This is a genomic window from Bacillus sp. DU-106, assembly GCF_004799705.1.
Taxonomy (GTDB): Bacteria; Bacillota; Bacilli; order Bacillales; family Bacillaceae_G; genus Bacillus_A; species Bacillus_A cereus.
On the sequence record NZ_CP026607.1, the window covers coordinates 3,500,732 to 3,616,074 of the forward strand.

Consider the following 115,343-nt stretch of genomic DNA (forward strand, 5'->3'; position numbering starts at 1 on the left):
TTGAGCCACTTCTTCTTGAATTTTTTCTTCTAACACAGTCTCATCAACTGGTTCTTTAACAACTGGTACTAAGTCAGCATTCGTTAAAATAGCTTTGTACATTTTCAATTCTTCCTCATCAATATGACGAAGTACGTAATCAAAGACATATGCATTTAGCTTTTTTCCTTCTAACTTATCAATAGCATTAACAAAGCTAACATAATTCCTTAAACGTTTATTGCTGTCATTCTTAGTAATGGACGGCAACAAAGTCAGAGCTGGAAGATATAACGTTTTATTCTTTAAAAGAACTAAAAGTTTATCAGCAATCTCGTTGTCCTGGTTAGTTGCAAGAACAGCCGACTTTGCTTCATTTGTAGTTGCACTAATTAAATTTTTGAATAACTCAATCGCTTCATCAAGCTTCTTCATATAATTCATTTTCAACACCACCTCTCTACAATAACTTATTACAACCTTTCCTTTATTAAAAAATCAATACTAAACATGAACTACAGTTAGGAATTGTCCAAACAAGAAATTGACAATATACATTACTAAAGGTTGTTGTATACGTGTAAGAGAGGTGATAAAAATTGAAAAGTCAAAGAAAAGAATATGAATTTTCAGAAAAATGGGTAGAATGCTTAAACTGTTCCCAAGAGTACGTAATTGAGTATGTAATTGATGAGCGAGATACAAAAGGTTGCCCCGTTTGTGGTTCTTATGCTCATGAAGATCCCGCAAGTGAATATAGCAATTGGAGCGCTTAAAAAATGATCGAATACATTGAAAACAATAATTCAGATAAACCACAAGTTAATATATATATCGGAGAAGACGAATGGGCGAACTATTCTTTTCAAAACAAGGTTCGATTATTGTATCGACTCAAAAACTCCGACAATTTACTAGCTAAAAAATTGGTAAAATCTATTTCTTCATTAATAGAAGAAGAACAAAAGATGAGCGAGATTGATTACGAAGCAACAGTAAAACAATGTGAAGATACGATTGAATAGTTTGAAAAAAAATACGTACCAATATTACTTGATTTTTGAAGCAATTAGACACTTCTTCCCTTCACGTATATGAATAAACCAACAACAAACATCACAGATTTTAAATCCGGGTATAGAAATTATCTATGTTTTCTACAAAGAAAACATAGATATCCCGAAATAACTATTCCCATTTAAGACAACCTATTCCTAACAGACGAATTTAAACTGATTGGAAAGTTCATCAATTGAATCACACAATTATTGCTTGATTCAAATTATTAATTTTAAAATCAACAATAACAAAACAGATACTTCCTCTAAATTTCCCCTCAAACATAGTCTACGAGTAACTACTATTATCCTTTTTATGAACTATTCTAATCTAAGCTTGATTAATTTTTTTATTTTTACATTGCACAGATAAACATTTGTCTTTATATAGAGACGAGAATAAAGCAAAACGCCTTAAGGGCGTACTAAAAGGAGTTCGTACCGAAAAAAGCAGGTGAAGTTTCATGTGCAAACCTTGCCCCATGATGAACTACTGCGACGGATTACAAATTTAGCTCCAGATAAGGAGGTAGTCGCTGCATGACTCCGGATGAAATTGGCATTATCGAAAAGATTTTTGTTAGCATTACTGAGGGTGATAAACCTTTTATGGTTCTCTTTGCGATTATCATGCTATTTGTTATCTTTATGTCCATAAAGGTTATGGGATATGTTCGTAGTGTTAGTGATAGTCACAAGGAACAAATCACCTCTATGAATGAAAACATGAAAGAACAGCGTGAAGACCATTATAAAATGATAGCGGAAGATCGGCTTCGCTCTGACAATCGTGAAAGAGAATTATTCGTAAACTTAGAGAAGAACACCCAACAGCTTGAAGGTATTGCTACAACATTAAAAGAGGTACAATTCAATTTCACTAGCTTAGAAAACAAAGTCACTCAAAACTTTGATTATCTAGAGAAAGAAATTGAAAGTGTTAAGATTAAAGTTAGTAAAAAAGAAAACTACGAGTAATCGTGGTTTTTTATTATGCCTAAATTATAAAATGCTTTAATACCAAATGGTTTGTGTTCATTTTTCACCCCTTCTGGTATTACATTTTTTCAAGGTAATTAGAATAATAATTCGGGCAACCAATTATATTCATATGAAATTAAATATCTTCTTTTCCAAAATTACCTTGAATATGATCGTGTCCGCAAACTCAACGGCCTGCATTTATACAAAGAATTGTAATACTATATTAAGGATTTAGCTCAAATCCTATAAACAGGTTATACACTATTGTAAGATACGAAAGAAATACATCATCACCAGCATAATTAATCGATATGTAGATTGGAATCATTTAATAGGTTCTTAAAAAACCCCCAAATACCTCGTATCTTGAGAAGATATCATCTGGCATCTACTGTATACACCTGAAATAATTAATATCATTAGATTAACCATAATATGTTTTTAATTGACGTGTTTTCTTTTTATATGATGCTCATATAGTACCACGTCAAATACACGTCTATATGTTATTTATGCTATGTTGGAACATAAACTTCTTCATCGGATTCAAAAATTTTAGTAAATGCACCAAAATGAGTTTGTTATCCATTACGGTTACATTTTATTTCGAAACCTCAAAGTCACTTCAATACACAAAGTTAATGTGCTTTAAACAAGCAAGTGTTATCAAATGAAAAGTATAAGTCAAATTCCTTTTCTAATTGTTCTTATCCCCACAATTTAATTTCCTTTTGATTAAACCTAGTATTTCTAGGCTGTCATTTCCCTAAATTTATTAACTCCGAAGACCGCATCAATAACTGTTTAATTAATACTTTTTATCTATTTAAGTAAAATTAATAAAAATGTTAGCGTTAAACACCAACAGCTGATAATCTTGTACCAACTCTATATGAAATCTGTATTTTTTCCACATCTTTCTTACTCTCCATAGCTAATTTATTTCTTATGAGCTCTTCTTGATCAAGTAATCTATTCAATTCAGAACGTTGCTTGTCAGTAAGTTTATCCAAATTCTCATTTATCCATATAGATTGCTTATTAGATAATGGGTGGAATAGACTTTTAAAAACGTGGCAACCACTACACCCCTCTTTACTTGACCAAGGATATGTGCCAAATTTTAAAAATTCTCCTCTAGTTGCAATTTCGTTATAGTTTGTTTTATTTTTTATTTTATATTTTTCAATAAGCTCATTGGCAAGTTCGCTATGCTTACCGTAGTCACATTCATAGAAAATACCATCCGGTGCTAAATATCCCGATAACCCATATCTCATTTCTCTCATTTTCCTATTCCCTCTTGTTCTGTTAGTTTATGATTTTTCTACCTTTCACGAACTTATGTTCTTATTATATAAAAAATAATAAGAAATTAAAACAAAATTTTGATATTTTTTACCAAATAAATAAAAATTTAAATTTCTTTTCTCTCTTTAATTTTAAGATGTTCTAAAGAAGGGAAAAACTCTATGAATACAAATTTTCTTAATCCTTTTGAAGCATAGTCTTCTTTACTGTGTCCACTATTTTAATTTCACAATGAATAAAATATTTAAACCTATTACCTAAACATTTTATTACAACACACTCTGTTGGACTTGATTATAAAACACTGTGCTTTCTTCTAGTAAATTAACTTGTTCGCCTAACTTTTCAATTTAATAATTAAGAGGAACAAGCTCTTTTTGATTTTAAAACGTTACATTCTAACTTAGAGTTATATCAGAAATTCACAAACCTTATATTTTCCTCAAAATAAAAGAGAGACGTAAATACGTCTCTTTCTTTCAAGTATAGTTCATTTATAGTGAGGTACATATCAAGAAAGATAAGTCTTATACTCCTATAATAGGACTCAATAATTAAATTTTGAGACTTTCAAAAAGAGTTATGTAATAATTAACCCCCTTCTCTTAGGTACCTCTACTCTCCAAAAAATTCTCTGCTGGTGCAAATCTTGCCTCCAACAGTATGTCATTGATAACAAATCCAATATTGAATTCATCGTTTTCAAAATCTAAATAAATGGGTTTAGCTTTTAATTCTTTTTTAATATAGAGTTCATCCATATCTTCAATATTATCCTCTGTAAGTAAGTGTCTTCGATCTTTATTAGGTTCTAACACTGCTATGCCTATAGATGGAAAATACAAAAGAACATTAATTGAACCCACTTTAACATTTTCTTCGAACATTAAATGATAAAAAGAATTCTTAATGATCTCTATCGCTTCTTGCTTATTCATGACTAATTCCTCCCTCAAGCACTCCATCTTCCTTTATACCACATTTGCTAAAAAGCTAAAAGGTACCTTTTCTTATAAATGCTAAATTGAGCTAACTCACCTTTAAATATTTGAGATAATACTTTACACCCTCATTTCTAATGGTTCAAATTCTTAAAATAAGTTAGTCCAGGAAGGAATTATTGTGCTTAAATTTATTAACGTTTGAGGTGAAAAGTTATAGAAATGACAGATAACGACGATATAACCGTTTTGAATTAAGATTTAAAAATTCTCTTCTTAAAAACTCTCTAAAAAGAAAATACAGAAGAATTGAGTGAATTGAAACTCTTTTGGAGAATATAAAAAAATATAGGACTGAGATAGAACCTATCTACACGATTAGTTAGCGTAAAATCTTTTATAGTACCGGTAAAGTAAAGAAATAAGACACTTCCTATAAAATCATTTTCATCTATAAATTAAGAGATACAATGATTTCAGAGGTGCTGTCTATGTTAGATATTTGTAGACTTACATAAGGGAGGTGTGGTTGCTTGAAGATTTACCGTGGTAATATAGGGGTAGATTTATCTCTTGAAGAATTCTCCGGACTTATAGTAGATGAAGAGAAAATTGATGACTTGCTCAACCTCATATATACATTGGAGATGGATGAAATAATGAACTATAATAGAGATGACATTCAAGCTCTTGAAGAAAGCCTATTCCAAGAAATTGCAGAGTACCAACGCAAACAAAATTCAAATGACTCAACTGCAAAAATGGAGTATATCTTAGCCCACTTAAAAAAATACGAGCGTTAAAGCTCCACAAGATGAATACATTCAATCTCTATTGTTTGAATGTACAGCAAGTTTGAAGTAGATTGGGATAGAAATAGTCCAGCCCCTAGTTATAATCCCCAAAAATTATTTTTCAAATTACTCCAACAAATACTTTGCCACCTAAGATTAATGTATCTATATAATTATTATTTCTCACCATCAAAATAAAAAGACTCAGGATAAATTTCCTGAGTCTTCTCTTCTAATGGCCTTTGGAAAACTTAATATAAAAGATGTTACTCCATCTGCTGTGCCATGAACAGTTATTCGACCTTTATACAGATTCATTACTTCTTTAGCTATGGTCAAGCCTAAACCAGATCCTTGTTTTGAATTCCCCAAATTTTTCCCACGATAATAACGATCGAAGAGAAAAGGAATCTCTTTTTGATCAATAACAACCCCCGTATTGGTGATAGAAATATATACCATATTATCAGTTCTTTTAGAAATGGTATCTATTTTAACTATATTTGAATTCATTGAATACTTAACAGCATTATCAAGAATTGGATTCATCATTAAGAAAAAATGGTTCCTGTCTATAAATATCTCAACTTCTTCAGAATCATAGTCTGTCTCAAAAATAAAACTCGGATAGGTTTCTTGCTTAAATCTTAACAAGAAATTTACTAAATATTTCACGTCATAGTAATTGGCACTATCAATATTTGGGATTTGTTTCAAACGGGCTAGTTCCAGCGTAGTTGATATAATGGCCGTTCCCCTAATTATATTATCTTCAATAGCATTTAGTTTTTCAGCAACTAGTTTATCATCACTTTTTCCATATATTTTAATAACATCAACAGATTGTTTGATTGCCGTAAGATATGTCTTTATCTCATGCGATACATCTTGCATGGAATTAAGATTGTTTTGTACAAGCTCATGCATCCTGTCTAATACTGCATTAAAACGATGAACAATTTTTGATATTTCTTCTCCATACAAAGGATCTTCAATCCTTGTTTGATAATTATTATCTACTACATTTTCAAAACTTGAATCAATTGCACTTTGTAATGGTTTAAAAATAAATTTTAAACATACTAATACTGACACAACTGAAAAGAAGAAAAACCAAATGAACATATATAAGAAGTTTTCCATGCTATTAACCATTTGCATCTTCAAATTAGGTGTTATATCTTTTTTTATGATTATCGTGTCATAATGACCTTTATGTTTAAAAGAATGTAAAATCTCACCATATGCTTTATTTTTTTCATCAATATAAAAACTATAACTATCTTTATCAGCAGTAGCATCTAGTGATTTCATATGTGCTTTAATAGAATCAAAAAAGGTTGGGACGAATAAGGTCAGTATTTGAGCTTCAAACATACCAAATTTATCATTCTGTTCATACTCAGCTGCATAATGATAATCTTGTGCTCCTTGTTCACCCATGCGAATTTTCATTGATTCACCTGGATAGCTAATCTGCTTAAAGAACTCAGAATCAAGTTCCTGTGATGCACCTATTCCTGAAGAAACTATTTTGTCCTGTATTTTCTCTACCCTGGAAAACATAGATTCAAATTCTCTTTGAGTTGTTAGTTGTAGCTCATTATAAATAGAAAATAAATTGACTGGTATTGCTGAAACAAGAACAAGTATAAGGGTTAATAAAACTACTTGCACACGTAGTTTATCACGTTTCACAAAATTATTGAGAAATTTCCTAATCTTATTTCCCATTAGGTATCACCTCTCGATTCCTGATGCAAGGGTATGATTAATGTAAAAATGTTTTTGCCATCTTCATAACTCTTTACATGAATTTTCCCCTTATATAAATGCATCACTTTTTTGGATATTGTTAAACCCATTCCGAACCCTTTCATTGAATTTTCAATATTCTTCCCTCTGTAATATCTATTAAATAACTGTGGGATTTCCTCTTTTTCAATTTGAATACCCCAATTAATAATATCAATATATACATAGTTTGAATATTTACCTTCTCGAATATGAATGACTATCTCATTACTATGCAATGAATACCTAACTGCATTTTCAATGATAGGATTTAAGGCTAATACAAAATGTTCTTTATTAAAATGAATAATTGGCGAGCTTACATCATATTTACCAATAAAATCAAAATCAGGAAAAACCTTTTTTATATATTGTAGGTAATTCTCAATCATTTCTTTTACATCCCGAGATTTTGTAGCATCCATATAAATTCCCCGGTCTAATTTTGCAAGATCGAGAAATGTAGACATAACTTTTGTAATTTGTTCAATATTATCATCTATTGACTTTAATTTTTGTTCTACAATTAGTTTATTATTTGTTCCGTAAAATCGTAGCACATCAATAGATTGTTTAATTGAGGTTAACTTATTGTTTACCTCATGTGAAACATCCTGCATGGACTCTATATTAACTTCAATATGATTTTGCATTTGCTCGAGAATATCATTGATTTGATGCTGAACATTGCTTATTTCTTTTCCATAACTATCCTTTATGTCTATTCTAGCCTTGTAATCCTTTTCTTTTAACTCCACAAATGATTTATCAAGAGCTTTCCAAAAGAAGCGAAATACTAGGCCAAGCCCAAAATAGATAAATATGTTTATAGCAATAATGAAATACAATAAGTAAATAAAAAATTCTTTTTGATATTTCTCTATTAGCTTTATAACAATTGGTGTTACGTTTCTTTTTACTATAATTGTTTCATTATTATCTCCATGTTTAAAAGTATGCTTATAACTCATATAATAAAGGCCGTTTGCTTCATCGTTACGAATTGATATGTTACCTAATTTATTTATTTCTTTTTGATGTCTTTTAACTAAAGTTTCTATTAAAAAGGCTGCAAAGTATTTATCTACACTACTTATTGCTTCTTCGTTTTGTTTAATGTAGAAAGTGTATTCAGTGTTTTTTGCTGCAGATGAAACTTTTATTTCTTCACCTTTTAATAGAATTCCATCAAAAAATTCCTGCTGTATCTTATCAACCCCGCCAATTCTCCAAGCTTCATTTTCAATCTGAATCGCTCTGTACTTGATATGACTAAACGCTTCTTCCCCATTTTTTAAAACAACAGAAATAAAAAATAGTAGCTGAATGGGTATTGTAATTAAGGTAACAGCAATGACTGCCACCGCCATTATCTTCATATGTAATTTATTATTTTTTATCCTTCTAGCAACTAGAGACTTCAAGAACATAACCCTTACCTCGAACTGTTTTGATTATATCAATATCAAGTGAATTTCTTAACCTACGGATATTTACTTCCAGAGTATTTGTTTCTTGAAGTTCTGAAGGATCATATCCCCAAATATTTTTATATAATTCTTCTTTAGAAATAATTTGTCCCTTATGAATGATGAAGTAATGTAATAATTCGAAAAGTTGTTTAGTTAAATGAACATGCTTACCCTCAACAATTACTTTGTGCGTTAATAAATTAATCTCAATATTACCGCATCGAGTAATTCCTCCGTTAGAAATATCGTTACTATAACTTCTTCTTAAAACTGTTCGGATTCTCGCAAGCAACACCGTTAAGTCATATGGTTTTGTTATATAGTCTTCTGCTCCCATATCTAAGCCTTGCATAATATCTAGCGGTTCGCTTCTTGATGTCAGGAGTAAATATGGAATTTTCTTTTTTTGATTCACTAACCTTGCAACTTCAAGGCCATTTGAAATACGAGTATTTAACTCTCCCACTGTTTTCTTTAACATGACATCTAATATCATTAAGTCATAATCATTAGATACAGCAGCATTCACTGCTTCATCACCAGTAGTAAACCAATCAATATGATAATTTTCGCTTCTTAAAATCATTTCAAGTGTGCTACCGATTTCAACTTCATCTTCAAGTAATAATAATCTGTACAATTTTCTCCCTCCCACAGGTCTTTTAAGTGCGAAATGTTTGAAAACAACGCAAAAAATCCCCTGTTAGAAGGCGAAATTAAGCAGTGAATTCGTTTATCTTTCCATAATTTTTTTGTACATAATGCAATTAATGTCTGTAAAAGGTACTACTTACGAGTAACGTTCAATCTTGTAAGTATCGTCCAAATTCCTCATATTATTTTTTAACCTTTATACGTGAAACACTTTTTATAACTACATGTACATTAACTTTTCTGCTTAAATCCTCTTTTAAAACTTGGAGTAATTCTACATTGTGCTTCATTTTCTCACTTTTGTCGTATTCCTAAAATTCTGCCCTACCTATTCAAGATTGAAAGCATACTTATAAATGTTTACACACTTCAATCATCTTTCACGACATATTTGCCACGAATGAATTTAATCCTACATTTAAGTACGTCATCGTATAGAAAAAATCTAATTAATTCAGTATTTCTGCCAATATAATCGATAGCTTTTTCTTATTTACATACCAATCTGAAATAGAAGCAATACTTTCATAATCCATTCTTAGTTAAACACCTAGCATACTCGGCATTTCAACTACCTGTTTTAAATGTTGGTTTAGGTCAAGTTCCATTTTATCTTTCAATTCTTCTGATGTATAGACTTTTATTTCATTTAGTCGAAAAACGTTTTCCTTCCTATTTATATTACATACTATACTCAACTGCCTACACTTTCACTTCGTTTAGAAGAGAAAATTCCTAAATAAAGATTTCTCTGGAATTCTAATTTATTAGACCATCTTCACAGTCCATGCAGTTAGAAACCTTATCGCTTCATTCTTTAATTTGAGACTTTGTCCAAATAATTTTCCATATATTAATCAATTCTAGCTACCTTTACTAGCTGTTTATTTTAATGAGAAGATTCCTTCGTTCTTATTAGATTTGAAACCCAGGATACTGTTTATTTTTTGAAAAAAAGTGTATTTGCATCCGCAATGTTGCAAATAGACGACTGAATCGCAATACTATCCACTTCTTTTTGCAAAATAAACACTTTCTTCATGGCAGAAAGTTTATGAAAGCATATACCATATGTCAAACCTTTCCCTGTATCTTTGTATACGTTATCCCAAAGAGAATAGAAAGTGATTGACTATAACATGTAAATAGCTAACTATTTTATTAGTTACCAGTGCCTGTGCTTAATTTGGTTAGATACAAAATTTAGATACTTTATTGCGCCTCATTTCTTTCACCTCCATTTCGATATAGGTCTATTATACACCAAACGTACATTCGGTATATAGTACCACTTTATGTACGTGGAAAAATTAATATGGTTCCTGTCATCTCTTGTCCGAAACAAACTCATCTTCTCCTACTTACTTCGCGTTCTTTGAGGAATGCATAAAAATAGCCCATCAAATAATACAATGGGCCATTTTTATAAAACTTTTTTAATTCTATTTTTCTTAATATAAAGTATTACGCTATTCATTGTACTTCTTTCAGTTTGTTTACCTAAATAATAGTTATACCAAAATTGCTTTTCCTTCTAATGTTCTCCTGATTTTCTCAGCAACCGTGCCCAATGATATCCATATCATCAACTAGTTAAGAAATTCTATCTTGATATCTCTTCGTCCAAAGTCATTCATTCTGTCAGCATCTGTCATATAAATGTCTACTATGTTTCCTTTTATAGCACCACCTCGATCTTCGACAGTGTAAATTCCATTAATATATGGATAAGAATCACATGTAATTCTTACTCTTGTTCCCATTGGAACCGAGCGATCCATTGCAATCATACCTGGTTGTATTGTCTTACCTGAAGCTGTTATACCTGTAACTCCTGGCTCGTTTAATGTATAAGCAGTACCAATCCCCATAATCGTTTTAGAAACACTAGTATCTTTAGCAGTAGGAGGATCAGATTTGTCTGATGATGTTTTTTCAGGCATCACTGGCCTGGCAGATTCCTTCGCTTCGCGCAATTGCTTAGCTAAATCTGCATTCTCTGCTTGAAGTTTCTGATTCTCTTCTTGAGACTGATGTTTCCCCTCATTCATAGCTTCGTTTTCATTTTTTATTTCTTCTAATTCAATAGAAAGCTGTTCTGTATTAGCTGCAATTTGTTTTTTTTGTTCTTCTAATACTTTGTTGTTTTCATTCGCGGTTTTTAATTCTAGGACAGTTTGTTTATGGTTTTTCTCTAAGGATTTCACTTCTTTGTTTAACTCTTGAATCTCATAAAATTGAAATCCTACACCGCTAGCCACTACGGTTGCTGCCGTGACTTTTAAACAGTTCTGTATTATTTTTCCCTTTTTGATTTTTGTTTTCATTTTGAATCAAGTCCTCTCATTATTATATTTCTGTTGTTACAGTAGTGAGAAGGTTAGAAGTTTTTATAGAGAAGTAAAATAAAAAAGAGCCCTCCTAAAAGAACGGACTCTTTATACATTATTTTTATTCTTTAACTTCAGGAAACTCTTTCTTTTCGAACCACTGATGACGGCAAGCACGCTTTAAGCATGTATACTTAATCCTTGTTTTCCATTCATCTTTATATGCACGAGGATTTTGACACTCCGGGCATGTATTCTCGACGTAACGTTCTTTGTATGTATTCCCCTTTGTCTTATGACCTCTTGACTGTGCATTATATGATACGATTTGTTTGTTCTCCATATAAACTACCTCATCCCTATGCAAAATTTGTAACAGTTGTTTTACCTTAAAAATCATTTACACCATAATATAAAATGTCCAAACAGAATATAAGCACTTACACTTGATTTTACAAGTCTTTATTGTATTTTTTTATTATTTTGATATTCTAAAAAATCATAGAGGATTGAAAGCCGCTTTCCTTCGAGGATTTGAACGAGTTTAAAATCATTTTTCACTGCCTCTACATTATAAATATCTCCAATAATGAAATGCTCGATATCTTCCATTATTGTGGCTAATTCCTTATGAGCAGTGCCGAATTTATCTTCAAAGTCTTTTGCAAACAGAATTGGAAATGAAGCATAAATTCGATTAAATTCATTAATCATATAACGATGAATATACAGCATATACTCCTTCATTTCCCGAATTTCTTGTAAACCAATAGATACAGCCCTTGATTCTTGTTCTCTATTAATAGGAGGTAATGGCATTTCACCTACAAACTCTTCCAACTTTTCATCTTTAATGGAAGGAGAAATATACCCCTCAGTTGATTTTTCCCTATCTTCATGCGATAAGATTTTTTTCCCTTCTGCTCTTAACAAGACCTCTTGTAATTTATCTCTCGATTGATAAATCACCGCATCATTCTCTTCTTTGTTGTTTTCTAGTAGTTCACCAAATGTTTTTTCAAATATATTTGATTTATCTTTGTTTGACATTTTATTTACTACTCCCTTGTTATATGAATAAGTATGGTGAATTCGGCTTCTTTCAGTAATATTATTAAAACCTACTACTCTTCCAACTGAACCTTGTCTAAAAATTATAAGCACATGGACATCTTTTTTAGATAGACATTCCCGCTTACATTTATTGTAAAATTATCCCGTGGATATAATTACTGGTACCACTTAATTTTCCCATATTATACATAAAAAAACTAATTAAATTAGAATGAAGATTCTATGACATTTTATTTATTTACAAATAAATCTGATTATTATCTATAAAAAGAAAGCCATCATCATAAAGATGCCTGCCCTCTTCATTAATTATTTATTGCCACCACCAAGAAATACTACTAGTAATAGACATCTTAGTTGCAGCCATTGAAAGATTAAACATCATTTTTTTGAGCATTCGTTTTTACCTCCTTAATTGTTTTGTCAAACTGTTTTTCTGTCCGTTCTTTTCTTATGGAAAATATTAAAAGTAGAATAAATACTAAAGTTGAGCTAATAGTTAAAAATATTAAATTCAAATCAGTACCTTTTACATGTGTCATAAACATTGAAGCAGGTAGAACAATTGCCGCAACAAGAGAAATTCCTATCACTATATATTTCTCATATTTAAAACGTATTTTTTCGAAATCAAATTTAAAAGTCCACTCTTGAGAATAAAGAACAAATGCTAATAAAGCATAGCTAAAACCAGATGTAATATCCATTGCATAATTCCTCCAAATATGCTCTTTCAATTCAGAAGGACTAAAAAATCCAAGTGAAGCAAATATGATCATAATTTGAATAATAAGAGGTATAATGACACCTCCTGCAACAGTCACTACAAGTGCCCAAATAATAGAAAGCTTCTCTATAGCAGCTAAATAAAGGAAAGTTATCAGCATTCCTATAATCGGTACTAAATAACCAATACCTTCTTGTTTATTAAAGTAGATGGAGTAATTAATAATACTAGTCAAAAATGAAAGTAGAGAAATTATCGTAATGTTTCGATGGAACCTTAAACAGAATATAGCGCACATAATTGCATAACTGCCAATTCCCAAAATTGTTTGAGATAAAATAAACCAACCCAAGTTTGCTGAATTCAAATTTTTCACCCCTAAGATATAAAAACATATGCATTACACTCTAATAATTTTGCCATACTCCATTTTAAGATACCAATTAACTTTACATAAACATTCAATGAAATCATTGTCATCTTTCTAAACATTCTCACTAATTTATCCTTTCATTTTCCTCTTGGATTTTCTTATTTCTTGATTGAATGATCTCACTAGATAAATAAAGTAGATATTTTTCATCAAAACGAAATAACGGAGTGGGGGCAATTTTCTCAAAACACTTCAAATGTATATTTAAAAACAAATACTTAGGATTAATAATTATTTTTTAAAATGTGTATTTATAGCCTTTTTATCTTTTACCATTAAGTAATCCCTGGTTTTAAATCTCTATTTTTCTACACGACATTCCCAGCCGTTTGCTTTTCTTTCTGGTTTCTAATTTCTAGCCCCTTCCTTTAGTATTCTTATAAAGCTGAATCTATTTACATAATTACAAATTGCTACATTCTCATATTCGCCATTTGTTTCTTACTACACTTATGCAACAAGACCCAACTCCTGATCACAACGAGTGGTATACTTGTAGTTGGTAACATCATCTTTCGGACCAGTGATAGTAACAACTCTAGATTTGTAACAAACAGCTTGGTATCTAGATGTTACTAATATATAATGATTTTTAACCTTAGAAGGTTTGCGGTATTTTACATCACGAGCAAGATCTCGATTAATTTGCATTACAACACGTTTCTTAGAAGCAGTTCTTTTTCCAACACGTTGCTTATACCTCCTGACGGCATGTTCTGTAATTATCATCTTGAGCTTCCCCTTTCGGTTATACAAAAATATTTTCTATCTAATTGATTTTCTATTAAATTTTCTTCACAACTCTCAACTTCTTCAAATGGATTTAACGCCTAACTTTCGCATTTATTATAGTTGGTGGCTACAATTTAAATGCTGTATTTTCATTTGGTAATGTAAGTACTCATAAATGCAAATCCCCCCTATTCACAACTCTCAATAGAAACGTAAGCAGTTAATTTGAAAACGTCAATAAGTCGGTAAAAAAATAAGACGAGCATTTAAGCCCGTCTTACAAGATGACATTATTCCTTAAGTTCTTTTGTCTTTGACGTTACCTTGTTATCATTTATCAATGTCAGCACCGATGCGATAAATGTAACAACAGCAGCAACTTCTGCTTCACCTAATACAGGTAAAGGTTGATAGCCTTTAGAAGTCAAATACTGATTCAACCAAGCTAGTACAAAGACAATAATTCGAATTAATGCCCCCTTATTATCCATTAAAACATCTTTAAACATATGCAACACCCCAAAAAAAGAAGATATGGTACTTAATCACCATAACGAATTACAGAGATTAGAGCCATATCCTACTTTTTCTTCTCCCAACTTAAATCACATTTACAAAATCATGTTCTTAAGGGAGAGTAAACAAGTTCTATTATTGTTGCTATTTAGGTTTCACTCATTGGTGCATACGATTATCATAATTTACCTTAACCACATATCCAAGTTCTACAATTTTTAAATCCACTATTTTTCTCAAGGCTAGTAGGAATTTTTAATTACTCTTAAGCTTCTATTAACTTATGAACTATATCCTCTGATACAGCTTCATCCCCTAATTTGAAATCCCTCTTTCAAACATCTCTTTAGAGTATTAATCGAGGGATTTCAATGTAGCGGTTTTTAATATTGCTGTTGTTAATAATTTTAGGAGGCCAGGTTAGACCCTTTCTTGTTCCTTATAATCATGATTAACTGGTAAATTTAAACTTGTATACATATATAAACCAAACAAGTGACTTACAAACATCTTAACCCTAGTACATTTACCTTTCTCCTTACTTTAGTTAAGGGTATTAACTCTAAAAAAAGGGAGCCTCTTTCAAGGAGCTCTTGAACTAATTGGCTAAGACTTAGCAATCATTCATGATGTTTGAAAATTGCTCCGGAGTCGTATGCTTAGAAATAGCGCGGATAAGACATGATAAGTTAGGTTGTTGTTTTGCAGCAAACACTGCTTGATCAATTACTTCCATATACCCTTTCCCTTTACACATACAGCAAAATCCTTTCTCCGTAATACCGGTGCTATCACACCATGAACATGAACGATTCTTTAGCATAGCTAACCCTTCCTTTCAAAAAATATATACTGAACGAATGGTCGTAATCCTCACTTTTTTATAATAGAAATGTATTTTAGTTGACCATTCCGAACTGTCTAACATAGGAAAGTATGAATCTACTTCATTGTGTGTATTATGAATGCGCGTAGAATAAAGATGAGAAACTATTGGTAGGAACAATTTATAAGTTTGCTGACTAACAATAACAACAAAATCTTTATCCTTTAATTGTTCACCCCTAAATTGAATATAATCAAATCCTCCAAAAACAAATTTTACATCTATTAAATAGAAATAATCTATTTTCAAAGGTATTGGCTTCTCTTATAGGAAGTACTGTATTAAATCAATCTTTAATGTTTTGTGACTGAGTAAAAAAATTTTTATAATTCATAATAAATTTATCTTTCTTTGTTGATATGAAATGGGTCATATCATCTTTTAATCGACAAAACATTCTATTATCAAAACCAAAACTTATTAATTACACACATTAATTTTGCAATATTCATTTATTATCCTTCCCCGTTTCGTATTTTGTAACAAGTTCCTGTGCACGCAATAGAATTTCCACATCTTCATACAACTCAAACTGTTTTACGGGGTCCTTTTCATCCTTAGCACGTTTTTCCACCTTTTCAACAAGGCTTCCAAGATTAAAAGTTTGTTCTTGTTTCATGACTTGTTTAGTTACATATTCATACTCTTCTATTAAACAGTTGGATATTTGTTCTACAGATTTTTCATGCGATAAAGTTTGTCTATAAGAATTATAAAGGGTCATCGTAAATTGATGGAGCCCTTGTTTTAACTCCGACCGTAACCTTCTCTGATCACTCATATAATCACCTCCACCAATAAATAACCTACTTTAAAATGGTAAATCATCATCACTGATATTTATGTCACCAGTGAACATTTCAAAGTTATTTTGTTGTTGATTACTATTATTATCAAAGGTAAAAAATACAATGTTATTTGCGCGTAATTCCCAGTACGTAGTTTTATCCTTCTTAGAAGATTTCATTTTACCGATTACTTGCACAACAGAACCTTTCTTTTGGTATCTTTGTACCTTTTCACCCATTTTCCCCCAAACAGATACATTAAAGAAATCAGTAGTTTTTTTATCTCCATACCCATCATCTACTGCTACAGCAAAACGACAAACTGTCTTTTCACCATACGTATTACTCTCAGGATCACGAGTTAAGCGACCTGTAATTGTAATAATTTGATGCATAATAAATTACCTCCAACTAATGTTTAATTAATTTGGTAAAAATGTTTCATTTGCCACATGGTCATGAAGCTGTTTTAACAACAGAAATACAGCCAATTTAGTGGAGATTTTACTTTTCTTTAAAATCCTGTATAAAAACTTTACTTCTATTTATGACACGTGAAGATTACATTTCTCCCCAATTTTTCTCTATAAGTTTATTAAAAGGAGATTGTTGATAGTTTATTTACTATCTTTTTGAAAGAAGTACCTACATATTTCTATTAAAATATGATTATCATTAGTAGTGTCATGATTTATGAAAATAGAAGTACTTCTTAAACATTTCATGTTATAGTAAAATGTTTTTAATGAAACAACATCAAACTGCTTTTATGAGTTGTTAATAAATAACTCCTCTCAAAACGTAAGCACTTAAAAATTAAAAATCAAGGTAAAAAAAGAGCTTTCCCACGTAGTTTTTTTCTACACAAGTAAACTCTTTACATTAGGCGTATATATTATTTTAAATATATCTAATCTGTTAATAGTACGAGCGAGAGAATAATCATAAGTTACCAGAAAGAACAGGTTACAAAATCGCGTAAACCTTACCAACTACTACCCACCTAGCTAGTAATCCTCTTCGACCATTAGTATATCTATCTGTAGTATTATCGTTACATTAGTTACCTAGTACTAATTCATAACCTAGCCAATAAATAATTATTGTATTTCTAGTCTTATAAACCCTGGGGACTAAGTTGCTTAAAAATGTTTTCAACTAATATCAAACTCCTTTTCGTTTTATTAAAAACAAACGACCCAAACGGTATTTTAATCCGTGCTACCGCATAGGCTATGCAGAGCTATAGAACTATAATTTTTTAAAATGACAAACTTGAACCTGTAACTCTATGTGTGTAAGATAAGCGCTCTAACAGCTAAGCGAAAGAGAAATAATATTTAAAATCATAAGTACTTCTCTTTTATTTTCCGGTATTTATTTTTTATATTTAAATTAAGGGCTCCTACCACTCCCCTAATCTAGTATTGAATACTAGGGTCTTCTTCCTCACAGCGAAGACCATCCTAAAATCTATTAATTTAATTTTAAATATATTTGCTGGATTATTAATAAAACCCTATAATCAAATAAAGTCAATAATAACTTTTAAATTATCTAAATAAAAAAGCAGACACAACATGTGCCTACTTTTTTGGAAATTAATATCTTGTTAGATTTGCATAAGATAGAGAAACCCAACCATCATGCACTCTCGCCCATCCATCACTAATATCGTAAATATTCCACGTTTCTCCATTAAGGATAGTACGAATAATATCCCCATCTGTAGAAGATTGTGTACGAACGTTTAGATTTGCAGTAGTTGTAATTTTCCCAATTGGATCACGTTTTCCAGCTAAATTTTCTGGATTTCCATTAGAACTTCCTGCAGGAGTAAACTTAACATAAGCAGGACCTGCTGACACCCACTGGTTTCCTCCAACATTGTATAGACCATTAGATAGTCCCCAAGTTTGATACATTTCACCTTTTTTCACTGTCTTAACAACTCGTGAATCAAAGCTAGCAAATTCCCTTACATTAAGTTCTGGAACAAGAATCTCAACAACACCAATACCATCTGAAGATGGGGGTTGAGTTACTGGTGGTGCTATAGTTGCACCCGTACCAGTAAGTTCAGCTTGTACTGCTGCTAAGAAACTATTCCAGCGCCCTTCATCTAAGATACGGTGTGGGCAATTCTTAACTGCTCTAGAATTACCGTTTCGAACACCAATCTCTGTCCAACTCTTATGAGTACGCACACGATCAATTCCCCATCCGCGTTCTCGTAACAGTTGAGCGACGAATTTAATTGCTAAACTTTCAGCTTTTTCGTATCTTGGACCACCAGACAACGAGTAACAGATTTCAACACCGATAGATTTTCGGTTTCCATTCCCACCGCCATCTCCACAATGCCAAGCATTACGATTAACTGGAATACCCTGTATAACTTCAATATCATCTACTGCAAAATGAAATGAAACCTCATTGTTATTTCCAATCATGTAATTTATTTCATTTTTTGCAGGAGCATCATTATACGTATTATGCACTGTAATATACTCTGCGTTCATAGAATAAGGAGCTTTGATTGGATATTTACTTGCAGCCACAAGATTTTGTATAACTGGAATGGCCATAGTCGTACACCTCCGTATAGATTAAAATGCACGACTAAATTAACCACTTCCTATGTTTAGTTCAAGGTTAAACTTAATCTACTTTATTGAGCGCTCCTAAATGAAGAGAACTGATATGTCTATTTTTTTCTGTACCGCACTGTTTTTACCATTTGTCTACTACACTATTTCCAGAAAATAAGGGTAGCCTTTTCCATCCTATATTCTCTTTAATACCAGGCTATTAAGCTAAACCTGCTACTACCTTATCTTCTACCACCTCAAAGGATAGTTTAAAGCCTTCTTCTTCAACTAAATAAGTAGCAAGTTCACTTAGGATATATGCTGTGTATTCGTGCTTGTACTCTACAGACTCTTTAAAACCTAACATATTTGCCTTTTTATAAAAAACAGAAGAAAATAGAATTTCGTAAACCTTAATTCCACTAGGGTCTAAGCAGACTGTTTGACTAGCAGCTCCGTCTTCAATAATTTCGTTAACAACTTCATCAAGGATACTTTTTATTTTTCCCTCAGTAGTCTTAGCAGGTCTTTGTTGTTCTACTTGATTTTTAATATTTGCAGCAAAATCTTCTTTGGTATTCACTTCAGATTGAGCCTTTATATCTTCTACAAGTTTTTTGAAAGCAGCTTGTTCCTTGATGAAAGCTGCAAGATTAGCCTTTGGTTCTAATTTCATGTAAGGAATCATTACTGAAGAATCCATATCTACTTTCGCTACTTGTTCACGAATTTGTTTAGAAAGTTGTTGAGTTGAAATTTGAGAAGCTAATAAGCTAGCAAGAATTGGTTCTTGTATTGTTTTCTCTTCAGATTCAATTCCTACAATAGATAAGAGTTCTGTCAATAATGGATCAGTGAAAATACGAGAAATTACTTCGTTTATCCCTGCATGAGTTTCATTACCTTGTGGGTGTGAATTTAATACTGTTTTAAATTCTATTACCTCTCTTGGAGATGTTTCTAATAAAGCCTTTGCTACAGATTCAATGTATTCTTTAGCTAATGTTTTTTGCATAGTTAAAATCCTCCTGTATTGTCTTAGTTTGCTTAGTTATTTGTTACTCGATTTATATAGCGTTCGCTATCTGCAATTTCAAAAATATGAAAATCCACTCTAATTAAGAGGTGTTCATTAGTGTTTAAGAAATCTTCTTTTGTTTTTAATGTAATGCAATCTAATGTATAATTCCTCTAACTAGAAAACCAGATACGTGAGGAACAACTACATCTGGTACTGCATCCAGAACACTACCTTCTACCGGTCCTAATTCTTCTGTTGTCAATCTGTTCATATTCCTTTTGAATTCTTTAAGACTACAGACTGTATTTTATGAAGTGCATCAGCCCACCTCATCTTACCTCTTATTTTGAGTCGCTTTAAGAGGATTCGACGTTATATTTTTTTGCATGTACAAACAAAACCATTTGAGAACAAAAAGTCAATAGGTCAGAAGAAAATTGTACACTTGTAATTTTCATTAAATCAATAAGACGTTATCCAACGCTTTATTCTGGTAATAATTTAATTTCTCTCACTAACACACGAAAAGGTTCAAATCCATGTGAAACAATAATATCTGTATTTGCCTTTGATTTGAATTTACAATCTCTTTTTAAGGCAAACATTTTCCCACTCGCAATTACAACATCACCTTTTTTAGCACTGAGTTTCTGCCATAAAGTTACTGGTACCACAATTAATAGCTCACCAAAACCATCATTAAGTGTTACATAGACAATATTAGCACCCGCAGTATCACTTAGATTATTCATGTTTACAATACTCTGAATCTGTCCACCACAAACAATTTCCTTCTCCTGCATTCCACTAGATTTTAAATTGTAGGAGAATTCGCTAATATGAGATTGTAGTCTCTTCATTAGTTTTGCTGCTTCTAACACCTCCGTATTAGTATCTACTAGTACATCTAGTTCGTTATTTACATAAATTTCTTTTAGTATATTTGTCATTTGAAAAATCCTTTATCACATAGTTTTTTGTTTTTTCAATAGATTAGATTATATTTTTATAGAGGAATACAGTAGAATCCACTAAAAATAAAAAAAAGACCACTGATTCGAGAAGTCAATTCTCATTCAATCAAAACAGGTCCTTTACAATCTATTACTCCAATTAATAACTTCAAATATGCATTGAAAATTGCGAACAAATGCTAAATATGTCTTATTAATCAAGTATGTAATTACAGTCTACTTACTACATTAGTCAATCCCTCAATCACAGCAAGTTCGTTACTACACTTAATATGTCCCGAAGTACCACATGTTCTTTTGCCATTGAAATATTTTCTAACATCCGTTTTACCCTGCCAATAATAAAGACCTAATACTTCCTATTAGGTAATGATTTCAATTCTGTATAGATAATTAGAAAACCTTCACATACTAAGGATTGGTTAAAATCTTTATTGACAATACAATGCAAAAGAATATTGCAATTGTTTCTAAAAACTTGGTATATTCTTCAAGAATTCGCCATACTAATCTTCACACTTAACTTGTCCCTTATGAATTCTTAATGTATGTAATGTTATATAACTAACAAGGTGATTAATTATATCTTTAACCCTACTAGTATTAGGAATACACTAAAATATTTTAGTTAAGTCGAAATTTTTTTAAAATTACTACATATGATTAGTAACTTTTATATTCAACTAGCTTCCTCGTACTCGATTTGTGCTTCTGGTTTTAAGTACATCTTCCGTTGTTCTTGCTTTCTTAAATGTCGTGGAAGGAACATCTTCGTACCGTTTAACCCAAATGCAATCCTATTCCAGTCTGTCAAGATAGTTGTTTTTAGCAACTTCGGATTTTGAAGAATGACATTGTATGCTTCACGTAACGTTAAGTCATCAAGATCAATCCCTTGTTCAGTAAGAAAATCAATTGTACTACCACGTTGAGTTAATAAGTCATCTAAACCGTTGTCTGTTAACGCTAACAAAGCTTTGAACTCGGTAAAAGTAAAACGATCTCGTACAATATGTTTATTTGTCGCCATTAAATCGTACTTGGCTAATTTTTCTGCAACCCTTTCTCCTTCTGCACTGTTAATTGTATAAATAGTAATATTAAGGCTTTTCAAAAATAATTCCTCCTAATGTTTTCTTAATGTAGGTAACATAAACACTTGATTTAAAAAATGCTAGTAATTTTATCAAAAGCACCACTTCATTTCAGAAAAAAATTGTAAACTTTAAAAACACAAGAAAAGTAGGAGCTTTAGCCCCTACTTAATTACAAAAACCATATCTCACTTAATTTTCCTATCTTTCAGATAAATGACATTATCGACATATTTCATTCATGTAACAAATAAAAATATATCCTATTTTGTTGAATAAACACTAGATTAACAAAGTTAATATTGTTTTTTAGTTAAAATAACATTTTTGTCATTAAATAACTAAAGTTAGTATTTGTAAAAAAGGTGATTGCAATCGCTATTTGTCCCTTGTATGATAAAACCAAGAAAAATAAACATCATTAAATCCGATTTGTCAATACCTTTTCGAGACATTTCATAAAAATTAACCTAAAAAATAGGCTGCGATGTTCGCCACATCGAGCCTAGGACAAAATTTAAAAGTAAGAACACTTATATTTTCGTTTTGAGTCTAAAATTGGAATGCGTAAATTAATATTTCAATTTGTATTTGTTCTATTATGAAAATCTATCATCTTTAATAATACAAAGATACTGCTCTTTATCTTTTTAATCTTTTGTCCTTTGCAAACTATTATACTACCAATGAATCTGGAGGCTTTTTTATGTTAAAAAAGAGAATTAATATAAAAGATATACCAAACGAAGAGTTCTATAAACTACCCAAAGTTTTCATTTGGAAAAAACAATATCGTGAGAATTTAAGTATCGGTGCGAAATTACTATACATGTTAATAAGAGATCGATTTAATTTATCTATATATACAACACAAATTTCAGTTGATAACGGAAACGACACGCCTGCCTTCGTAGATGAAAAAGGTGATATTTATTGTATTTTAGATAATCAAGAAATCGAATTCTCATTAAATATTTCAAACAAAACTGTTACGAAGTTCATGGAAGAGCTTATAGCTGAAGAACTTGTATCCACAGAATCAGTAGATGGAGGCGCTAATCGAATCTACTTGAATGAACCCGATCCTAGTGGAGCGTCATTAGCACATTTCCTAGGTGAAAAAGAATACTACAAACATGTTAAGATGCGTAAGAAAAAGAAGAAAGAACCATTAAAAACATTAGAAGAGTGTATAGCTACTGCCATAGATAAATACGGTGTAAAAAAAGTAGATAAGAAAAATTCCGGTACTAGGGAAGGAGAAATCCCGGTACCTAGTGACGGAAAAAGTACACCCCTTAGTGAGGAGAAAACTCCACCCCTAGGGGAGGAAAAAGTACATCCTAATAATATTTATTCTAGTTATCTTGACCTTAGTGAGATTTATCCCAACGAGAATGATACATATCCAAATAAATCTTCTAAAACAAAAATAGATGAAGAACCAATAGAAGAACTTAAAAATAATATTGTTTTACAAAAGAATAATTATGCCTTATTAAATCCTATCCTTGAACAAGTTGGGATCTGTCCCGATCTAAAGGCAATTAATGTTGTGAAGAAAATACTTGCAGAAGCTGGAATTACAACATTCCACAAGGTAGATGTATTAAATGCAATAGGTAAACATGCTATGAACGTCAAAAAGTATTTATCCCAAGGCGAAGTAATTGAATATGAACCTGCATTTTTCGCTAATAATCTTGTAGACCGTATTAGAGAGAATACTCTTAAGCGTCAAAACGAAGTAAAAAAACTGAAAAAGATAGAAAACCAACAAACCCATGAAACCACTTTTCATTTTTCTTCTTACAATTGGCTTGAAGCAAATTAAAAAAGGGTTCAGTTGCAAAAAACATTTGATAGAAATATAGACCCAATAAAGCCTATTTAATGACAGATTATGACGCACTTCCAAATAACTTATGTATGAACCTAACTTCATTTTAAATAGATTTCACCTATAAGTTAAGTTGGCTTTCATTACTTGCGTAACTTCAACGCCGTTCAATATACAAGTGGCTATTTCATACATCTTAAATTTCAAATCAGAACATACACATTTCTTAATGAAACAGAGGTCCTTTTCACTATATTATTATAATATTTAACTTTAATTATTTATATACTTTTCTCTCCTCTAAACTCATGAATTGCTATAGGAAGAGTTCTTGTTCTATAGCAATTCAACAGTTGAGAAAATAAAAAGACACTTTTTCACAATCTTTAAGTAAAATTCTGTATTTTAGACATACGTAAATGGAATTTCTCTTAGTGCATCTTTTATGAAGTCACTGGAAGTTGCTCCGTTAATTTATTATTCCTCATTCAATTTTAAATACATTTTTAAAGCCTGCATTTCAAAATCGAACTTTCACTCTTCATCAGAACAAAATATTATCTTTCCTTTATGTATAATTTGGAGCTAATGAACTGTTGAACTTTTTGATAAATCAACATATCAATATCTATATGAATCATATCTACCAACTCCTGAACTCATAAAACGTTTAAAAATTCCTAAAGTTATGTCTCTTAAATATGCTATATCAATATCATTATCTCTCCACTACTTTTTTATTGTTAGGGATTTTACCCCTTTGTTACATATTCTTTTTAACAAAAAAATTAATTTTAAAAAATTTTTTAAACCTCTTTATAAAAGAACTAACGTTCGTGTATAATAAGAACTAACGTTCTTTTGTTTTTAAAAAGAATTACAATGTACAATTATTTAATCCTACTGAATAGGGTCATCTTAGATGTCGATTTTCACATTTTTTATCATTTTAACCAAGATGATTCCTTCTAAAGAATGCAACGATAAGGCTTCTAACCGCAAGAACTGTGGAACTAGCCTAATAAATTAGAGTTCGATAGAACTCTTTACTTAGGAATTCCTTCTTCTAAACGAAGTAAAAATGAGATAGTTCAAATCAGCAATATACTGGCGAAACCATTCGTAGCACAAACATATCCTTAACAAACCTACTTCAAGAAGGAGAAGAACAAATTTCACTTTTTGATAATGTCACGCAAAGAGAACAAGAAATAAAGCTAACGAAAGTAACGGATGAAATACGCACAAAATTTGGAGAGAATAGCATATTAAGAGGAATTTCGTATACAAATAATGCAACAGCAAGATACAGAAACACACTGTTAGGGGGACACAAAGCATGAACAACGCTAATATGCAACAAGGCCGAGGAATGGTAAAATGGGCGCAATTCGCCGGAATTCGTGAAATGATCAAAGAGAAAAATAAAGGAGCATCTCCCATTTTAACCTCTGAAGAAAAGGAACTGATTAAGAACATGCTTTTATGTTCCTTATTGTCCGAAGAAGAAATACTAATTACATATTATGAAGGCGGCTATTTACTTACTAACTATATGACCATCATCGATATAGATCCGCTAAATAGCGCTATCATATGTACGGATGCTTTTTATAATAAGTTGACACTACAATTTTCGGATATACTGGATGTAAAATAGAATAGATTTAAACGTTTGTATTGTTATAAAGGAGTGTATAAAATGCAAGGGAATCAGATAAAAAAGAATGCAGCAAGAACAGTTATTCATAATGATATAAATAACTATCCCTATTTAAATATACCTATGATTATCAATGAGAATGATGGAATAATTTACGAGGTTTTAAGCGCTGGTTTTCATAATAATGATGCAGTAGCAATGATAACAACTGACGGTTTCACTACAAATAGGGTAAATACACCAATCGTAACAGTAAAAAACGATGATAGTAGTATCCAAGTATTCCGTTTACCTTTAGAATTGGATGATTGGGTGCTTTCATGTATGCACGCTGCTTCAATAGGAAAAAATCCGTTCCCATGTAAAGTTGCTTTTGGAATCATTGATACTAAATGTCATGTGGAATTCAAGTAAAAAAGGAGTAAATTAATTTGTTCCTTTTATAATTTTTGGGACATTTATTTTTCTTAAGTTGATGGGCATGTAGCGGTATCCCTCAATATTAAATTTCAAATGCATGAAAATGAGAAAAAGTTTAAAATAATTTATATACAAATGAAATAATCCAGCGAGAGTATCAAACTGTATACAATTTGCCTTTTCACACTAAAAAATGATACTAAGGTCATTGAAAGGCACCTCAGGGTGTCTTTTTCTTAATTCTAATCCGCAGTAACAAATTCATATTTTTTATACAAAAAACGGAAAAAATATTTTATAATTCTATTTAGATTAATATTGCGTTTTTGATATAAAACTTATAGAAAAATGGCGGTGATTGATTTTATGTTTAATATTTCAAAGGGTGCGATGATAGATACAATAAACAATATGATTTACAACATTGCTCTTTATGTCTTTGTATTTATTATTTGCATGTGGATTTTAGTATGTATTGTTCGATTATTTGTAAGGGGATTATCTAGAGTAATACCTATAACGTATACACCTCCATTGCAATCTAAAGGAAATGGAAATGGAAATGGAAAAAGAAAACAAAATAAAAAAAGGAGTGCGTCTTATAGAGTTCAATCAGTTGGAAAGAAAGCAAATACAAATAAAGTTGTAAATTCTGATTTGGATGATGAAGATGATTTTAACAACTATTATGACGACTACAGTTCCCCTAGCTATTATAGCTCTTCTAATAGTTCAAGTTCCGAAAGTTCATATAGTAACTCCAATTATAACAGCACTTCTAGTTACAAAAATGAAGATTCCTCTAAGTATGATAGTCCTTCTTATAATTCTAGTTATAATAGTAACTCAGATGAAAATGATTATTAATAATATACGAACTTGCATGATAGTGCATAATCTATTTGTCATAGAAATGCACACATCCATGTATTCAAAATATATTAAATTGCAACAATCATTTTGGTTAGGAATCTTATCCATAACATTAAACTTAAGATGGTTACATACGGAGAAAGGCGCCTTTGGTGTCTTTTCTTTGTATAGAAGCTTCTAATATATTACGTAAGAACTTGACGCTATTTTAAATGGCTCAAAAAATAGACAATGATTTTCACTTCCAACTTCACAAAACAATTTCCCCTTTTTAATTTTCTCTATTTGACGATGTTCATGCAAATTGAATCATTCTATCCACTAAACAAGAAATAATTCTCCAAGAGCTGAATATATCAATCAATAAAGCAATTTTTCATATAATTGATTTCTTGTTTCATCTAAACCTATATCCTTAGACCTCTACGCTTGAAGTATCCTTTACGGATAAAACATTCCTTCACTACTACGTCAATTAAATCTTTTCTTGCTGCAGTAGTTTTTCTAATTCATGAAGAAATGTATGAGTTTTCTCAACATCCTTTAAGATATCCTCTAGGTTCTCATTTGCTACAAAATCTCTAATAGAATGGTTAAAAACCATTAAACTACCATATCTATGCTCTATTTCTTTAAACCACACTTCTTTTTCCAAAAGCTTAAAATTTTTACGAATGACTTTTTCCCTTTTTGAAGGGATGGACATAAAGAGTCCTCCTAATACATCACCGATTACATCTCCCATGTGAAAACCTCCCTTTTATATATTGTAACATTTAGAAAAAACAATATATAGTAGTATTTCCAATACACTTCAAATAACGGTTCGTTACCAATTAGAGTGAACGGTAGAACTTGCGTTATGGTTTTTTTCTTATCTCGACAGAATACGACATCACCATTTACCTTAATTTGGTATAATCATCTGTGGAATTTTACAATTTTCAAAATGGAGGAATTAAACATGTTCAAAAAGTTGAGTACCATTGCATTAGGAAGTGCTTTAGCGATGAGTCTAGTTGCTTGTGATGATTCGTCAAACAAAGCTTCTACAGAAAAGAAAGATGAACCAAAACAAGAGGCTAAGAAAGAAGCAAAACAAGACCAAAAACAAGAAACGAAAAAGGACGATAAAAAGAAGATAACGGTTGCCGATGTGGATACTATTAAAACTGGTGATCCTGTAACTGGTGAAGGTGGAGATAAATACGAGGATCTAGTTGCTAAATATGGCGAACCTGACATCAAATCTGATTCTACAAGTAAAAATGTAAAAACGTATACTGCTAGTTGGAGTAAAAATGCAAAAGGTGGCACAGGAGCTAATTTCACCGTTAGTTTCATTGAAAAAGATGGTCAAAAGTTAGCAGTAAGTAAAACTCAAATAGGGATGGAGTAAATCCTAGTCATAGAAATCATGGTTATGAGGAAACTTCTAAATCGTGATAAAACAAGCACTCGAATGGGTGCTTGTTTTATCATTTGAAAGTAATGAATCACCGGAAATTCCCGCTTATTAACAAACGATTTATTCTTCTTACATTTACCACCAGACAAAAAACATGTAGTACCCTGTATTTTACGTACTGGAAAATCAATTTCATAGATACATCCTTTTCAACTTGATATGCTCTGTTCTCATAATATAATTCCGTACTAGATATCTCTGTTTTAGATTCTATATATATAACTTGATCCTTTTAATGATTAAATATTGAATCCCGTTTTATTTTCACAAAGTTGTAATGGCACAACCCCCATTCAACTAATTTTTATATATTTTTAGGTTTAGTAGGCAGAAATAACAATTAAAAATAAATTAAAATTGAAAGAGATGATACAAATTATGTTTAAAAATGAGGAAGAGCTGCAAAAAGCTTTTGAAGCAGCAAAGGCGACCTTAGCAATTGAGGGATTGACTGTTACAAAGGAAATGGAGAAAGTCATAAAGGATAAGTTACGGAGAAAGATTACTATGGAGGAATTAATCCGTTTAGCAGATGATATTGCCAGACGCAAATAAATAATCTTTTACTTTAAAATCTGTAACCTTGATACCCGCTTTTCACAAAATTAATAATAAAACCATTTTGGAAAGAGATTCAACAAAATGGTTTTTTAACTCTTAAATGAGTCTTACACTTTATAATAACTCTCTTGGAATTCGTACGGTGAGATTTTCGTATTTTAGAAAAAGTAATAGTGGAAGTTATACCACTTAAGACAAGTTTTATTAAATTACGTATGTAACAACAATGCCAATCTTTTTTCAAAAGGAAGGTTGGCATAACCCTCCATCCCCTCACACCTTACTTTCTCTTAACAACAAACAAAACACCACCCAATCCGCAGTAGCGCTTACAACAATTCCTATACATTTAATCAAAACTATTGATTCTCATATCATTTATTTCTTTGCTTCCATACCCCATTCTCTCTACGAAAAGTATTCTTTCCATTCATGAAGTCAGCTGTATTACCAGGAATGCTATATTTCTTAGCCTTTTTCTTAGCCTTCTTCTTCAGCCTCTTCTCTTCTTGAACAGCTTGCAGATCAGCCCTCCATTATTTCAACAAATCCTTTTCACGTCGCATCGAATTTGTGCCTCTCAGACTAAAATATGAATCCAATAATTAGGTGCTTTCTATTTATTATACTCTTTTTAACCAAATGTTCATTTTGTTCACATACACGTTTAATGTGTATTTTCTATATAACAAAGAAATAATCACCTGCTATGGACGTTTTCCTTATCTAGACCTAGACCTGTGCAACTATATAAATCAACTAGGGTCTATGTGGAACCTGAATTCCCATTCTTTAAATTTCCCTGGATACAACTCGTGTAGCATCTTATATGGACTATTTTTCCAACACCTATCTAATGAGGTTCTTGCCCCTTGATTAATTATCCATCTTCTACAAATGAACATCATATTTTTATAAATAAAATATTTTTAAAATATCCCTAACACAAGGAATATAGATACTTATTTTACTTTCAAAGGCTGAAACATAAACATAACTGCATAACTACTGAAAATAAACATAAAATAGACGTTCTACTCCAAATGGATAGAACGTCTTTTCACTTTACTTCATACATATATCAATTTTTCACTTATTCATTTTGCATTACAATTAAGAAATCCATAAATTCATCTTCATTTACAGGTTTACTGTAGTAATAGCCCTGAATTAGATAACATACATTACGTTGTAACACTGTTAATTGTTCCTTCGTTTCTACCCCTTCTGCTATCACTTTCATGTTTAAAGTATGAGCAAGTGAAATAATGGTTTGTATAATTTCATCTCCATCAGTAGAAGTTCCAATCCTATTAACAAATTCTCTTGGAATTTTCAAAGTATCAATTGGATAAAGAGGCAGATACGCTAGTGAAGAATAACCTGTACCAAAATCGTCAATTGATAAATGTACACCAAATGATTTTAATGCTTTTAACTTTGATAAAGTTTCTCTTTCATCTACCATTGCAATTCGCTCTGTTAATTCCAAATCAATCGAATTAGCAGGTACTCCTATCTCTTCTATAGTAGATATCATTGTTTGAACAAAATCTTTCTGTTCAAACTCTATAGCTGATAAATTTATCCCCATCTTTAGATTTGAAAAACCCGCAGAATGCCATTCTTTCAGTTGTCGACACGCTTTCTGTAACGTCCACTTTCCAATTGAAATAATCTGCGCCGTTTCTTCTGCGATAGGTATAAACTCAAAAGGAGAAATCAGCCCAAGCTCTGGATGTTGCCAACGTATTAAAGCCTCTGCACCAATAACCTTACCTGCCTTACTATCAATTTGTGGTTGATACAATAAAAACAACTCATTATTTTCAATTGCATTTGGTAAATCCTGTTCTAATCGTAATCGACGAGTTACTTTTTGAGATAATGTCTCGTCATACATACAAACAGCATTGTTACCTTTTTCCTTTGCGCTATACATAGCGATATCAGCGTGTTGTAAAAGTGTAGTAGTATTTATTCCTCCAAATGGATACACCGCTATTCCTATACTAAGAGATAAGTAAAAACTATGCTGATTTACTACAAATGGTTCTTCAGTTATACGAAATAGAGTTTTACACAAATCCAATAGCTGTTGCTCTGTTTGGTTATGGACAATGATCGCAAACTCATCACCACCTATTCTTGCTAGAGGAATAGTCGGTGACAGACATGTCCTAAAACGTTTGGCAACTTCTTTTAAAACCTTGTCACCAATCGAATGACCCAATGTATCATTAATAGTCTTAAAGCGATTTAAATCAATATACAGGAGCCCAAACTTATCCTGCGTTTTTTGTGCACGCTTAATAGATCTATCTAATTCTTGTTGGAAGAATATACGATTTCCAATCTCCGTCACCGTATCATGGAATGCAAGGTAATTTATCTCTTCCTGTTGTTGTTTCATCCTTGTTATATCTTTTACCATTACATAGCTCCCAAAGGTTTGTCCTTCTATCATAATAGGAACTATAGTGACATACCAAAAGAGTATATCCTTCTCATTGTTATTTTTCACACGTAACTGTAGTGAAGATGAACTACATCGTTTCCCTTTCTTTATAGCTGCTTCCAATTCAGATTTATCTTCATCTAAAAAAATAGAGAAGCACTCTTTCCCTATTAATGCAGCACTTTCTTTTCCTAATAACATACTTCCAGCCTGGTTTATATTTAATACGATACCGTTTGAATCAATCGTTAAAATAGGATCCGGATGATACTCATATAATGACTTAAATCTCTCTTGATTTTTTACTAAATCATTAGATTTATTTATTAAATCCCTTGTTCTTTGAGATACTGTTTGTTCTAATTGATTATTAAACACTTTTAATGTTTTAGTTAACTCTTTGTTTTGCATTCGTACGATTGTATGACGAATCAGTACAAATACAAAAGCAATACAATTTCCCGTAATTAATGTAGCTGAAGAAGTTTGCTCTTTCAAAGTAAAACCAATTAAGACTGCAACTGCAAGATAAGGGAATATACCAAGAAGTTTCTCTCCAAATGTCGGATTAATAATAAAATAATTTCTTTTAGAAGAAGTATTCTTTGGGATTGTAGCAGCAATAGCGATAAATAATAGGAAAACTCTATACAAACACCTTAAAAATATAACTGAACGCTCTGACAAATCATCCTGTAAGTAGAAATACAAGTAGTCCGTAATAGCCAATCCAGTTAATACTAGGATAAAAATAAACAATTTACTTTTTGCATTGAAAATAGCAGGTCGAAAGATTAGTGTAACTCCAAGTAATAGAAGTAATAAATCTATAATTGGAAAAATAAATGAGAGAAAAACATCTCCAATTGATAAGAATAAGATATTTGCAGATGGTTTATTAAATAGGTACCACTCTAATGTAAAAATAGCAGTAACAACAATACATAAATCACAAAGTAAATATGCTTTCTCCCATTTGTTACATTCCATCATGATTTTATAAAAGAACGCAAAGAGAAAGAAAAATAAGAAAAACAGTAGAAATACATCAGAAATATTAAAATTTTGTATTGGTAATTCTACATTAAGTACTTGAAAAGCGGATATGAAATTCCCTATCAAAAAACACCCTATTGCAATAGTAATGCAAACCCAGAATACTCCTAACTTAATTTTTTGGGATAATATAGAATACAGTAATGAGATAAATACAGTAGTTTCAACGACTAAAGATGATAGTCGGATATTAAAATCTGATACGAAATAATGATTCGGAAAAACAAATAAAAATATAAAGCAAAAGCTTATATAAGTTATTAAAGCCAATATCAATACATAAAATTGCACATATACATGTTTACGCAATGGATTCACCTTCTTGATTTTTCTATACTTTTATTAAAAAATGACTTGATGGTGGCACAAGTCCTACTAATTAAAATGTGTGCTACCTATTATCCATATTATGACCTTTTTAAAAGATTTCTTTCTACATACAACAATCTTATTAACTTTTTGTAGATGTTTACAATTATCAATACTGAGGATTCTAAAAAGGATAAGCTGAAAAATGTAATTTTTTAAGTATTTGAGCATCGTAAATTTGGCGGGTACAACTTATCTACTCTTTACATATGAGATAGAATCTACTCCTCTATTGGATTATAGTTGCTATCTGTCACACTTAAAAAGGAATGAAAATATACTATCATTAAAATAGAAATTCAAATTAGTTTACGAAACCAACCGTAACTATTATAGTTACACAAAAAGTTGATGTCAATTTCATATCCTCCCTTTTTAACGGACAAAAGACATGACCTATTGAACAAAAATGTGATGTTTATAAAAAGGGCGGTAAAGTTTTATCTCCTTACTCAAAGAATTATAAATGATTTAGAATTAGATGAAATTGAAGCCAATATTGCATCTCCCTAAAAAGAATGTTACTCTAAAAATGGAATTATGAAAGGAATGATGGATGAATAATGATTAACTAATTTATATTTTAAGTTGAATTTTATAACTTCAAACTACAAAATATAGGGTTAGTCTATCCATTTTTAAAATTCAGTTCATACTTTATTTGTCATGATTCAAATGATTAATAAGTACTTATTAAGTATAGACGAAAGACTAATCCTTCCGATTACAAATTGGGGGATTTTTTTATTCCCGTTTGTCTTAGTTGAAACTTACTAATTGTTAAATGTACTTCACAAATAAAGGAGCGAGAAAAATGAGTACTTCAGATACTATTGTTACACATGTAATGCTCTATATAAGTCGTTAATATCCATCAAACTTATATAGAGGAATTAAAAAATGGATGGATGTTCCGACTTTATATGAAACGTTTCGATATATAAAGGAGGAATTATTATGTCAATGATAAAGGTCCAAGACTTAACTTTTTCATACCCAGGTAGCTTTGATAATATTTTTGAAAGTGTAAACTTCCAAATAGATACGGATTGGAAGCTAGGATTTATTGGTAGAAACGGACGAGGTAAAACGACATTCTTTAATTTATTGTTAGGGAATTATGAGTATAGCGGGAAAATCCTTGCTTCAGTAGAATTCAATTACTTCCCCTACTCTGTTTCAGATAAGAACAAATTCACTCATGAAATCCTTGAAGAAATTTGTCCCCAAGCCGCAGATTGGGAACTTCTACGTGAGATATCCTATTTAAATGTTGATGCTGAGGTCATGTACAGACCATTTAAAACATTATCAAATGGGGAACAAACAAAAGTGTTGCTTGCTGCACTGTTTTTAAATGCGGGTCAATTTCTATTAATTGATGAACCAACAAATCACTTAGATACAGATGCACGAAAGATAGTCTCCGATTATCTAAGGAAGAAAAAAGGATTTATTTTAATTTCACATGACAGAATCTTTTTAGATGGGTGCGTTGACCATATCCTATCTATTAATAGAGCAAATATTGAAGTTCAAAGTGGTAACTATTCTTCTTGGAAGTTAAATTTTGATAGACAGCAAGAACACGAGAAGGCTACAAATGAGCGTCTACAAAAAGACATAGGGCGATTAAAACAGTCTTCCAAACGTTCAGCAAGTTGGTCTAATGACGTGGAAGCTTCAAAAAATGGAACGAGGAATTCAGGCTCTAAGTTGGATAAGGGGTTTGTAGGACATAAAGCAGCCAAGATGATGAAAAGAGCAAAAAACCTTGAATCAAGGCAACAAAAAGCTATTGAGGAAAAATCAAAATTACTAAAAAATGTGGAAAAAACTGAGTCATTAAAATTGGAACAATTGCAATTTAAATCAAATGAATTGGTTACTTTAGTTGACGTGTCCGTTAAGTACAATAATCAAATTGTGAATGAGCCGATTAGCTTCATAGTTGAACAAGGTGACCGAATTGTACTTGATGGAACGAATGGGAGCGGAAAAAGTAGTATCCTAAAACTAATTCTAGGACATCCGATACAGCATACAGGCTTAGTTACTTTAGGTACAGGACTCATCATTTCCTATGTCCAACAAGATACTTCTCATTTGAAGGGATCGCTATCAGGCTTTATTGAAGAGCACAAGATTGATGAAACCTTATTTAAGTCCATCCTAAGTAAGATGGACTTTGACCGAATTCAATTTGAAAAAGATATATCTCATTATTCTGGTGGACAAAAGAAAAAACTGCTTATCGCTAAAAGTTTATGTGAAAAAGCTCATATATATATATGGGACGAACCACTAAATTTTATAGATATCTATTCCCGCATGCAGATTGAAGAACTTATTCAACAATTTAATCCCACAATGGTTATTGTTGAGCATGATAAAATATTTCAACAAACAGTTGCAACGAAAACTATATCTATATAGCTCAAAACGAATACTTGAAAATATAATCATTAACTTGAGTCCTTGAATTATAAAAACTTTAATGAATTGATAAAAAAAGCCTAATTTCTCTACAATACATTGAGAAATTAGGCTTTAAATAGTAATAATAGAATTCATAAACACTGAATAATTTACACATTAGGTTTATCTGTTAATGCAGTAACAATCCTGTCCACTAAGTTTTCTGGCATCCATTCATGATTTGTATCATTCGTTTCATTTGGTCCTAAAAAATCAATAAACTTTTTAAACTTTGGAAATAAAACAATAGAAGTGATCCAATGTATTGTATGATTTATGGAGAAGAAATGAAAAACTCCTTGCTTTTCACCCTCCTGTAATATTTCTTTTAACTGTTCAAAATTACCTATAAAATATGGTTGCTATTTTAAATGCCATTCACGCTTAAATATAGGAGTCTTCTTGGCTAAAATGATAAAAATAAGCACATCCTGTTAAAAAACAGATGTGCTTATTTTTTAATTTCTATGCATTTTTACGTTTCAAGAAAATAACTCCACCAACAATTAACAGTAATGCGCCTGCAACCATAGAGATCCAACTTGTAAGATTAGTACCTGTTTGCGGTAACCATCCAATTTTAGATTGAATTTCTTGCTTAGGTTGTGGTTGTTCTTTTACTTGCTCGTTAGGCTGCTCTGGTGTTGGAGTATTTTTATCTGAATTTTGCTGTTCTGGTTTAGGTTGTTCCGGCTTTACCTCTTTAAATTTCACTGTTTGTCCCTTATCTTCAATTTCAGCGTGAATAGCTACTAATATATTATCTTGATACAGTTCTTCAAATACTACTACTTCTTTACCTTGTAATGCAGAAGCATTGAAAGTGAAGTCTAATGTGATAGAACCATTCTTCTCTTTAGCAGTAAACTTAGATTCTACTGTTACTTCTTTACCATCAACTAATAATGGCTTGTTTGTTGCTTTATCCACTAGTTTACCTTTTACTACGTACTCTTTACCCACGATTAAGTCTTTGTATTCCACTTTATCTTGGATTGTTACAGATTTAGAAGCATCTAACTCTTTAGAACCATCAGCTTTGTTTGTTGCTGTCGTTTTTACTGATGGCTTAACGAACTTAACTGTTTGACCTTTATCATTGATATCAGCATGTGTCGTAACAACTTTTCCGTCTTTCAATAACTCTTCGAATACTACTACTTCTTTTTCTTCTAAACCAGTTGCATCAAAAGTGAAATCTAGTGTAATAGAACCATTTGCTTCTTTTGGTGTAAACTTCGTTTCAGCAGTTACTTCTTTACCATTTACAACTAATGGTTTATTAGTCTCTTTATTCATTAATTTACCTTTTAAAGTATACTCTTTGCCTACTTGTAGGTCTTTGTATTCCACTTTATCTTGGATTGTTACAGACTTAGACGTGTGCATTTCTTTTGTACCATCTGTTTTATCAGTAGCTTTTGTTTCTATTGAAGGAATCTTTTCATCTTTGACAATGTGTTTAATGATTTGACCATTCTCTTTAATTTCAAAAGAGAACGTTTCTTCATTTAATACATAACCTTTTGGTGCAACAGTTTCTTTATATGTGTATTTTCCAAATGGTAACTTTTCAAATTTAGCGATTCCTTTATCGTCTGTTTTTCCTTTTACTACTTCTTTTCCTGCTTCGTTATAAATCGTAAATTCTGCATTTGGAAGCTTGTTATTTCCATCAGCTACATCTACCTTTGTAATTTCTAGATCACCTTTGATAAGATGATTAACTGCCAATAGCTCAATAATCTTTCCATGTTCCTTTATTTCGAACATAATCGGTTCTTTAACAAGAACGTAACCATTTGGAGAAGCCTTTTCTACAAATGAATATTTACCATACGCTAAATCTTTGACGTTAATCTCACCATTTTTATCTGTCTTATATTCCCCAACTACTTTTCCACTTGCATCTTTTAGCTCGAATGCTGCACCTTCTAATTTTTTACTAATATCTTCATTATCTACTTTTAGTAATTTTACACTACCTTTCACTTCGGTATTTTCCACTGTAAAAGTAAGTGTTTTATTGTGCTCTTTAATTTCAAAAGGATACTTTGTTTTATTTCCAATATATCCATTAGGTGTTTTTGTCTCTAAGAAATAATATTTACCATACGTAAGACCTTCAACGTTTGCAATTCCATTTTCTTTTGTTACTACTTTTTTCACTTCTTTTCCATCTTCAGTGAAGACTGTGAATTCAACATTTGGTAAAATCTTTCCTGAATCACTAAGCTTTTTAATTTCGATGCTACCTTTTACTTTGTTATTTACTATTTGGACAGCTCCTGTTTCTCCTGTCTTAACTTCAATAGTTTGTGGTTTATCATCTGAAACATAGCCTGTTGGTGCTTTAATTTCTTTTAATGTGTAAGTACCAATTGGTAAGTTGTTTAATTCTGCCATACCATCAGCACCAGTCGTGATTTTTCCGACTGATTCATTATTTACATTAAAAAAGACCTCAAATACTGCACCAGCTAAAACTTCTCCATTTTCTCCAACCTTTTTAATTTTTAAAGAACCAGCTGCTTCCCAATTTACTGCAAGATCACTACTAAGCTTTTCTTCATTTCTCTCTAATAGTACTGTAGCATTCTGAACAGTATCCGTACCACGGTAAGCAATTGCTTGAACTTTAGTTAAATTAGCAGCAACACTTAAATTAAATTCACCCGTTTTTGTATTCTTAGGAATTTGGATACGAAATTTTTCTCCAACTGAAAGCTGATCTTTCACTTCTCCATTTTCACTTACAATTCTAACTCCATTAGGTGCATTTTTCGCTACTACCTTATAAGAACCACTCTTAGCATTTGTTTGTACTGAATATAGATTTGTTTCGAAGAATTCACCCTTTAATTCTGCTTTTTGCTTTTCAGCAGGAATCACATTCATAAAAACATCTTGAGTCTCTTCACTATTATTAGCATTACTAATAATAGCCTTAGCTGCTTTTTCAACATTTTTATTCTCATGTTTTAATTCATTTACATCGAGTTGACCTAATGCATTCCAAACCGCAAGTTGCGTTGCATAATGCGCTTCATTTTTATTAGCTACTCCCAGCTGTTCAGCACTTTTTTGCGGGAAACCATTTAATAAGACTCTATATACTACATTATCTGTTTTCCCCATTTCAGGAAGATCTTCACCATTTGGTGATTTTAATCCAAGGGTTAAGCAATAAGCAATTTGACCACTTGAATTTTTAATCATTTCAGTGCGAATGTACTTACCTAGACTATTACTATAACTCCAGTCCATTGAATATTTCTCATGCGTCATAACCTCTGCACTAGCCCTAGGTAAAAATACATTAAGGAATAATGCCAGTACTGATAATAATGTAAAAACTCTTATAATGACTTTCTTACCCAATTTTGTAACCTCCCTAGAATAAATTAATCCGAGTATATATCGCAATATCTAAAACATTCACGATCGACCCATTTATCATTATAAAACAATAAATTACAAATATTAAATAATTTTAATAAAATAGTCAAAAAATTTACACATTTTATTATTTATCAAGTTTTTTAACGAATTTACTATATACAAATTCTAAAACACGCCTACAATTTAAAAGACAAATATGTATGTTAAATATATAAATAGCAATTCCTTTACTCCAGTTATTAAGCTTTCCCCTATTAAAAATATCTTCTTCATTTTCTTGTTAACCTGAGTAACTTATACACCTCTTCTAATCTATTACACTCCTCCATTTAAATATAAAGGTGACTTCTCGTTCAAAGAATAAAGTGAAACTTTAATCCTCCCGATTCCCATCTAACTTCCTTGCTTTCATTGAATTTTTGGGCGGGAGTCTTACTGCCCCAAAATAGCGGAATATATTATGCAATATTGCATTTGATAATCATTTTCACTGTAACTATAATGATTACAGGGTTACTATTAATCCAATATTCTACATGGAGGTTTTATTATGTTTAAAAAAATTATTGTATCTTCTATGGCGCTTACTATGTTCGGTGGAGCTGCAACTATGCTAGAGGCACCTACTGCTCAAGCAGCTTCTTATAACTCAACGTCATCCTCTTACTTTGATGTCACTCCTGAAGAGGCCGTGGCTTTCTATCAATCTCAAGACTATAAAAAATTAAAAGTATTTTTGGATGACTTTGAAGCAAGAAACCCTTATACTCCAGGTGGAGGCTACGCTCAAGGGAGTGTACGTATGCAAAAATTCAACGATGCTCTTAGAGATGCAAAATTAACAAATGTCTACCAAGAATTTATTAGAATCTCATACTACAATCATTATCCAGAACCAAAATAATAACAACGGATTAAATGTTTATTATTTCTATAACTTAGCCTAATTTTAAATGTATAACCTAAAAATAATTACTAAAACCACTCATATAAGGGTGGTTTTTCTATCTCCCCATATAATTTAGCGGAATGTTACATCATCTTTATTTTAATATGTTTTATAGTAGACATTCTCTAGTTGACACAATCTAGTAGGTTAGCAATGGGAATATCAAAATATATTTATAATTATTTTCTGTTTAATAGCAAAAAACGAACACCCTCTCACAATTAGATAAGGTGCTCGTTTTCATTTTTATCGGTAATTCTCAATTCACTTTAGCTTCTTTCCAATAAGTAAAGATTAAATTAACTTAAAAACAAAGCGTTTTAAATTTAATTCATAGATCTTACTGAAACTTGGAATTGCCCCTTAGAACCATCATCATTTGAAACGTAAATTTTATATGTTCCATTCGGCAATGGAGATAAAGCATTCCGTACATTTGTAACATTAATTTGTTGTTCTCCAGGTTTTATATAACCACCAACAATTAGCTCTGTATTTGGACCTTTTACACTATATCCCATTGTATTTTGACCATTATTTTTCATAGAAAAGCTTAAGTCAGTACTCCCATCATATACGAAAGAAGTTACAGCCTCGCCACTATAATCCATTGTTTGGGTTAATAATAAGTCTGCAGAAACATGTTCAACTACATGAATTGGATCATTCGTTTTGTGTACTTCTTCAGCATAAGTATTATTCCCTAACACACCAAGTGTTAATGCTGAAACTACTCCACAACTAAGCACTAGTTTATTTAACTTCATTTTAAGTTCCCCCTTGATGTTTGTATTCTATTACCATCATACATCCTTTTTTAAGTGCGTTTTTATGTAATAATTCATATCTATAAACCTATATATTTTAACTTTCTGCCTTAATAGTTATTGAGAAAGCCACATAGATAAAGCTACAATATTACACTTCATAAAAAACTTATAAATTTTAAAATCTTTTTCTAACAAAGTTTTATACGAGGAAGTACCAAAATACTCAAATAAATAGCATTTCTATTTCAGATAAAATGTACTAATAAAATTTTTCTAAAATTTCACTTTGTAATTTGATATATTCCATGTTAATATAACGAAGGCTACAAAACAGGAGTCACCACACATATCACTTTCACAGAATATTCATACTTAAAGAACCTTATTTTATCAGTAACTCAATCCCAATTTTACCTATACAAAAGTTAGTTTATAAATTCATATGCACATGAATTTAAATAGATTTTTTATCTATTATTTTTTCTATTTTCCTTATCGATTTTAATACGAGTAATATAACAGCACTTTTCAAGTACCCTTCCTTTTTAGATAAAAAGTCTACTAATACTAAACATCTTTGTCCAACTCATACATAATTCTACTTACAAACTATCGGAGATGCAAAACTATGGGAATTTCTACTCTTTTATTAAATACCTTTATTATAATAATTTGTATCCTTAGCTATCACGTACTCTGGCTAGAGTTTAAAGAAAAAATAACATGTAATAATATGTTATTTTCTATCCTTTCCTCCATTGCTATTATTTTTTGTATGACTTTTCCTTTTCATTTACATGTGGGATTTATTTATGATTTACGTTTTATTCCTATTATATTAGTTTTTCTATATGGAAATACAAAAAACATTGTTTTTATAGGAATTTTATATCTTTCTTACCGGTTTTACTTAGGAGGAAATGGCGTTCTTCCATCATTTATTATCTTCACTATTATTTTGGGTATAACAATGCTCTTTCGTTACTTATTACCTATGTATTTTAAAGAAAAAAAGATATTATTAAGCTTACTTCTTATTTTAGTATGTACAGCTTCACTTTCTATTTGCGGTATTGTAACTCAAATAAATACAGGAGGTAAAATAGACTCTACTCTCATAGAATTTTTATTAAATTATATAGTCATTAATATTTTCACAGTATTATTATCAGTTTATTTTATAGAGGAAATGATTGAGAAATATAAAATGAAAGAAAAACTGCAACGGGCTGAAAAATTTTATATAGCTAGCGAACTAGCAGCGTCAATTGCACACGAAATCCACAACCCACTAACCACGGTACATGGATTCACTCAATTATTAAATGAAAAACATGCCTCTAAGCTATCTCAGGAGCAATACTTAGAAATCATGTTAATTGAAATGCAGCAAATACAATCTACTATTAATAACTATTTATCTTTAACCAAACCACAGAACACCCTAAAAGAGAAAATAGATATTAATCACATTTTAAATCAGGTGAAAGATACTATTTCACCACTCGCTCTGTCATACAAAGTTGAAATCAAACAAAATAGTACAGATTCCTTTTATATAAATGGGGACCCCGAAAAATTCAAACTCTGTCTAAACAACATCATCCAAAACGGAATTGAGGCTATGAAAAATGGTGGATTATTACAAATAAATATACAAAAAGTAAAAGAAAATATCATAATTGATATTATTGATTCAGGAATTGGGATGTCATCTCAACAAATAAAACGAATTGCTTTGCCATTCTATTCAACAACAGAAAAAGGAACTGGGCTTGGTACTATGATTGCTTATAGTATTATTAGAGAATTAAACGGAGATATAGAGATAGAGAGTGAATTAGGTAAAGGGACACGTTTTTCTATTAGTATCCCTTGCTAACGTGATAACAATTTTCTATTTAGTTAATTACATAAAAGGATCAGATCTTATCTATTGTTACAGATATACTCTGATCCTTTAGTTTAATTCAATTAAAAACACTTAATATTTATAACTTTTCTTACATCGTGATGAAATACTAGTTCATCGATTTTATCTCATTTACTGATTAGATTTGTTTAATGTAAATATAATATCTCGCGATACTTAATTTGTTATTATCATTAGGGACATTTCCTGCAGTTGTTTTTTCATTAAAGTACAGACCTTATGCCATTCATTGAAAAAGACAACTCCCTTTTTACTACTTCACTTCCACCGTATAATTCCCTGTTCCACCACCATACTGATACACATGTAAATAATACTTCCCTGGATACGTGTAGTAACTACCTACTAGTTTATTCCCTTGTTGCTGAGCATACGTAACATAATTATTTAAATCTGCTTCAGAATAAAGTACCCAGTTCATTCCGATATTATTTTCATTCGTTACGTTAATTTGAAGGTTTTTAGCATTCTCCACATTAATTTCAAAGAAGTCACTTGTATCGCCATTTCCTAAACTAGCACGTAAAACTTGATTTAACTGCAGTTTGTTTGCTGTTTGGAATGAGTTATTCGGTTCTTTTTCTACACTGTTATCTTCTTTCTTTTGAACAGTTACAGTCGCTGTAGCAGTATTAGTTGCTCCTTTATCGTCTGTTACTGTTAATTTAGCCGTATACGCTCCTTCTTTTGTATATACGTGAGTTGGATTTTGCTCATTACTTACTGCTCCATCACCAAACTCCCATTTATATGAAATAATTTTCCCATCTTCATCTTTTGATCCGTTGCTTGTAAATGAAATTGCTTCATTTACATTTCCACTATACGGACCGTTTATAACCGCAACTGGTGCTTTATTCTCTGCCCCTTCTTCCGTATCAATACCATGGAACACAACATCATATTCAAATTGTCCTGATGCATTCACGCGATAATTTACGAAGTATGCTGTTACTGTTTTATAGCCTGTCCATTCCTTTACACTTAAACGTTTTAACGTATCATTAACGTTTTGTGTAATTGTTTTCCAATCTTCATATTCTCCTTTTGCTGCAGTTCCTGTATATGTTCCTTGTAGTGTGAATGTATTAAAGAACTGTGATTTATTTTTCTTCACTGATACATTTTTCAATTTTGCTTCCGCTGTTATTTCTGCTGCAATATCTGAAACTGGCTTCGATGCATGATTCGCTAAATAATCGTCTGATACTAATGGCACATTATACTTCTCACGATTATCAACTAGCATTTGCATATAGTCTTGATATTCTTTATTTAAATTCGCATCTTTACTTAATGTAGAGCGATATGCATCATATGCTGTTACATCATTTTTCCTAATAAGATCATGTATTTTATCGAACATATCATATCTCTTATTGTACATATACGATTGTAAAGCAAAGGAATAATTATAGAAATCCCACGTTCCATACTTTGCATTTAACGTTCGCTCTGCCGTATAACGCTCTGCTGGATTTGAAGATAATCCTCCTATAATACTCTTTCTCGGTACAACATTATCCGTTCTCGTTGCCCCTGCAAAAAATTCAGCATTCCCTTCTTCAAACCAAGATAATCTTTCATTTTCATATATTTTCCCTTGTCCCCATAACCCTGGTACTTCATATCTACCTTGTAAATAATGCGTGAACTCGTGTCTGAATAATTCTTCTAAACTATAAATACTTTCTTCTGGCGTACGCTCATAAGTAAAGAACGTACCTGTTCCTTCTATATAAAGACCACCGTTATTCGTTTCATAACCGTACAATTGACGATTAAATTGATATTCTGCTGGGCTATTATAAATAACCATCGTTAGTACATCATCAGGATTTCCTTTTTCTAAAGGTTGATCACTTTCAACCGTACGATGGAATTGTGCCTTCACTTCTTTTGCCGCCCAATATAAACGTTTTACTTTTTCTTCTGTCACTTTATCTCCAGCTTTTAAAACAATTGCCCCATCATCAAACGTATACGTTTTTGGCAAATATTTTTTCTTTCCATCTTCTCTTATTTGATCTAAATTCACCACTTTACCATTTGCATCTTTTCCGCCATAATTCGTTGCGATTTGCTCAGCAGCTACGAAATATTGCTCCCCTAAATACGGATAAATTTTCATCGCATCTGTTACAACTTGTAACCCTTTCGTTCCTGTACTATGGAATGTACCGAGTCTACCTGTATAATAAATGCCATTATTAATAAGCCAACCGTTTTTTGCTGTAATCGTTCCCATTAATGCAAAACGACTTAGTTCATTAATATAACTATCTATTTTCTAATACCATACTGTATCTTTCGGTGCTTTCCTCGTATCGTACAAATACGATTGAATGTCGTAATCAACACCTTGCATAATATCGTAAATAGCATTTCCAGCTGAAAGATTATCTACTAATGTAGAAAAATTATCATTATATTGTTTAAAAATCTTTGCAGCTGATGTTATCGTTTCCACATCACTCGAAGCGTTTCCTATTAACTTTCCGTATGATGATACCACTCTATTTTGCTCTAATGTACCCAGCTTGAAATTTGAATTGTTAGCTATCGCTTTTAATGCAGGTAAGCATTTATCATGATAACTCCGTTCATTTAATTTACTAAGTTCCGAATTATAAAATCCTAAATAAAATCCTGAACGCAATACCTCCACTAATGTCTCAATCCCTTTTGAATCATCCTTCGTATAGGCTTGTCCTTGCTGCTTCAATTTATCAATAATCGCCTGCATCCTACTATCATTTTGATAGAATGCTAGACTGTCTGTATTAAACTGAAATAGCCCCGTAATTTGCTCCCAATCAATTGTTACAAGTAAATCTACTAACTGCTGATTGCTTAATTGATTTAATTCAGCAATTGTATAAGTTTTCGCTACAGCTAATTGCTTACTTTCTTTTTTCACCTCAGGTGGTCTTTGTGATAAATCGGCAAATTGTAGCCTTTTCTCAAAAGACTTGCTTTCGAGCACTTTCGATGAATGAGCTAATTCTTGTACTGGTAGTTGTACACCGACTGGCTCCATTTTGAGCACATTTCGATAAGAAACTTGCTCTCCCTTAGTATCTTCTGCCAAACTGCCCCCTTGAAAACTCCCTAACATTAAACTAGCAAAACTTACCCCTACTAACATTTTCTTTGAATAGCTTTTCATGCTCTCCCCTACCTTACATTTTTAGTGTCCCGCTCCATTATTTTACTATTTTTACTTTTTGTCCTGTATTGAGAAAAAATAAGGTAACGTTCACACATATATTCATTTCATGTAAAATTAACGCTTGACTTTCCGTGCATTTTAGATCAAAAAAAGATAGATAATAGCAAAATTTCTGCTACATCTATCCTCGTTTTCAACACTATGACTTTAACTTTATAAACGTAACTTCCGGTAATGTTTGCATATGCTGAATAAACTCATTCTTTTCTTCTGACGATATATTTTTCAGCTGCATTCCTACCTTATAAACAGTTTCTGTACCTTGCTGTGAAGCTTCCACCTCATATGAGAGTATTGGGATGCCTTTCACTTGTAGTGTTTCTAATATTTGTTGTATCGCTTCATGTTTATTTACAAACATTTGCACTGTTATATTTTGTGGAAATAGAAATTGCACCTTAAAAATACGACTTACAATTTCTAAACCAATTAAAACGAGAATCGTCGCTCCAATGCCTACTACATACATTCCCGCTCCAATTGCTAATCCTATACCGGCAGTAGCCCATAAACCAGCCGCGGTCGTTAATCCTTTCACCGCCTGCTTTTGAATAATAATTGTGCCTGCACCTAAAAAACCAACTCCACTAACGACTTGTGCTGCAATCCGACTTGGGTCTAGAGACGTATGCTCTTCATACACAATATCTGAAAAGGCATATTTCGAAACAACCATTATTAACGCACTTCCTACCGCTACGAGGAAATGAGTCTTTAATCCAGCTTCTTTCGATCGAATTTCTCTTTCAATACCAATCATTGCTCCTAACAAGCCAGCAACACCGATTCGTATAATAAAATCAAAATCTACACTCACGGGCACTTCCCCCTTTCATTCATTATAGATAGAGAAAACAAAAATTATCACAAACATCCATTTATCACCATGAAAGAATACCACTAAAATACACTTAATACTCCGACTGTTTTATGTTAATATTTTAAATATTAACATAAAATAAATAACTCCTGATTTTAAACCCTCACTAATTTTCTAAAAAACCAAAGGTGGATTGCATGAAATTAGGTTGAGAAATTTTAGAAAACGCTTTCATTTTGTTTCATAATTTTTTATAAAAAATACATAAATAAAGGAGCTTACTAACAATGAACGTCTCGTTACTTACACCTACTACTGATTTACAAGAAGAATACTTAGATTTCTATAACGAATGGAAAGATAGCGGTGAAACAATGATCCCGTGGGTTATCTCAAAAAATCCTGCCAACTTTCCAGCTATGGTTCAAGAACTTCTCGATGCGCATAACGGAATAAATATCCCTGAAACTTGGGTACCAGACTCTACATATTGGCTTGTTACAGATGAAAATAAAATTGTGGGAGCTGTTAATATACGTCATAGTTTAACCGAACATTTATTTAACGCTGGCGGTCATATTGGTTATGGCATTCGCCCTTCTGAAAGAAGAAAAGGTTATGCTACGAAGTTACTAGCATTATCATTAGAAAAAACGAAGGAATTAGACATCACGAAAGTACTTGTCGTTTGCGACGCAGTGAATACCGCTTCTGAAAAAACGATTTTACATAACGGCGGGCTTCGTGATGATGATTTCACTGAGGAAGATGGGAATGTAGTAAGAAGATATTGGATTGAGCTATGAATGATCACAAATAAGCGAGAAAGTGATTATACACTTTCTCGCTTATTTTACACTGCTTCTATTTCAAACTGCACTGTAATACCACTTGGATCTACCACCACAAACCCATTTGTAGTTTCATTTATTTCATGTTGTTTTTCTATTAATCTTTCTTTCACTTCATCTAACGCTTCTTTATACGGTAGTACAATCGTATACACCTTTAGCCCAGTTGCATGTACTGGTGGGTGTGGATTGTTTACTCCGTTCCACGTATTTGCACCAATATGGTGATGATATCCCCCTGCTGAAATAAATAAGCAATCCTCTTCACGCTGTTGTACTTCAAAACCTACTGTTTCCACATAAAATTCATGTGATTTCTCTACATCAGCTATTCGTAAATGTACGTGCCCAACGACAGTATTAGCAGGCAAACCATCAAACTCATAATCAACGAATGTTGCCAATTCTTTTAAATCAAGTGGTGTACTTCCTCCTGGCCCTTCTCCCCATCGATCGCGCGGACGGTCTGCATAAATTTCAATACCATTCCCCTCTAAATCTTGCAAATAAAAAGCTTCGCTATATGTATGATCACTTGCACTATTAAACCTTGAAATTGGTAAAATTTCATTTGAATATGTATAACGCCCTTCTTGCTCAGCCGGGCTGTCAATTACATTCTTATTACGAAGAACCCCAAATAGCGCAGAAGCAAAAGCTTCACGAGTCGGAACTAAAAAGGCTACATGATATATACCAGTCGTACGCGGTTCTTGCAGTACCCCGTCCTCTAACTTTTCAAGAACAAGTAACGCATTCTTTCCACCTTTTCCAGATAAATATGCTTTATTCCCCTCTCGCTTAATTACCTCTAATCCTACAACATTCTCATAAAAAGCAATTTGACGCTCTAAATCTTTCACTTTAAATTCAACATGACCAATACGTGTTTTCGGATGAATTTTTACCATGAATAACTTCATCTCCTTATCCCTATATTTTCCCATTACATATAACCGTTACTATGAAGGATACAACTAAAATCATCCTATGTAAATAAGAAAAGTCAGAATTCACATACATTTTTATTTTCATAATAAAAAGCCATCTTTTCTAACTTTTAGAAAAGATGGCTTTTTAACTCTTATCTCATTTTATGTACTTCAGCAACTAGCTTTCCACCCTGAATGCCCATATAAAGCTTCACAGGTGCATCATTCGTATTTTCAAATACTAAATCTAAGTATGGATATGCAATTGTAGCATCTCTTCCTTGTGGAACATAACCTACCGTTTTAGAATGTGTAGTTCTCTCCACCATTTTCAGACCAGCTTGATCTGCTGCATTGTATAAAGTTGAAGATGTTTGACAAACACCACCGCCATATCCATCTACTAATTTACCATCAACTATTTCTTTCCCTAATTGATATCCTTTATCTGGTGTTGTATCACCGATTAATGAATTAAAAGAGAAACGGTCTCCTTTTGCTAACACAACTCCATTTATGCTCGCTGCTGACAAACGAATATTCTCAATACGGCCACCTGTTGAACCACCTAAGTTCGTTTCATATCTACCAATTACCGTACCATTTCCTTGCGCATCACTTAATGTTGCGACTGGTTTTTTCTCCACGATCGGCAACTGATACGTAGCATCCCACATACCAACATTTAACAATTTATCTACTAATTCTTTTTCCATTAATTCATAAGAAGGTTTTCCTTCTTGCCAACTTCCATCAGGTGCTATACGTGAAGGAACCATTTTTTTGTCGACGCTTTTTCCAACCTCACCAACAACCTTTGTTACAGACTTTTTAAATTTCGCTTCATCTTCAAAATAGCCTAAACTAGATAAATCTAATTTTTTCACTTCAGTACCAGTTCGACCATCAACTAAACTAATAGTATCCTGCACTTCTGCTTTAGCCTCTACAGTATGCCCACCAATATCACTTACCAATGCAACATCACTTACTTTTGCACCACAGCCACTCATTATAGCTACACATAACACCCCAACCAATATACCCTTTACTTTACGGAACAATATACTCTCTCCCTTTCCCCAACATCACTATTATGTATTTATTTCATTTTTATGTATGTTTTGTTACAATCATTTTACAATATGTTTATAAAATGTTACAAGTTATTTTTCACTCTATATAAATTACTCTTTTCTTTTATAAATGTCTATACATATTTACATAAAAGTTTGAGTTTGATAGAATTGTAACTTTTATGTAAACTCTCTCTTTTATCCAGTATATACCATTAAGCAAAAGAAATACAAATCAAAAACCCTCAAGCTATTTTTTATAAAGTGAAACTGTAATCAGTGGGGGTTTTACGGGCATCCCGACCTTCTTTGTTTCTGCTGAATTTTGACATGGGGGTCTTATTGCCCAGCAAATAGCGGGATAAAGAGAAATCCCGTCAACATAAATAGGTATTTGCCGTGCCACCACTCCGCTTTTGCACATACATTATGGTGAATTCAACCTATTTTAAAGAAATGGAGGATGTTATTATGTATCCCTACAATCCATATGATCCATATAATCAATATGCGTACCAACAACCACAGTATGACTTACAAACACAATATCAATCTTATATAGATCAAGCAGAGCACACGAATCCATATGACCAAAATAGACAATTCCAACTTCCAATCTCTTTTCCTGGCACTGGAAATCGTCAATTAGAAAGACGCGTAAATGAGCTTGAACAAAGAGTTCGTCAACTAGAAAATACAGTTGAGCGCCATACACGTAGACTAAACCGCTTAAACCAACGTTTACGCACAGTAGAAAACAGACTAAACATTCCATTCGCAGCATTAGAAGACGGATTTTAATCGAGAAAATAAAGATTATATAAAGGAAGGGGCTTCCCCTTCCTTATATAAATTGACGAAAGTTTTTTCCATCTCTATACTGATAAGAGTTAATGAAATGAAACAAGGTGATAAATATGGATTTTGAAATAAATTATCTTTCCTTTTATGTTGTACAAGTAGAAGGAAAAGGTGAAGCAGTTGATAAACGCTACAAACATTTTCAAACTTTAGACGCTGAAGAATATGAAGATAGTTCCTTAAAAGAATTTTTGAATGGTGAGTTATTAAAAATATCGAAGCGAAAAGTAGAACGTCATGCAAAAACAGAACAAGCCCCAACAAAAATTGGTCGCTTTATTGTAGAAGAAGGGCACGAACTTGATTCAAACCCTCATTACAACCTTTTTAATCGTATTCGCTTTGCAGAAACAAAGGACAATTTTAAAGATATGAGCGAACCTCTCGTTTATACATATCTTGACACAAGCGCTGTACGTGGTGGTGTATTTTTAATTGCTCAGGCAAAACTACGCAAATACTTTGATGATCCATTCGTATTCGTAATGAAATGCGACTTTGAACCAAAGGTTGCTTCTATTTCTGATGAATCAACACTGATTCGTAACGTTGAAATGGCCATCACAACAAAGAATATGAAATCTATCCAATATCCGTACATGCCTGAAGAAGGTATGGTTGAAGTAGGCGAACTAAAAATACACCAAGCATCACATGCCCGCTACTTTGAAGACTTCTTAAAATTCGTCGAATACGAACGCTCTATGCCTGAAATTATGAAAACACAAGTAATGGACATGGTATACGACCAAATTGAAGATGTATTTGAAGAAGGTACGGAAGAACGCGAACAATTCGACCAAGCGATGGAAGTATGGGCTGCCAGTCCGAAACGCGAAATTATGGAACAATTTTCAACCGAAGAAGTAATGGAAGCAACTGCTCAAATCGTCGAGCATGCTCCTGAAGTCGAATTAAAACTAAAAGCAGATCATATCTCTGTGAAGGCCCTGCTTGCTGATTTCGGGGATCAAATACATATTGCGAAGGTAAATGATCGATATGTACTTATGATTGAAGCAGACACACTTACATTTGAAAAAGGCTTCTCTCCTATTGAGTTTCTGAAGCCAGATGAGCTGCAAGATGTGATTGAGCGGATTGAGAATAAGCAGCAGTATTCGTTTGATCCGAGCGGTATTGAATAAAGTGAAACTTTAATCAGTGGGGTTTTGTTCATCCCCCACTAATTATTAACCCTCACCAATCGGGCTTTTACGGGATAAATACTTCCATATAACTGTTGTTACTGGGCGCTTATAATAAGCGCTCTTTTGTTTATATTAAAAACCGATTCTACTAAGAATCGATTTTTCTGCTTTATAATAAAACATGTTTATTTTCAAATTTTTTTGATGCAAGATGACATTTGTTGCAGAATCAAATACATCCCTTCCTTGTTATACAAGCTTATTTCCATTAGAAATATCTACTTCAATATTTCTATTTGACCAAGTCCTTCTATAAGTTGTTAAGATGCAAATTTCACTTTACTACCTCAAATTTATTGTACTCGTAAAAAGATAATTGAAAACGATATTCCGGATGTTCTCTCACCCAATCGTAGGCTTCTTCTAAAATTTCCATTTTGTTTTGCAAGTCATTAAGTTCACTACATTCGTCCCTTTTCTGTTTGCACAGAGGGCAGAATCCATTCACTATTTCCGCACTCGTCGCCCTAATAGTTTTACTTTCTAAATCAACTACTAGACGAAGAATAACAGAATGCTCTTCTTTTGTAGTCACCTTCATTTCAGCAATCCGATCCTCATTCCAAAAGACACCGTTTAATTCCATCTTTACTGTGACATCTTTAATATCCAAGTCTACCACTATCACACCTCCCTTGTACAAAGCTCAATCTTACTCTTCTATTTTAAACTTTAATACACCACAACTTAAAGAGATATTAAGTTTTTTCCAATTCTTCTTTACTATAAAAGAAAGTGTAGTTAATGCTAATTGTGTGGTAAATATTATCCCAAAAACTAAAACAGTTAAAATGTTAAAGATTGTTTCCATTAAACTACACTCTTTTATTTATATATATATTTATTTTATTAATACGGTTTAAAGCTCTTATTACGTCTTAACACTCCCAAAGCAATTATAATGCACAATCACAACAACAAGTTGATGCCTATTTAATATCAATACGCTGTTATTACATGTATGTAGTTAGAGGCGGAGGAGAAATTCATTTAACCTCTGTATTCTCCTCCATCTCAGCCAAATACCTAATCTGCCGTTCCGCTTTTCTCACTGCTGTACGAAAATGTTTTTTCAGGAGTTCTACTGTATTTTCACTTATATAATATCTTTCCGTTATACTTTCCCACGTGTCACTACTTTCAAATGTACTCCATTCAAAAGGGCGTTCTGTATTTTTCTTTAGTTCTTTAAATACCCATTTTCGCATCTTTTTTTTCGCTTTTTCTGTTAGTTTTCCGTTTTTTACAAGTTCAAGTTCACCATGTCTTTTGTATCGCTTATTAATATCTCTCTCGCTATATACTTTAAGAAGTATATTTGCTGTATTTTCAGCATCTGCTAAAGCACGGTGCTGTTTTCCTTCCCACGTTAAAGCGAGCTGTTCTACCGCAAAGTGTAAACTTGGCGTATGTTCAAACAATTCCTCATATGCTTGGAAAACAAATTTTTGCAAATCAATTCTATTTTCTTTTTCTATACTTGGGCATTCAACACCATATAATGTACAATCATGAGATAGAAAGCGATAATCTTCTTTTCCCCATGAAACAAATATAGAACCTTCGCCGATGAACTGAATAAATTTCTCTATAATTTGAGGGAATTTTTCTACACCCATTAAATCTTTTTTCGTAATACCGGTTAATTTTGTTGTATGACGAGTTAATCGTGCACTTGGTTTTACTAACTCCGAAAATTCTTCAATTATCTTCATTGTACCTATTTCTATTTTTACAGCTCCGATATCAACTATTTCTGATGGATCTTCTGATTTATACGGTCTGAAATTCCTTTCAATATCAAACACAATGAAATGTGTAGCGTTTTTCAATTTATTTACCTCTTTCTAAATTCCTTTTCACACAAACACTTTATTTTCAGTATTTATTTATTCATGTACTTTATACAAAAATACTCCGAATAAATAAATGAAAATTCAGTCTTGTTATGATATGTAAGTAGGAGGACATCTATAAAAATGCAAAAAAAAGAAGGGCGAGCCCTTCTTTTTTCAAAAATTACTTCTTGTTTACGTTAGTAGCTTGAGGTCCACGGTTACCTTGTTCTACTTCGAAAGTAACTTCTTGACCTTCTTCTAAAGTTTTGAAGCCTTCGCCTTGGATAGCTGAGAAATGAACGAATACGTCTTCTCCGCCTTCAACTTCGATGAAACCGAAACCTTTTTCTGAGTTAAACCATTTTACTTTACCGTTTTGCATGAAAAAAATCCTCCTACAATGTACCTATATGTACATATTCATTTTCAACCACCTTACAATAATAAGCCAGATATTAAAAAACTGCAACCCCTGAGGAGATTTAACATTGCTATCCTCCTCGGAAGTTACAGCTCATTTAAATCTCTATATTATTAAAAGTAAAATGGTTTAAATATACTATATCATATCAATATAATAAAAGTAAAGTTTTTTTCTTAAATTATTTTTTGTTTCCACTGCATTGCTTTTAATTCACCTGATCCGGCTACTACATAACCATCTTTTTGATTAACAATGCGCCATCCGTGCCCTTTAACTGAATCACATACTGTAACAATACCTTCTTCAAGAAGCACACGGCACACACTACTAATCCCCGCCTTATTTTGCGTTGAAGTTGTATATAAAACATGTTGATCTACACTTAAGTCTAAATAACTACTTGCTTTCTGCTCACTTTGACATGTATGCCAATATATTTTTTCACTTGCAATACTTTCATCTATTTTACAATAAGAAATATTTCCGCTAACTCCCTTGCACGATCCACTTGCCGCTACTAAATAAGAATTGTGTAAAGTCAACGCGGAGATCATTTGATTCATCGCAATTTTAATCCTCTTTAATTTACGTGTCTTCAAATCAAAGAGCCAAACACCACCATATTTAGCATGTATTTTCGTACCAATAAATAAGTAATGTTTATATAAAAATAATGATCGAATAGACGGTGCCGCACTGCCATACTCAAGAAACGGATGAATAGTTTCCCATGTCAAACCGAAATTATTAGAAAGATACAGCGTTTTTTCTCCATGAGCAACAACAGTTCCTTGTACATTGCTACATACATTCCAACTCGTTGCTTTTGTTGGAAAACGCTGAATTGTCCAGTTCTCTCCACCATTCATACTGCGAATAAAAATCCCTTCGTCACCTACACCATAAACTACATTATCTTCGCTATGTAAATCCCTAATTCGTTTTTGAAAACCATTTAAAATTCGTTTCCATTCTCCGTCTTGTTCAACAAATAAGCCATTATATGTAGTAGCTAACAGCAGTTTTCCATCTCTTAACTTTGTAATAGCAGTTGCACTTAACATTGTCTCCACGTTGACACTCCCATTCTTAGAACTTCTCAGCAAATGCAATTGCAAAATTACTGCATTTTTCAACATCCTCTTCATCTTCTGGAGCTAATTCAATTTTCAACCCTTCTTGTACAAGCTCTGCACCGCGTTCCACAAGACGTTCTTCAAATATCGTTACCGCTTCACAAAACAGTTCATACGCTGTATCACCCGATCCGAATACCGCTACCTTTTTCCCAGCTAAATCTATATTTTCTAAGTCATCATGAAAATCTTCCGCTTCAAATGGTAATTCACCATCGCCCCACGTATAAGATCCTAAAATGATTCCATCATAAGCTAATAATTCTTCAGCGTCCATGCCTTCCATTTCTTGCAATACTACTTCATGATCAAAAGCATCTAAACTAACTTTAATTAAATCAGCAATACTCTCTGTATTTCCTGACATACTTGCATAAGCTATTAAAATTTTTGCCACTTTGGCATCCCCCTCTAACAATAAATGATTCTCATTCTCATTATATTAATAATGATAATCAATTTCAATTGATTTTTTCTACTTTTATTTACATTTCACATTACTTATTTCAAATAAGGTGAAACTTTAATCAGTGAGGGTATTCATCCCCCACCTAACTTCTTTGTTTCCGCTGAATTTTGAGGCGGGGGGCTTACTACCCGGCAAATAGCGGGATAAAGTGAAAGTTTAATGAGTCCTCACCAATCAGGCTTTTTCAGACAACCCACAAAGAGCGGAATAAATAAAAAAGCACAGATGACTATACAATCATCTGTGCTTTTTTATTATTTTTTAAAAATACCAAAAGGCTTTCCTACTGGTAAAACAACTTTTCCGAAGTGTGTATTTAACACTGCTGCAGCTGAACCGTAGAAAGATAATAATGAAATAAGAAGTTCAGAATATGCTGCTAAATTATGCATTGCATGCGGCATAACACCTAAAGTACTTAATGAAAGACCGATAAATAAGAAATCAATAAGGACGAAAATCATAAATAATACTTTATGTGTTTCCATTGCACCAATTGTCATAAAGATTGTGAAAATCAAATATCCGATAAAGGCTACACCAAGCTGTTTTGAATCTGCAGCTTGTGCTAATTTTTCGCCAAATACTCCAAGTTGAATTAACCAAGTCATTCCAACACCTAGCCAAAATAGACCGTACGCACCGAATGCTGTTGTACCGAATGTATTGTTATGCTTTGCATCATGAATGCAAGCAAAGATTTGTGCAAATCCTCCTAAAAAGATTGCCCACGGTAATACAAGTGAAACGCCATCTGTTAAGCCTAACTTTTGAGATGATGCTACAAGTGTTACCATCGCTAATCCAAATAGACCAATTCCAGATGGATCCGCTGTTGTCATTTTCACATGATGTGTAGTAGTTTGATTGCTCATATAAACCTCCTGATTATAAACATACTCGAATACAATACTTAAATCAGAAGACTATGTCAATGGTTTTTTTTGTATGTTGTCAGACGTTATATTTTATAATGATTAAATATATTTCTGACCACTTCATAAGGTTTTATATTCACTTTTCCAACTCGTTTATCGGTAGCCATAACGGAATATAATTTCCCCTACCTTCCAGCTGAAATTCCTCAGCTGTTCCGCTTCCGAACACTCCGCCTGTAATATAGGCAGCATAATAATATTCATTTCCTTTATATTTTACCTTTGCAATAAGGTGCTCCACTTGTATATGTACCCCTAATTCTTCGTATACCTCTCTTTTCGTTGCCTCTTCAGGCGTTTCACCTTCCTCAATCCCTCCGCCAGGAAAAACATAATATCTTTCCTCTTCTCGAATACGTTTTATAAGAGCGATTTTTCCTTCCTGTACAATGATAGCGGCTCCGCGATTTCTTATCATTTTATTACCTCAATACGAATCGCAACTGTTCCCCACTCTTTTTCTTGTTCTTTCGTATATATTTTGTATGTACTTTCTAACATTTCCTCTAAACTATCATTTTCACAATCCAATAATTTTTTATCGATTTGTTCATATATAGCTTTAAAGCTCTCGTATCGCTTTATTTCCGTTACTTTTACCGTCATCATTTCTGTTGTCTTAAGATTCGTAAATACGATTTCATCGTCTTTGTTTATTAGTTGACGTTTTTTATCGTATAGGCGTACTTCATATACTTTTTTCCCTGATCGAATTGACTGAAACGGTTTATTATATAAACCCATTTCGTATCGCATACATCCCACTCCCTTTTGTTCATTTCACCTATTAATACAGTTCACATTACTACATCTTGCATATAATATTCCATACGTATCACTTAATTGAGAAAGGAGGCTGAAGAAGCATGTTATATTTAAATCAAAAACCTGAATATAATAAATATGATATTGGTGATTATACTTATAGTAAAGTAGGGCCAACCATTTTTTCTTGGAACGATGAAACAAAATTGAAAATAGGTAAGTTTTGTTCATTAGCAGAAGAAGTCGTTTTCATACTTGGCGGTGAACATCGCGCAGACTGGATAACAACTTATCCATTTAATGCACTTTTTGATGAAGGAGCACATATTACTGGTCACCCTTCTTCAAAAGGTGATATCGTAGTTGGCAATGATGTATGGATTGGTTATCAATCCTGCATTTTATCTGGTGTTACAATTGGTAACGGTGCCATTATTGGTGCAAAAAGTGTTGTTACAAAAGACGTCCCTCCATATGCAATTGTGGCTGGTAATCCAGCAAAATTTATTCGATATCGTTTCCCGCAAGAAACAATTGACAAACTAGAGAATCTTGCATGGTGGGACTGGGACATTTCTGTTATAAAAGGAGCTATTCCATTACTACTTTCCGACAAAATCGACGAATTTTTCACCTCGCCCGAAAATGAATCTATATGATTAAAACAGAAAGAGCATCCAATTATTTTTCAGGATGCTCTTTCTGTTTTTATTTTTTATGTCCATGCAAATGATTACACGGAGAACATTGAAATGGAATCTTATCTAAGCAATTAAAGTTTGTTTCGCAAATTTGTTCAATCGTTGGAACAAATGGAATGACAACTATGTTACTTTCTACTATTTGTGTAACAGGTGGCAATACTGTGCCTACTTGATGTTCAAAACGAATACTCGCTTGATTTATATAATTTCCTGAACCATTTGGCGCGCTCTGTACTGCTACTTGGAACGAAACTGTCCTTGCTTCACCAGGATTTAAACTTCCGATAAGAAACCCTACTGCCGGGCTTACATTCGGCACTGGCGTATTATCAACCGTTACACTTCCAGGAACAAATCGAACACTACTATCTAACATATCTTGAAAACGAATATTTTGCATTACAGTATCACCCGTATTTGTGATGACTGTCGTAAACGTAATGACATCTCCAATTGTTGCTACCTGTAAATCTGCCGTTTTTACGACTGTCGTTGAGACATTTTGAGGAATAAACGGGATAACAACTGTATTACTATCACCTTCAACTACTACTGGCGGCTCATTCGGATTTACAGTTGCAAGCCCATTCGCTGTAGCAGTATTTGTAACTAAATTATTTACTTGCCCTCCTATTATTACAACTTGGAAATTAATAATTGCTGCATCATTTGGCTGAAAATCACCTAACGGAATACCAGTATTCGGATTAGCAAATGGAAGAGGTACATCATTTACAGTTACCGTACCATTTATAAATAGCGTATTCGGATCAATGATATCTGTTAACACAATATTGGTCACAGGAACTGTACTATCATTTATAACAGCGATTCCGTAAGTGACAACATCCCCTATCATTGCTACTTCAAAGTTTGCTCCTTTTGCAACAAATAAGATTGCAGTATTTACCGTCACTATAACTGTATTGCTTGTATCCATCACTGTAACTGGCGGCTCCCCTGGTACTAAAATATATTCTGCTAACGCCCCAGCAACGTTCACTACTGTACCACCATCCGGAAAACTTGTAATCGTAGCTTCATATGTTACAAGTGCCGTCTCACCAACTGGTATATCAGGTATCGTAAATCCAATCTGCGGATTTACCCCCGGTTGCGGAACCCCATTTATCGTTACACTATTTGGAACGAAATCAGCTTCCTGAGATAGCACATCGATAAATTGAACATTCATTGCATCAGCAGTACCAGTATTTAATATACGAACAGTATACGTTACCGTTTCTCCTACACCAACAACTGAATGGTCTACTTCTTTTAGCATATCTAAGCTACCTCTATTTACCGGCGTAACCGTCGTATTACTTGAATTTGTAATTGTAGACGGAGGTTCTCCTGGAATCAATTCGAAATCACCCGTTACTCTTGCTGTATTCATAATGCTACTAGAAGGCGGAACTGCGATTACATTTACTTCAAATGTAATTAATACACTATCCCCTACTGCAAGATCAGGCAATGCAAAGCCTACAAATGGATCTAAACCTACTTGCGGAATCCCATTTATTTGTACACTTCCAGGAACGAATTCTAAATTAGGTGATGGAACATCGATAAACTGAACATTCGTTGCTGTTACCGTTCCCGTATTTGTAACTTGCACACTATACGTTAACGTATCTCCTAATCGTGTCGCTTCTTTATTTACAGATTTTATAACGCTGAATCGTCCTCTATTCACTCTAGTTATCGTCGTATTACTCGGCTCTGTTACTACAACTGGTGGTTCTCCTGGCACTAAAGTAAAGCTTCCTGTTATATTTGCAACGTTCGTAATTGTTCCTGATGACGGGATGTTTGTAACTGTCGCTTGAAACGTCACTATAACTGTTTCACCAACTGGGATATCTCCAACTCCAAATCCAGTAATCGGATTTAAGTTTGGTTGCGAGGCTCCATTTATCGTTACACTATTTGGTACAAATGACGCCCCTGCTGAAATGGTATCAACAAACTGAACAGCATTAGCTGTTACTGTTCCAGTATTTGTTATTTGAACCGTATACGTTAATATATCTCCAACGAGAGTAGCAACCCTATTTACTTGTTTAATAACATTAAATTGCCCTCTATTTACAGTTGTAAGTGTTGTATTGCTCGGCTCTGTTACTATAACTGGTGGTTCTCCTGGTACTAATACAAAACTTCCAGTTACATTTGCCGTATTGGCAATTGTTCCGTTTGATGGCGCACTAACAACGGTTACTTGGAAGATGACTTCTACACTTTCACCTGGGTTTATATCTGGAAGCGGGAATCCATTATTCGGATTGAATCCAGGTTGTAACACACCGTCTATCGTTACAGTGTTCGGCACGAATGCTATAGAGGAAGGTAATACATCACTATATTGAACATTCGTTGCTGGCACTGTTCCTGTATTTTGAACTACTGTTGTATATGTGATTGTATCGCCTACTGCAACAACCGGCTGACTCACTGATTTTAAAACATTCAAACCAGGCTCATTGATTTCTGTTAATGTCGTATTACTTGTCGTTGTTTCCGTAATAGGCGGTTCTGTTTCACTTACAGCAAATGTAGCTGTAACGTCTACAAAATTAACAATCGTTCCACCTTCTGGTATGCTTGTAACCACTTCCTGATATGTGACAAGTACAAAATCATCGACAGGTATATCTGGAACTGTAAAACCAATGAAAGGATCTAATCCTGGTGCTGGTACCCCGTTTATGCTCACACTTCCTGGTACAAATGCTACACCCGCGGAAGTAGTATCGATAAATTGAACATTCGTCGCTGGCACTGTTCCGAAATTAAAAATCAATACATCATACGTTAATATTTCTCCTACCGTCGCTACTTCTTTATCTACTAGTTTCAACGGAAAAATAAAGGCTATATTAATTGTCGTAACGACTAAATTTGTTAATATCGTTTCCGTAATCGGTGGTTCCTGCGGATTTGGTTGTGAAGTAAATGTAACATCTGCATCATTTAATATGACTTCATTATCTGGAATTTCTGTAATCGTCACTTGGAATGTGACCTCAATACTTCCACCAGCGATTAATAATGGAGTAACTGTAAATCCTATTTCTGGATTTAAACCAAGTTGCTGCACTCCACCTATCGTTACACTATTGTCAACAAACGTCGTTCCTTCTGGTATGACATCTTGGAAGAACACATCTGTAACAGGGATAATTCCTACGTTTGAAATGAGCACAGTATACGTTAATACATCCCCAACGGCCCCAGTTGCAACATCAACTGTTTTTGTTGCAGTTACTTCACCAGGAGGAGGTAACGGTATTGTAACTACCGTTGTATTACTTGAATTCGTTGTTGTTACAGGTGGCTGTAAAGGATTTAATAAGAAAGTGGCTGTAGCAGATGCTGTATTTAATACCGCTCCACGTGTAGACGGTGCAACTACCGTAACTTGGAACGTTACTGTCAATGATGTTCCAGCTGCAATATTAGGAAGCGGGAAACCAACATTTGGGTCAAATCCAGATTGTGGCGTTCCATTTATCGTTACACTATTTGCTACAAAAGTTGTTTCTAAAGCAATTGGATCAAGGAAAGAGACATTCGTTGCTGTTACTGTACCGTTATTTCGAATGACAACAGAATACGTGTAAGTTTCTCCAAGTGCTGCTTGTTGTACAGATGAAGATTTTTGTATATTTAACTGTGCTGTGTTTACTTGCGTCACTACAAAATTACTATTTGTAACAGTCGTTATTGGAGGGTTTGCTGGATTTATAAGAAAACTTGCAGTAACGTTCGATTGGTTTCTTATATTTCCACCGCTCGGAACACTCGTCACTGTAACTTGAAACGTAATCGTAGCCGTTTGCCCGACCGGAATATTTGGTACCGGGAAACCTAGCATAGGATCCGCGCCTTGCTGTACGACTCCATTTATCGTCACACTATTTGCTACAAAGGCAGTACCAGACGGAATTGGATCTTGAAAAACAATATTCGTTGCAGGAACAGTTCCTGTATTTTGAATAAGAATCGTATACGTTAACGTATCTCCTACACCGGCTTGTAGTGTATTTACACTCTTCATTACATTAAGTGATCCTACATTCACTCGCGTCACAACAATATTACTAATCGTTACAATTGTAATTGGTGGCTGGAGAGGACTTACTTGGAAATCAGCAGTGACATTCGCATTATTCGGAAGAACTCTATTTGGTGGTACACTCGTGATTGTCACTTGAAAAGTGACCGTCACCATTCCTCCTACTGGAATATTAGCAAGTGGAAATCCAGTTGTCGGGTTTAAACCTGGTTGAGGCGTCCCGTTTATTGTTACACTATTCGCTACAAAAGTGGTTCCAACTGGAATCGGATCAAGGAATGATACATTTGTCGCTGTCACCGTTCCACTATTTTGTATACGAACTGTATACGTTAACGTATCTCCTACACCGGCTTCAGTAGCACTTACACTTTTCATTACATTTAACCCTGAAGAATTCACGATCGTCATAACAGTATTACTTGGTACTGTTACAGTAATCGGCGGCTCTGTTGGATTTACAAGGAAATCTCCAGTTACATTCGCATTATTTACAACATTATTTCCTTGGGGAATTTCATCAATTAATACTTCAAATGTAACAATAACACTGGCGCCAGTAGGCAAATTATTTAATGGGAATCCAAGTTCTGGATCTGCCCCTTCTTGTAAAACACCATTCACAACTACACTATTTTCAATAAATAATGTCCCTTGGGGAATTGAATCTTGGAAAAATACATTCGTAGCTGGTACACTACCTGCATTTATGACTTCTATTGTATATACTAAAATATCCCCTACTGTTGCAACATCCGTATTGACTGCTTTCACAACTTCAAAGTTTCCTGATTGTACTGTCGTATTCACAACATTACTCGGTACATTGATTGTTACTGGTGGTTCATTCGGATTCACTTGAAAGCTTGCTGTTACATTTGCTTGATTTAAAATATCTTCATTTTCTGGATTCTGTACAATTACTACGTCAAATGTGACTACAACCGTTTGAGCCGCAGGAATATTCGGAAGAGAGAATCCTGTATTCGGATTTAGTCCACTTTGCTGTACTCCATTAATTGTTACAGAATTTGCAACAAATGAAACAGCAGAAGAAATAGGGTCTTGGAAAAATACATTTGTTAACGGAACATTCCCTGTATTTTGAACGGCAATTGTGTATGTTAAAGTGTCTCCTACTGCCGCTTGCGTTGTATTCACTTCTTTTATTACATTTAAACCGCCTGTATTAACTTGTGTCACAACTGTATTCGTTTGTCTATTAATCGTTATTGGTGGCTGATTTGGAATAACGACGAAATTAGCAGTTACATTTCCGCGATTCGCAATTGTGCCTCCTGATGGCGTTGATGTCACTCGTACTTGAAAAGTCACTGTCCTACTTCCGCCGGGAGATATATTTGCTACTGTAAACCCAGTCGCTGGATTTACCCCAGGTTGTGAAACCCCATCCACAGTCACACTATTTGCTATAAATGTCGTTCCAATTGGTATTGGATCTTGAAAAATAACGTTCGTTGCAAGTACATTTCCTGTATTTTGAATTGTTACCGTGTACGTAAGAACATCGTTAACCGTTGCAAAAGCTCTATCCACTGTTTTTCTCGTTGTTATATCAGCTATATTAATTGTCGTAACTACAGTATTACTTGTCGCTTGCCCTGAAACTGGTTGTTGACCAGGCACTGGAGTAAAGGTAAATGTTGCACTTGCACGGTTTGGAATTGGATTGACAAGAGGGTTCGATGTTACTCGAACTTGAAAGCGCACTACAGTCGTTTGCGAAGCATTAATACTTCCTAGATTAATACTACTTGCTGGATTCGCTCCTGGACGCGCTACTCCATTTACCGTAACGCTATTTGCGACAAATGTTGTTCCAGCAGGGATACTATCAACAAAAATAACATTGCTCGCAGTGACATTTCCATTATTTGTGATATTAACTGTGTACGTTAATACATCATTAAGCGTTGCCGTCTGTAAATCTACAGATTTCTGCATACTTATAGTTGCTTGATTCACTGTCGTTTGTACTGTGTTTGAAGAAGACGTACTTGTAATAGGAGGACTACCAACGAAAGGACGAAATTGATATGACACCATTGCACGATTTAAAATAGGATTGGGATTCGGGAATGATATTATTCGAACTTGAAATGTAACAATTCTTTGCGTGTTATTTGGGATTGTACCTAAATTAATTCCATTAGAAGGGTTTGCATTCGGCTGTGTTACTCCCCCTACCGTAACACTACCTGCAACAAACGTCGTTCCGTTCGGAATACTATCACGTAATACAACGTTTTCTGCACTTCCTGTTCCTGTATTTGGGACCGTAATCGTATAAGTGAGGGTATCCCCTACCCCTGCGACTGTTCTATTAACTGATTTAACAGGATTAATAATTGGACCTGTTGCATCAATTTGAACACCAAAACCAGCTGCTGCGTATCCATCTCCATTTGTAACAAATCGAACCGTTGCTGATGTTTGACTGTTTACTAAAGATGAGGAGGCATCTACATTCGTAATATCCCACCCTTGTCTTCGGACGGCCAAAGCTACCCCTAACGGCTGATTCAAATCTCCAAACGTGCCGCTCGTATCTAAATTTCCACTATCATTACAAATTTGTGACTGAAAGAAATTATTCGCAGGATTTCTCGGTCCGAATAATGCAACTGTAGCATTTGCATTCGGCCCAAAGCGAAGTTGATCTCCAACAATGTTAGAATCACCTTCTTGAGCAGTTACGAGCACTCTTCCTGTAACAGCTCCTGTTGCCGGCGTAGCAAAACCTGAAATTGTAGCATCAACTGGCGGGGATGAAGCATCGATAATTTCTTGACCTGCATATACTGACAAATTTCGAAGTGGTAAACTTGCATTTTGATACACAACCTCAAGCGTCCATCCAGCTGAACGACTGATTGTCGGGTCGGCTGAAGTTCTTGCAGCTGGCACAGCACCCGTTGTATATGTGCCTGCTCCACCTGCACTAACAAGATTTGTTACATTGGCAGAGCGAGCATAATAAAACTGATTTCCTACTGAACCTTGCTGCGCGGTAGCAGGATCTGGCGTAACAGAAAACGTCCCTGCTGGCGTTGTAAATGTAATGTTATCATTTAAAAATGGTAACACATCTTCCGTATCAGTCCGGAAAGTACCAGCCCAAACTAATTCTGCATATAATACACTGCTTCCCGCTGGAAGATTTAAAATTGCACTTGAAGAATTCAATTGCCATTCATCTGTTGTCCCTGCTGGGAACCCTGGTACTTGCAATGCTGTATTTACTGTCGTAAACACAGCAAGTGTACCAAAAATATTACCTGGTGCAGGTGATGTAGGGCTAAGTCCCAGCGTATTCCCAGTAAACGTGACGGCACCAGGTACTGTTGTCGTAAACCTATTTATAAAAGGCACACAATCATCTCATTTCAATTATAGTAAAAAGTGCTCTATACTATAAAATGTAGACAAACTATACAATGTACGTTGTCCAACAAAATTCCGCACATATGAGAGGGGTTTATAAAACTATGCGCTACGTTATCATAACAGGAACTTCACAAGGTTTAGGTGAGGCAATCGCTACGCAATTATTAGAAAAAAATACAACTGTCATCTCTATTTCTAGAAGAGAAAATCAAGAGCTTACAAAACTTGCAGAGCAATATAACAGCAATTGCATTTTTCATTCCCTAGATCTTCAAGATGTACATAACTTAGAAACTAACTTTAAAGAGATCATTTCATCTATTAAAAAAGACAATGTATCCTCTATTCATTTAATTAATAATGCGGGTACAGTTGCACCTATGAAGCCAATTGAAAAAGCTGAAAGTGAACAATTCATTACGAACGTTCACATTAATTTACTTGCACCTATGATTCTTACATCTACATTTATGAAACATACGAAAGACTGGAAAGTAGATAAACGCGTTATTAACATTTCATCTGGTGCAGGAAAAAACCCTTACTTTGGCTGGGGCGCTTATTGTACAACGAAAGCTGGTGTAAATATGTTTACACAGTGCGTAGCAACTGAAGAAGTGGAAAAAGAATATCCAGTAAAAATCGTCGCTTTTGCACCTGGCGTTGTTGATACAAATATGCAATCACAAATTCGCGAAACAAATAAAGAAGATTTCATAAATTTGGACCGCTTCATTGCATTAAAAGAAGAAGGAAAACTATTATCACCTGAATATGTTGCGAAAGCTATTCGTAACTTACTAGAAACTGAGGACTTCCCTCAAGGCGAGGTTATTAGAATCGATGAATAACAAAAAGGCGTGCTAAAATAGCACGCCTTTTTGTTCTACTTCTCTAAAAATATAAGCACAGACTCCGCAATTTGCTCATAACCAATTTCTTGATAAATTTTATTCGATGTCGGATTCGCTAAATCAGTATATAACGTAGTCGTCTTGTACCCTTCATCTAACATACGTTGACTAAGTGCCGCTACACACTTAGATGCGTATCCCTTTTTCCTTGCTTCTTTCGGCGTATATACAAAATTAACTGTTATATTATTTTTAGTTGGTCTCGTTTTTGCAGCTACAGAAACGAGTTTCCCATCCACTTCCAAACCAAACAGTCGATTTGTAGTTATTAATGTATATGCAGTTTGTTTTGCTTCTTCTTTCGTAGTAGGAAGCTTTACATCTTCACAAAATTGATATATCCACTGTTCTATTAATGGTAATTCATCATTATTTACCGCTCGAAAAAGTCCATTCGCATTACACTTCTTCTTTACTCTGTTCAACTCATACACACCTTGCTCCATTGCAACATTCATTTTCTTATTTTCTAATACCGCAATCTCTTCCGCTAATTTCTGTACAATTTTCTTATTACCGATCAATCCAGGAATATCCGGATATACTTTCGTTAACTCTTTTGCAAGTTCCTCAATAGCTACTCCCGAAATTTCAGAAGTTGCAACAATGATTTGTTTCTTCTCTTCTGTTTGCAGAAATACAACCGCAATTTCTTCTCCTTGTTTCGCTATCCCCATAAATGTTGGTTGTTGGACCATTTGTAATACACCTAATATGAGATTGTTTTCCTGCTCATTCTTTTCTAGAAATGGTGTAACATCTTCTTTAAAATGAAAAATCTCTTCATATACATGTAATTGAATCATCGACAATCTCTTCTCTCTATTTATATTTTAATTAAGTATTGGCGATTAATTCATTAAATCCCTCTTTTACGATTCAATAATATTCAAAGCTAATGTATTCAAAGCATTTTCAGCTTGTAAAATTCTCTGTTTTTCCTTTTCAAATACATCTTCTTCTTTTCGAAATGACTCTTGTCGATTTTTAATCATACGATTCATTTCTTTTTTACTCGGTCCACCGTATACATTTCTTTTTTGAATAAAAGCTTCTGGCGATATAATTTCTTTCCACTCTTTTTCTAATAAATTTATTTTAAAATGTTCTTGCAAGTACATATTTACCTCTTTGAAGTGTAATTCATGTAGTTCTTTTTTCTGCTCCAATGACATATTTGCAATAGCACTTGCTGCATGATGAGCATGCCGAAATGGAATTTCATAGTTTTTTGTTAAAACATCGGCGAAATCCGTTATCGTTATTGCATGTTTATAGGAACGACTTTTTAACGTTTCTTCTTCTACTTTCATCGTTCGGATCACTGCATTCATCATACAAAAAACACGAATTGCCTTTTCAATCCCTTTATATAAATATGGCTGCAAGTCATCTTCCGTATCGACAATATCACCAAATGGTGTATTATGAATCATTTGAAATACTGTAAATGCTTCTCCTAAAGCACTACTTGTAATTGCACGAGCGTGTTCAATTGAAACCGGATTTCGTTTTTGCGGCATAATACTACTGATTTGTACATATGGCTTTGCAACAGTAATACCGTCATATTCTTTCGTTGCTAACAACAAAAAGTCATGAATCCATCTACTCGTATTCGTCATCATTACCATAAGTAGCGAGCTAACTTCTAATAAATAATCCGCTCCAGCAACAGCATCATATGAGTTCTCAATTACATTTGTAAATCCAAGTAGATGAGCAACTCGTTCTCGTTTAATCGGGAAACTTGTTGTAGAGAGTGCAGCTGCCCCCATTGGAGACTGATTTAAAAGCTGGTACGTTTTTTTCATTCGTTCTAAATCTCTTTGCATCGTATCATAAATTGCTAACGTATAATGACCAAATGTTGTTGGCTGTGCTGGTTGTGTATGTGTATAAGCTGGCATGATCGTTTCCTTATGATCAACGGCAAGTTGCAGTACACTTTCTTGCAATAACAAATGATGTTCTATTAATCGTAATACATATCGCCTTAAACTCATGCGATACATCGTTACGCCCATATCATTTCTACTTCTACCAATATGCATATTACTTACAAAATCGCATTTCGCTTCTTGAGAAATTAAATGTTCGACTAAAAAAAAGAGATCTTCATGCTGCTCTGTATAGAGCAATTGCTCTTCTGGAATTCCCTCTACCTTTTTTAATGCGTGTAATATAACTTTAGCTTCTTCCTTTTTCATTAAATTTTCTTCCGTCAGCATCGTAATATGTGCTTTATGCACTTGAAACATATCTTTCAATAAGTAATTTCTTTGAAAATGAAATACATGTTGTAATACACAATCCACATATGTTTTCCCAGGGAAATCAGCGCCTTCACTCTTTATAAACTCTTCTTTACTTTGTTTCATCACCTTTTCCCCTCTCACCTAAGTATTACTACCCATCATACCCAGAGATAGAAAAAAAGTGCTTGTACATAAAAATAAACTCGGTGCTCTCTGCACCGAGTTTATTTAATAAAAGTCGCATCATACTTATCACTTTGCAACACTTGGAAATGTAAGTTTGCTAAATGTTTCCGTATTTCTGCACTATCGTCTTCATTTAAATTATTTGCCAAAAACACAATCTCCGTACAGTTTCCACGTTTATCCATAGCGTAAACTGCTTTTGTAACCGTCCATGGTGTATAACCATTCTTTTGCCCAGCATGTCTAAATGTTTTACGGTATTTCTTGGCACTCATGTCTGTTTCAACGATATTTGCCCACACTTTTTCTTCAGCTTCTGTCAAGCCACCTTTATGGTTTGCCTTTTGAAGTAATACCATATAATCATTTGCAGAAGCTGCTGGTAATCTATCTGACCAAATTTTGTCGTAACGTTCCTCTAAATAAAGCGGAATTTCCTTCTGTAATAATGGTCCCTTCTTCTTTAAGCGTTCATGAATAATCATCGCATATTCACGATATTGCTCTTGAGACATTTCTTTTAACTTTTTCTCTATTTTATATTTTGGAACATGTAATTCTTTATGCAAATATCCCGGGATATACAAAGATGAAACGATTGGAAATAGTGGTTGATGTGCAGGAAGTGATAAACTTTGTAAATTTCGATTGATGTTATCTAATCCTAACAATTCCATTAAGTATTCAGCATTTGCATTCGAACTAAACTTAACCATTCCTTTTGCCACTTCTTCTAAAGAAACCGCTCCTTCAGTTATCTTGCCCGTTTTCTCCAAATACTTTTGCCATCTATCTTGTGCACCACCATCTGTATTCGGCACATAATAGCGATTCACATCATTAATCGACACGAAACTAGAAGAATCAATTTTCCCTTCAGTAACTTGTTTCGTATATTCAAGCGCCACAATTAATTTCATCGTACTAGCAACTGGCAATACAACATTTGGGTTTACAGAATAAACAACTTTATCATTTCTCTTTACTAGAAGCGCACTATTTTTTTCATCTTTATGTTCTTCAATAAAAGATGCAATATACTGTGCATCATCATTATTTGAACTCCACACTTTTTTCACTAAAAAGTTACCCGATATTAGCAAAACAAAAATACCCACAATTACTGCGCATACTATAGTTTTTTTCAAGTAAAATTCCTCTCCTATTGTGTAACTCTTCTCTATTTATCATTTAAAAACAAAATAATGGAGATGGTTATTTACATAACCATCTCCATTATTTTAACTTGTATGCTCCTATTATGTCTACGTCATAAATTTCACAAAATCCTCAAGAAACTTTTTATAATGTAACGACCAACCAATTCGCACCCAATTTTTTAATGCTTTTGCATCAGGTTGAGGCCGAAAATCAGCAATACTCTCTCCTTTTGCAATTCCAGCTGTATCTACATCGACACGACGATATACATAATCTAAAAGGGATGGATTTGCCGCAACCATCATTGTAACGACGTCATGTACTGGACTTCCTTTTATTTTCGGATTTAACTTTCTATAAGCTTTATAATAGTACGTAAATATCGGCTCGATTAACTTATTAAAACTCGTTTTAGAGTGTTTCGTAATATATTTTACCATTTCCGGTGTAATAATTGCTTCAGATGTAACGTTAAGTGGCACTAATGTCACATTTTTGGCATTTTGCATAACTAATTGTGACGCAATGGGATCACCATGAAAATTCGCCTCTGCGACTGGTGTTACATTGCCAGGCATTAAGAAAGCACCGCCCATTATATAATATTCTTTCACATACTTCATCATCGGCTTTTCTAAAATAAATGCTGTCGCTAATGTTGTTGATCTACCAGCATCGACTATTATTAATTCTCCTTTATATTTTTCAAGAAGATCAAAAAATGTACAAAAAGGCTTTATATTTGGTGAAAAAGTTTTTGGAGGTTTAATTGGCCCTAAACCGTCTGTCCCATGAATTTCTGGATAATACGTCGTAATATCTCCGGATAAAGGAATTTTCGCACCATTAATAACAGGTATATCTTCCCGTCCTGCCATTTGCAATAAATATGCGGCATTACTTGTCGCCTTTTCTTGTGTTACATTTCCATATCCCGTTACTACACCAACAATATCAATATCAGGATGCAACAATCCATACATAATTGCTAAAGAGTCATCAATTCCTGGGTCTCCTAAAAATAACACTTTTTTCATCGACCTCAACTCCATCCCCTCAGTTGTTATTAATTTATGAATAACCGTGGATATACAGAATAAAAAAGAACAAATTCATACGAAAAAACGCAGTCTTATAAGGACTACGTTCTTCAGCTAACCTATACTGTTTTTTTTACAGCACTCATACTTCCAATAACATAAGCGATAAACGCAAAACAAATCGGGAAGACAACTGTATGTATACCGAACGGATTTGGATAGAAAAGATGAATACACATATATGAGCCTACCCCAACTAAAATAGACGCAAGCGCTCCTGTAGCATTTCCTTTCCTCCAATATAACCCTAATACGATTGGCCAAATGAATGCTGCTTCTAATCCACCGAAAGAAAATAAATTTAGCCATATTAAAAAATCTGGTGGTTTAATCGCCGCTGCATAAACGAGTAGTCCTACAATACCAGTAATCCACAAACTTCCTTTTTTTATCGTACTGTCTGCTGCATCTTTATTTATGTAATTTACATATATATCTTTAATAATTGACGAGCTTACAAGTAATAATAAAGAGTTTACTGTAGACATAATCGCTGCCATCGGTGCAGCTAAGAAAACTCCAGCTAACCAAGGAGGTAACACTTCCATCGCAAGTAGCGGCATTACTTTATCTGGTACCGTTATACCTGGAAGTACTACTCTTGCAAATACACCAGTTAAATGCATACCGATCATAATTGTGCCAACGACAACGGTTCCAATTATTAAAGCTTGATGCATCGCTTTTGAATTTTTATAAGACATGGCACGCACGCTAATTTGCGGTAAGCCGACAACGCCAATTCCAATTAAAATCCAAAATGATGTAACATATGATTTCGTTAAACTGCCATCTGCTCCGAATGGTGTAATTAACTTTGGATTAATTTGAACAAGTTCCTGCATAATCTTTTCAATTCCACCACCAGCAATGACAGTAGCAATTAAAATGATTGTCGTTCCAACTAACATAATGATTCCTAATAATGTATCTGATAGAGCAACTGCACGAAATCCACCAATTAATACGTACACAAGTACAGAAAAAGTAAATAAAAATAGTGCTGTTGTATACGATAGACCAGTTAGTGACTCGATTAATCGTCCACCACCGACCCACTGGGCTACTGTCGCTGAAAATAAAAAGATAATAATACATAACGCAGAAAGTATAACAACTGCTTTATTATTGTATCTCCCTTTTAAATAATCGATAAGAGTAATTGCTTCCATCTTCCTAGCGATAATTGCAAACTTTTTACCGATAACCGTTAAAACGATATAGCCTGTTACAACTTGAATCGCAGATAACAGTACCCATCCAAGACCCATATTGTAAGCAATACCAGGGCCACCAATAAAGCTACTTGCACTACCGTACGTAGCAATCATTGTCATCGCTAATAATAAACCGCCTAGCTCACGCCCACCAAGAAAATATTCTTGTAAAAATTTATTATGAGCAGTTGCTTGCACACGTCTTGAAGCATATACACCAATTAAAAATACAACGATAAACGAAATTATCATTGGAATGATTACATACCAATTCATCTATTATTCCTCACTTTTTTCTTCCTCATCGAGTGAAATATCTTGAAATACAAAACGAACAACTAAACTAAGTAAAATAACCATAACGATAAATCCAACGATACAGCTATAAAAAAACCATGCGGGAAAACCTAATACATATGTATATTCATTCGGATTTTTACTACCAAGCCCATAAGCAAATCCGTACCATATTATAAAATTAATAATAGCAAGTCCAAGACCAATTAACGCTTCTCTATGGGCTATTCGAAAGCGTGGATCATCATGATAATCTTTCATTTTTACCCCTCCTCTCACGATGTATTATTGTACCATTGTTCTTCTAGTTTTTCCTACTAGAAAGCAAAAACAAGCAGGATTTTTTATAATCATATAGAAGATTCTCTTACATTACATATTTTTTACAATTGTAACACAAATGAAATTTGAATTTTCAGTATTTCTTAATTATGATTTTAATTAGAGGCTTTCCATCTAGTTTCCACATCCTTGATTTCGGAATAAGCGCCGTCTCGTACTGCGTTTACATTATATTTTCAAGGGGGTTATACAATGAGTCAACTAGCTGTAAATCTTCATGAAAAGGTAGAGAAATTTCTTCAAGGTACAAAAAAGTTATATGTGAATGGATCTTTCATTGAAAGCGCTTCCGGTAAAACATTTAAAACACCTAACCCAGCAACTGGTGAAACACTTGCCGTCGTTTCTGAAGCTGGTCGCGAAGATATTCATAAAGCTGTAGTCGCAGCTCGTATGGCTTTTGACGAAGGTCCTTGGTCTCGTATGAGCACCGCTGAGCGAAGCCGTCTCATGTACAAGTTAGCTGATTTAATGGAAGAACATAAAGAAGAGCTTGCACAGCTCGAAACATTAGATAACGGAAAGCCAATCCGTGAAACAATGGCAGCAGACATACCACTTGCAATTGAGCATATGCGCTATTACGCTGGATGGGCTACGAAAATCGTTGGTCAAACAATTCCTGTTTCCGGTGATTACTTTAACTATACACGCCATGAAGCTGTTGGTGTCGTTGGTCAAATTATCCCTTGGAACTTCCCGCTTCTTATGGCAATGTGGAAAATGGGAGCAGCGCTTGCTACAGGATGTACAATCGTTTTAAAACCTGCAGAACAAACTCCACTATCTGCTCTATACTTAGCTGAATTAATTGAAGAAGCTGGATTCCCGAAAGGTGTTATTAATATCGTACCTGGATTCGGTGAATCAGCTGGACAAGCTCTCGTTAATCATCCACTCGTTGATAAAATTGCATTTACCGGTTCTACTCCTGTCGGTAAACAAATTATGCGACAAGCATCCGAAACATTAAAACGCGTTACACTTGAATTAGGCGGTAAATCACCAAATATCATATTGCCAGATGCTGATTTATCTCGCGCGATTCCTGGTGCACTTTCTGGTGTTATGTTTAACCAAGGACAAGTATGCTCTGCTGGATCACGCTTATTTGTTCCGAAGAAAATGTATGATAATGTCATGGCTGATCTCGTCCTCTATTCTAAAAAACTAAATCAAGGTGTCGGTCTTAACCCTGAAACAACAATTGGCCCTCTCGTTTCCGAAGAACAACAAAAACGTGTAATGGGCTACATTGAAAAAGGGATTGAAGAAGGCGCTGAAGTCCTTTGCGGAGGAAGTAATCCATTCAATCAAGGCTACTTCGTTTCTCCTACAGTATTCGCTGACGTAAATGATGAAATGACGATCGCAAAAGAAGAAATTTTCGGTCCAGTTATTTCTGCAATACCATTTAACGATATTGATGAAGTAATTGAACGTGCAAATAAATCACAATTCGGCTTAGCGGCTGGTGTGTGGACAGAAAATGTTAAAACAGCACACTATGTTGCAAGTAAAGTACGTGCAGGTACAGTATGGGTAAACTGTTATAACGTCTTTGATGCAGCATCTCCATTTGGAGGATTTAAACAATCTGGTCTTGGCCGTGAAATGGGATCTTACGCATTAAATAACTATACAGAAGTAAAGAGCGTTTGGCTTAACTTAAATTAATGAGAAAGAACCTGACCTACCTGGTCAGGTTCTGTTCATTATGTATTCCTTTAAACTTGCAGTCCTCCGCTCACATTTAATACTTCACCTGTAATATAAGATGCGTATTCTGATGCTAAAAAGGCTGCTGCGTTCGCAATATCTTCTGGCGTTCCAATTCTACCAACTGGAATAGCGCCAACCATCTTTTCTTTCACTTTATCTGGTATCGTTTTGGTCATATCTGTATCCATAAACCCCGGACAAATCGCATTACAAGTAATACCGAAACTTCCAACTTCTTTCGCTGCTGTTTTCGTTAATCCTACAACTCCTGCCTTTGTAGCCGCATAATTTGCTTGACCTATGTTTCCTTCTCTACTAATTGAAGATATATTAATAATGCGTCCATACCCTTGTTGTCTCATGTAAAGAAGCGCGGGTTGCATACAATAAAAAACTCCAGTTAAGTTCACTTGTAATACTTGTTCCCAAGCAGACTTCTCCATTTTATGTAACATTGCGTCTCTTGTAATTCCAGCATTATTCACCAAAATATGTAATGTACCAAATTTTTGAACCGCATATTCAATTAACGACTTTGCTTCATTTTGATTACTCACATCACATCGATATGAGCACACTTCATATCCTTCATCTGATAACTCACGTGTCGTTTTTTGTAGATTTTCTTCATTTACATCGCTAATTAATACTTTCGCCCCTAGTTTTGCATAAACCCTTGCAATCTCTTTTCCAATTCCCTGTGCAGCTCCTGTTACAACAGCTGTTTTCCCATTTAAAAACTCCATTCCTATCCCCCATTTCTATTACTTATACTGTATATTTCGGCTCCTTGCTTTCCAATTCCTCTTTGTATAAAAAAGTCTATTTGTGTCAAACTAACTTTGCAACGTCGCATAAACGCAAGGAGATTGTGTCGAATGAACAAAAAGAATTTCAAACAAAGCAAAGCAACTGATGGCATTGATGTTGAGTTCTCTCGCGAACTCGCTGACCACAATGACTTAGAAGCAAACGCACGTGCAAATGCCGCTGATGCACGTCAAAAGCGCCAATCAACCGAAAAATAAGGTACATCACAACCTTATTCTTTTCAAAAGGGACCTACTACCCAACAAAATAAACCGAGAGACATCTCTCGGTTTATTTTCTATATTTTTTTGCATAATGAGCCAAAGTAAGCAATGGATATATATGAGCATAACTATGATAACGAATATAAAACCCACCTGGTAAACCTGTTCCAGTAGGATATTTTTCATTTATATAAGAGTTGGAGAGCAAATATGAAATACCTTTTCGAATGACTGGCGTTTCTTTATCATAGTAAGAAATGAGGGCATCTAACGCCCATGCTGTTTGGGATGGTGTACTAAATGGCAAAGTAACAAATCTTTTTTCCACACTACTTTGGCAAGATTCTCCCCAGCCACCATCTTCATGCTGTATATGTTCAAGCCATAAAGCTGCTCGTTTCACTGATGGATCGCTAGATGGTATTCCTAGTGACCGTAAACCAGTCAACACTGCCCACGTACCATATATATAACAAATTCCCCATTTCCCATACCACGATCCATTTTCCTCTTGTACATTCATTAACCAATTTATCGCACTTTGTTTTTGTTTCTCGGGCAATTCATTTTGCGTATACGTTCCGAAAAATTCTAATACTCTTCCTGTAATATCTGGTGTAGAAGGATCTGTAATCATATCACTTGCATTTTCGATTGGTAAATTTGCTAATATATGGCTCGTTACCCCTTTTTCAAAAGCCCCCCAACCACCATCATTATTTTGCAATCCTTTAACCCAATTAACCGCTCGCTTCCAAGCAGTGTCTACATTTTCGTTCCCTCTACTTCGCGCCAATGCTCTTAACGCAGCAGTTGTATCATCAACATCTGGAATCGTCGTATTCACATCCGAAAAGCCCCAACCACCCGGGAAGAGATCCGGTGCATGTACACTCCAATCTACTTTCTTCGTTTGCTGTTTTCTTAGTAAATATGCTGATGCATTGTGAATCACTTTACTTGCTTTCGGAACTTGAGCTTCTTGCAAAGCATAACTGAGTAAAGCTGTATCCCATACAGTTGATGGAGAGTTTTGCAAATGGCTCCCTCTCTCCATCTTCCATATATAAGATGTGATTCCCGTTATAGCTTTTTGAATAATTGGTGATTGAATAGAATGTCCTAATGCAAGTAAAGCATAAATCATATAAAACGAGGCAGTTGCGTAGCTATATAATGTTCCATTTTCATCAATACGCTCTTTCATAAAACGTTCTACTTCCTCATATCCTTTATGATGCAAAGAAAGTGGATACGTTATAATTTTCTTCACGTCACTTACTAACGTTTGAAAAACTGGAGACCGATCCTCCCGAAACCATTCTCCCCCCCCGCCTGCAATGTGATTTAAATTTGGCAATAACTTTTTCCCTACTCGAAATCTTTTATTTAAACACAACATCATCGGAATTAAATGAATACGTGCTGAGCTACTCAGTTCAAAAATACTGAGAGGGGAATCATTCTGCAGAAACATAATTGGTGTTGGCAAATGAAAGAGAGAAGGATATTCATATTCTCCATGAATCGCTAATAAAAACTTCGTCATAAAATGAGCACGCGCTACCCCACCGCGCTCATTTATAAACATTTCCGCTCGCTTCATATTCACATCTTCTTTTGTATATTTTTCCGATGCAAGTAAGGCAGCATAAGATTGAATTGTAGCAGATAAATTACCACCCACTTCATCTTCATACAATTTCCATGTTCCTTCATTTGTTTGGAGTGATGCTAATCTTTTTACAAACGGTTCTATCTCTTTATCTTTACCTAATAATTTTAATAAAAAAATCATATGACAATCTGTTAGTGGCGTTCCTTCAAAACAAAACCGCCACGTACCATCTTGCCGTTGCATTGTTTGAAGTGCAGTTGTTCTTCTCGCTATTTCTTCATGCACTTTTTCATATAATAACAAGTTGCTCACCCACCCTTTCGAAATCCGTATAACGATATTCAAAAAGGTAGCTGAATATGTATAAAAACAAAGAAAAGCAGAACATATAAAATGTTCTGCTCATAAACAATACCCTACTCCGACAATAATCCCTAATAAAGCACCGACTACTACTTCATACGGTGTATGCCCAACAAGTTCATTTAACTTCTTATATTCTGTTTCTCTACCGTGAAAAAAATCATTCAATATTTTTGCTTGTTTACTTACTGCAAGCCTTACTCCTGAAGCATCATACATAACAATAATGGCAAAAATTGTAGCAACCGCAAACATCGAGCTTTCCACACCTTCCACTACTCCAACTCCTGTAGCAAGCGCTGTAACTGTTGAAGCATGAGAACTTGGCATCCCACCTGAAGCAAAAAACTTTGCAAAATCAAATTCACCTGTTTTAACTAATTTGAAGACTACTTTCGTTAATTGTGCTAAAAACCATGAAATTACAGCTGCCATAAGCGGATCATTATGTAAAATTGTTTCCATGTTCTCAGCTCCTTACTGACTATAATGGAAATTCTATATAATATAAGTATAAAGAAAAATGCGTAGAAAATACTACGCATTATGATACTTTTGCTGATTTATTTTTTATAAATTTCGGTTGTTTCTGCACTAAAAACTTAGTCTTCGCTACCGAGAATACAAATAATGCAACCCATATACAGAAAAATGCAATCATATGAGTAGATGTGAAATGTTCACCAAATACGAATACACCTAAAATTAAGCTAATTGTTGGTGCAATATATTGTAAAAAACCTACCATATAAAGCGGAATAAGTTGGGCTCCTTTTGCAAAATAAAAAAGTGGTAGAGCTGTAACAATACCTGCTCCTATTAATAGTAATGTCGATAACATTGAAATAGATCCAAATGAGCCGAAACCATGGGCGCCTGTCATAACAAGGTAAATGATTGCAAGCGGTGTCACTAACATCGTTTCCATCGTAAGTCCAATTGTAGCATCATAGTTTAACAGTTTTTTCGTTAATCCGTATAATCCAAATGAAAAGGCAAGTGAAAGAGAAACCCACGGAATAGATCCGAAACGCACTGTTAAAATGATAACCCCCACTCCAGCTAAACCAACTGCAACATATTGCCAGAAGTTTAACTTTTCCTTTAAAACGACTGTACCAAGTAAAATACTAATAAGCGGATTAATATAATAGCCAAGACTCGCTTCAATAACATGATTATGATTAACGGCCCATATGTAAACAAACCAGTTTCCGCTAATCAAGACTGAAGCTATTGTTAATGACATTAATAATTTAGGTCGTTTAAAAAGATTCACAAATTCCCCAATAAACTGACGAAACCTCTTCGTAACACCTAATACGAGTAACATAAAAACAAATGCCCAAACGATGCGGTGTGCTAATATTTCATCTGCTGGAACTTCCTCAACCCATTTCCAATAAATCGGTAGGATTCCCCACATCGTGTAAGCACCAGCCGCGTATAGTATCCCTTTTTTTTGCTCTGCTGATTGACTCCCCATCTTCCTTTTTCTCCTCTTCTCATTTTTTCTCCATTATACGGTCTCACATGCTCACTTTACCAATAATCAATCTGCATTTCTTTCGACATTTCTCATACAACGAATAATAAACATACCGTTATTACAACAAGTAACGGTATGCCGAAAACAAATTTCTTTTTATGAGTTTTATGATGAAACATATACATGCCGATCCAAGCTCCAACTGCTCCTCCAGCTGCCGCCGATAAAAACAACGTACTTTCTGGCGTTCTCCACTGTTTCTTCTTTGCTTTTCGTTTATCAAGCCCCATAAGGCTAAAAGCTATAACGTTAATAATAAGAAAATAAATCCATTTCATCGCTTTCTCTCCTTATGAAAAATTCGATTAATAGTAACACGAAAAAACGACGGAAACAACTGAAGAACTCTTTTTATCCAACTAGTTTCATTCCTTTTTCTTAATTAGTTACCTTCATATTTACATAACCAACTAAAATCGCAGTTAAAGCATTTAATATAGAAAAATGTTATGAGTAGAATCTTATATTTCATTACATTCATCCACTACCATATCATCAAAAAAATTGCTCTCAATCACTTTCTCATCAAAACGAAGAACTACAATTAGCCCTACATATAAAGAAACAAAATTTAGAAACCATTCCCCATTCTCATCTTTCTTAGCTAAGCATTTAAATATCTCTTGAAATTGCACCCGCTCGTCTGCAGCAACAATGGGACGTACACCAAAATATTTCAATACAAGATTCAGCTTCAGCTGTACGGATAATGATAAAATATATTTTAATAGCTTCGTATACTCTGCACTATCTTTTTGACTATACAACTTCACAAGCTTTGGATGTAAATTCGAAATCGATAATTCCTCGTCAGTCACTCTAGTTACTTCTATCGTTTCAATCATCTTTTTCATATCCATCACATTCACCCCTTCTGAAAAAATTCTAAAGCCAAAGAGTACTTAATTCAAAATGTACAACAATTGTGCGTTTCTCGTCTCTCGTTCTTCCTCACTGACTAAATCATACTTTTTTAGGAGGTGAAAAACATCATTTAATAATTTCTGTGAATGAATACCTTGCAAAAAACTCTTTAACTCTTTAAAGATCCCTTCAGGTAAAAAATTCTTTTGACTTTCAAGCTTATTCATCACATCTTCAATAGAATGATCAATGTTACATGCCATACTAAACTTCCCCCTCTATCCTCTATAAATAATATCCTCAGCTAACGATGTAAACACTTCTCCAACAAGAGAATCTTCATCATATACAGATGAACCATTATTTTCTTCACGTTTCGCAAAAGGTATTTTGGCAATTACTTCTGTTTGCAATTGTTCTGCAAGCATTTCACCGCCGCCTTTTCCGAAGAGATAATTTTTCGATCCATCTTGTTCTTCATAATAAGCCATATTTTCCACAATACCTAAAATCTCATGCTTCGTATGTTTTGCCATTACACCAACTCTTGAAGCAACGAATGAAGCTATATTGTGCGGAGTTGTAACAATTATTTCTTTCGCTTGCGGAATCATCGCTGCAACATCAATCGCAACATCTCCTGTACCTGGTGGTAAATCAAGTAATAAATAATCTAATTCTCCCCAGTGCGTATTCGCAAGGAAATTTTGAATCCATTTATTTAGCATCGGTCCGCGCCACATCACTGGGTTATTTCCTTCTGTAAAGAATCCCATCGACATGATTTTAACACCGTGACTAATGACTGGAATTGCCGTTTGATCAATCATCGTTGGTTTCTTATTCGTTTCCATCATAGCTGGAATACTAAAACCATATATATCTGCATCTAATATCCCCACTTTTTTGCCCATACGAGCTAGTGCAGTTGCAAGATTAATTGTCACCGTTGATTTTCCAACTCCGCCTTTTCCGCTCGTTACAGTAATAAAACGTACTCCTGAATCCGGGCGAAGCATGCTCGGCATACCAGTTTCTGTTCTAGTATTTCGCTTTAACTTCTCTGTTAAAGCTGCACGTTCTTCTTGTGTCATAGAACCAAATGTTACCTCCACTTTAGAGGCACCAATTGCGTGAAGCGATTCTTCAATATCTTGTTGAATTTTTGCTTTTAACGGACAACCTTGGATTGTTAGTACTACTTCAAGTTTAACCTCTGTTCCGTTCATTTGTATATTTCTAACCATATTTAATTCTACAACACTTTTGTGTAACTCTGGATCCTCTACATGTTTTAATGCATTCATTATTTGTTCTTGAGTAAGCATAGAACTCATCCCTTCTCTTATTCTAATTTATATACAACATTTTCTTGGCACTTCATCTGGTGAAAAAGCTTATTATCCCCCGCTAACGGGTGGGATTAATGCGACTATATCTCCGGCTTTTATCATCTCTTCATTCATTACAAACTCTTCATTAACAGCCACCATCACTTTATCCAGCGATTGTAAACAATAGCTGGCTTTGAGCCATTCTTTTAATTGCTGCACTGTCATTTCTTGCTTTTCTGAAATTACTAATCGATCCGATCCAACTTCCTCACGCAAATTTGCAAACAGTAAAATTGTAATCATTTTCTCATTCTTCCTTCTTTGGTTTTCCTTCTGGATAAGGTGTGTTTTCAAGTTGATCTCCAACCCACATCGTTCCATCTTCCCAAAATTCTTTTTTCCAAATTGGAACGATTCGTTTTATACGTTCAATCGCGTACTCATTCGCTTCATAAGCTACTTTACGATGCGGTGATGAAACTGCAATGACTACCGCAATATCCATTATTTCTAGTCGCCCTACACGGTGCGTAATTGCTACTTTTGCATCCAGCCATCTTTCACTAATTTCTTCACCAATTCTCATAAGTTGTTTTACTGCCATCGGTTTATATGCTTCATACTCTAAATGTAGCGTTCGTTTTCCTTTTGTTAATTCTCTCACCGTACCAATAAATGTTGTAATCGCACCTGCTTCCCTTCTTGCGACTTTATTCGTTACTTCTTCAACTAAAATCGGTTTATCTACAATCTCAAATAGCACTTGTCCCATTAAAACCACCTCTCACTTTATGAAATGTCCAAGGCCATTCACTACCTTCGTTATCTTCTAATAAAAGAACATCGACAAACATATCTTTTTTATATCCTCTTGTCCCGCCCGGCAATACGATAAACGCGTTGGATTCTGCCAATGAAGAAACTGAGCTAGATTTATCAAACCCTGATGGATAAGCGATTAATTTCCCCTCATCATATTGCAATTTTGCTCGTACAAATCTTGTAAATGGATTCGGTTTTAGAAAATCTTCTCCTAATAACGCTTTTTCTCTTTTTAAATGTACTTTTTCACTAAACATATACGTCCGAATACACGGTCTTACGAATAATTCAAACCCTACGTAACAAGCTGATGGATTCCCTGATAAACCAAATAATAACTTGCCATTTAATTGTGCTACAGTCGTAACACTTCCTGGTCGCATTGCAACTTTATTAAAAAGAACAGATGCACCTAACTTTTCGTAAATAGCTGGTAAATAATCATAATCTCCTACTGATACACCGCCCGTTGTAATTAACATATCTACTTGGCCAAGCGCTTCTTTCACAGCTGTAAAACACGTATTAAAATCATCACTAAACTTCCCAAAATATTTTACTCTTCCGCCCGCTCTTCGAATTTGAGACAATATCATGTACGTATTACTGTTTCGGATTTTCCCTGGCTGTAATGAATCATTGACATCCAGTAATTCACTCCCAGTCGCTAACAGTCCAATTACAGGCTTTCTCGCAACTGGTACTTCACTATAACCGAATGTAGCAAGAAGAGCTGAAATACCTGGATTAATGTACGATCCCTTCTTTGCAAGAACTGTTCCTTTACGAGCATCTTCACCTTGAAAAGAAATATTGTCGCCCGTTTTGAATGATCGCTTCACTTCCATATAATTGTTGCCATTCTTCTCATATTGACGAGTCAGCTCTAACATAACAACCGCATCACACCCATTCGGAATTTGTGCTCCTGTCATAATTCGAACTGCTTGAAATGGACCTACTTTCTCATGGAATAGCGATCCTGCACCAATTTCACCCACTACTTCAAATACAATTGGCGTTTCATAACTTGCTAAATTAGTATCTTCTGCTCGAATAGCAAATCCGTCATACGGCGAACGATTAAATGACGGTACATCATGGTCAGCTACTAAATCCTCTGCTAATATACGTCCATAAGCTAATTCAATTGGTAATAGCTCCTTTAAGCCCTTATCAGCAAATCCCATCACTTTACGAACAGCTTCTTCAACCGTAATTGGCACTCTTCTTTCCATTGTTGACACCCTCTCTATTAACCGAATACGCGATAATATAGTTGTTTCGCTTTCGAAATATCATTTGTACCATGAATAAAAACACGACCATCCCGAAAAAAAACGATGCGGTAATCATCGAATTGGCAAGATAGTAAATACGGATTCCGATCTACTTTTCCCAGTTTTTTTAATACTTTTTCTATATCATCAAAATTGTATTTCCTATTGTCTACTGTTCTAATTTGAACTGTATTTCTTCCGCATAAAACAGCTGCTTTCGTTTGATTTTCGTATGATAAATAAGGATAAGTTCGATTCAAACCGCATGAGAGACAAGCGTCTGTTTTTATTTTCCCTAATTTTATAAAATGATTTTGATTACTCCATATATCAAACATGAAAAATGTTTTTCTAATTGCTGAGAAATCTTCCACTAAAATTTTGAGCGCTTCTGCCACTTGATATGCTGCGACGATTTGAACAGTCGGGCTAATAATCCCAGCAGTATCACACGTCACACCTGTAACAGGGATATTTTTCAGCATACAATGTAAACACGGTGTCTCTTGCGGAATAATTATATAACTCATACCATATGATCCAACGCAAGAACCATATACCCACGGAATATTATGTTTTTGTGATAAATCATTTATTACAAATCGAATATCAAAATTATCTGTTGCATCAATGATTACATCTACATTTTTTAATAGACCTTCCATATTTTCTGAAGTTGCATCCATTACGAAAGCATGTATTTGTACTTCCGAATTAATTTGTTCTAGCCGATTTTTTGCAGCAATTGCTTTCGGCATTTTCTCTCTCGCATCTTGTTCAGAGTACAATTGTTGCCTTTGTAAATTACTCCATTCAACGTAGTCACGATCGATAATCGTCAACTTACCAACACCTGCACGTACGAAACTTTCGGCACTTGCACTTCCTAATGCGCCTGCCCCTACAATTAACACATGTTTATTTCGAATTTTTTCTTGTCCTTTACTCCCAATTGGTTTGAACAACTGTTGTCGTGAATACCGATCAGCCATTACATACCCTTCCTCTCAAGAACTCTATTTCATATTAGAATGTTGTTTCTGATAACAAGCAAAGTAAGCAAAACCAACAAACCCAGCTCCTCCAATTACATTTCCGATAAAAACAGGAACAAAATTTTTAGCCAGATCCATCCACGTTAGATGACCAGCAAAAATAACAGCGGAAATGACAAACATATTTGCTACTACTTGCTGAAATCCAATCACTACAAATGCCATAATTGGAATCCAAATTCCGATGATTTTCCCGACAAAATCACTCGTCCCGTAAGCGAGCCAAAGAGCAAGACAAACGAGCCAATTACAACCAATTGCTAAAATTAAAGTTCTCCCAAATGATTCATGTAACTTCCCTTCCGCTATCGCTACCGTTTTATTTAAATACTCTCCCTCTGTTAATCCGCCAAGATGTCCAAAGCAATACGCAACGAAAATTGCCCCAATAAAGTTCATGAGAGTAATCCAAACCCAGTTATTCAGTACACTTATTAATGTAATTTTCTTTGCATAAAGCGCCATAGACAGTGACATCATATTTCCCGTAATTAATTCTCCTCCTGCTAATACTACGAGCATGAGTCCAACAGGAAATACTGCTCCTCCTAAAACATTCACTAGACTTCCCCAGCGCTCAGGTAAATTCCCTAAAACTCGAATGTTAAGTAAAAAACCTATCGCAATAAACGCTCCTCCTAAAAAACCGAGAATAAGCATCGCTGGCAATGTCTGTCTTACTTTTTGAACACCGGCCTCAATTACAAGCTCAGCAATTTGTTCCGGCTTATGAAATGCCATTACCCATTCCTCCATTTTCTCCAAATAAAAAAGCAGCTTCAAAAAACCTCCTCAAAATAAAGGTTTTTGAATGCTGCTTAATTTCTCTGCACATCTTTTACAGAGATATCAATCATCACTTTTACTATAAAATAGAAAATCCACAACTCTTGTAAATTTTCCATTTTTCACTATGACGCTAGCTTTATATATTAACCACCGATATGTGACATTTCAATTTTAGGTATTGTTTTCTTATTTGTATGATTTAAGCGTTCATCTGAATAACGATCTTCCCTATTATTCCATATATCGCGTACTACATCTGTAATGTCCTCATCTGTATGTTCAGAACGAAGCAATTCTCTTAAATCATTTCCTTTAGAAGCAAATAAGCAAGTATATAATTTTCCTTCTGCAGAAATACGAGCTCTCGTACATGATGAGCAAAAAGAATCTGTTACTGATGAAATAATACCTATTTCCTCATCGCTTCCTATATAACGATACCTAGTAGCCACTTCACCAGAATAATTTGCTTCTATCCGTTCTAACGGCATAACTTGATGAATCGTATCTACTATTTCTTGTTTAGAGACGACCTCTTTTAAATCCCAACCATTATAATTTCCAACATCCATATACTCAATAAAACGAAGAATATGCTTATTTTCCTTAAAATATTGCGCCATCTGCAAAATGTCCTGTTCGTTTTTTCCCTTTTGAACGACCATGTTTATTTTAATTTTCATTCCAACTTCAGCTGCAGCCTGTATTCCTTCCAGAACCCTTTGCACTTTGCTCCTATTACCATTTAAATAGAAAAACCGCTCTTCTTCTAAGGAATCTAAGCTAACTGTTACACGTGATAGTCCCGCCTTATATAAATCAGGAGCAAACTTTTTAAGTAACGATCCATTGGTTGTTAAACCGATATCTTCTACACCATCAATTTTATTAAGGCGCTCAATAAGCTTTGGAAGCCCTCTTCGAAGTAACGGTTCTCCGCCTGTAATCCGTAATTTTCTCACACCTAAAGAAACGAAAATACGTGTTATCCTTTCAATTTCATCAAAAGATAAAATTTTATCATTAGACAAAAACGAGTAATCAGGACCAAATATTTCTTCTGGCATACAATATCGGCAGCGAAAATTACAGCGATCAGTAACTGAAATACGTAAATCCTTTAACGGACGTTGCAACTTGTCTAATGTAACTGATTTCATCTTCATTGCCTCACTTTTATTTTATATTTAAAACACGTTCTGGATGGGTATATACATTTAAGGAGTGATTACGAATAAATCCTATTGTCGTAATACCTAAATCTTCCGCTAGTTGCAAAGCTAACTCAGTTGGAGCTGATTTTGATAGTATAATTTCACAACCGATTTTTGCAACTTTCAATAATATTTCCGAAGAAATACGACCACTAAAAACAATGATTTTATCTTTTATAGAAATATCGTTTCTTAAACAATAACCGTAAATTTTGTCTAGTGCATTATGCCTACCAATATCCATTCGGCTTAAAATAATACCATTAACATCACATAAAGCTGCATTATGAACCCCACCAGTACGATGAAACGTATCCGCAGATTGCTGCATTTCTTTCATTAACCGAAAACAATCATCGGCAGCAACCTGTACATGGACACCCCTCATTTTTTTTGCACTTAGTGCATCATTTGCAAAAACAAACCCTTGCCTACTCATACCACAACAAGACGTAATATAGCGTTTATTTTGCATTTGTTCATAATACGGATTTACTTTTGTCGTTGTTACATGCACAAATCCTTCTTTCTCCTGCACCCATACACTATCAATGTCTTCATACTTCCGAATGATTCCTTCAGACGCTAAGAAGCCTATTACCATATCTTCTATATATTCTGGAGTACTAACCATTGTAACAAACTCCTGTCCGTTCATTTTAATGGTGACAGGAAACTCTGTTACAATGCTGTCCTCTATATGTTTAAATGCTCCTTGTTCATAACGAAAGATTTCTCTTTCTACCTGTATCGGTTTCACGATCAGTATCCTTCTCTCACGTTATATTTTTATCAAAAACAAATACAGAAACTGCAATATCTTCTTCTACTTTCATATCTGAAAACAAATTCACTAATTTCGCTCCAACAAGTTCCTCCAAATGTTCACGGGAATTCGCAGCATACACTTCTTGAATCATTTTCGTTCTAGCCATATGAACCATTTCCGCACCGTCCATCGTACTTGAAATAAATTTTTCAGTAGGTGTTAAGTTTCCATAAAGAGTCGCTATAGCCATATTTTCCGCAAAAACAGTATGAATTCGTTCTGGTCCTTTTCCGAAAAGTTCCTTTCGAAGTTTTCGTATCATATCATTAAATTCATGTACTTTTTTTGACATACAATTATACCTCCCAAAAGCCTCATTTTACTCTATTATATATTTTACCAAAATGAGCCTTCCGCCCAAACTATTTCCTACAAATATTTGGGCGGAAAGGTTCACTTCATGAAGTTTATTCGTCTTTTAACCCTTTCCCCATACCTTTTAAGAAATGAAGCCCAAACCCGATAGCACGGTTAATATCTGGGTCTTTCAATACTTTCATAAGATCGAATACCCCTACTTTTTTATTACTTTCTAGATGTTCATTACCTTCTTCTAGCCCGACTAATAAACTACCTATAAGCTTTTTCGTAAGTTCTGGGTCAAGTTCAGTTAACGCACCTGCAGCGCCCATCATATTATTAATTAAATTTGTAACAGGCTCACGAGTTACTTGACCTAGAACAATTTTCGCAATTGGTTCTTTCGCTTTTAGCATTGAATTTGCAGCTTCTAGCATTCCAATGTCATTTAATTCCCCTACTATATTAAACATCTGATTTAGAGCTTCTTCATTATTAGTTAGAAGCTCTTTTAAATCATCTAACTTTTGCTGTTTTATTTCTTCCTCAGTTAATTCTTGTTTTTGAATCATTTTTATAGGTGCAGCCATAGTTTTCTCCTCCTACTTATCCGTTAAATGCACATATCCTGGACGTGCCCACTTACGATGTACCTCAATTCCAGCTTGAGGGTGACGTTTTTTATTGCGTGGGTTCGCTTTTGGCATCGGATTTTCGCCATCAACTTCTAATACTTCCATACGTACTTTTGTTTGTTTATACGCAGGTGTATTCGTACGTACATCCACAGCAGGACCTGTTAAGAAATTAATTGCCGTTTCGTTATCTGTAGAGTTCATCGGTAAATATAACTCATTCGCTTTTACACGATCTGTAACGAGTGCACGTAATTTTAATGCTCCAAAAGGAGAGACAAGACGAACTAACGAACCTGTTTTTACGCCACGTTCTTTTGCAAGGTCTGGAGAGATTTCAACGAAAACACCAGGTACTTTCGTTTGAATACCTATTGATTTATTTGTCATATTCCCTTCATGGAAATGCTCAAGCATACGACCGTTGTTAATGTGAAGGTCAAACTCAGCTGGAAATTCAGCTGGACGTACCCAGTCAGCAATCGCAAAACGAGCCTTTTTATCTGGGAAGTTAAATCCGTCTTGGAACAGAAGTGGTGTATTCGTTCCATCAAAACTTCCCCAATGGAAACTGTTCCATCCTTCAAGCACTTCATAGTTCGCTTGCGAGAACAATGGTGATAAACTTGCCATCTCAGCAAAGATTTCACTTGGGTGGCTATAATTCCAGTTTGCACCTAGTTTATTCGCAACTTCCTGGACGATCCACCAGTCTGGTTTCGCATCTCCTAGCGTAGGAAGAACTTGATATAATCTTTGGACACGGCGCTCTGTATTTGTGAAAGTACCTTCTTTCTCAAGAGATGGCGCTGCTGGTAATACAACATCTGCATATTGAGCAGTTTTAGAAAGGAAAACATCTTGCACAACGAAGAAATCAAGGCTCGATAACACTTCATGTACATGATTTGCATTAGAATCTACAAGAGCCATATCTTCTCCGACAAGATACATTGCTTTCATTTTTCCTTCGTCAATTGCGTGAAGCATTTCGATATTATTAAGACCTGGTTCACTATCAATTTTCACTCCGTAAGCAGTTTCAAATTTCGCACGTTCCATTTCGTTAGTAACGTGCTGATATCCTGGAAGCCATCCTGGTAAAGTACCCATATCACAAGCACCTTGTACGTTATTGTGGCCTCGAAGTGGGTATGCGCCTGCTCCTGGACGACGGTAGTTCCCTGTTGCAAGAAGTAAGTTTGAAATTGCAGCGGAAGTATCAGAACCACCTGTATTTTGCGTTACCCCCATACCCCAAAGGATACATGTACCATCTGCATCACGAATCATTCCAGCCATTTGAATAAGCGTTTCTTTTGAAATGCCTGTTACTTCTTCTGCATATTCAAGTGTATATTCCTCTAGGCTTTCTTTGAAATCTTCAAAGAAGTTTACATTCTCATTAATGAATTCCTGATCATGCCAACCTTGATCAATCATATATTTCGTAACAGCCATTAACCAAACTTGATCTGTTCCTTGTTTTGGACTAATAAAGACATCTGATCGCTCTGCCATTTCGGTTTTACGAAGATCAGCTACAATTAACTTTTGTCCGTGTAATTTATGTGCACGTTTAATACGTGTAGCTAGAACAGGATGACCTTCTGTCGGATTACATCCTACAATAATAACAAGACCAGATTGCGCAATATCTTTAATCGTTCCGGCATCACCGCCCATACCAATTGTACGGAACAAACCATCCGTTGCTGGTGATTGGCAATAACGTGAGCAGTTATCAATATTATTCGTTCCAAATACTTGTCGAGCTAATTTTTGAATTACATAATTGTCTTCATTTGTAATTTTAGAGGAAGAAATAAATCCGATAGAACCTTTACCGTACTCTTCTTTAATAGCGCCTAATTTATTTGCAACTACATTCAGTGCTTCTTCCCATGTAGATTCAACAAACGTTCCATTTTTACGAATTAAAGGTTTTGTTATTCGTTCTTTAGAATTTACGAAATCCCAACCAAATTTCCCTTTTACACAAGTGGAAATTGCGTTAACTGGTGCATCTGAAGATGGCTGTACTTTAAGAATTTTACGCCCCTTCGTCCACACTTCAAACGAACAACCTACACCACAAAATGTACATACTGTTTTCGTTTTCTTCGTACGAGTATCACGCATGGCCGCTTCCACTTCTGATACCGCAAAAATACCGCTATATCCAGGCTCAACTTCTTTAATTAAATCTACCATCGGTTCAAGAATATCTGGTTTTAATCCCGTCATAAATCCAGCTTCACCGAGCATCGTTTTCTCCATTAAAGCGTTACAAGGACAAATCGTTACACATTGACCACAGCTAACGCATGAAGAATCATTAATATTTACTCCTTCATCCCAAATAACTCGTGGGCGTTCCGCTTCCCAGTCTATCGATAACGTTTCATTTACTTGTAAGTTTTGACACACCTCAACGCATTGACCGCATGCAATACATTGATTAGGATCATAGCGATAAAACGGATGCGTCATATCAACTTCACTTACATCTACTTTCGGTTCATACGGATATTTTTGATGTTCAATTTCCATTAATTCTGCTGTATTATGCAGTTTACAGTTCCCATTGTTGTTGTCACATACTGTACAGTATAATAAATGATTTTCTAGTAACCGATCCATCGCCTCTGTTTGTGCTTCTTTTGCGCGAACAGAAGCACGTTCAATGTTCATACCTTCCGTTGCTATCGTCGAACAAGAACGCATTAACTTTCCGTCAACTTCTACAATACAAGTGTCACATGTTTGAATAGGATCTACTTCTGGCACGTAACAAATTTGCGGATGTTCAATCCCGTTCTCATTAATAACACCCAATATCGTTGAACCGGGCTCCGCTGTATACTTTTTTCCGTCAATTGTAATATGAACCATGTTGTTATTCATGGTCTTTCCCCCTTTTTGAGAATAAAAAAACTCCACCACGAAAATATACGCACCACATTTCGGCACGTTATTATCATGGTGGAGTAGTTTATTAGCACATCTTGCTAAAATACCAATCCATTTATTCATAAATAAAACGATAGAGTCATAACAGGTCATATCACGATTCCATCTTTAACACTATAATTATAGCGTTAAAGTTAAAAATATACAATATAAAATTTAAACTACGCATATGTCAGCTTGTAACTATCCATAATAACCCATATAAAGTGAAACTTTAATCAGTGGGGGGTTTTCTTCATCCCCCACTGATTATCAGCCCTCACCAATCGGGATAAAACATAACAAGGAGTAAGCGAACAAATGGGGTCTTTTAATAAATGGATTCGTGGTGAAAAATCTCTTTCTACCCAAGAGCAAGCTGATTACGCATTAAATAAATCTATCTCTTCTTCCCTTTCCCTTAATTTAAAGCACTTGTCCAAACTGTTTAGCGGTATTCCAGAATTAATAACACGCACTTTTCCATTAAAAAACGGACAGGAAGCTGCACTCATATATATGGAAGGACTTGTAGACAAAACTGTTATTAACGTAAACATTCTTCGTCCTCTCTTATTTAAAGATTGGAATGAAGACGATTTTTGGAAAGCCTCTGTTTCTATCGGAAATATTAAAAAAGTTCAACAGTGGACAGACATTGAACAATCTCTTTTACACGGCAAAAGTATTTTATTTATAAACGGACAACTATCCGCTTTAGAGCTCGATACGCAAGCGGCACCAAAAAGGAGTATTGAAGAACCTACAACAGAGAGCTCCATAAAAAGCTCACACGAAGGATTTAATGAAGTAGCGAGCGACAGCCTTGCACTTATTCGTCGATATATTCCAAATCGCGAACTGAAAGTGAAGGAATTCACTGTTGGTGAACGAGCTACTTCAAAGGTTTTTTTGCTTTATCTAGCAGATGTTGCGAACGAAAATGTCGTAAAAGAAATGGCATCCCGTATCGAGTCAGTAAAAGTTGATGCGATTCTTACTACTGGTGAATTAGAGGGGTTTGTTGAAGATAATTCATTTACTCTCTTTCCGCAATTATCAATAACTGAACGCCCCGACACAACAGCACATCATATTCTTGATGGGCGAATTGCCGTTGTTGTAGATCGCTCACCAGGCGTATTAATAGGACCTATGACCTTTTCATCCTTTTTTCAGACGATAGATGATTACAGCTTCAGACCTATGATTCCATCTTTTATACGACTCCTTCGTTTCACTGGGCTATTTATTGCAATATTTGCTCCTGCTCTTTATATTGCTATGATTTCCTTCCATTATGAAGTGATTCCGCTCAAATTGTTGTTAACGATTGGAGAATCTCGAGCCAAAATTCCTTTTCCTCCCATATTAGAAGCTTTATTAATGGAATTAGTTCTCGAAATGCTCCGAGAAGCAGCGATTCGGCTTCCTGGACCTGTTGGGCAAACAATCGGCGTCGTAGGAGGAATTGTAATTGGACAAGCTGCCGTTCAAGCTGGGATTGTTAGTAACGTTATGGTTATCGTCGTATCAATTACTGCGGTTGCCTCCTTCATTATTCCTAACTTAGAAATGTCAGCAGGAATTCGGCTTCTTCGATTCCCAATGATGATAGCCGCCTCTTTATTTGGCGTCATTGGAATTATGGTTGGGATGGCAATCATTATTATTCATATACTTTCTATGGAATCTCTCGGTGTTCCTTATGGTAGTCCTTTTTCTCCGTTATTTGCTTCGGATTTAAAAGATACCCTTGTACGTTTCCCATGGAAATTTATGAAGAAACGGCCACTATCTCTACAATTAAAACAAGATAACCGGCAAAGAGATGTTGAGGAAAAGGAGGATAATAAGTGACAAAACGTGCAAAGAGGGAGATTAGTTTATTTCAATACATTTTAACGATTAGTGGTGTTCAAGTAGGATTCGGTGTCCTTACACTTCCGCGTGAAGTTGCACAAGGGGCAAATACAGATGGCTGGATGTCTATTATTATTGGATGTGCTCTCACTACTTTAGTCAGTTTATGTATTGTGAAAATTATGGAAAAGCATCCTGGATATACTTTACTCGATGTGCTAACTCGTTATCTTGGGAAGTGGCTAGGAAGAGTAGGAATGATTTTTTGGATTTTATATGCTGTCCTTGCAGCTATTTCCTTAATTTTTTCCCTCTTATACGTTATTCACATTTGGATTTTACCTAGAACTCCAATGTTTTTAATTATGATTTTACTATCTATTCCAATGTTAATGCTAGCATGTAAAGGCGTTCTTATTATAAGTCGCTATGCTGTTTTCACTGTATTTTTCACACTATGGATGCCTTTTCTATTGTTTATTCCGCTTAAAGATGGGCATTGGATTTATCTTCTTCCTCTTCTTAAAGAAGGCTGGATACCAGTTTTAAACACAGTAAAATCAACTATCATTGCGTTTCTCGGATTTGAGTTTGCATTTGTCCTTTATCCTTATCTCAGTAATAAATCATCTGCAAAAAAAGGAATTGTTCTTGCGAATTTGATTACGCTATTTATTTATCTTCAAGTCACCTTTGTCTCTTTTGTTTATTTTAGTCCAGATGGTATAACAAAGTTTTTATGGCCGACTCTTTCTCTTGTTACACCGTTTCACTTCTCATTTCTTGAGCGATTTGAAATTATCTTTTTGTCATTTTATCTCTTTATTATTTTTGATTCCTGTATTCCTTATATTTTCACTGCTTCAGATGGAATTAATCAATTTCTTAACAAAAAAGGCAGTTCATTACCTATTTATGTTTTATTATTCGGGTGTATTTTCATCTTATTCTTTTATATCCCTTCTTCTTATCAGATAAGTGCGTTGCGGGAATTTTGGGGAACTGCTAGTTATTTTATCGTTTTTCTATTCCCAGTCGTATTTCTCTTATACATGACACTTTATCAGCATTGGAAAAGGAGAAGAGTTTAAATGAGGCGCTTTATTCATTTCACTATACTTTACTTTCTCATAACCTTTTTAACAGGCTGTGGAGATCGACTCGACTTAGAAAAACAATCGATTTCATTAATTTACGGCTTTGACGCAAAAGCAAAAGGAAAATTAATTGTGTACCACGTGAATCCTATTTTTAATGAAGACGTAGAAAAAAAGTACGAAACACATGAAGCGAAAGTACGTACACCTCGAGAAGCAAAAGCAACGTTTAATAGCTCAAGTGGCGGTTTAGTATCTACAGAAAAGTTACAGCTCATTTTATTTAGCACAAATTTTTTAAAACAAGAAGGGGCTATGCCTTACCTTGATGTTTGGTATCGTGATCCTAAAAACACTGGAAACATGCGCATGGTTGCAGTAGACGGTCCAATTTCTTCAGTTATATATAATAACTTTAAAGATAAGCCTGCCCTTCCCGAGTATTTAACAGATTTAATTAATACGAACAAACTGTACAATCGGACCGTTTTTACGACATTCCATGAATTTCACAGGCAAACGTTTAATAAAGGTATAACACCTGCTATTTCAGAAATAAAAAAAGGTAAAAAGGATGTTATCGTTACTGGTTCCGCGCTATTAACTTCTCGCGGAATTTATAAAATGTCATTAAATCGTTATGAAAGCGCCCTTCTTCTTTTGTTACAAAAGAAAGCGAATACACCGGTTTCGCTTACATTGAAAATCCCTTCTACTTCAGTTGAAAGTAATAGTGATTTAAAAGATACCGATGGCGGCGATTTCGTAACAATAAATGTTCTTAGCATGAATCGTGATATCCATACAGATTATAGCGATAACCACTTCAAATTTCATGTTAAAATGGATTTGAAAATTGCTGTCTCTGAACTTACATTCAATATGGATATAGACAAAGATAGAAAGAAATTAACTTCTCTTATTACAAAACAACTAAACAAAGATTTGAACGATTTAATCCACAACATTCAAAAACAGCAACTTGATCCATTCGGATTTGGTGATTATGCGAGAGCGTTTCAATATAAAGAATGGAAACAAGTCGAAGATGATTGGCCGAGTGCCTTTTCAAAAGCTAATGTGAAAGTGGCACCAACTATTAAAATTTTAGAAAATGGGATTATTAAATAGAAAAAACACGTTACTTGTTCTTATATGAATAAGTAGCGTGTTTTCATTTCCATTACCAGTATTATTTCAATGGACTATACTTTATTTCTATTTCTATTTCTATTTCTATTTCTAACATTACTATGTTTTTTAGCATATACAAAATATATGAAAACACCTATTATAATCCATGCCACAAAACTAATTAAAGTAAGCTTAGAAAGGTTCAAAGCTAAATATATACAACTTACTATCGAAACGATAGGTAAAAAAGGTACTAGAGGAGCACGGAATGGCCTCTTCATATTAGGATGTGTCTTTCTTAATACAATGACAGCTATAGATACAAACACAAATGCTGTTATCGTTCCCATATTCACTAAATTAGCTAATAAATTCAAATCCACTAATCCCGCTAATAAAGCTGCTAGTATACCTGTAACCCATGTATTAAAAAATGGAGTTTGTAAACGTTTATAGACACTTGAAAGTCTTTTTGGTAACAATCCATCTCGACTCATCGAGTAAGATACACGAACAAATGCAAACATAGCTACTAACAGAACTGTTGTTAGCCCTGCTATCGCTCCCACCGATAACAACCCAGCAATTCTATCTTCTCCTACAGTGCGCAACGCATATGCAACAGGATCAGCAACATTTAATTCCGTAAACGGAACCATTCCAGTTAACACGAATGAAACACCTACATATAGAACCGTACAAATGAACAAGGAAACAAGTAGCCCAATTGGCACGTTACGTTGTGGACGCTTCACTTCTTCTGCGGCTGTTGCAACTGCATCAAATCCTAAAAAAGCAAAAAATACAGTAGCAGCGCCTCCTACCACACCGTGAAAACCAAACGGTAGAAATGGTTGCCAATTCTCTGGTCTTACATATTGTGTCCCTACAACAATAAACCCTACAATAACAGCCAGTTTAATAATAACCATTATATTATTTATTCGTGCACTTTCTTTTGCACCACGGCTTAATAAAAATGTAACAACTAAAATAATAAGAACTGCTGGTAAATCAATGATTCCACCCTTCCCCATTCCTGGTGCCGAAGCAAAAATCGTAGGAATGTGAATATTAAAACCTAGTAGCAATGACTGAAAATATGCTGACCAGCCTGCTGCAACCGCAGAAGTCGCTAATAAATACTCCAGCATAACACACCAGCCAACTATAAATGCAAAAATCTCACCTAGTGTCATATATGTATATGAATATACACTTCCCGAAACTGGAACTGTAGATGCAAATTCAGCATAACAGAAAGCTACACATGCACATATAATTGCCGCTAATACAAAAGATAATACAATCGCCGGACCAGCATGTTTCGCTGCTACAATACCAGTTAATACGAAAATACCTGTACCAATAATTGCTCCAATCCCTAAAAGAGTTAGATCAATCGCTCCTAAAGTTTGATTCAATACTTTTTTCTTTTCTTCATCCATTGCTTTCTTTATGAAAAGACTCATTCTTTGAAACCTCTTTTTCAAGTTTATCTCTTACTTGTTACATTCTTTATTACTGTTCTATTTTAAAAATAAAAATATACATAGTTCACTTCCCCTATAGACTTAGTAACCCACCTCAAAAAAAACAGAAAAATCAATCTCTTTATGTCGTATTGAATTTTCAAAATATTAATCGTACCAAAAAACCATTAAGAATGCTGATTGAATTTATCATACAATTAATTATATTGTCAATAATAAATCAATCAAAAACAATCGGTTGATTATGTATCAAATGTTATTTTTATACATAATTATTTTCTCAAAAACATTGTTGTTTTCCACCTTAATATTCATACACATTTTATTACATTGATTTTCATACAATTTTCATTACATACAATGCAATAAAAATTAAAATAACCTCAAATGAATTATTATTTAAAAATAATAATTCATTTGAGGTTATTTTACCATTTTAATACTAACAAAAAAGTGCAGATTTTCATCTGCACTTTTTTTATTCTTCCGCTTCAGCTTCTGCACTACTATTTCCAAGATGCTCCTTCTGAGCTTCCTCTTGCAGCTCCGCTGAAATCATCCCATAATAAAGTTCCGGATATAACCCAAATATTTGATACACACTTCCTAAAAACGGCATCAGAATCCCTCTTTTCTAAAGTTGTATTGCCACTTTTAAGGATTCCCTTTTCATTCATTATACATTCGTTTTTGACGTTTCTTCTTCATCTTGAACACCTAATAAATTTTGCCATTTTTTATACGGAGCGCTATTTGGATCTACATATCCTTTCGCATGCGAGCGATCCCACAATTGTTTAATAAACATTTCTTTCTCTTTCTTTGCCACCATATCGGCACCTGTACCGTAATAGTTCTGGAAATACAACTCGATTTCATCAAGGAATAGTCTTAATAATTCATCTGATGTTTCTTCTAACGTCGGATCATACTTCGCCTCACGATCATACATTAAAATCATATCTAAAAGATTGTGGACATGTTCTTTTCTAAGCCATCTTACATCTTGGGCTCCTAATACGAACGGATGTGTATATAAATGTCCACCTTGTATCATCGCCTTTTCTTGCTCTTCTTCAAATCGTGACAAGATGTTTTCATAAATAAACGGATTATGAAGCAACGCTCTGTGTAATTTATAACTTTCGCTTGAAATATTTTTCCCCATTGACTGAATTAAAAAGCTACGTCCTACACCGTTATATTGATACACAAACTGTCCATCAACAGCAACTAAACTAATCCAGCGATACATATATGCGTATAGTAATGCACGATTACATTTATCATAATCTAATTTTGTTTGAGTCGCATTTAAATCTGGCATAAAGGCTGGTAAGTGCCAATACTTATCTAAATGCGGCGTTAAACTAGATTTTTTACTATTTAATTTGTTTACACGGCGATAATACGATTGGAAATAGTCACCTTTATCATTCATAAATCCATTTGAAATATGTCCTGATGATAATTTAGGAAAGTCTTGCAGCGATAAGCCGTAATGCGCTCGATAACAGATCACTTCAAATGGCGAAAAGGCTTCATGTACTGTATCTTTTTCTTTAAACATTTCTTGAATTAATTCCTCTTGCAACTCTTTCTTTAAAGAAGGATGTATACCCCAATATTGTAATTCCCTATGATGAGCAACTTTCGGAACGAATGGACTCGCTAAATGGAACAGGTCTTCAATTTTTTCACGAACGTATTCATCGCGATCACGTTTCTTATAATCTGCTTCTTTTCGCAACGCTTCAATAATATTCAGTTCTAATTTATCACGATAGCGTACTTGCAGTTCGTCATAACAATAGCTCAGTATATGTTCTCGGTAGAAATCCTCTACCTTTTTCGACTGAATCTCTTCTGTTTTCGCATCACGACAATATTCCCCGTACAAACTCATGTAAATTTCCGCTGATATATCTTTCGGTAGTACACCTAAATTTAAATGTTGCTGCATATCTTGCCATATCTTTTCTTGCAGCTGTTCCTCAGCTAATACATATACATTCGTCGGGTTTGTTTTCCCTTCAAACTCCTTACTGCGCTTTTGGATTTCAAACAGTAAATTTTCACGTGTTTCATGTAAATTATCAAAAAATCTTTCCCAATATTGAATCATTTTATTAACTGCTTGATATAGCGATTGATATACAAGTTCTAATAACATTTCTTTTCGATATTCATTTAATTTGTGTACATATTGCGTTACGATGTCTTCAAATTCTCTTTTGAATAAACGTTGCTGATTATTAATCATTTTTCCGAACCAGCCTTGTTGTTGAGCAATTTCTACTCGGCGTACAGCCGTTACCGTTCCATCAATATTACCCACATTAAATTTTTTATCGTAATTTTGAATTACATTACGCTTTTGTTCATTATTTTCATGTAGTCGATTCATTTTTTCTACTAACTGCTTTCGAATTTCATATAACATAAAACGCGCTGCTACTGGGTGAACGGGATCTGTTTTCTTTAAAAACCATGTATTTAATTGATAGGACTGCCCTTCAGAACCACTTGGTGAAAAGCGGTCTGATTCAATCATGTCATATAAAAGTGTCGTTACATGTTCATGTACCCGGCTCGGAATCGCATACGCATATAAACGCACCGCATGATCCACTCTTGCCACTTCACCCTTCATCTGTTCCATCATTTTCAGTTTCGTAGCTGAAATTTTACACTCATGTTGCAGACGATTTAATTCCTCATCTTTTTGCACCGTTCGTTGTACATAACTTTCTACAGCTTCTAAAAACAGTTTTGATTTCGCAACTCCGAGCTTACCACCCTCTGCTCCTTCACGTGTTTCATTGTACATTTGTCTATAGAAAATATGAGCTTGCTCTGGACGGGTAGCAAGATGCTCCAAGTCCTCTAAATAACTTTTACCTCTCTCCGGCTTTTCACGTTGCATCCCACGTTTTACATCTTGATCGTATCTTTGCTTCTTCTCTTGAAACAGTTGATCTAAATGAAGCCACGATTCATCTAAACCTTGCACGGCCCATTTTAAAGCACAATATTTTAACACATGTTCATATGGATAAATGAGTTTTGCCGTTCCTGCCCCGCAATATCGTCCTTTTCCGCTTGATTCTGCTAATTGCTGAATTTGATTGTCTTCCTGTGCAAAATGACTTGTGGACATCGGGCTAAATAACTGTAAATAAATTGTATTTGCCATCTGTTCCATATAGTCTGATAAATTGTGTAAATGGTGTCCATGTAGGTTTTCGTAATCGTATAAGAAGCAATAATTGTACGGTAAATGATATTGTTTAATTGTATGATTCGTTCTTCCGTCTTCATCTACTTGATCAGGGCGATACTCTAATTCAATTGTTACACCGCCGCGTTTTGATAATTCTCCAGTAGACCCGAGCGTAATAGCATGTAATTCTTTTAATGATGCATAGCCATTTGCTTGCACCGTTTCAAATTCTTTCGCGCTAACCGTTCTCGTCTTTACTAAAACATCCGGCATTAAAAACGCACCGCGTATTAAAATGTTATGATGCTGCAATTTCTTCCGAAGCATTTCACGTAAATATAAAGCAATTTGCAGAAACATCCCTGAACCTGTTCCGCCTGCTAGTGATGTTACTATAATGACACGCACACCATATTCCGTTTGATCACTTGTAACCGGAAAGATTTTCTCGATTTCTTGCCAAAAAGACGTCAATTTATCTTCTTTCATCGCAGCACGTAACGCTAAACGTGAAATGACGCGTAACTGTCCTGCTCCTTCTGTTAATGGTTTATCAAGTATAGTCGGATCCATCGGAAACCACTCTGGGATCGTTGGATCTCCCGCAATATACTCCCTAGGCGTTTTACTAGAACTTGTTTGTGTCTTAAACTTTCGAATATGATCGAATTTACTTAATGTATTCACATCTGTATCAAATACGTGCATTGCTACCTTTTTCCGGCGCTCTTCAGGCAGTTTTTCATATATTTGATGCGTCACAGTACTACCGATTCCACCTAAACCAATTAATATTGTTGGAACTTGTAATGTCATGTGAACCACCTTCCTATTCTTGCTTGTTGGAAAAAAGGGAAAGAGGATCAATACTCCATCCCCTTCTTATCCCTACCTACTATTCACATTCGTACTTGTAAATCTCTTTACCATATCCCCTATCAATTAGTAAAAGTTCATTTGGATATAGTGTCTTATGTTCCATTCCTACTTCATCCTCTGCTATAAACATTCCATCAATAATCATTCCAACTACTTGTGATTCTTTCGCTACAAAGACAGATTTCGAACCTTTCTTCGCTATAAACGTAACGGATTGCATGGTTTTTCTTTCTGCTCTAAATGGGATACCAAAATAATGGTTCCACCATTTATTCCGAAGTAATTCTGGTTCAGATTGATATAGCCAATCTTTCGCTACCTCTTGATCCCATTCATAATACAGTAGTGCTTTCCGGTGAAATCTTGGCCGAATAATCCATCCTAAAACAATGATTCCTACTACTAGCAGTAATAAAGTGATAGGAATGACAAACTTAAAAATAAGCGCATATTTTTCATAAAACGGAGCATCTTGAATATGGAATGTTATGTTTTTCTTTACTTCTTGTAACTTTGAATCCTGCATTACGATGGTAGCTTCTACGGTGCCGGTATCTGTAAAATTAAATGTGTCGGAGTAATAGGGACGAGGATAAACATAGATTTGATTTCCATGTTGCTTTATTTCATAATTGATTGATTGTTTAGATGTGACACCAGTAGATTTTAATAGTTTTTTTACAGCTTCTTCTGTCATTAACTTACCATCTAACTGTGGTTGTAAAACAAATGGTTTACTATTCTCTAAATTTGTCACTTTTTCTTCATAATCTTTTGTAACAGTTTGAAGTGATAATTTCGGTTTCTCAGCTGTTTCAATTTTAAATTCTTTCGTCTGTCTATAAAACCCCTTTATATTCATATGAACTTTCCCGCGTACTAACCCTTTACCAAGCTTCGTTTCGTAATAAAACACATGCCTTTTATCGTTCCACTTCATTGCATATTGTTTTCCATCTATTTCTACTTCTGCCTGAAAGTAAGAAGACTGAACTGGCAACTCCGTAGGCTTTGCTTCAATAACAGCAGTAACACCTTCGTACATTTTCTCTACATTTTTTTGACTACTATCATCTTTGTCATAAGTAGAAACCGTATAATTAAGCGCTGGTTCAACTAATACTTGTAGTCCTTCTTTCTCAATGTCCTGATCCACTTCTATCGTATAAGTTCCTGGTTTAATAACTTCCTCATTTTCCGTACTTATATGAACTATATTTCCGAACAATTTTGCTTCTCCTGGTGCATGTATGGAAAAAGAAGATTGTAATTGTAATGGTTTAGAAATTTGTGTGACCTGATAATCGGGCAGAGAAGGCGATTGTCGTACAAGCGTCATACGCTTTAACGGAAATGGTGTTGTAATCTCTACTCTTTTCCCCACTACTTTCGTTTTTACAATCGATTCAACAGAGGAGAATGGATCACGATTTGCAACTAATGCTGCCACTTGATTTACACTTTTTACAATGCCATCTTCTCCGCTTGACGGCATCGTAACACCATTTATCTCTTTCTTCCATATTTCCTTGAACGTATTTAGTTGTTCTTTTTCTTGTTGTCCTAAATCTTCTTCCATCGTAATTAAGACTGGATGTAACGATATCTTTTTTGCATCCATTTCTTTCTTAAACTGGGCTAATTTCTGCAAAATTTGTTCTTTTCCGCCAACCTTATCTTTCTCTAAATCATTAAATGCCCCGTCAGTTAATACAATAAGCCAAAATTCACGTTTTCCATCTATATCTGCTTCCTTTTTTATAGATTGCATCGCCGTTTCTACCGCGCTAAATGGAGTATTTAAATACGTTTTCCACGCTCCAATTCCCTCAATTTCTGTTTGCCTTTTATCCTTCGTTAACGAAATGTTTAATGGATCATTCGGCTTACTCATTGGAACGTAAGAAAATTTATCTTTTTCATCCAATAGCGCAACTAAACTTTGCAAAGCATAATTGGCATATTTCCAGCGATCGTTATTTCTCATGCTGCCCGAATCGTCATATACAAGTGAAACGACCCTTTCCTTTGCCTCCTCTCCTTTTGCAAAAGCTGATAAAGGTAAACATATAAATAGAAACAACATGAACGTGGCACAAATTCGGATTTTCATGATGAGGCTTCGCCACCTTTGTAGACAAATTCCTATGTTTAAATTTATGTGAGGAAACAAGATATATGACTTGTATTTTAGGACAACTAACCCACCATAACTTTATTATGTAAACAGATCATACACTTGGTAATATTCCTTCTAGCATTCTCTATCCAATTATATAAGTAAAAAAGCCTGTTTAAGCTCCACGCTTAAAACAGACTTTTCCTACTTTTTATTTTAAAAACACATGACAAAAAGTTTGATTTTTAACTTAACACATCACTTCTATTGTAAATCCACCAGGTGCTTCAACGTAAAACGTATACGCATGGGCATGCTTAGGAGGCTCGACCAAAAATCCATCTTCCTTCAATCTTTGATTTATCTTATCTACTTGTTCTTCACTTTCTTGTGGAAATCCTACATGAAATGTTTTTGGATACTGAACTTCTTTTCCTTTCATTAACGTTAGTATAAATCCATCATTATCACGCATAACTGCAAAGGCATTCCCCCTTGTTCCACTACAAGTTAAGCCAAAATACTTTTCTAAAAACTCTCTTGCAGCTACTACATCTGCAACTGTTAAATTAAGATGTTTAATTCCCAATTCATCACCTTCTTTCTTAATTTTCTAACATTTTATCATACAATTAAAAAACACGCCTTTCACAGCGTGTTTCCTTGCTTTACATACACTTCAACAATCGGATTCTCTTTATGATCCGCATGCAAGCGTATATTCTCTTCACTTGTATTATAAATACTAGCTAATAACATTATCGTTAACACATTAGGTGTCTTCGCATCACTTCCGTATTTTCTCTCAAGCGCTTCCTTATATTCAAAATCTAAATCCCCCTGCACATATGTATACACTTCAAAACCATCTTCTAAATTGCAAACTACTGTATCAATAATATCTGCCCCTACTTGCTTCTTCATTTCCTCTCGCAACGCTTCAATAAATTCTTCCCACGGTACTTCGTATGTCTGAAACTGATCTGTAGATTTCATGCCTTTTCCTCCTTATATATCCTCTTCTTATATTTCCCCTTTCCTATAACAATTATGATAGATAGGGCATTCGTACAAGCCGCACTTGTCCCCCTTACATATCGTATTACTGTAATGCGGAAGGAGGAAAGAACATGCATAGACAAAAATGTTATGATACATGCCGACGTTACTTCGGAAAAGTTGTTCGGATTGAAGACCGTGATGGCCGTATACATTTAGGGAAAATAATCGATGTGACACAAAGCTCTGTATGGATTGAACCGGTGCAACAGCGCTCATCTTTTGATTCAGGATTCGGCTACTATGACGCTTATGCAAACGGTGGTTGTGACCTTTGTGGAGGCCTTAGCAGGTGTGATAGTTGTGGATTCGGATGCGGTGGTGGATTCAGCAGCTGCGGATGTGGTGGTCGTGGTTGTAGTAGTTGTGGTTGCGGCGGCTGGGGAGGCGGCGGTTGTGGCTGGGGTGTTGAACTCGGATTTGGTTTCATCTTCGGAATTACATTAGCTGCATTATTTTTCATTTAACATAGTAAAGAGTTGGCTACCTTTAGCCAACTCTTTTTCTTTATTTTTCACATATAAAAATACGATGCCCTAAAATGTGTTGGTACATAAGCCGTATATTTTCATGCTGTACCCACGCCTCATATAACTCATTCGGAATATGTGAGGATACATTCCATTCTGGCTCTTCTACATAGCCAGAGATCGTTTCTGCAATCGTGCCACCGCCAGCAATTGTAATTCTTTTAAAATTTGCTTTCTGAAATAATTGTACCCACTCATTCTCCGTTAATAATTCTTTCATACCATATAATTGGGCGATTTTTTCTTCCTCACCCTTATCAATGTGCCTATCAATAATCATTTCAATGACAACAAGCTTACCGTCCTGCTGTAATACACGATAACACTCCGAGATAACCCTTTCTTTGTCTGTAAAAGCGATGATTGATTCTCCAAGTACGAACTCAAATGAGTTATTCAAACACGGTAAATGCTCCACATTTCCTTCAATTAATTGTATAGCTAACCCTTCAAACAACCATCTATCTTTTGCCTTTTGAATCATAATTTCATTCTTTTCAACCGTTGTTACTTTATAACCAAATTCCCTTGTCATATATGCCGCTGTTTTCCCCGTACCGCAACCTATCTCAAGGACATTCGCTCCATATTTAAAAGGCAGTTGTGCTAACAATTGTTTTGTTAACGTAAAGCCACCAGGATGAGCGCTTCCTATTCCGTAATAAGCTAGGAAATCGATGTATGTGTTTCGCTTCATGGGATTCTCCCTTTTTTATTTTATATATTCGAGCAAGGAAGAAAAGTGCATAGAAAAAAGGGCGTATTGTACGCCCCTCATCTTACTTATCCTCTGTAATATATGCCCATTTATAGCTGTAGTCTCCACCAACTGGATGGTGAACAATACCTTTTACTTTAGGTCTTTGAACGATAGCATCACCACGTTGATATAATGGTGCAATTGCTGCATCTTCCAATAACATTTTCTCCGCTTTCAGTAAGCTATCCCAACGCTCTTTCGTTTTCGTTAATAGCTCACCTTTACCTTTTTGTACAATCTCATCATATTTAGGATTTGAATATCCTGTTTGGTTATGAGGGCCATTTGTAACAAACATATCAATGAATGTCATTGGATCTAAGTAGTCAGGCCCCCAACCAGCGTAAGATAAATCATAATCTAGATCTGATTCTAATTTTAACTTTTGTTTAAATGGCTGGTTTTTCAAATTCACCGTTAAACCTGGTAGGTTTTTCTCAAGTTCTCCTTTTAAGAATTCTCCTACTTTTTTCGCACCATCACCATCATAGTTTAATAGTTCTACTGTAATTGCATCTTTTCCAAGCTCTTTTTTCGCTTTTTCCCAATGCTCTTTTGCTTTTTTCACATCTGTTTTTAAAATATCTCCATTTTCTTTACGGAAGTCTTTTCCATCTGGGCTCTTAGCAAATTCTTTTGGCACTAAATAATCTGCAGGTGTAGAACCATCATTTAAAATTACATTCGTTAAGCCTTTTTTATCGTACGCTTTTGCAATCGCTAAACGTAGATCTTTGCTCTTTAACACTGTATCTTGCCCACCACGTTTTTGGTTTAAGCGTAAGAAATATGTTGACGGTGTTTTTTGTGTAAAGAAGTCGGGGTTTGATTTATATTTGTCAACAAATTCAGATGTAAGTCCTGAACGATCGATTTGTCCACTTTCATATAAGTTAACACGTGTACCGCTATCTTTTACTACGTCAAAGTTGATTTCATCTAACTTAACTGTTTTATTATCCCAATATTGTGCATTTTTCTTTAACTTCCAACCTTCTTCATGTTTCCAGCCTGTTAATGTAAACGGTCCGTTGTATAACGTCGTATCTGATTCTAAACCGTACTTTTCTCCTTTTTCTTTTACAAATTTCTCGTTTAATGGATAAAATGTTCCAAATGAAGTTAATTCTACAAAGTAAGGAACTGGATTTTCTAATTCTACTTCTAACGTATAGTCATCTACAGCTTTTACTCCTAACGTATCTAGTTCAGCTTTTCCTTCATTAATCGCTTGTGCATTTTTCAAATCAAACATAATGTATGCATATTCTGCTGCTGTATTTTTATCTACCGCACGTTTCCAAGCAAACACGAAATCCTTCGCTGTTACAGGCTCTCCATTTGACCATTTTGCATTTTTATTTAATGTAAATGTGTATTTTTTACCATCATCACTCTTTTTATATGATTCAGCAACTCCTGGTGTTGCTTTATTATCTTTATCAAGTCGATATAAACCTTCCATTACGTTGTTTAAAGCTAGAAACGATACTTGGTCTGTCGCTTTAGCAGAGTCCATAGATGGAATCTCTTGAGACTCTGTTAAATTAAGCACTTGCTTCGCCGCTAGCTTTCCGCCTTCTTTTTCACCGCTTTTTGGTGTTGTGCTTGCCTTCTCTTTATCTCCTGATCCAGAGCAAGCTGTTAATGCCATACTCATTACTAAAACTGGTGCTACGACCGCTGTCAATTTTTTCATCTTTTTTCTCTTCATTTTTTTGTACCCTCCCCAATTATATGTACGATATTAACATTTAGAAATTCTCTACTAACTTTCGTTATCAGAAAATTCTTATTAATTAATATTCTACTGTTTTTTTAAATTTTGTAAAGTATTTTTGTAAATTTTCTAAATATTTATTTTTTTATTATAGTATCTTGTTGTTTTAACTACTATATGAATTATCCCCCGTCTACTATATGTAAACATCCCTTCTCTTATTCCACTCTATTACTACATTCTATATTTTTCTTATTAGCATGAGGTCTCTTACTATCATTCATCTTTCTTACCACTTACTGACCTCTCTAATTTCCTCAGATAGAACCTTCCTAATTACCTATCCGATTCTCAATAGGCTAAAGAGATTTATTCCCTTATACATACTAAAAAGCATCTCAAAAGCAGCTCAGCCACTTTTGAAATGCTTTCACTTTATTTTTTTCCGCCATCCTCAGTTACATACGCCCACTTAAAGCTATATTCTGGACTGATGTTATGTTTCACAATTCCTTTTACATTCGGTTTCATTACGTACGATCTTCCTGTTTGATATAAAGGAACTAACCCTGCATCTTCTTCAAGGAATAATTTTTCAGCTTTCCCTAACGTTTCCCAACGTTTTTTCGCATCACTCATTAATTCATTACCTGCTTTTCCTACCATTTCATCGTATTTTGGATTTGAATAACTCATTTGGTTGTACGGGCTCTTCGATTCAAACATATTAATAAATGTCATTGGATCCGCATAGTCTGGACTCCAACCTGCATAAGAAATTTCATAATCTTGCGCAGTTTCTAATTTTAATTTTTGTTTGAATGGCTGAATTTTCGTATTAATCGTTACACCTTTTAAATTTTTCTCAATTTGATCTTTTACATAGTCAGCAATCTTTTTCGCAGTTCCATCATCATAACTTAGTAATTCAATTGTCACTTGATCTTTTCCAAGTTCTTTTTTCGCCGCTTCCCAAGCTGCTGCTCCTTTTTTCGGATTATATTTCAGACCATTTTTAAATGTATCTTGATAATCTTTACCATCTGGCCCTGTCGCAAGTCCTTTTGGAACCAATTGATCTGTTGCTTTTGATCCATTATTTAAAATTACATTTGCCAATCCTTTTTTATCAACTGATAATGCAATTGCTTCACGTAGTTTTTTGCTCTTTAAAGGTGTATCTTGTCCGTTACGTTTTTGATTTAAACGTAAGAAGAATGTACTTGATTCCGCATACTCACCATATTCTTCTTTGTTCGATTTATATTTATCTACAAATTCTCCTGATAGTAATGTAAAATCAATTGATCCTGTATCATATAAGTTTACTTTCGTTGCAACCTCTTTTACTACACTATAGTTAATTTCTTCTAATTTCACAGTCTTTTTATCCCAGTACTTATCATTTTTCTTCAGCTGCCAACCTTGTTCATGTTTCCATGAAGACATAACGAATGGACCGTTATACACAGTTGTATCTGCTTCTAAACCGTACTTATCACCTTTTTCTTTTACGAATTTTTCATTTAATGGATAGTATGATGGGAATGCTAATAAATTTAAGAAATAAGGTACCGGTTTTTCTAATTCTACTTCTAGCGTGTAATCATCTACCGCCTTCGCTCCTAATTCAGTTACAGGTTTTTCTCCTTTATTAATCGCTTCTGCATTTTTAATATAGTAAGCAATAAATGCATATTCTGCCGCAGTATTCTTATCAAGTAAGCGCTGCCATGCGAAAACGAAATCTTTCGCTGTTACAGGATCACCATTTGACCATTTTGCATCTTTTCGCAGTTTAAACGTATACTTTTTACCATCTTCACTTTTCGTACTAGACTCTGCAGCAGCAGGAATTGGCTTATTATCTTTATCAAGGCGATATAGGCCTTCCATCGTGTTCCCTAAAATTTGCGCACCTAATGTATCAGTAGATTTAGAAGTATCCATCGTCGGAATTTCTTGGTTTTCCGTACGATTTAATACTTGTTTCGCTGCATATTTAATATCAGATTTTTTTTCTTCCCCACTATTTGATGTAGTAGTCGTTTTCTTTTCCCCACCTGACCCAGAACATGCTGTCAATGCAACACTCATCGCTAAAACTGGTACCACAACTGCCGTTAACTTTTTCATCTTTTTTCTCTTCATTTTTGTACCCTCCCTAATTATATGTACATTACCAACCCTTGAGAGACCCCTTACTAAAGATTCATTTTTCTGAAAATTACAACTAATGTTATTCTACTCTTTTTTTCACATTTGTAAATAGTTTAACTTTAAATATTCTTACTTTTTTATTTTAGTAGGATTTATCCCCCATCTACTATATGTACATACTATACACCTTATTCTCCTCTATTTAACCATACTAAAAATTAGTATTTTAAGCTCACAAAAAAAGCATTTAAAGGTAGCTAAGCCACTTTTAAATGCTTTTTCAACTCTATTATTTTTCAGTCACATATGCCCACTTAAAGCTAAATTCTGGACTGATATTATGTTTTACTACTCCCTTTACATTTGGTTGTAAAACATAAGAATCTCCACGTTGATATAAAGGTACAATCGCTACATCTTCTTCAAGTAATGTTTTTTCAGCTTTTCCTAACTCTTCCCAACGTTTTTTCGCATCGCTCATTAATTCCGTTCCAGCTTTTTTCACCATGCCATCATATTTAGGGTCAGAGAAGCTCATTTGGTTATGAGAATGTCCAGTCTCAAACATATCTAAGAACGTCATTGGATCTGCATAATCCGGATTCCATCCGCCATACGAAATATCATATTGTTGTTCAGTTTCTAATTTTAGTTTTTGCTTAAATGGTTGAAGTTTAATATTAACTGTTACACCTTTTAGGTTTTTCTCAATCTGATCTTTAATATATTCGCCAACTTTTTTCGCATTACCAGTATCGTAGTTTAAGAATTCAATCGTAACTTGATCTTTTCCAAGTTCTTTTTTCGCTTCTTCCCAAGCTGCAGCAGCTTTTTTAGGATTTGGTTTCAAACCGTTTTTAAATGTTTCTTGGAAGTCTTTACCGTCCGGTCCAGTTGCTAACCCTTTTGGTACTAAGAAGTCAGCTTCTTTTGATCCATCATTTAAAATTACATTTGCTAAATTCTTTTTATCAATTGATAGCGCAATTGCTTCACGTAATTTTTTGCTCTTTAATGGCGTGTCTTGTCCATCACGTTTTTGGTTCATACGAATGAAATACGTACTCACTTGTGAATATGTGCCAAATTCATCTTTCTTGCTTCTATATTTATCAACGAACTCTCCATTTAATAAAGCAAAGTCAACTTGACCGCTATCATATAGATTGACTAAAGTCGCAGCCTCTTTAACAACACTAAAGTTAACTTCTTCCAGTTTCACAGTCTTTTTATCCCAATATTGATCATTTTTCTTTAATTGCCATCCTTGTTCATGCTTCCAATCTTTAAGAACGAACGGTCCGTTATAGACAGTTGTATCAGACTCTAAACCGAACTTCTCGCCCTTTTCTTTTACGAACTTTTCATTTAATGGATAATATGATGGGAATGCTACTAAGTTTAAGAAGTACGGTACTGCTTGCTCTAACTCAACTTCAAGCGTAAGATCATCTACTGCTTTTACTCCTAATTCAGTTACAGGTTTTTCTCCTTTATTTACTACTTCTGCATTTTTAATCGGGAATGCGATAAATGCATACTCAGCAGCTGTTTTTGGATCTAATAGACGTTGCCAAGCGTATACGAAATCTTTCGCAGTTACTGGATCTCCATTTGACCATTTTGCATCTTTGCGTAGTTTGAACGTATATTTTTTACCATCTTCACTTTTCGTGCTAGATTCTGCTGCTGCTGGAATCGGCTTATTGTCTTTATCAAGACGATATAACCCTTCCATCGTATTACCTAGCATTTGTGAAGATACTGTATCAGTTGATTTTGAAGAGTCCATCGTCGGAATCTCTTGTGTTACTGTTCGATTTAACACTTGTTTTGCTGCTAATTTTTCCCCTGACTTACTATCTCCACTAGAGCTAGAATTTGTGCTTGTCTTCTTATCTCCACCTGATGTAGAACATGCTGTTAACGCCATGCTCATTGCTAAAACCGGTGCTACAACTGCTGTTAGTTTTTTCATTTGTTTCTTTTTCATTTTGTACCCTCCCTAATTCTTAACGATAGCTATTAAAGAATTTTCTGATAATTCTGTTTTTCTCTATATATTTATCAGACGATTCTTACTAATTCTTATTCTACTAATTTTTTAATTTTTGTAAAGTATTATTATTGAAAATTTTTAAAAAATTATTTTTTTACAGTAATATTCATAAAAATTCCATATGTTGTTCAAACCTTATTTTGCATTCATACACATTCGTTGTTTTAATCACTTTCATCTCATTTACCACTTGAATACTTGTTAATTATTGCTAATAAATAATGCATATATCTAAAAACATCTTTTCTACAAAAATAAAAAAGCAGACATTACATCTGCTTTAATTCTCCTCAATCTGTTTTTCACTTAATCCTAGATGTGTTCTAAGAGTATTACTCAAACTCTGTAGATCTTTTTTATTAGGATTATAATAATATACACGTTGCCCGTTTGGGCCATTAGGTAAGTATAAATCATCACCAGCTAATTGTATTTTTTCAACTGAACCGTTTAAACCGTATTTATAAAAAGATAAAATATCATCCATTACTAAATTTGTTTTAAAATCACCATCAACTGCCTCAACTATTTTTTCTAGCTTCGTAATCGATCCTACACTTTTTAATTTACTTAAAATCGCTTCAATAACAAGTTGTTGGCGCTGTCCTCTCATTGCATCACTATCAATATGGCGCGTTCTTGCTAGTGCAAGTGCTTCTTCCCCATTTAATTTTTGTAATCCTTTTTTCAAATGAATCGCATCAGGTTCATCTTTACTATTTTGCTCCGTAAATTCAACTGGGACATCCACTTCAATACCATCTAACCCATCAACAATTTTAGTAAAGGAACCAAAATTAAATTTCACAAAATAATCAACAGGCACCTGTAACAATTTTTCTACTGCTTCCACAGAAGCTTGCGGTCCTCCATCTTTACCATTTTTAACGAAACCACTTCCATATGCATGGGTTATTTTATCTTTTTTCTTTTCAACTGGAACATATGTATATGTATCACGCGGTATGCTCGTTAATTTCACTGTTTTATCGTCTTTATTAAAAGTCGCTAACAATAATGCATCTGTATGAAATGCACCATTATATTCCTTTTGTCGTTCTTGATTTTCATCAATTCCCATAATTAAAAGTGAAACATGATTTGCAATTGGCTTTACAGATTTCTCACGTAAATTGGATTTTTCACCTCGTGCTAAATTCAAATTAGATTTTTGTACAAGACTAGAAGTTTTCATATATACATAGGCTCCATAGCCAATTCCACCAAATAGTAATACCGCCAGTAGTAAACTTATTATCGTTTTCTTTTTATATTTTTGCTTATTTTTCTCTTCTCTTAAAGATGAATGATTACCCATTTACTCTCCTCCTGTTTCTATTCATCCAATATGTTTTTCATTTTTTCATATTTAGCACTATCCTTTTGAAACATACTTTCTTTCAATCCCTTATCTATTTGTATCCATTCAGTCGTAACTGAATATTGAATCAAGCCTTCTTGAAAACTAAGAAATTTCAACATAATCCCTGTATTTTTCTCCACAACCATTTCGAATTTCCCTCTTAAATCTTCAGAGGTGCTAACAGGCATCTCTATGTTTATAACTCCTTCAATTTTGTAACAATCTAATCCAAGATATTTCGTTTCTTTATAATTCCAATCTTTATATCGAATTAATAAATCTGCGAATTCTGATTGAATACTATATTTAGCTAGCCCTACATATTCATCATCATATCTCTTTTTCTCATCTGATTTTCTCACTAACCTTTCCGTAGGATTTAATTTTAATAGTTCATTGTTTCTTTCTTTCGGGTTCCATTTTTTCTCTTTATAGGTATACTTCTCATCATCAAATTCTTTTTTCTTCCCCTCGTTATATATAATTGTTCGTTTTTTGGCTAGTTTATCTTCTTTCGAAGAGATACCTCTTTGTTTCTCCGTATCAATCGCATACTTATATGTTGTAGCAATTCTTGATGAGCTAGAATATTCCTCAAATTGTCCTGAAATATTTTTAAAATAATCAATAGAATCTAGCATTTTTTGATGAATCTTTTCTTTATCTGGATAATGTACATTCGATTTTATTTCTTCTTCATTTTCATAATCAGAAAACGCTTTTTTCTTTACATATTCAAATACTCCACCATTTTGCGCAAAACTTTGTATAGAAAACTCAGACATAGATACCACTGAAAGTATACAAACCACTGCACTAATTATCATCATATGAATTTTGTAACTCTTGTTTTTTACCTTAAGATTATGTAGCGTGCTATTAATCTTTTCATTTAACTCTGGAGGTACTATAACATTTTCATCTTTTATTCTCTTTTTTAATTTCTCATCAAATAATTTTTCATTATCCATCCTTTACACCCCCTATTCCATCTTTAATCGTTTTTGTAGTTGTTCCCTCGCACGTGATAATCTTGATTTCACTGTTCCTTTCGGTATTTCTAACAGCTTTGCTATACTCTCTTGATGCATGTCTTCATAGTAATAAAGCACCGTAACAGCTCTTAATTCTTCATGTAACGATAGAATCGCATTACACAAATCTATATCTTCATACTGATCACACGCACTCATAATGTAATCATTCTCTTCTGTCACAATTACATTTTTATACGCTCTAATAATATTGTTACACTCATTTATTAGTATTCGAATTAACCAAGTTTGAAAAAATTCTTCTTTTTTTAATTTTTTTATATTTTCATAGGCTTTTAAAATTGTTGTCTGTATCGCATCCTCTATATTTGTCTCATCACGTAACATCGCCTTTGCTATTCGATACATCTTCGCTTTTTCTGTATGTATAAGCGCTATAAAGGCTTCATGATCACCTTTTTTCGCTAAAGAAACATCCGTTTCTTCTTTTACAATCATTTTATATAAAGGGATTACTTTCACAATTGCTCCTCCTGTTTCATCCTCACTTCATCACTTCCAATTTAACTTTACATGTATTAGACGTATGAACCTAGAAAAAGGTTCATTTTTTTGAATATTTTCTTAATTAAAAAGATAAATATCCTTTATAAGTGTTATGCGATAAACATACTAGTTTAAATTTACAAATAAAAAAAGCCCACTTTCTCAGTGGACTTTCTACTCTATAACGGTAAATCCCTCTTCCTAAATAATACAATCGCTACGATAAAAATACAAAGCGCTACAGTAGTTAAACCTATACTTACCGGCCATATATTATATGATCCTTCAGCAATTTCTTTCGGACGAAACAGCGTGAATAATGATAGGTTTTTCATCCATTCTAACTTATCACTTAACTTCCCTACCATATCCAATACGAAAAATAAAATAGTTAAACTCGCTGAATAACTTAGTGCTTTTCTTTCGTCATTACATATACAAGAAAAGAAAAATGAATACGCACTAATGACTAAAAATATGAGCCCTCCGACTACATTTATCTTCAAAAATAATTCTTTATTTAAGTTGTTATCTTGTAAAAACCATTCTGCACCTACTAACCCAGCTACATACGTAACAGATACAATAATTAGAAGTCCCAATATGAGAACAGCAGCTTGTGTAATCGCAATTTGCACTCTAGATACAGGTGTTGCTAGCAAGTATGCCATTGCTCCTTTATCTACATGACGAGCAATTAAATGTGTCGCAACTGTTACGCAAAAAATTGTTAAAATGATAATAAACAATAGACTATAGTATTCGCCCGCTAGAAAATCCATTACGTTTTGAATCGGACTTTCCATACCAACGATTTTTTTCACACTATCAGGCATGGCAGCTATTAATTCATTTAGCCCTTTCGCTGATACCATTGACGGGAATATCCAAATTAATAACCACAGATATAAAGCTGCACCAGACGCATAACTCAAAATACTTTTTTGTGTTTCTTTCAAACTAGCTAAAAATAATTGCTTATTCATGCGTTACCCCTTCTTTCTTATCGTAATAATGCATAAATAAATGTTCTAAATCCATCGCTCTCGTTTGAAGTGCCGTTACATTATAGTTTGAAAGTGTTTGTAAAACAGTTTGATAGTTTCCTTGTACAATGATAGATGCCTCTCTACCTTTTACCGCTTCAAATTGCAAATTACACTTTGTAAGGGACTCAATCTCTTCTTGTGATGATACTGTTACATCTATCACCTGTCTTCTCATACTTTGTAAATCGTGAATATTTTCAACCGTTACGAGTCGACCATCTTTAATAATAGCTACTCTGTCACAAGTTCTCTCAATTTCAGTAAAAATATGTGATGACATTAGGATTGTTTTTCCTCTTTGCTTTTCCTCTAATATT

98 protein-coding genes and 5 pseudogenes (2 of these 103 running past the window's edge) are annotated in these 115,343 nt (G+C 34.1%); 25 read left to right on the plus strand and 78 right to left on the minus strand.

The features are described from left to right. A protein-coding gene (locus C3Y97_RS17695; protein ID WP_001108693.1) for a hypothetical protein crosses the window boundary here: on the minus strand, positions 1 to 423 show its 5' portion. 36 nt of this gene lie to the left of the window's left edge; 423 of the gene's 459 nt are visible here — the first part of the coding sequence; its start codon is at positions 421 to 423; the stop codon falls past the left edge of the window. Positions 424 to 578: 155 nt separating this feature from the next. On the opposite strand from C3Y97_RS17695, the gene C3Y97_RS17700 reads away from it, so the two are divergent. The 3 genes from C3Y97_RS17700 (at position 579) to C3Y97_RS17710 (ending at position 2,015) form a co-directional block, all read left to right on the plus strand. Then, a complete protein-coding gene (locus tag C3Y97_RS17700) occupies positions 579 to 755 on the plus strand; it encodes a hypothetical protein (protein ID WP_000842045.1) in 177 nt (58 codons plus the stop codon). A gap of 3 nt (positions 756 to 758) precedes the next feature. Beyond that, positions 759 to 1,004, plus strand: coding sequence for a hypothetical protein (locus C3Y97_RS17705; RefSeq protein ID WP_000575194.1), 246 nt, complete (start codon positions 759 to 761; stop codon positions 1,002 to 1,004). Between the two features lie 573 nt (positions 1,005 to 1,577). Further along, positions 1,578 to 2,015, plus strand: coding sequence for a hypothetical protein (locus C3Y97_RS17710; RefSeq protein WP_000186692.1), 438 nt, complete (start codon positions 1,578 to 1,580; stop codon positions 2,013 to 2,015). Positions 2,016 to 2,875: 860 nt separating this feature from the next. On the opposite strand, the gene C3Y97_RS17715 is transcribed toward C3Y97_RS17710, so the two are convergent. Further along, a complete protein-coding gene (locus C3Y97_RS17715; RefSeq protein ID WP_001208833.1) occupies positions 2,876 to 3,310 on the minus strand; it encodes a hypothetical protein in 435 nt (144 codons plus the stop codon). A 627-nt stretch (positions 3,311 to 3,937) separates the two neighbouring features. Next, the gene (locus tag C3Y97_RS17720; protein WP_001041141.1) at positions 3,938 to 4,270 is read right to left on the minus strand and encodes a hypothetical protein; all 333 of its coding nucleotides are present in this window, start codon (positions 4,268 to 4,270) and stop codon (positions 3,938 to 3,940) included. A gap of 536 nt (positions 4,271 to 4,806) precedes the next feature. Here C3Y97_RS17720 and C3Y97_RS17725 point away from each other — a divergent pair. Beyond that, positions 4,807 to 5,076: a hypothetical protein gene (locus tag C3Y97_RS17725; RefSeq protein ID WP_000708630.1), complete on the plus strand. Its 270-nt coding sequence runs from the start codon at positions 4,807 to 4,809 to the stop codon at positions 5,074 to 5,076. 195 nt (positions 5,077 to 5,271) lie between these two features. Here C3Y97_RS17725 and C3Y97_RS17730 read toward each other — a convergent pair whose 3' ends face one another. From C3Y97_RS17730 to C3Y97_RS17815, 18 genes and pseudogenes are all read right to left on the minus strand, one after another. Then, positions 5,272 to 6,801: a sensor histidine kinase gene (locus tag C3Y97_RS17730; RefSeq protein WP_098806132.1), complete on the minus strand. Its 1,530-nt coding sequence runs from the start codon at positions 6,799 to 6,801 to the stop codon at positions 5,272 to 5,274. Continuing rightward, on the minus strand, positions 6,801 to 8,291 hold the full coding sequence (locus tag C3Y97_RS17735) for a sensor histidine kinase (protein ID WP_000479029.1): 1,491 nt from the start codon (positions 8,289 to 8,291) through the stop codon (positions 6,801 to 6,803). Before C3Y97_RS17735 ends, C3Y97_RS17730 begins: the two co-directional genes overlap by 1 nt. Continuing rightward, positions 8,266 to 8,973, minus strand: coding sequence for a response regulator transcription factor (locus tag C3Y97_RS17740; RefSeq protein ID WP_000286077.1), 708 nt, complete (start codon positions 8,971 to 8,973; stop codon positions 8,266 to 8,268). The genes C3Y97_RS17735 and C3Y97_RS17740 overlap by 26 nt, the downstream gene beginning before the upstream one ends. A 922-nt stretch (positions 8,974 to 9,895) precedes the next feature. Further along, a pseudogene (locus tag C3Y97_RS28190) lies at positions 9,896 to 10,159 on the minus strand (hypothetical protein); the annotation flags it as partial. A gap of 417 nt (positions 10,160 to 10,576) precedes the next feature. Next, entirely contained in the window at positions 10,577 to 11,314 is a 738-nt protein-coding gene (locus C3Y97_RS17745; RefSeq protein ID WP_000850214.1) for a 3D domain-containing protein, read from the minus strand. A 124-nt stretch (positions 11,315 to 11,438) separates the two neighbouring features. Continuing rightward, positions 11,439 to 11,660: a zinc ribbon domain-containing protein gene (locus tag C3Y97_RS17750; RefSeq protein WP_000428645.1), complete on the minus strand. Its 222-nt coding sequence runs from the start codon at positions 11,658 to 11,660 to the stop codon at positions 11,439 to 11,441. Between the two features lie 119 nt (positions 11,661 to 11,779). Continuing rightward, positions 11,780 to 12,481, minus strand: a complete 702-nt coding sequence (locus C3Y97_RS17755; protein WP_225989754.1) for a hypothetical protein — start codon at positions 12,479 to 12,481, stop codon at positions 11,780 to 11,782. Positions 12,482 to 12,765: 284 nt separating this feature from the next. Beyond that, the gene (locus C3Y97_RS17760; protein ID WP_225989755.1) at positions 12,766 to 13,494 is read right to left on the minus strand and encodes a hypothetical protein; all 729 of its coding nucleotides are present in this window, start codon (positions 13,492 to 13,494) and stop codon (positions 12,766 to 12,768) included. 507 nt (positions 13,495 to 14,001) lie between these two features. Further along, entirely contained in the window at positions 14,002 to 14,280 is a 279-nt protein-coding gene (locus C3Y97_RS17765; protein WP_000587333.1) for a hypothetical protein, read from the minus strand. Positions 14,281 to 14,573: 293 nt separating this feature from the next. Beyond that, complete coding sequence (locus C3Y97_RS17770) at positions 14,574 to 14,774, minus strand: phage holin (protein WP_227069120.1); 201 nt, start codon at positions 14,772 to 14,774, stop codon at positions 14,574 to 14,576. Positions 14,775 to 15,412: 638 nt separating this feature from the next. Continuing rightward, positions 15,413 to 15,622: a hypothetical protein gene (locus C3Y97_RS17775; RefSeq protein WP_000916955.1), complete on the minus strand. Its 210-nt coding sequence runs from the start codon at positions 15,620 to 15,622 to the stop codon at positions 15,413 to 15,415. 15 nt (positions 15,623 to 15,637) lie between these two features. Continuing rightward, on the minus strand, positions 15,638 to 15,934 hold the full coding sequence (locus C3Y97_RS28380; RefSeq protein ID WP_002098167.1) for a dihydrofolate reductase: 297 nt from the start codon (positions 15,932 to 15,934) through the stop codon (positions 15,638 to 15,640). 199 nt (positions 15,935 to 16,133) lie between these two features. After that, positions 16,134 to 16,466, minus strand: coding sequence for a hypothetical protein (locus C3Y97_RS17785; protein WP_001283602.1), 333 nt, complete (start codon positions 16,464 to 16,466; stop codon positions 16,134 to 16,136). A gap of 30 nt (positions 16,467 to 16,496) precedes the next feature. Continuing rightward, positions 16,497 to 16,868 carry a single-stranded DNA-binding protein gene (locus C3Y97_RS17790; protein WP_000553952.1) on the minus strand — a complete coding sequence of 124 codons (372 nt, stop codon included), beginning with the start codon at positions 16,866 to 16,868 and terminating at the stop codon, positions 16,497 to 16,499. Between the two features lie 1,206 nt (positions 16,869 to 18,074). Beyond that, a complete protein-coding gene (locus C3Y97_RS17795; protein WP_001007308.1) occupies positions 18,075 to 19,061 on the minus strand; it encodes an N-acetylmuramoyl-L-alanine amidase in 987 nt (328 codons plus the stop codon). Between the two features lie 223 nt (positions 19,062 to 19,284). After that, on the minus strand, positions 19,285 to 20,079 hold the full coding sequence (locus C3Y97_RS17800) for a hypothetical protein (protein ID WP_001172955.1): 795 nt from the start codon (positions 20,077 to 20,079) through the stop codon (positions 19,285 to 19,287). 491 nt (positions 20,080 to 20,570) lie between these two features. Further along, positions 20,571 to 21,035 (minus strand): hypothetical protein, encoded by a 465-nt coding sequence (locus tag C3Y97_RS17810; protein ID WP_000181810.1) that lies wholly within the window; start codon positions 21,033 to 21,035, stop codon positions 20,571 to 20,573. Between the two features lie 703 nt (positions 21,036 to 21,738). Next, on the minus strand, positions 21,739 to 22,173 hold the full coding sequence (locus C3Y97_RS17815) for an ArsC/Spx/MgsR family protein (protein WP_000838805.1): 435 nt from the start codon (positions 22,171 to 22,173) through the stop codon (positions 21,739 to 21,741). A gap of 686 nt (positions 22,174 to 22,859) precedes the next feature. On the opposite strand from C3Y97_RS17815, the gene C3Y97_RS17820 reads away from it, so the two are divergent. The 5 genes and pseudogenes from C3Y97_RS17820 to C3Y97_RS17840 all read left to right on the plus strand — a co-directional run bounded on the left by C3Y97_RS17820 (position 22,860) and on the right by C3Y97_RS17840 (position 26,943). Next, positions 22,860 to 23,987 carry a replication initiator protein A gene (locus C3Y97_RS17820; RefSeq protein WP_000914744.1) on the plus strand — a complete coding sequence of 376 codons (1,128 nt, stop codon included), beginning with the start codon at positions 22,860 to 22,862 and terminating at the stop codon, positions 23,985 to 23,987. A gap of 1,100 nt (positions 23,988 to 25,087) precedes the next feature. Then, positions 25,088 to 25,336: pseudogene (locus C3Y97_RS17825) on the plus strand (Y-family DNA polymerase); the annotation flags it as partial. Beyond that, positions 25,333 to 25,653, plus strand: a complete 321-nt coding sequence (locus C3Y97_RS17830; protein WP_071741010.1) for a YolD-like family protein — start codon at positions 25,333 to 25,335, stop codon at positions 25,651 to 25,653. The pseudogene C3Y97_RS17825 and the gene C3Y97_RS17830, both read left to right, overlap by 4 nt. Before the next feature lie 42 nt (positions 25,654 to 25,695). Then, positions 25,696 to 26,070: a hypothetical protein gene (locus C3Y97_RS17835; protein ID WP_071741009.1), complete on the plus strand. Its 375-nt coding sequence runs from the start codon at positions 25,696 to 25,698 to the stop codon at positions 26,068 to 26,070. Positions 26,071 to 26,442: 372 nt separating this feature from the next. Continuing rightward, the gene (locus C3Y97_RS17840; RefSeq protein ID WP_136363741.1) at positions 26,443 to 26,943 is read left to right on the plus strand and encodes a hypothetical protein; all 501 of its coding nucleotides are present in this window, start codon (positions 26,443 to 26,445) and stop codon (positions 26,941 to 26,943) included. Between the two features lie 481 nt (positions 26,944 to 27,424). Here the strand turns inward: C3Y97_RS17840 and C3Y97_RS17845 are convergent, their stop codons facing one another. Further along, positions 27,425 to 27,694 carry a hypothetical protein gene (locus C3Y97_RS17845; RefSeq protein WP_000503057.1) on the minus strand — a complete coding sequence of 90 codons (270 nt, stop codon included), beginning with the start codon at positions 27,692 to 27,694 and terminating at the stop codon, positions 27,425 to 27,427. A gap of 219 nt (positions 27,695 to 27,913) precedes the next feature. Here C3Y97_RS17845 and C3Y97_RS17850 point away from each other — a divergent pair, with 219 nt between their 5' ends. After that, positions 27,914 to 28,348, plus strand: a complete 435-nt coding sequence (locus tag C3Y97_RS17850; RefSeq protein WP_000473787.1) for a hypothetical protein — start codon at positions 27,914 to 27,916, stop codon at positions 28,346 to 28,348. A 447-nt stretch (positions 28,349 to 28,795) separates the two neighbouring features. Beyond that, positions 28,796 to 28,972 carry a hypothetical protein gene (locus tag C3Y97_RS17855; RefSeq protein ID WP_000475744.1) on the plus strand — a complete coding sequence of 59 codons (177 nt, stop codon included), beginning with the start codon at positions 28,796 to 28,798 and terminating at the stop codon, positions 28,970 to 28,972. A gap of 1,099 nt (positions 28,973 to 30,071) precedes the next feature. Here C3Y97_RS17855 and C3Y97_RS17865 read toward each other — a convergent pair. Continuing rightward, complete coding sequence (locus C3Y97_RS17865; protein WP_136363590.1) at positions 30,072 to 32,801, minus strand: sensor domain-containing protein; 2,730 nt, start codon at positions 32,799 to 32,801, stop codon at positions 30,072 to 30,074. A gap of 1,017 nt (positions 32,802 to 33,818) precedes the next feature. Between C3Y97_RS17865 and C3Y97_RS17870 the strand changes: the two genes are divergently transcribed. Then, positions 33,819 to 35,297 (plus strand): Lsa family ABC-F type ribosomal protection protein, encoded by a 1,479-nt coding sequence (locus C3Y97_RS17870; protein WP_071741007.1) that lies wholly within the window; start codon positions 33,819 to 33,821, stop codon positions 35,295 to 35,297. A 152-nt stretch (positions 35,298 to 35,449) separates the two neighbouring features. Here C3Y97_RS17870 and C3Y97_RS17875 read toward each other — a convergent pair. Continuing rightward, positions 35,450 to 35,701, minus strand: a pseudogene (locus C3Y97_RS17875) (TetR/AcrR family transcriptional regulator); the annotation flags it as partial. Positions 35,702 to 35,804: 103 nt separating this feature from the next. After that, positions 35,805 to 38,720, minus strand: coding sequence for a VaFE repeat-containing surface-anchored protein (locus tag C3Y97_RS17880; RefSeq protein ID WP_136363591.1), 2,916 nt, complete (start codon positions 38,718 to 38,720; stop codon positions 35,805 to 35,807). 571 nt (positions 38,721 to 39,291) lie between these two features. Here C3Y97_RS17880 and C3Y97_RS17885 point away from each other — a divergent pair. Continuing rightward, complete coding sequence (locus C3Y97_RS17885) at positions 39,292 to 39,645, plus strand: hypothetical protein (RefSeq protein WP_000473483.1); 354 nt, start codon at positions 39,292 to 39,294, stop codon at positions 39,643 to 39,645. A gap of 371 nt (positions 39,646 to 40,016) precedes the next feature. On the opposite strand, the gene C3Y97_RS17890 is transcribed toward C3Y97_RS17885, so the two are convergent. Further along, a complete protein-coding gene (locus C3Y97_RS17890) occupies positions 40,017 to 40,457 on the minus strand; it encodes a hypothetical protein (RefSeq protein WP_000773522.1) in 441 nt (146 codons plus the stop codon). A 631-nt stretch (positions 40,458 to 41,088) separates the two neighbouring features. On the opposite strand from C3Y97_RS17890, the gene C3Y97_RS17895 reads away from it, so the two are divergent. Beyond that, positions 41,089 to 42,342 (plus strand): sensor histidine kinase, encoded by a 1,254-nt coding sequence (locus tag C3Y97_RS17895; protein WP_000513034.1) that lies wholly within the window; start codon positions 41,089 to 41,091, stop codon positions 42,340 to 42,342. A 304-nt stretch (positions 42,343 to 42,646) separates the two neighbouring features. On the opposite strand, the pseudogene colA reads toward C3Y97_RS17895, so the two are convergent. Together colA and C3Y97_RS17905 are read right to left on the minus strand one after the other, a co-directional pair. Further along, a pseudogene (gene colA / locus C3Y97_RS17900) lies at positions 42,647 to 45,562 on the minus strand (collagenase ColA). 202 nt (positions 45,563 to 45,764) lie between these two features. Beyond that, positions 45,765 to 46,442, minus strand: coding sequence for an MgtC/SapB family protein (locus C3Y97_RS17905; RefSeq protein WP_000109728.1), 678 nt, complete (start codon positions 46,440 to 46,442; stop codon positions 45,765 to 45,767). Positions 46,443 to 46,732: 290 nt separating this feature from the next. Between C3Y97_RS17905 and C3Y97_RS17910 the strand changes: the two genes are divergently transcribed. Next, positions 46,733 to 47,251, plus strand: a complete 519-nt coding sequence (locus C3Y97_RS17910) for a GNAT family N-acetyltransferase (protein WP_001103118.1) — start codon at positions 46,733 to 46,735, stop codon at positions 47,249 to 47,251. A 47-nt stretch (positions 47,252 to 47,298) separates the two neighbouring features. On the opposite strand, the gene C3Y97_RS17915 is transcribed toward C3Y97_RS17910, so the two are convergent. After that, entirely contained in the window at positions 47,299 to 48,243 is a 945-nt protein-coding gene (locus C3Y97_RS17915) for a VOC family protein (protein WP_127064062.1), read from the minus strand. 137 nt (positions 48,244 to 48,380) lie between these two features. Next, entirely contained in the window at positions 48,381 to 49,292 is a 912-nt protein-coding gene (locus C3Y97_RS17920; protein WP_000488973.1) for a VanW family protein, read from the minus strand. 483 nt (positions 49,293 to 49,775) lie between these two features. Here C3Y97_RS17920 and C3Y97_RS17925 point away from each other — a divergent pair, with 483 nt between their 5' ends. Together C3Y97_RS17925 and C3Y97_RS17930 are read left to right on the plus strand one after the other, a co-directional pair. Further along, on the plus strand, positions 49,776 to 50,105 hold the full coding sequence (locus C3Y97_RS17925) for a hypothetical protein (protein ID WP_000283715.1): 330 nt from the start codon (positions 49,776 to 49,778) through the stop codon (positions 50,103 to 50,105). Between the two features lie 116 nt (positions 50,106 to 50,221). Then, positions 50,222 to 51,313 carry a DUF3900 domain-containing protein gene (locus C3Y97_RS17930; RefSeq protein WP_000345034.1) on the plus strand — a complete coding sequence of 364 codons (1,092 nt, stop codon included), beginning with the start codon at positions 50,222 to 50,224 and terminating at the stop codon, positions 51,311 to 51,313. Between the two features lie 337 nt (positions 51,314 to 51,650). On the opposite strand, the gene C3Y97_RS17935 is transcribed toward C3Y97_RS17930, so the two are convergent. The 8 genes and pseudogenes from C3Y97_RS17935 to C3Y97_RS17970 all read right to left on the minus strand — a co-directional run bounded on the left by C3Y97_RS17935 (position 51,651) and on the right by C3Y97_RS17970 (position 56,937). Continuing rightward, positions 51,651 to 51,998, minus strand: coding sequence for a hypothetical protein (locus C3Y97_RS17935; protein WP_000227983.1), 348 nt, complete (start codon positions 51,996 to 51,998; stop codon positions 51,651 to 51,653). A gap of 364 nt (positions 51,999 to 52,362) precedes the next feature. Then, entirely contained in the window at positions 52,363 to 53,208 is an 846-nt protein-coding gene (locus C3Y97_RS17940; RefSeq protein WP_000786414.1) for an exonuclease, read from the minus strand. A gap of 187 nt (positions 53,209 to 53,395) precedes the next feature. Continuing rightward, positions 53,396 to 53,596, minus strand: a complete 201-nt coding sequence (gene cspB / locus C3Y97_RS17945; protein WP_001179150.1) for a cold shock-like protein CspB — start codon at positions 53,594 to 53,596, stop codon at positions 53,396 to 53,398. A 215-nt stretch (positions 53,597 to 53,811) separates the two neighbouring features. Beyond that, positions 53,812 to 54,711 carry a WD40/YVTN/BNR-like repeat-containing protein gene (locus C3Y97_RS17950; RefSeq protein ID WP_017656321.1) on the minus strand — a complete coding sequence of 300 codons (900 nt, stop codon included), beginning with the start codon at positions 54,709 to 54,711 and terminating at the stop codon, positions 53,812 to 53,814. 16 nt (positions 54,712 to 54,727) lie between these two features. Beyond that, positions 54,728 to 55,171, minus strand: coding sequence for a flavodoxin (locus C3Y97_RS17955; protein WP_001062752.1), 444 nt, complete (start codon positions 55,169 to 55,171; stop codon positions 54,728 to 54,730). A gap of 326 nt (positions 55,172 to 55,497) precedes the next feature. Further along, positions 55,498 to 56,118, minus strand: coding sequence for an acetate uptake transporter (locus C3Y97_RS17960; RefSeq protein WP_000070938.1), 621 nt, complete (start codon positions 56,116 to 56,118; stop codon positions 55,498 to 55,500). Between the two features lie 86 nt (positions 56,119 to 56,204). After that, positions 56,205 to 56,599: pseudogene (locus C3Y97_RS17965) on the minus strand (NUDIX hydrolase). Further along, positions 56,596 to 56,937, minus strand: a complete 342-nt coding sequence (locus tag C3Y97_RS17970; RefSeq protein ID WP_001268367.1) for an ASCH domain-containing protein — start codon at positions 56,935 to 56,937, stop codon at positions 56,596 to 56,598. The pseudogene C3Y97_RS17965 and the gene C3Y97_RS17970 overlap by 4 nt, the downstream one beginning before the upstream one ends. A gap of 110 nt (positions 56,938 to 57,047) precedes the next feature. Here C3Y97_RS17970 and C3Y97_RS17975 point away from each other — a divergent pair, with 110 nt between their 5' ends. Continuing rightward, positions 57,048 to 57,605: a CatB-related O-acetyltransferase gene (locus C3Y97_RS17975; RefSeq protein WP_000966303.1), complete on the plus strand. Its 558-nt coding sequence runs from the start codon at positions 57,048 to 57,050 to the stop codon at positions 57,603 to 57,605. Between the two features lie 49 nt (positions 57,606 to 57,654). Here C3Y97_RS17975 and C3Y97_RS17980 read toward each other — a convergent pair whose 3' ends face one another. After that, positions 57,655 to 65,127: a DUF7507 domain-containing protein gene (locus tag C3Y97_RS17980; protein WP_136363592.1), complete on the minus strand. Its 7,473-nt coding sequence runs from the start codon at positions 65,125 to 65,127 to the stop codon at positions 57,655 to 57,657. 116 nt (positions 65,128 to 65,243) lie between these two features. Between C3Y97_RS17980 and C3Y97_RS17985 the strand changes: the two genes are divergently transcribed. Continuing rightward, positions 65,244 to 65,993 (plus strand): (S)-benzoin forming benzil reductase, encoded by a 750-nt coding sequence (locus tag C3Y97_RS17985; protein ID WP_001271070.1) that lies wholly within the window; start codon positions 65,244 to 65,246, stop codon positions 65,991 to 65,993. 35 nt (positions 65,994 to 66,028) lie between these two features. Here the strand turns inward: C3Y97_RS17985 and C3Y97_RS17990 are convergent, their stop codons facing one another. From C3Y97_RS17990 to C3Y97_RS18015, 6 genes are all read right to left on the minus strand, one after another. Beyond that, positions 66,029 to 66,862: a GNAT family N-acetyltransferase gene (locus C3Y97_RS17990; RefSeq protein WP_000615384.1), complete on the minus strand. Its 834-nt coding sequence runs from the start codon at positions 66,860 to 66,862 to the stop codon at positions 66,029 to 66,031. 66 nt (positions 66,863 to 66,928) lie between these two features. Then, positions 66,929 to 68,437, minus strand: coding sequence for an argininosuccinate lyase (argH, locus tag C3Y97_RS17995; protein WP_000813988.1), 1,509 nt, complete (start codon positions 68,435 to 68,437; stop codon positions 66,929 to 66,931). A gap of 101 nt (positions 68,438 to 68,538) precedes the next feature. Continuing rightward, on the minus strand, positions 68,539 to 69,648 hold the full coding sequence (locus C3Y97_RS18000; protein ID WP_000751366.1) for a serine hydrolase: 1,110 nt from the start codon (positions 69,646 to 69,648) through the stop codon (positions 68,539 to 68,541). Positions 69,649 to 69,765: 117 nt separating this feature from the next. Further along, entirely contained in the window at positions 69,766 to 70,698 is a 933-nt protein-coding gene (locus tag C3Y97_RS18005) for a nucleoside hydrolase (RefSeq protein WP_000756458.1), read from the minus strand. 122 nt (positions 70,699 to 70,820) lie between these two features. Beyond that, positions 70,821 to 72,254, minus strand: coding sequence for a sodium/pantothenate symporter (panF, locus tag C3Y97_RS18010; RefSeq protein WP_001104820.1), 1,434 nt, complete (start codon positions 72,252 to 72,254; stop codon positions 70,821 to 70,823). Positions 72,255 to 72,257: 3 nt separating this feature from the next. After that, positions 72,258 to 72,536: a YhdT family protein gene (locus C3Y97_RS18015; protein WP_000656239.1), complete on the minus strand. Its 279-nt coding sequence runs from the start codon at positions 72,534 to 72,536 to the stop codon at positions 72,258 to 72,260. A 273-nt stretch (positions 72,537 to 72,809) separates the two neighbouring features. Between C3Y97_RS18015 and dhaS the strand changes: the two genes are divergently transcribed. Further along, entirely contained in the window at positions 72,810 to 74,294 is a 1,485-nt protein-coding gene (gene dhaS, locus C3Y97_RS18020; RefSeq protein ID WP_000080282.1) for an aldehyde dehydrogenase DhaS, read from the plus strand. Between the two features lie 50 nt (positions 74,295 to 74,344). On the opposite strand, the gene fabG is transcribed toward dhaS, so the two are convergent. After that, positions 74,345 to 75,085 carry a 3-oxoacyl-ACP reductase FabG gene (fabG, locus tag C3Y97_RS18025; protein ID WP_000395038.1) on the minus strand — a complete coding sequence of 247 codons (741 nt, stop codon included), beginning with the start codon at positions 75,083 to 75,085 and terminating at the stop codon, positions 74,345 to 74,347. Between the two features lie 132 nt (positions 75,086 to 75,217). Here fabG and C3Y97_RS18030 point away from each other — a divergent pair, with 132 nt between their 5' ends. Further along, the gene (locus tag C3Y97_RS18030) at positions 75,218 to 75,367 is read left to right on the plus strand and encodes a YfhD family protein (RefSeq protein ID WP_001035815.1); all 150 of its coding nucleotides are present in this window, start codon (positions 75,218 to 75,220) and stop codon (positions 75,365 to 75,367) included. Between the two features lie 73 nt (positions 75,368 to 75,440). Here C3Y97_RS18030 and C3Y97_RS18035 read toward each other — a convergent pair whose 3' ends face one another. The 17 genes from C3Y97_RS18035 to fdhF all read right to left on the minus strand — a co-directional run bounded on the left by C3Y97_RS18035 (position 75,441) and on the right by fdhF (position 90,932). Continuing rightward, positions 75,441 to 77,294: a terpene cyclase/mutase family protein gene (locus tag C3Y97_RS18035; protein WP_136363593.1), complete on the minus strand. Its 1,854-nt coding sequence runs from the start codon at positions 77,292 to 77,294 to the stop codon at positions 75,441 to 75,443. A gap of 99 nt (positions 77,295 to 77,393) precedes the next feature. Then, positions 77,394 to 77,819 (minus strand): divergent PAP2 family protein, encoded by a 426-nt coding sequence (locus tag C3Y97_RS18040; RefSeq protein ID WP_000447820.1) that lies wholly within the window; start codon positions 77,817 to 77,819, stop codon positions 77,394 to 77,396. A gap of 79 nt (positions 77,820 to 77,898) precedes the next feature. After that, positions 77,899 to 78,840 (minus strand): EamA family transporter RarD, encoded by a 942-nt coding sequence (rarD, locus tag C3Y97_RS18045; RefSeq protein ID WP_000535539.1) that lies wholly within the window; start codon positions 78,838 to 78,840, stop codon positions 77,899 to 77,901. A 92-nt stretch (positions 78,841 to 78,932) separates the two neighbouring features. Next, positions 78,933 to 79,181, minus strand: a complete 249-nt coding sequence (locus C3Y97_RS18050) for a DUF1294 domain-containing protein (protein ID WP_000871349.1) — start codon at positions 79,179 to 79,181, stop codon at positions 78,933 to 78,935. 183 nt (positions 79,182 to 79,364) lie between these two features. Further along, positions 79,365 to 79,763 carry a hypothetical protein gene (locus C3Y97_RS18055; protein WP_000367300.1) on the minus strand — a complete coding sequence of 133 codons (399 nt, stop codon included), beginning with the start codon at positions 79,761 to 79,763 and terminating at the stop codon, positions 79,365 to 79,367. Between the two features lie 42 nt (positions 79,764 to 79,805). Then, entirely contained in the window at positions 79,806 to 80,030 is a 225-nt protein-coding gene (locus C3Y97_RS18060; protein ID WP_000752375.1) for a hypothetical protein, read from the minus strand. Between the two features lie 15 nt (positions 80,031 to 80,045). After that, positions 80,046 to 81,095, minus strand: a complete 1,050-nt coding sequence (locus tag C3Y97_RS18065; protein WP_000957508.1) for a P-loop NTPase — start codon at positions 81,093 to 81,095, stop codon at positions 80,046 to 80,048. 72 nt (positions 81,096 to 81,167) lie between these two features. Continuing rightward, positions 81,168 to 81,404, minus strand: coding sequence for a molybdopterin converting factor subunit 1 (moaD, locus tag C3Y97_RS18070; protein WP_000628500.1), 237 nt, complete (start codon positions 81,402 to 81,404; stop codon positions 81,168 to 81,170). A gap of 4 nt (positions 81,405 to 81,408) precedes the next feature. Beyond that, entirely contained in the window at positions 81,409 to 81,873 is a 465-nt protein-coding gene (gene moaE, locus C3Y97_RS18075) for a molybdopterin synthase catalytic subunit MoaE (protein ID WP_000531881.1), read from the minus strand. Beyond that, positions 81,854 to 83,161: a molybdopterin molybdotransferase MoeA gene (locus C3Y97_RS18080; protein ID WP_000442200.1), complete on the minus strand. Its 1,308-nt coding sequence runs from the start codon at positions 83,159 to 83,161 to the stop codon at positions 81,854 to 81,856. The genes moaE and C3Y97_RS18080 overlap by 20 nt, the downstream gene beginning before the upstream one ends. Positions 83,162 to 83,178: 17 nt before the next feature. Beyond that, positions 83,179 to 84,195, minus strand: coding sequence for a molybdopterin-synthase adenylyltransferase MoeB (locus C3Y97_RS18085; protein ID WP_000785259.1), 1,017 nt, complete (start codon positions 84,193 to 84,195; stop codon positions 83,179 to 83,181). 24 nt (positions 84,196 to 84,219) lie between these two features. Continuing rightward, the gene (locus C3Y97_RS18090; RefSeq protein ID WP_000863998.1) at positions 84,220 to 84,999 is read right to left on the minus strand and encodes a formate channel; all 780 of its coding nucleotides are present in this window, start codon (positions 84,997 to 84,999) and stop codon (positions 84,220 to 84,222) included. Positions 85,000 to 85,190: 191 nt separating this feature from the next. Next, positions 85,191 to 86,207: a GTP 3',8-cyclase MoaA gene (gene moaA, locus C3Y97_RS18095; RefSeq protein ID WP_000844124.1), complete on the minus strand. Its 1,017-nt coding sequence runs from the start codon at positions 86,205 to 86,207 to the stop codon at positions 85,191 to 85,193. Between the two features lie 16 nt (positions 86,208 to 86,223). Beyond that, on the minus strand, positions 86,224 to 87,021 hold the full coding sequence (fdhD, locus tag C3Y97_RS18100) for a formate dehydrogenase accessory sulfurtransferase FdhD (RefSeq protein WP_000802690.1): 798 nt from the start codon (positions 87,019 to 87,021) through the stop codon (positions 86,224 to 86,226). A gap of 16 nt (positions 87,022 to 87,037) precedes the next feature. Continuing rightward, positions 87,038 to 87,382: a Na-translocating system protein MpsC family protein gene (locus tag C3Y97_RS18105; RefSeq protein ID WP_000039582.1), complete on the minus strand. Its 345-nt coding sequence runs from the start codon at positions 87,380 to 87,382 to the stop codon at positions 87,038 to 87,040. 115 nt (positions 87,383 to 87,497) lie between these two features. Next, positions 87,498 to 87,980, minus strand: coding sequence for a helical membrane plugin domain-containing protein (locus C3Y97_RS18110; protein WP_000729897.1), 483 nt, complete (start codon positions 87,978 to 87,980; stop codon positions 87,498 to 87,500). A 12-nt stretch (positions 87,981 to 87,992) separates the two neighbouring features. Continuing rightward, positions 87,993 to 90,932 carry a formate dehydrogenase subunit alpha gene (gene fdhF / locus C3Y97_RS18115; protein WP_136363594.1) on the minus strand — a complete coding sequence of 980 codons (2,940 nt, stop codon included), beginning with the start codon at positions 90,930 to 90,932 and terminating at the stop codon, positions 87,993 to 87,995. Between the two features lie 366 nt (positions 90,933 to 91,298). On the opposite strand from fdhF, the gene C3Y97_RS18120 reads away from it, so the two are divergent. From C3Y97_RS18120 to gerSC, 3 genes are read left to right on the plus strand one after another with little or no spacing between them, the layout of a single operon-like run. Beyond that, positions 91,299 to 92,837, plus strand: a complete 1,539-nt coding sequence (locus C3Y97_RS18120) for a spore germination protein (RefSeq protein WP_000534523.1) — start codon at positions 91,299 to 91,301, stop codon at positions 92,835 to 92,837. Continuing rightward, positions 92,834 to 93,931 carry an endospore germination permease gene (locus C3Y97_RS18125; RefSeq protein WP_000166517.1) on the plus strand — a complete coding sequence of 366 codons (1,098 nt, stop codon included), beginning with the start codon at positions 92,834 to 92,836 and terminating at the stop codon, positions 93,929 to 93,931. The genes C3Y97_RS18120 and C3Y97_RS18125 overlap by 4 nt, the downstream gene beginning before the upstream one ends. Next, positions 93,932 to 95,068, plus strand: a complete 1,137-nt coding sequence (gene gerSC / locus C3Y97_RS18130) for a spore germination protein GerSC (protein WP_001252213.1) — start codon at positions 93,932 to 93,934, stop codon at positions 95,066 to 95,068. It begins immediately after the preceding gene. A 74-nt stretch (positions 95,069 to 95,142) separates the two neighbouring features. Here gerSC and C3Y97_RS18135 read toward each other — a convergent pair whose 3' ends face one another. From C3Y97_RS18135 to C3Y97_RS18160, 6 genes are all read right to left on the minus strand, one after another. Continuing rightward, the gene (locus tag C3Y97_RS18135; protein WP_136363595.1) at positions 95,143 to 96,543 is read right to left on the minus strand and encodes an amino acid permease; all 1,401 of its coding nucleotides are present in this window, start codon (positions 96,541 to 96,543) and stop codon (positions 95,143 to 95,145) included. Between the two features lie 499 nt (positions 96,544 to 97,042). Next, positions 97,043 to 97,183: a hypothetical protein gene (locus tag C3Y97_RS18140; protein ID WP_001116195.1), complete on the minus strand. Its 141-nt coding sequence runs from the start codon at positions 97,181 to 97,183 to the stop codon at positions 97,043 to 97,045. 57 nt (positions 97,184 to 97,240) lie between these two features. Further along, on the minus strand, positions 97,241 to 100,603 hold the full coding sequence (locus C3Y97_RS18145) for a tubulin-like doman-containing protein (protein WP_000175127.1): 3,363 nt from the start codon (positions 100,601 to 100,603) through the stop codon (positions 97,241 to 97,243). 79 nt (positions 100,604 to 100,682) lie between these two features. Further along, entirely contained in the window at positions 100,683 to 102,779 is a 2,097-nt protein-coding gene (locus C3Y97_RS18150; RefSeq protein WP_000702060.1) for a vWA domain-containing protein, read from the minus strand. Between the two features lie 256 nt (positions 102,780 to 103,035). Next, positions 103,036 to 103,374: a VOC family protein gene (locus C3Y97_RS18155; RefSeq protein ID WP_000511515.1), complete on the minus strand. Its 339-nt coding sequence runs from the start codon at positions 103,372 to 103,374 to the stop codon at positions 103,036 to 103,038. 59 nt (positions 103,375 to 103,433) lie between these two features. Next, positions 103,434 to 103,781, minus strand: a complete 348-nt coding sequence (locus C3Y97_RS18160; RefSeq protein WP_000842902.1) for a hypothetical protein — start codon at positions 103,779 to 103,781, stop codon at positions 103,434 to 103,436. Positions 103,782 to 103,915: 134 nt separating this feature from the next. On the opposite strand from C3Y97_RS18160, the gene C3Y97_RS18165 reads away from it, so the two are divergent. After that, positions 103,916 to 104,311 (plus strand): hypothetical protein, encoded by a 396-nt coding sequence (locus C3Y97_RS18165; protein WP_000555000.1) that lies wholly within the window; start codon positions 103,916 to 103,918, stop codon positions 104,309 to 104,311. A 40-nt stretch (positions 104,312 to 104,351) separates the two neighbouring features. Here C3Y97_RS18165 and C3Y97_RS18170 read toward each other — a convergent pair whose 3' ends face one another. The 9 genes from C3Y97_RS18170 to C3Y97_RS18210 form a co-directional block, all read right to left on the minus strand. Next, positions 104,352 to 105,071, minus strand: a complete 720-nt coding sequence (locus tag C3Y97_RS18170) for a class I SAM-dependent methyltransferase (protein WP_000828243.1) — start codon at positions 105,069 to 105,071, stop codon at positions 104,352 to 104,354. Positions 105,072 to 105,153: 82 nt separating this feature from the next. Then, positions 105,154 to 106,848 (minus strand): peptide ABC transporter substrate-binding protein, encoded by a 1,695-nt coding sequence (locus C3Y97_RS18175; protein ID WP_136363596.1) that lies wholly within the window; start codon positions 106,846 to 106,848, stop codon positions 105,154 to 105,156. A 441-nt stretch (positions 106,849 to 107,289) separates the two neighbouring features. Beyond that, positions 107,290 to 109,005 (minus strand): peptide ABC transporter substrate-binding protein, encoded by a 1,716-nt coding sequence (locus tag C3Y97_RS18180; protein WP_136363597.1) that lies wholly within the window; start codon positions 109,003 to 109,005, stop codon positions 107,290 to 107,292. Between the two features lie 298 nt (positions 109,006 to 109,303). Beyond that, positions 109,304 to 111,007 carry a peptide ABC transporter substrate-binding protein gene (locus C3Y97_RS18185; protein WP_000730167.1) on the minus strand — a complete coding sequence of 568 codons (1,704 nt, stop codon included), beginning with the start codon at positions 111,005 to 111,007 and terminating at the stop codon, positions 109,304 to 109,306. A gap of 346 nt (positions 111,008 to 111,353) precedes the next feature. Continuing rightward, the gene (locus C3Y97_RS18190) at positions 111,354 to 112,391 is read right to left on the minus strand and encodes an LCP family protein (RefSeq protein ID WP_000526730.1); all 1,038 of its coding nucleotides are present in this window, start codon (positions 112,389 to 112,391) and stop codon (positions 111,354 to 111,356) included. A gap of 17 nt (positions 112,392 to 112,408) precedes the next feature. Next, entirely contained in the window at positions 112,409 to 113,407 is a 999-nt protein-coding gene (locus C3Y97_RS18195) for an ECF-type sigma factor negative effector (protein WP_000368254.1), read from the minus strand. Positions 113,408 to 113,419: 12 nt separating this feature from the next. Beyond that, complete coding sequence (locus C3Y97_RS18200; protein WP_136363598.1) at positions 113,420 to 113,953, minus strand: sigma-70 family RNA polymerase sigma factor; 534 nt, start codon at positions 113,951 to 113,953, stop codon at positions 113,420 to 113,422. Positions 113,954 to 114,156: 203 nt separating this feature from the next. Then, on the minus strand, positions 114,157 to 114,963 hold the full coding sequence (locus tag C3Y97_RS18205) for an ABC transporter permease subunit (RefSeq protein ID WP_001041427.1): 807 nt from the start codon (positions 114,961 to 114,963) through the stop codon (positions 114,157 to 114,159). Further along, positions 114,956 to 115,343, minus strand: partial view of an ABC transporter ATP-binding protein gene (locus C3Y97_RS18210; RefSeq protein ID WP_000626569.1) — the final stretch only. Its footprint extends 506 nt past the window's final position; only the last 388 of its 894 coding nucleotides appear in the window; its start codon lies beyond the right edge, outside the window; the stop codon is at positions 114,956 to 114,958. Before C3Y97_RS18210 ends, C3Y97_RS18205 begins: the two co-directional genes overlap by 8 nt.

Excerpts from the sequence above, each read along its gene's own strand:
- C3Y97_RS18085 (WP_000785259.1), bottom strand. The coding sequence starts at position 84,195 with ATGGCTGATCGGTATTCACGACAACAGTTGTTCAAACCAATTGGGAGT.
- gerSC (WP_001252213.1), top strand. The coding sequence starts at position 93,932 with ATGAGGCGCTTTATTCATTTCACTATACTTTACTTTCTCATAACCTTT.
- C3Y97_RS17925 (WP_000283715.1), top strand. The coding sequence starts at position 49,776 with ATGTATCCCTACAATCCATATGATCCATATAATCAATATGCGTACCAA.
- C3Y97_RS18105 (WP_000039582.1), bottom strand. The coding sequence starts at position 87,382 with ATGTCAAAAAAAGTACATGAATTTAATGATATGATACGAAAACTTCGA.
- fabG (WP_000395038.1), bottom strand. The coding sequence starts at position 75,085 with ATGGAGTTTTTAAATGGGAAAACAGCTGTTGTAACAGGAGCTGCACAG.
- C3Y97_RS17915 (WP_127064062.1), bottom strand. The coding sequence starts at position 48,243 with ATGGGAAAATATAGGGATAAGGAGATGAAGTTATTCATGGTAAAAATT.
- C3Y97_RS18165 (WP_000555000.1), top strand. The coding sequence starts at position 103,916 with ATGCATAGACAAAAATGTTATGATACATGCCGACGTTACTTCGGAAAA.
- C3Y97_RS18040 (WP_000447820.1), bottom strand. The coding sequence starts at position 77,819 with ATGGAAACAATTTTACATAATGATCCGCTTATGGCAGCTGTAATTTCA.
- C3Y97_RS17785 (WP_001283602.1), bottom strand. The coding sequence starts at position 16,466 with ATGAGTGATCAGAGAAGGTTACGGTCGGAGTTAAAACAAGGGCTCCAT.
- C3Y97_RS18160 (WP_000842902.1), bottom strand. The coding sequence starts at position 103,781 with ATGAAATCTACAGATCAGTTTCAGACATACGAAGTACCGTGGGAAGAA.
- C3Y97_RS18175 (WP_136363596.1), bottom strand. The coding sequence starts at position 106,848 with ATGAAGAGAAAAAAGATGAAAAAATTGACAGCGGTCGTAGCACCAGTT.
- C3Y97_RS17820 (WP_000914744.1), top strand. The coding sequence starts at position 22,860 with ATGTTAAAAAAGAGAATTAATATAAAAGATATACCAAACGAAGAGTTC.
- C3Y97_RS17855 (WP_000475744.1), top strand. The coding sequence starts at position 28,796 with ATGTTTAAAAATGAGGAAGAGCTGCAAAAAGCTTTTGAAGCAGCAAAG.
- C3Y97_RS17830 (WP_071741010.1), top strand. The coding sequence starts at position 25,333 with ATGAACAACGCTAATATGCAACAAGGCCGAGGAATGGTAAAATGGGCG.
- C3Y97_RS18120 (WP_000534523.1), top strand. The coding sequence starts at position 91,299 with ATGGGGTCTTTTAATAAATGGATTCGTGGTGAAAAATCTCTTTCTACC.
- C3Y97_RS17895 (WP_000513034.1), top strand. The coding sequence starts at position 41,089 with ATGGGAATTTCTACTCTTTTATTAAATACCTTTATTATAATAATTTGT.
- C3Y97_RS18055 (WP_000367300.1), bottom strand. The coding sequence starts at position 79,763 with ATGGATATGAAAAAGATGATTGAAACGATAGAAGTAACTAGAGTGACT.
- C3Y97_RS17970 (WP_001268367.1), bottom strand. The coding sequence starts at position 56,937 with ATGCGATACGAAATGGGTTTATATAATAAACCGTTTCAGTCAATTCGA.
- C3Y97_RS18170 (WP_000828243.1), bottom strand. The coding sequence starts at position 105,071 with ATGAAGCGAAACACATACATCGATTTCCTAGCTTATTACGGAATAGGA.
- C3Y97_RS18080 (WP_000442200.1), bottom strand. The coding sequence starts at position 83,161 with ATGGAAAGAAGAGTGCCAATTACGGTTGAAGAAGCTGTTCGTAAAGTG.
- C3Y97_RS17990 (WP_000615384.1), bottom strand. The coding sequence starts at position 66,862 with ATGATTCAATTACATGTATATGAAGAGATTTTTCATTTTAAAGAAGAT.
- C3Y97_RS17775 (WP_000916955.1), bottom strand. The coding sequence starts at position 15,622 with ATGCTAAAGAATCGTTCATGTTCATGGTGTGATAGCACCGGTATTACG.
- C3Y97_RS17705 (WP_000575194.1), top strand. The coding sequence starts at position 759 with ATGATCGAATACATTGAAAACAATAATTCAGATAAACCACAAGTTAAT.
- C3Y97_RS17745 (WP_000850214.1), bottom strand. The coding sequence starts at position 11,314 with ATGAAAACAAAAATCAAAAAGGGAAAAATAATACAGAACTGTTTAAAA.
- C3Y97_RS18065 (WP_000957508.1), bottom strand. The coding sequence starts at position 81,095 with ATGCTTACTCAAGAACAAATAATGAATGCATTAAAACATGTAGAGGAT.
- C3Y97_RS18090 (WP_000863998.1), bottom strand. The coding sequence starts at position 84,999 with ATGGCATTTCATAAGCCGGAACAAATTGCTGAGCTTGTAATTGAGGCC.
- rarD (WP_000535539.1), bottom strand. The coding sequence starts at position 78,840 with ATGGGGAGTCAATCAGCAGAGCAAAAAAAAGGGATACTATACGCGGCT.
- argH (WP_000813988.1), bottom strand. The coding sequence starts at position 68,437 with ATGAAACAAAGTAAAGAAGAGTTTATAAAGAGTGAAGGCGCTGATTTC.
- C3Y97_RS18205 (WP_001041427.1), bottom strand. The coding sequence starts at position 114,963 with ATGAATAAGCAATTATTTTTAGCTAGTTTGAAAGAAACACAAAAAAGT.
- C3Y97_RS17735 (WP_000479029.1), bottom strand. The coding sequence starts at position 8,291 with ATGTTCTTGAAGTCTCTAGTTGCTAGAAGGATAAAAAATAATAAATTA.
- C3Y97_RS17810 (WP_000181810.1), bottom strand. The coding sequence starts at position 21,035 with ATGACAAATATACTAAAAGAAATTTATGTAAATAACGAACTAGATGTA.
- C3Y97_RS18050 (WP_000871349.1), bottom strand. The coding sequence starts at position 79,181 with ATGAAATGGATTTATTTTCTTATTATTAACGTTATAGCTTTTAGCCTT.
- C3Y97_RS18135 (WP_136363595.1), bottom strand. The coding sequence starts at position 96,543 with ATGAGTCTTTTCATAAAGAAAGCAATGGATGAAGAAAAGAAAAAAGTA.
- C3Y97_RS18140 (WP_001116195.1), bottom strand. The coding sequence starts at position 97,183 with ATGCCGTTTTTAGGAAGTGTGTATCAAATATTTGGGTTATATCCGGAA.
- panF (WP_001104820.1), bottom strand. The coding sequence starts at position 72,254 with ATGAATTGGTATGTAATCATTCCAATGATAATTTCGTTTATCGTTGTA.
- C3Y97_RS18185 (WP_000730167.1), bottom strand. The coding sequence starts at position 111,007 with ATGAAAAAGAAACAAATGAAAAAACTAACAGCAGTTGTAGCACCGGTT.
- C3Y97_RS17750 (WP_000428645.1), bottom strand. The coding sequence starts at position 11,660 with ATGGAGAACAAACAAATCGTATCATATAATGCACAGTCAAGAGGTCAT.
- C3Y97_RS17730 (WP_098806132.1), bottom strand. The coding sequence starts at position 6,801 with ATGGGAAATAAGATTAGGAAATTTCTCAATAATTTTGTGAAACGTGAT.
- moaD (WP_000628500.1), bottom strand. The coding sequence starts at position 81,404 with ATGATTACAATTTTACTGTTTGCAAATTTGCGTGAGGAAGTTGGATCG.
- C3Y97_RS17840 (WP_136363741.1), top strand. The coding sequence starts at position 26,443 with ATGTTTAATATTTCAAAGGGTGCGATGATAGATACAATAAACAATATG.
- moaA (WP_000844124.1), bottom strand. The coding sequence starts at position 86,207 with ATGAAATCAGTTACATTAGACAAGTTGCAACGTCCGTTAAAGGATTTA.
- C3Y97_RS18145 (WP_000175127.1), bottom strand. The coding sequence starts at position 100,603 with ATGACATTACAAGTTCCAACAATATTAATTGGTTTAGGTGGAATCGGT.
- C3Y97_RS17850 (WP_000473787.1), top strand. The coding sequence starts at position 27,914 with ATGTTCAAAAAGTTGAGTACCATTGCATTAGGAAGTGCTTTAGCGATG.
- C3Y97_RS18195 (WP_000368254.1), bottom strand. The coding sequence starts at position 113,407 with ATGGATAATGAAAAATTATTTGATGAGAAATTAAAAAAGAGAATAAAA.
- C3Y97_RS18150 (WP_000702060.1), bottom strand. The coding sequence starts at position 102,779 with ATGAAAATCCGAATTTGTGCCACGTTCATGTTGTTTCTATTTATATGT.
- cspB (WP_001179150.1), bottom strand. The coding sequence starts at position 53,596 with ATGCAAAACGGTAAAGTAAAATGGTTTAACTCAGAAAAAGGTTTCGGT.
- C3Y97_RS18180 (WP_136363597.1), bottom strand. The coding sequence starts at position 109,005 with ATGAAGAGAAAAAAGATGAAAAAGTTAACGGCAGTTGTGGTACCAGTT.
- C3Y97_RS17985 (WP_001271070.1), top strand. The coding sequence starts at position 65,244 with ATGCGCTACGTTATCATAACAGGAACTTCACAAGGTTTAGGTGAGGCA.
- moaE (WP_000531881.1), bottom strand. The coding sequence starts at position 81,873 with ATGGGACAAGTGCTATTTGAGATTGTAGATAAACCGATTTTAGTTGAA.
- C3Y97_RS18015 (WP_000656239.1), bottom strand. The coding sequence starts at position 72,536 with ATGAAAGATTATCATGATGATCCACGCTTTCGAATAGCCCATAGAGAA.
- C3Y97_RS17975 (WP_000966303.1), top strand. The coding sequence starts at position 57,048 with ATGTTATATTTAAATCAAAAACCTGAATATAATAAATATGATATTGGT.
- C3Y97_RS18110 (WP_000729897.1), bottom strand. The coding sequence starts at position 87,980 with ATGGCTGCACCTATAAAAATGATTCAAAAACAAGAATTAACTGAGGAA.
- C3Y97_RS17890 (WP_000773522.1), bottom strand. The coding sequence starts at position 40,457 with ATGAAGTTAAATAAACTAGTGCTTAGTTGTGGAGTAGTTTCAGCATTA.
- C3Y97_RS17765 (WP_000587333.1), bottom strand. The coding sequence starts at position 14,280 with ATGATAATTACAGAACATGCCGTCAGGAGGTATAAGCAACGTGTTGGA.
- dhaS (WP_000080282.1), top strand. The coding sequence starts at position 72,810 with ATGAGTCAACTAGCTGTAAATCTTCATGAAAAGGTAGAGAAATTTCTT.
- C3Y97_RS17770 (WP_227069120.1), bottom strand. The coding sequence starts at position 14,774 with ATGGATAATAAGGGGGCATTAATTCGAATTATTGTCTTTGTACTAGCT.
- C3Y97_RS17790 (WP_000553952.1), bottom strand. The coding sequence starts at position 16,868 with ATGCATCAAATTATTACAATTACAGGTCGCTTAACTCGTGATCCTGAG.
- C3Y97_RS17795 (WP_001007308.1), bottom strand. The coding sequence starts at position 19,061 with ATGGCCATTCCAGTTATACAAAATCTTGTGGCTGCAAGTAAATATCCA.
- C3Y97_RS17930 (WP_000345034.1), top strand. The coding sequence starts at position 50,222 with ATGGATTTTGAAATAAATTATCTTTCCTTTTATGTTGTACAAGTAGAA.
- C3Y97_RS17720 (WP_001041141.1), bottom strand. The coding sequence starts at position 4,270 with ATGAATAAGCAAGAAGCGATAGAGATCATTAAGAATTCTTTTTATCAT.
- C3Y97_RS18005 (WP_000756458.1), bottom strand. The coding sequence starts at position 70,698 with ATGAAAAAAGTGTTATTTTTAGGAGACCCAGGAATTGATGACTCTTTA.
- C3Y97_RS18060 (WP_000752375.1), bottom strand. The coding sequence starts at position 80,030 with ATGGCATGTAACATTGATCATTCTATTGAAGATGTGATGAATAAGCTT.
- fdhF (WP_136363594.1), bottom strand. The coding sequence starts at position 90,932 with ATGAATAACAACATGGTTCATATTACAATTGACGGAAAAAAGTATACA.
- C3Y97_RS17800 (WP_001172955.1), bottom strand. The coding sequence starts at position 20,079 with ATGCAAAAAACATTAGCTAAAGAATACATTGAATCTGTAGCAAAGGCT.
- C3Y97_RS17835 (WP_071741009.1), top strand. The coding sequence starts at position 25,696 with ATGCAAGGGAATCAGATAAAAAAGAATGCAGCAAGAACAGTTATTCAT.
- C3Y97_RS17710 (WP_000186692.1), top strand. The coding sequence starts at position 1,578 with ATGACTCCGGATGAAATTGGCATTATCGAAAAGATTTTTGTTAGCATT.
- C3Y97_RS17845 (WP_000503057.1), bottom strand. The coding sequence starts at position 27,694 with ATGGGAGATGTAATCGGTGATGTATTAGGAGGACTCTTTATGTCCATC.
- C3Y97_RS17885 (WP_000473483.1), top strand. The coding sequence starts at position 39,292 with ATGTTTAAAAAAATTATTGTATCTTCTATGGCGCTTACTATGTTCGGT.
- C3Y97_RS17870 (WP_071741007.1), top strand. The coding sequence starts at position 33,819 with ATGTCAATGATAAAGGTCCAAGACTTAACTTTTTCATACCCAGGTAGC.
- C3Y97_RS17910 (WP_001103118.1), top strand. The coding sequence starts at position 46,733 with ATGAACGTCTCGTTACTTACACCTACTACTGATTTACAAGAAGAATAC.
- C3Y97_RS17960 (WP_000070938.1), bottom strand. The coding sequence starts at position 56,118 with ATGAGCAATCAAACTACTACACATCATGTGAAAATGACAACAGCGGAT.
- C3Y97_RS18030 (WP_001035815.1), top strand. The coding sequence starts at position 75,218 with ATGAACAAAAAGAATTTCAAACAAAGCAAAGCAACTGATGGCATTGAT.
- C3Y97_RS18190 (WP_000526730.1), bottom strand. The coding sequence starts at position 112,391 with ATGGGTAATCATTCATCTTTAAGAGAAGAGAAAAATAAGCAAAAATAT.
- C3Y97_RS17715 (WP_001208833.1), bottom strand. The coding sequence starts at position 3,310 with ATGAGAGAAATGAGATATGGGTTATCGGGATATTTAGCACCGGATGGT.